This window comes from Mycolicibacterium sp. lyk4-40-TYG-92 (assembly GCF_030209435.1).
Classification (GTDB): Bacteria; Actinomycetota; Actinomycetes; order Mycobacteriales; family Mycobacteriaceae; genus Mycobacterium.
The window spans coordinates 788,972-904,314 of record NZ_JARVRX010000001.1 but is presented as its reverse complement, the minus strand read 5'-3'; the positions used below and the strand labels follow the sequence as shown (position 1 = coordinate 904,314).

Sequence of the window (115,343 nt, the reverse complement as noted above, 5' to 3'; positions counted from 1 at the left end):
CGCAGGCCGCCGGTGAGCTGGTGAATGACCGTGGACAGCGGACCGCGGAACGGCACCCGACCTTCGATGCCCTCGGGCACCAGCTTGTCCTCGGACAGCACGTCGTCCTGGAAGTAGCGGTCCTTGGAGTAGGACTTGCCCTGCCCGCGGCCCTGCATGGCGCCGAGCGAACCCATGCCGCGGTAGCTCTTGAACTGCTTGCCGTTGACGAAGATCAGCTCGCCCGGCGATTCCGCGGTACCGGCCAGCAGCGAACCGAGCATGGCGGTCGAGGCGCCGGCGGCGAGGGCCTTGGCGATGTCGCCCGAGTACTGCAGGCCGCCGTCGGCGATGACCGGGACGCCGTACGGACGGCACGCGGCGGTCGCCTCGAGGATCGCGGTGATCTGCGGGGCGCCGACACCGGCGATGACGCGGGTGGTGCAGATGGAGCCGGGGCCGACACCCACCTTGACGGCGTCCGCGCCGGCCTCGCACAGCGCGGCGGCAGCGGACCGGGTGGCGACGTTTCCGCCCACGACCTCGATCTTCTCGCCGACGGCCTTCTTGAGGCGCGCGACCATGTCCAGCACGCCGCGGTTGTGGGCGTGCGCGGTGTCGACGATCAGCACGTCGACACCGGCGTCGGCCAGTGTCATGGCGCGGGTCCAGGCGTCGTCACCGACACCGACAGCGGCACCGACCAGGAGACGGCCGTCGCTGTCCTTGGTGGCCAGCGGGAACTGCTCGGTCTTGACGAAGTCCTTGACGGTGATCAGGCCGGTGAGCTTGCCGTGGCCGTCGACGATGGGCAGCTTCTCGATCTTGTGCCGGCGCAGCAGGCCCAGCGCGGCCTCGGCCGAGACGCCCTCCTGGGCGGTGATCAGCGGCGCCTTGGTCATCACCTCTGCGACGGCCTTGTCCTGGTCGACCTCGAAGCGCATGTCGCGGTTGGTGATGATGCCGACGAGCTGTCCCGAGGTATCCACGACGGGCAGGCCGGAGATCCGGAATCGGGCGCACATGGCGTCGACCTCGGCCAGGGTGTTGCTCGGCGAGCAGGTGACCGGGTCGGTGACCATTCCGGCCTCGGACCGCTTGACGGTCTCGACCTGCGCGGCCTGCTCGCTGAGCGGCAGGTTGCGGTGCAGCACGCCCATACCGCCGGCACGGGCCATCGCGATGGCCATCCGCGACTCGGTGACGGTGTCCATGGCCGAGCTGACCAGCGGCACCCGCAGCCGGATGTTGCGCGTCAACTGGCTGGACGTATCGGCGGTCGCCGGGATGATGTCGGACGCCGCAGGCAATAGCAGAACGTCGTCGAAGGTCAGCCCGAGCATCGCGACCTTGGTCGGATCGTCACCGCCGGTCGGCACCGGAACGGAGATGGGAACGCTGCTTTCAGCGATCGACATGGGTGGGGCCTCCAGGGCAGACACAGGGATCTAAAAATCCATCCTATCGGCCCAGACCTCGTGCGCCGAACCACACTCTGTGGCGGCTCGCCGGGGTAACGGCTGGCGCATCGTCGGGGGTGATAAGTAGGGTGGACCTGTGCGTGACCACCTGCCGCCGGGCTTGCCACCCGACCCGTTCGCCGACGATCCCATGGACCCGTCGGCCGTTCTGGACGCGCTGGAGCCCGGACAACCCCTGGACCCGCAGGAACGCATGGCCGTCGAAGCCGATCTCGCCGATCTGGCAGTGTACGAAACCCTGTTGGCGCACAAAGGCATTCGCGGCCTCGTCGTCTGTTGCGACGAATGTCAGCAGGACCATTACCACGACTGGGACATGCTGCGGGCGAACCTGCTGCAGCTGCTGGTTGACGGCACCGTCCGTCCACACGAGCCGGCCTACGATCCCGAACCGGATGCCTACGTCACGTGGGACTACTGCCGCGGGTATGCCGATGCGTCGCTCAACGAAGCGACTTCGGAACACGACGGCTACCGCTGATTCTTTCTGTTGACGTGCCCGACATCACGTCGGCGTGTTGATATTGCGCTGAGGGCGAAATTCGCCGAGTAGCGAGCGCCGCCATTACCGACTCAACGGCCAAACCCAGGCGAATTGCGTTGACCCTGCGCGCAGGGCGCAAAAAGCCGAGTAGGCAACGCCGCCTTTACAGGGTCAACGGTCCGGCAGCTCACGACCGGCCGGTCGCCGCATGACTTCAGTGCTGCCCGTGTCCCGATCCTGATCCCGATCCCGACGGCGCTTGCGTCGTCGTCACGACCGACCGCTCCCGTGTCGGCTCCGGCTGCGCTTCCTTGGTTGTCGGCGCGACGGTCGGCTGCACTGCCGGGACCGTCGGTGCCGGTGTGGTCACCGAGGGCACTGCGACAGTCGGGGCGACGGTCGTGACCGTCTGCGCGGGAGCCGGGCTCTGCGTCGGCGAGGGCGCGACCGTGGCCGTCGGCGTGGCGGTCGCCGTCGGCGGGTTGGTGACGACGGGCTCGCTCGAGGGCACGGTGGCCGTGGACACGGCGGACGACGGCGTCGACGTGGCGGTCGTGCTGCTCGGCGACGACGAACTCGCGGTCTCGGTCGAGGAGGTCGCGGACGTCGTCGTCGACGAGGCCGACGTGGTCGACGAGGCCGACGTGGTCGTTGTGGTCGTCGGCTCCGAGGACGAGGTCGACGTCGCGGACGTGTCCGTCGAGGTGGCCGTCGTGGCTGACGAGGTAGTCGTCGACGTGCTCGATGGCGAGGTCGACGACGTCGTCTCGACCACCGGGACCGGCAACAGCGTCAGCGGCGAGGACGGCAGGACCGGCATCGGCTCCCCCGGCGGGGGCAGCGTCGCGGCAGGGTTCTGCTCAACCACCTTGTAGGTCAAGGCATTCCACTGCTGGATCAGCTGCTGCTTGTGTTCGGGCGCGTCGACGCTCTGCACGGTCGGGCCCAGCGCCTGGAGCTTCTCCTGCGCCTGCTGCCATTGGCCGTTGTCGATGAGCTGCTGCACCTGCTGCATCTCAGTCTGCGCAGCCAGCATCACCTGGTCGTCGCGGCTGGCCTTGTCGGAGCCGAACATCGCGGTGTGCAAGCCGTACAGCGACGAGTTCGGCCCGGCGGCGTAGATCGCGGTGCCGAAGCCACCGAGGCACAGCAGCGCGGCGGCAACCGAGCCGACGATCGTCAGCGATGTCCGGGATTCCTTGCGGTGCAACCCGTTCTGCAAAGCGGCGACGGCGTCACGAGCCGTGACGGGCGTCGTCACCGCGGGTTCGCGGATGCTGTCGCGCCAGTCGGCGAGCAGGAACGCCAGCTCGGCTTCCGTGGAATCGGTCGAGTACGCGTGCTGGTCGGCGGCGAGCGCGTCGAAGAATCGGTCGACGCGTCGAATCTCGTTGAGCGAGGGGTCGCCGCCGCCCGGCGGCCATTGTCCGGAGTCAGGCATGGCCGCGCTCCGTCGAACCGATCTCGGTCTTCAACCGTGCCAACGCACGGTGCTGCGCGACGCGGACCGCGCCGGCGGTGCTGCCGACGGCCTCGGCGGTCTCCTCGGCGCTCATGCCGACGACGACGCGCAGGATCAGGATTTCGCGCTGTTTCTCGGGCAGCACCGAGAGCAACCGGTTCATCCGGGCCGCCGAGTCGGCGTCGATGGCCAACTGTTCCGGGCCCAGCTCGGTCGACGCGCGGTCCGGCAGATTGTCGGTGGCTTCAGCACGGTTGCGGCCGGCGGCACGATGCGCGTCAGCAACCTTGTGAGCGGCAATGCCGTACACGAAAGCCAGGAACGGCCGTCCCTGGTCCTTGTACCGCGGCAGCGCCGTGATCACAGCTAAACACACCTCCTGAGCCACATCGTCTGCGGAAACACCCTGTCGTTCGCCGACCCCGAATCGCGCACGGCAGTACCGAACGACGATCGGGCGGATGGTTTCCAGCACCTTGCGGAGCGCATCACGATTGCCGGCAACTGCGTCAGCAACAACAGCATCGAGACCATCTCCCGAAAATGTCATCGTGGGCGCAATCTCCAGCGTTACGGACGAGGCAGTGCCGTGGTTGGTATGTCAGGACAACAGTAATGACTGGTGCGGGCTACCAGATTCATCCCGCCCATCGCCCGCCGCGGTCGCGCACGGCGGCCGCCGCCGCGTCGCGGACCTGTGCCATCGCTTCCGGACTGTGCCCGGCGCTCCCGATATCGCTCAACAAGCAGCCCAATGCCCAGGTCAGCGGCACCAACCCGAAGTGCTGGGTGCGTTCCAGAGCAGCGTCGGCGACGCGGCGGGACTCGTCGAACCGGCCGGCGCTGCACAGCGCGGCCGAGTACACGACGTCGGTTTTCACGGCGTGGCGCGGCGAGCCGAGGTCACCGACGAGCGCACGGGCGCGTTCGGCATGAGCGACGGAGTCCTCGCCCCGGCCACTGACCATGGCCAACTCAGCGCTCACCCAGGCCAGCCGGACCCGCTGACGCGGTATCCCGCTGTTGTCGGTGTCGACCGCGGCTCGCTCGAGCAACCGCTGCGATGCCGCGAAGCGGCCGATCCCGAGGGCGTCGGCGGCCAGGCCGACGAGGGCGTCGGCCCGCGCTTCGGTGGCGTCCGGCCGATGGGCGACCAGGGCCCAGGCCCGGCCGTCGGCAACCCGGGCGAGGCGATGCCAACCGAGCTGCCGGAGAAACGACGCCCGGGTGCTCTGCGCCAGCGACAGCAACGGACCGCGACCTCGCCGCGCCACGTCATCGAGATCGGCGGTGGCGGCGGCGTATCGACCTTGACCGCCCGCGGCCACGGCGCGCAGCCACAGTTCGTCGATCGAACGCGCCGCAGGCAGCGGCCAGCACGGCAGGTCGTTGCCGAAAGCGGCGTCGTACAGATGGACGGCTGGCGGGTCGGCAGTGCCCGTCCTGGTACCGGTTGCGGTCATCGAGTCAGCACGGTATCAATGTCGCCGCGCCACATGGCCGCGTCCTCTCGCCGTGCGAGTTCGGCAGCTTTCGTTAATAATTAATGCTGGCCGTGTTAACAACATGTCAACGACTTCCAATTCCGCCACATATTGACAAACGTGGCGAACTGTCGCGAACTGCCGAAACAGGTGGCTTCCGACAATATCGCCACCACTAGTTTCGTTTCCAAAGCATCGCGCAGATGAACGTGATGTAAATTCTTGACCTGCGCTTATGGTGTTTCGCACAGGGCGTGGCTATTGACGGAATTTGCCGAATCCTTCTACTTTGTGTGCACGAGTTGTCATCGGCGACAAGTTCTCGGGTCATTTGCAGATCAACGCGCATCCACAGATTTTCGAATCGGACGCGCGGGGAGGAGTCATTCCCAATGCCACAGCCGCAGCAGCTTCCCGGACCCAACGCCGATATGTGGGATTGGCAGATGCACGGCGTTTGCCGTGGCGTCGACTCAGCGGTCTTTTTTCATCCCGATGGCGAGCGCGGCCGGGCTCGGGCCCAGCGCGAAATGCGCGCCAAGGAAATGTGCCGGGCCTGCCCGGTGATCACTCAGTGCCGGTCGCACGCACTCGCGGTCGGCGAACCGTACGGCATCTGGGGCGGGCTCAGCGAAGGTGAGCGCGAACTGTTGCTCAAGCGGGGCATCCGCCGCGCGTCGTAGCAGTCAGTCCGGCTCACCGTATTCATCGAACCAATAGGCAAGTTTCCCGCGGCGGCTCACCGCGCGCAGTCTGCGCTCGGTGGCCTCCCGCGTGGTGCTGGTACTCACGATGAGCAGTTCGTCGCCCGCCTCGATGCGGGTATCGGGCTGCGGCACGAAAGTTTCGCCCTTGCGGATGATCAGAGTGATGACACTCGGATCAGGCAGCCGCAGCTCGAGCACGGTCACGTTGTGGAGCCGTGACTGCGGCAACACCGTGAGCGTCAGCAGCTCGGCGTCGAGCACGTCAAGCGGCGCTGATTCCACCTGGAGCTCTCGGGTGACGTCGCGGCGGATGAGTCCGAGCCAGTGCGCTATCGGCTTCAGACTGGGGCCCTGGAGCAGTGTGAAGACCACGACCAGCACGAACACGATGTCGAGCAGCCGGTGGCTGTCGGGCACCCCGGTGACGATGGGATAGGTCGCCAGCACGATCGGCACCGCGCCGCGCAGACCCGCCCACGACAGGAAGGCCTGTTCGCGCCAGGGCACTCGAAAGCCGAGCAGCGACACCACCACTGAGAGCGGTCGGGCCAGCAGCAGCAATACGAGACCGACAAGGATGGCCGGGATCAGGTCGCGGCCGAGCTCGCTCGGGTTGACCAGCAATCCGAGCAGGACGAACAGCCCGATCTGCGCCAGCCAACCCAGCCCCTCGGCGAAGGACCGCGTGGCCGCCCGGTGCGGCAACCCGGAATTCGCCAGCACCAGGCCGGACACGTACGCGGCGAGGAACCCGCTCGCGTGCAGCACGCCCGATGCCGCAAACGCCACGGTGCCCAGGCCGAAAGTGGCCAACGGGTACAAACCCGAGGCCGGTAGTGCGATCCGGCGCAGGGTGACGGCACCGAGATAGCCGCACAGCACACCGATCCCGGCGCCGGCGAGCAGTTCGTACACCAGGCTCAACAGCGCCTCCCCCGCGGCGAAATGCAGCGGGACCGCACTGAACATCAAGACCAGGATGACGGCCGGCGCATCGTTCAGACCGGATTCGGCTTCCAGCAGACCAGCCACCCGTCGTGGGAGTGGCAGCACCCGCAGCACCGAGAACACCGCCGCCGCGTCGGTCGACGAGACGATCGCGCCCAGCAGCAGCGCAAGCTGCCAATGGAGGCCGAGGAGCAGGTGCGCGCCCACCGCGGTGACCACTGTGCTGATCGCCACGCCCAGGGTGGCCATCACCGCCGCGGGCGCCATGCTCTTTCGTACGTCACTGAAATGGGTGGTGAGACCACCTTCGATGAGGATGATCGTCAAAGCCGCCGTGCCGAGGTCCCGGGCGAGCGTGACATCGTCGAACCTCAGCCCGATGCCGTCTTCCCCGAGCAGAACCCCGACCCCCAGGAACAGCAGCAGACTCGGCAGGCCGGCCCGGGTGGCCAGTCTGGTGGCGACGATGCTGGCCAGCAGCACCAGGGCCCCGACGAGCAGTACCCGGTTCATCTCCTCCAGCGTCATCCGCTCCCCGTTCAGTTCTGTGGCCACGGCCGAGCCAAATGTATCGGCCGGTAGGTCACAATGACTGCGTGAGCACCCGGGGCATGCGCGTGGCGATCGCCGGCGCCGGCGCGGTCGGCCGGTCGGTGGCACAGGAACTCGTCGCCAACGGGCACAAGGTGCTGCTGATCGAGCGCGACATCCACAAGTACGAGCCGCACACGGTCCCCGAGGCCGACTGGCTGTGGGCCGATGCCTGCGAGGTGGCCTCGCTCGAGGAATGTCGCATCGAGATGTGCGACGTCGTGATCGCCGCGACGGGCGACGACAAGGCCAACCTCGCGATGGCGCTGTTGGCGAAGAGCGAGTTCAGTGTGCCGCGCGTGGTCGCGCGCGTGAACAACGTGGCCAACGAGTGGCTGTTCACCGACGATTGGGGGGTCGACGTCGCGGTGTCCACTCCGCACGCGATGGCCGCGGGAGTCGAGGGCGCCATCGACGTCGGCCACCTGGTGCGGCTGATGGGACTACGTCAGGGGCACGCGAACCTGACGAAGTTCACGCTGCCACCGGACAGCCCGTTGATCGGACACACCATCGGGGACATGACCTTGCCGACGAACACACTGTTGGTGACGGTGCAGCGCGGCAGCAGGATCATCGTGCCAAAATCCGGGGACAGCTTCGAGGACGGCGACGAATTGCTTTTCGTCGCAGACGAATCTGCCGACGGCGACATCCGCGACCTCATCCACGGCAGCTAGCGGCCGGTGCTCACAGGTCGTCGATCAGCTTCACGACGTCAGCCATGCTTGGCGGCCATCGGCTCGGCCTGCATGACGCCGCCGGCCTGCAGCCACTCGCCGACGGCACGCGGCGCGTCCCGGACCGGGTTGTAGACGTCCTCTTCCGAGGAGAACAGGTTGTCCCCTGCGTAGACGAGGCGGGTGATGTTGGGGAAACCGAACACCTTGCCGGGCTCTGTCGGGTGGTCGAGGGCGTTGATGATCTCGGTGACGATGGCACCGTTCTCCTCATCGATCGCAACCCAGGTGTGCGGGAATCGCATGTGCGGAAACGGCTTCATGACGCCGACGATCCATTCGCGGACCGCCTCGCGGCCGTGCATCTCGCCGTAGGCGTGCTCGACGTAGTGAACGTCCTCGGTGAACAGATCGGCGAACGGCGCCCAGTCCCCCGTGCTCGAACAGACCTCGACGACCTTGGTGTAGTGATCGAGCGCGGCCATCAGCTCGTCCCGGGTGAATCGCGGCATTGCAACCTCCAAGCGGACTAGAATCAATTTCAGTTTTTGGGACTCTACCGAACAACTAGAATTCACTCCAGACCCAAAAAGGAGCTGCACCTTGGCAAGAATCGCCGACCCCCGCCCGGCCGCCGAGCCCAGCTCCGCCGTACAGCAGCAGCGGCGGGACGCGATCCTCAAGGCCACCGCGGCCCTCGCCGCACAGAAGCCCGCCGACCAGGTGCAGATGAACGAGGTCGCCCGCGCCGCCGGGGTTGCGCTCGGCACGCTGTACCGCTATTTCCCGTCCAAGACCCATCTGTTCGTCGGCCTCATGGCCGACCGCGTGGACAAGATGCAGGACGGCATCCAGCGCCGGAAAGCCCCGGCTGGTACCGCGGCCGATCGCGTGTTCGACGTCCTGTCGCGCGCCACTCGCCCGATGCTCCGTCAACCCCACCTGACCGCCGCCATGCTCAATTCCCTCAACACCGCCGATGCGACGGCCGTGGCCGAGGTGGGACACATCGACCGCCAGGTCCGCAGCATGCTATTGACTATCTGCGGCGTCGACGATCCAGGGCCACAAGATGTTTCGCTGATGCGACTGGTCCAGCACACCTGGCACGGCATCCTGCAGTCCAGCCTCAACGGACGGATCGACGCCGACGAGACCGAGGACGAAATCCAGCTGGCCTGCCGGTTGATCCTGGCCCCGCTGTCCTCGGACCAATAGCCTCATCGGCATGATGACACCAGAGCCCGAGGGCACCGTCACCGTGGCCGAGAGCGGCGCGGGGACGTATACGCAGGAGATCATTGCCGGTGGGCACCGGTTGATCGCCGACGAGCCACGGCCTTTCGGCGACGACGCCGGGCCGTCGCCCTATGACCTACTGCTGTCCGCCCTGGGCGCCTGCACCTCGATGACGGTACGGATGTATGCCAACAAGAAGAGCTGGCCGCTGGAGCAGGTACGAGTTACCTTGCGACACTCGCGGATTCACGCGCAAGACTGCGCAGACTGCGAAACCAAGCAGGGCATGATCGACCACATGGACCGCGAGATCGAGTTGATCGGCGACCTCGACGATGACCAACGGGAGAAGCTGCTGGCCATCGCCGAGCGCTGCCCCGTCCACCGGACCCTGACCTCGGAGGTGCACGTCTCCACGACGTTGCGGTGACCGCTCACGCGTGGCGCGCCGCTTCCTGAACCAACTGGACACGCGAATCAAGTCCCAGTTTCGCGTAGACATGGGTCAGATGCGTCTGCACTGTGCGCGGCGAGATGAACAGGTGCGCCGCAATGTCCTTGTTGGACAATCCATCACTGACCTTACGTACGACGTCGTGTTCGGTCGGCGTCAGCGAATCCCACCCGGCCGTCGGGCGCTTGCGGGCACCACGGCCACGCTGCGCGAAGGCGATCGCCTCGTCTGCCGATAGTCCGGCCCCCTCTGCCCATGCCGCCTGAAAGCCCGCTTCCCCGAGCCTGTCTCGGGCTGTCGCCACGGCGGCAGCGAAGTCATCGTCGTAGATTTGGTACCGCACAATGCCTTTGCGCCGGCGAATCGAGTCCGCAGCCCCGAGGAGCCGGGCCGCGTATTGGCCTTCGCTGCTGCCAACCGCAAGCTGAGCCAGCCGCTCGAGGATATCCGGCAGTCGGATGAATCCTCGGGTATGCGCTGCGAGGGCCAGGGCGTCATAGGCATCACGCTCAGCTTGCTCCAATTCGCCCTGGGCGATGGCGACGCGAGAGCGGGCGTGCAGGGCAACCATCTTGTGCCAACCCGAAACGACTGCGACCGTGTCGTCAGCCCATCTTCGGGCCGCGGCGAGCTCACCACAGGCCAGCAAGGCGTCGGCCATCGGATTGAGGCCACGGATAAAGATTGCCCGCTGCGGCACGGTGTGTTGCCAGCTCCGTTCACACGCCGCCCGCGCAGCGGCGCCGTCGCCGGCTGCCAGCTCGGTGAAGGCGATAACCGTATGAATGGCATCCTCGGCCCACCCACCCATGGCCGCTGAGGTTTTCAGTGCGATCTCGTTGCACGCTCGAGCATCATCGAGCTTGCCCTGAAAGGCATGCACATGAGCCAAGCCGATATTGGCCAAGCAGATCCTGAAACGCTCGTCGCCGGTGCCCTCGGCCGTCAGCGGACGATAGGTCCGCTTCGCCTCGTCGAGCTCACCCAACGTGAACAGCGTGATGCCCAGCCAGCACCGAATGTTCCATGAAATGAAGCGGTCCCCGAGTTCGTCTGCCAAGTCGCGCCCCGCCTCGGCGACTGCCCGGCTGCCGGGGTCTCCACTGAAGGGCCCCGCGAGCGCCTGGGTAAGCCGGATGTCACACAGCGCCCGCCGATCACCGCATTCCTGCGCGAGATCGGCAGCCTCCTGCAGGTAGTTGCGGCAGGTGTCGGTATCGATCACGGTGAGGTTCCCGCAGGCGTTCAGCGCGACCGCCACCAGCGCTGGATTGCCGAGGTTCCGCGCGACGGATACTGCCGCATGAACCCGGTCCGCATTGACCGGCGCCACCGCCCACAATGCGAGCACTGCATGGTCAGCGACAGCACGTACCCAGAGTTCAGCGGGCACGCCGTCGTCGGGCTCCTCTGACAGTGCCAGGTCGAACCACGTCAGCCCTTCATGAAAACGGGCCTGCGACTGCCAAAACGGTTGCAGCGCGCAGGCAAGACGCAGCACTCCCCGGCGGTCAGCGGTTTCATGACTCCACGCCAGAGCCGCGCGAATATTGTCGAATTCGTCATTGGCCCAGTCAGATAACAGATGCCGAGCAGTCCCCGTGGTCTTTTCCGTGTAGTAGTCGCGGTGCCGGCCGCGGACCGCAGCGGCTTCACCGGACTCACCGAGCTGCTCAAGGGCATACTGCCGCATCGTCTCCAGGAGTCGGTATCTCATGACACCGGAGACATCCTCAGCCACGACCAAGGACTTGTCGACCAGCAGACCGATCTGGTCGAGCACCTGGTATTGCTCCGCGGTGCTCGCCCCGCCGACCGCTTGGGCAGCATCCAGATCGAATCCACCCATGAATACGGCCAGCCGACGGAACAGCACTCGCTCTGGCTCAGTGAGCAGCCCGAACGACCAGTCCACCGACGCGCGCAGAGTCTGTTGTCGGCGCACTGCGGTGCGCGCGCCGCCGGTCAGCACCCGGAAGCGGTCCTGCAGGCCTTCGACAATCTGTGCGAGCGACAAGGCTCGGACGCGGGCGGCCGCGAGCTCGATGGCCAAAGGCATGCCGTCGAGCCGGCGGCAGATGTCACGCACCTGTTCACCGGCATCCGCCATCTGGAAACCCGGGCGCGCCTGCCGGGCACGGTCGAGGAACAGCTCGACGGCCTCTACCTCGATCCCGAGTGAAGGAACCCGCCAAATCACTTCTCCCGCAAGACCGATGGGCTCTCGACTGGTGGCCAGAATAGTCAAACAGGGGCACGCAGCGAGCAAAGTCATCGCCAGATGACCGCAGCTGTCCAGCAGATGTTCACAATTATCGAGAAGCAACAACATTTTTCGGTCCGAAATGAATCGCACAGCGATCTCCACGGGCGACCGACCGGGCTGATCGGGTAGCCCCAGAGTGTGCGCGACGGTCGCCGCGACAACGGCCGGGTGTGTGATCGGAGCAAGGTCCGCATACCAGACGCCATCGGGGAACTCGTCGACGAGTCGCGCCGAGACCTCCACGGCAATCCTGGTTTTCCCGGCACCGCCGGCTCCGGTAAGTGTCACCAGCCGGTGCTCGGTGAGATTCCTCCGCAAGGCGCTGAGCTCGGCAGCGCGGCCAATGAAACTTGTCAACTGAGCTGGAAGATTGTGCGCGCGAGCCGGTTTCGCCGTCCGAAGTGGCGGAAATTCGGTCTGCACTTCCGGGTGACACAGCTGCGTCACGAGTTCGGGCCGTGGTAGGTCGCGGACGGGATGTCGACCGAGTTCCGCCAGCCACGCGTCGTCCGGCAAGTGATCGATGACGAGATCCGCCGTGGTCCCGGACAATACGGTCTGGCCGCCGTGTGCCAGATCGCGCAGCCGGGCGGTGCGGTTGATGGTGGGCCCGATGTAGTTGGCCTCGTCGCGCAGCTGCACTTCGCCGGTGTGAATGCCGATGCGCAGCCGTATCGGGTCGAGTTCCGCCCGCTGCAGATCCAGTGCGCAGGCAACAGCGTCACTGGCCCGGCCGAAGGCAATGACGAAACTGTCCCCCTCGCCCTGTTCGAGGGGGCGCACCCCGTGGTGGGGATCCACCAGCCGCGCGAGCGTGCGGTCGAGCTTCGTGAACGCGGCCGTCATGTCGTCGGGCTGAGTCTCCCAGAGGCGGGTCGAACCCTCGACATCGGCGAGAAGCAGCGTCACCGTGCCGGTCGGTATCAGCTCGCCCATAGCCAGGTCTCCGCAGTTCAGCAGCTCCGCATCAGTGTCGATCATGCTATCCAGCGTGCGGCCTCTGCACTGCCGGAACATCGACACAACGGCGTAGAACGCGACCCAAGGGAGTCGTATACGACCCCCTTGCCCACGAAGATGCGCGGTTACACCGATGGTGGTCAACTGTCTTCGGCCAATGCTCGGTGCCATGACCATCGACACCTTGAACTACCTCCAGGCCCGCGATCCTGAGGATGCGCACCGCGCCATCGCCTCGGCACGGCGGCATGGCCCGATTGCTCTCGGCCCGCTCGGGCCCGAGATCCTCGGCTATGACCTTGCGCGCGCAGTCCTGCGCGATCCGCGCTTCGCCGTCGCTCACCGTGCAGCGGCCGAATCCCAAGGTGTCAGCGAAGGTCCTCTGTGGCAACGGATTACCTCGCTGATTCTGGCCATCGACGGTGAACGGCACCACCGGCTGCGCCGGCTGGTCGCCAAGGCGTTCACACCCCGTGCGGTGGCCCGGCTGGACGCCGCGATCGTCGAGATCATCACCGAGCTCCTGGACGAGTACACGCCCGCCGGCCGGTGCGACGTGGTCACCGACATCGCGCGACAGTTCCCCATCCCGATCATCTGCACGCTACTCGGCACACCCCGAGCGGATTGGCGCCTGTTCTCCGACTGGGTAGGCGACATCAGCAAGATGTTCGAGTTCAACCTGGCCACCGACGGTCCGCGCATTCTGCAGGCATGGCAGGAGCTCGACGCCTATCTGGAGCAGATGATCGCACGCCGTCGCAACGAGCTGACCGATGATTTGATTTCGGACTTGATCCGCGTCGAAGTTGACGGCACCGCACTGGATCACGACCAACTATTGATACTCGCCGTGACGCTGCTCGGGGCGGGCACCGACACCGTCCGCAACCAGCTCGCGGCGGCCATCGACGTCTTCTGCGACCACCCCGATCAATGGGCGCTGCTGAGTGAGCATCCCGAACTCGCGGCCGGCGCCGTGGATGAGGTGATGCGTTACCACCCAATCGGATTCAGCTTGGCCCGGCTGGCCACAGAGGACGTCGAACTGGCCGGAATGCGGGTTCCAGCAGGGACTCTGGTGTTTGTGAACACCGCTGCCGCCAACCGCGATCCCGAGGCATTCCCCGAACCGGATCGATTCGATATCGCGCGCGAAAACCGAAGCGGAATAATGACTTTCGGCGGTGGTGCGCATTACTGCCTGGGGTCACACCTCGCTCGGCTGGAGCTCACACAAGCACTGACCGTGATGGCCCGACGCATGCCGAACCTGCGCCGAACCGGACCGGCGCCGTGGCCGTCGATGCTGGGCGTGACGGGTCCCAGCACCCTGCCCGTGGCCTTCGACTAGCTCGCCGCCTGCTCGATGATCTCATCGACTTCCGTTGCCCGGACGGCCATCTCGGCGTGGGCTTTGTCCAGCGCCTCGGCCTGATCCTCGTCGGCCTTCATCAGCGCCTCGATATCCAGGCCCGCCATGTCCAGGACGCCCATATCCGCGAACGCCGCCTGCACCTTGGGGCCCCACAGCCCGATGTCCTTGACAATCGGCACGATACGGCTGAACAGATGCGCCCGGAATTGCTTCATCATCGGCGCCGAGGTGTCGACCCACTCAGAGCACGCCTTGACGTCAAGGCCGAGGGTCTCGAAAACCTCCTCACCACGGAACCGGTCCCGCATCAGGTAGCAGGCGTCCACGACGAACTCTTCACGCTCGGCCCGTTCCGCGTCGGTGAGCTGAGAGTAGTAGTCCTTCAATGAAATTCGACCGAAGGCGACGTGCCGCGCTTCGTCCTGCATGACGTACGCCAGCACCTGCTTGGCCAGCGAACCCGGCGCCGCCAAATCGCGCTGCACGCCGAACGCGGCGAGCGCGAGTCCCTCGATGAGCACCTGCATGCCGAGGTAGGGCATGTCCCAGCGCGAGTCGCGCAGGGTGTCGCCCAGCAGCAGGTTCAGGTTCTTGTTCATCGGGTAGACAAGGCCGACCTTCTCCTGCAGGAACCGGGAGAACGTCTCGACATGCCGGGCCTCGTCCATGGTCTGGGTCGCCGCATAGAACTTCGCATCCAGGTCCGGGACCACCTCGACGATCTTGGCCGCACACACCATCGCGCCCTGCTCACCATGCAGGAACTGCGAGAACTGCCAGGCCTGCGAGTGATGGCGCATCTCGGCACGACGCTTCTCGTCGGCCGCCTCCCACATCGGGCTGCCGAACAGCGGATGGAACTCGTCGGGCAGTCCTATCGGGTTCATCGGGTCGACGTCCTGCGACCAGTCGATACGCGACTGCGCATCCCACTGTTTGTCCTTGCCCTTTTGGTACAGGGACAGCAGACGGCCGCGCCCGTCGTCATACTCCCAGGTGAAGCGCGCATCGCCGCCACTTGTGGTGTCCCACGAGTACGGATCGGGCACCTCGGTGTACTTATCCTTCGTGGTCACGAGCGGCCGCCTCTCTGCGCGCATATGTCCGGACGGAAATATGACCTGTATCACAGTGCGCCGTGGGCGGCCGAGCCGTCAACTACCGGGCGGGGCGTTTCTCGATGAAGGCCAGCACGCCTTCGAGCGCGCTAGGGTCCATCATGTTGCAGGCCATCGTGCTTCCGGCGTCGGCATACGCGGCGTCGATCCCGACTTCGATCTGTCGGTAGAACAGCGACTTCCCCATCGCGACGGCGACGGCGGGTTTGGCGACGATGCTCGCCACGATCGACTCGACCTCGTCGTCGAGCGCTTCCGGGGCCGCCACCCTGTTGACCAACCCCAGCGCCTTGGCCTCGTGCGCTGAGATGAATTCCCCGGTCACCAGCATCTCGAAGGCAGCCTTCCGCGGGATGTTGCGTGACAGCGCGACTCCCGGTGTGGCACAGAACAGTCCGACGTTGATGCCACTGACCGCGAAGCGCGCATCGTGGCTCGCCACCGCGAGATCGCACATCGCGACCAGCTGACAACCGGCAGCGGTCGCCAGGCCGTGAACCCGCGCGATCACCGGGACCGGCAACCGCTGGATCGCGAGCATCACCGCCGTGCACTGCGCGAACAGCGCCTGGTAGTACGCGAGTGAGGGTTCGGCGCGCATTTCCTTGAGGTCGTGGCCGGCGCAGAAAGCTTTGCCCGAGGCCCCGAGCACGACGGCCCGCACCGTCGCGTCACCGGCGAGTCCGGCGAACGCCTCCCCCAATTCGGTGAGCATCGCCTCGGACAACGCGTTGAAGGCCTGTGGACGGTTCAGCGTCAGCGTCACGACACCCCGGTCATCGCGGTCGCGGCGCAGCAGCGGTTCGCTCATCGTCCGGACGTTAACACCGATTTTCGACCACGAAGGCGGCCGCGGCGCGATACTCGATTCACGGGCGGACGGAGACCACTATGGCAGGTCAATTCGAAGGCAAGGTCGCTTTCATCACCGGCGCCGCGCGGGGCCAAGGCCGCTCACATGCCGTTCGTTTCGCCGAGGAAGGCGCTGACATCATCGCCGTCGACCTGTGCGATCAGATCGCAAGCGTCGGCTATCCGATGTCAACCCGCGAAGATCTCGACGAGACCGTCAACCTCGTCGAGAAGACGGGCCGCCGCATCGTCGCCGAACCGGGTGATGTCCGCGATTTCGACAAGCTGAAAGCCATTGTGGCCGAGGGCGTTGCCGAGCTCGGTCGGCTCGATTTCGTGCTCGCGAACGCCGGCATCCTTCCGGGCTTCGGGGAACAGCGGCACGAGATGGCCGCCTTCGACGATTCCGTCGCCGTGCTGCTCAACGGTGTCTACTACACCATCGAGGCCGCACTGCCGTACCTGCTGAACCGGGACGACGGCGGCGCCATCGTGATCACCAGCTCGACCGCCGGCCTGAACAGCCTGTGCCCGACGCTCACCAGCCAGAGTCGCGGCATGGCCGGCTACCACGCCGGCAAGCACGGTGTCGTCGGCCTGATGAGATACTACGCAACCTCGTTGGCGGAGAAGAACATTCGAGTCAATACCGTGCATCCCACCGGCGTCGCGACGCCGATGATCCTCAACGAGGGGTTTGCGGAACTGGTCGCCGAGCACCCCGAGGACGTCACGGGACTGCAGGCACCCTTGCCGGTCGAGCTCATCGATTCCTCCGATGTCACCGAGGCGATGGTCTACCTCTGCGGGCGGTCAGGTCGGTACATCACCGGAATCACCCTGCCGGTGGACGGCGGCATCTCGGTCAAGTAGGACGCGTCCTCACCGGACGCCTTCGAGGAAGTACGTCGTCATCGGCCCCTTGCCCTTGACCTCGACCACCTGCGGGTCGCTGAACTCGTAGCGCTGCGCGAGCAGTGCGTGCGTGGCCGCGGACACCTGGATGCGGTGCGGACGCCCACTGGACTCCATGCGGCTCGCCGTGTTCACGGTGTCGCCCCACAGGTCGTAGATGAACTTGCGCTGTCCGATCACGCCCGCCACCACTGGACCTGACGAGATACCGATCCGCATCGAGATCGGACTCGGCCAGCTCGAGGACAGGACGGTGACGGTGCGTTGCATGTCGAGGGCCAGCTCGGCCATCGATGCGGCGTGGTCGTCATCAGCGTTCGGCAGGCCCGCAACCGCCATGTACGCGTCACCGACCGTCTTGATCTTCTCGATCCCGCGCCGATCGCAGAGCTCGTCGAAGGCGCGGAACATCGTGTCCAGCAGCCGCACCAGCTCCTCCGGGGTCAGCGTCTCGGACAGTGGCGTGAAGCCCACGATGTCGGAGAACAGCACGCTGACGCTGGGCGCCGAGTCGGCGATGGTCAGCGCCCCGTCGCGCAGCCGGTCCGCGATCGGTGCCGGCAGCACGTTGTACAGAATCTCCTCGGTCCGGGCCCGCTCCCTTTCGACTTCACGCTGGCGGAGGAAGTCGATACGCCGTAGCCGCTCCAGTGCAAAGGCGATCAACACGCTGATCGCGGCCAGTCCCGCGATCTGTGGCGTCATCGTGCCGAGCTCGTCCAGGCTCCCCCGCGCGCTCGGCAGCTCCAGGCACACCGCCACGAACACCACGGTGTTGGCCAGCGCGGCGTGCATGCGCAACCGCAGCAGCCCAACGGCGCCCAGCAGCGTGACGGTGGCCGAGGTCATCAGGTACTGGGTCGGGAAGTCGCCGACGCGCGACAGTACCGGCACCAGCAGCACCTGGACGACCGTCAGTTGCGCGACAGTGCCGACCTGCAGATTGCTCTGGAGCGTCCGAATCCGGCGGATCGCCACGATACCCAGCAGGAAGATGCCGATGGTGACGGCGCGGACGATCAGGGCACCCGGTACGAAGCCGCGTAGGACCAGGAAGTCGACGACCGCGTAGACGACGGTGAACAGGATGCCCACCACTTGCGCGAAGGTCGCCGCCCGGAGCCCGTTCGCGTCGTCGTGTGCCCGGAATTCGCGCTCGACGTCGGCGTCGTCGAACTCCAGCATCCATTTGCGCATATGAAGCTGGGCATGCCGCTGCTGTACCCAGCACCGCACTCCTTGCGCGTCCACAGGGCGAAAATAGCCGAGACCGGGGTCCGGTGTACTTGAGTTCTGCTCGAGTCCGATCACAATGTCGGCCTGAGAGCGCCGTTGAACGTATATAGCCTCAGCGGCGCTCTCAGGCCGACATTGTGTCCGTACCCGCCATCGACCGACCTTCGGCAACCTCGCTATTCGACGATGTCGCCGCGGTAGCGCTCGAAAAGCGCCAGGAATTCGGCTCTTTCGGCATCGGCGACGCCGTTCTTGATCAGCGCGGCGTCGGCGTACTGCATGTTGGTGTCCCATTCCTCAGCCGAGATCGCCAGGCCCGCATGCGAGGTCTTCATGTCACGCCCGATGTAGTGGCACGGGCCGCCGGTGAGCTCACCCATCTGATCGACGAGCAGCTGCCGGGCCCGCATATGCGAATCGGTGCTGCGGCCCGAACCGAACCGCGCAAAAGCGGGGTCGGCCAACAGTGTCGCGAACAGGTCGTCGATGACGGCCGCGATCACGTCGTAACCACCCAGCCGTCGATAGAGCGATGGCGTTGTCTCGGTCATCACACAAGCATCGCGCCGACGCGAGGCCTACGTACAGAATCGGCCAGATTTCGCCAAAGAGTTAATCCTGCCAACCGTGCATCAAATCCTGCCGATCGGAATCATTGTGCCCCACAACCGGTTTCAACGATCAGAGCACCACAACAACCGAAGAAGGGGTTCAAAATGAAGAAGTTCGGCTTTGCCACTCTGATCGCATCGAGCATGACCGCCGCCGTCCTGGGTCTGGCCGTTCCGGCTCAGGCCACCACCGGAACCCCGATCGGTCCCCACTACGGCGTCGATAACCACGACACCGTCAACACCAGCAACGGGTTCTACGACCAAGCGTTCTGATCGCCCGATGAAGGACCCCCGATCCGCGCGGATCGGGGGTCCTTCATATTGTGAGTTGGTGGCGGTCAGGCGTATCGACATCGGCGGCACCGCCCTACGGGCGATCGAAGACGACGGCGTGGTCATCGCGCGCGGCGTCCCCTACGCCCGCGCCGACCGGTTCGCCGCCCCGGTGCCGGTCACTGTCGGCGGCGCGGAAGTGATCGACGCCACCGCGCGCGGCCCCGCGTGCCCTCAGTTGCCATCCCGTCTGCGGTCCGTCACGGGCGCCGTCGTTGACGACCTCGCGGTGAGCGAGCAGTGTCAAGTGCTCAGCGTCACGGCACCCGCGGATGCCGAAGGACTGCCGGTGATGGTGTGGTTCCACGGCGGGGCCTACGTGTCGGGTGGCGGCGAATCCCCGAAGTACGATCCGCAGGCACTGGTCGCCGAGGGACAGGTCGTCGTGGTGACCGTCACCTACCGGCTCGGCATTTTCGGCTACCTGAACATCCACGACCCCGATACCCAGAACCTGGGTCTGCGCGACCAGATCTGCGCTCTGCAATGGGTCCGCGACAACATCTCGGCATTCGGCGGCGATCCCGATCGCGTCACGGTGTTCGGTCAATCTGCCGGCGGCGATTCCGTTCTGTCCCTGATGTTGTGCCCGGACGCAGCAGCGGGACTTTTCACCCGGGCCATCCTGCAGAGCGCCCCGCTGGGGCTGCCCCGCGACCGGTCGGCCATGGCGGCCGCGATGAGCAAGGCGGCGCTGGCGTCGTTGGCGGGCGTGCCGCCCACGGAAGCCGACATCGACCAGCTGCTCGAGGCACAGCTTGCCGCGCTGGCAGCCGCCCAGCCGTTCGGCCGGCTCGGCATGATGGCCTTCGCACCGATTCTCGGTCACGCTCCGCTGGTTTCCGCCGAACACTTTGAGCCGCAGATCGCCGCTGCCGCAGCACATGTCGAGATCCTCGTCGGCTACACACGCGACGACGGCCGGCCCTTCGTGTCGATGGATCCACGCGGCGCCCGCGTCCAGCGGTTCGGTCCGCTCGGCGGCGCGCTCACCGCGATCATCGGGCGCAACCTGACCCGCTCCGAGTTCGGCAGGCCAGCAATCGAACTCGCGCGCACCTGGGAACGAGCGGGTGGACGATCGGCGACCTTCCGCATCGACTGGGCACCACCGCAAGCGCCGCTGGGCGCATGCCATTGCATCGAGCTCCCGCTGCTCCTGGGGGCCGCCGGCTCATGGCGTGACGCACCGATGCTCGGCCCCGAGCCACGCACCATCGATGAAGACCTCGGGCGTGAGATGCGTTCGCTCTGGGCGGGTTTCGCGCACGACGGCGTCGCCGCCCTCGAGCAGAAACGACTTGTCTTCGGCTGAAACGAAAACGCCCCCGGCCCATCAGGACCGGGGGCGTTTTCGTTGCAACTACCTAGTGGGCGTGACCGTGGTGGCCGTGCCCGTGATCGGCTTCCTCAGCCGGCTTCTCCACGACGGCCGTCTCGGTCGTCAGGATCATCCGGGCCACCGAAGCAGCGTTGAGCACCGCGGACCGGGTCACCTTGGCGGGGTCGACGACACCGTCGGCCAGCAGGTCACCGTAGGTCAGGGTGGCGGCGTTGAAACCGTGGCCGGCGGGCAGCTCCGACACCTTGTTCACCACAACGGGGCCGTCGAGGCCGGCGTTGGTGGCAATCCAGTACAGCGGGGCCGACAGCGCCGAGGAGAAGACCTCGAGGCCGAGCAGCTCGTCGCCGGACAGCGAGCCACGCAGGCCGTCGAGAGCGGTGCGAGCGTGGACCAGAGCGGCGCCACCACCGGTGACGATGCCCTCTTCCACCGCAGCCTTGGCGGCGGCGACGGCGTCCTCGACGGCTTCCTTGCGCTTCTTCAGGTCGGTCTCGGTGGCAGCGCCGACCTTGATGACGGCGACGCCGCCGGCCAGCTTCGCGAGGCGCTCTTCGAGCTTCTCGCGGTCCCAATCCGAGTCCGAGGCCTCGATCTCGCTGCGCAGCTGCGCCTTGCGACCGTCGATGGCCTCGGCGGTGCCGCCGCCGTCGACGATCACGGTGCTGTCCTTGCTGACCACGACGCGACGGGCAGTTCCCAGCACGTCCAGGCCGGCCTCGCGCAGAGTCAGGCCCACGTCGGGGTTGACGACCTGGCCACCGGTCACAACGGCGAGGTCCTCCAGGAACGCCTTGCGGCGGTCACCGAAGAACGGCGCCTTGACCGCGACGGCCTTGAGGGTCTTGCGGATGGCGTTGACGACCAGGGTCGACAGGGCCTCGCCCTCGATGTCCTCGGCGATGATCAGCAGCGGCTTGCCGGCCTGGGCGACCTTCTCCAGCAGCGGCAGCAGGTCGGGCAGCGAGCTGATCTTGTCGCGGTGCAGCAGCACCAGCGCGTCCTCGAGGACGGCTTCCTGGGAATCGAAGTCGGTGACGAAGTACGCCGACAGGAAGCCCTTGTCGAAGCCGACGCCCTCGGTGACCTCGAGCTCGGTGTTCAGGGTCGAGGACTCCTCGACGGTGACGACGCCGTCGGTACCGACGCGGGTCATGGCCTCGCCGACCAGCTCGCCGATCAGTTCGTCGCGAGAGGAGACGGTCGCGACCTGGGCGATGGCGGTCTTGTCGGACACCGGAGTTGCCGCCTTCAACAATGCCTCAGAGACCGCATCGGCGGCCTTCGAGATGCCCGTGCCGAGCGCGATCGGGTTGGCACCGGCAGCGACGTTGCGCAGGCCGGCCTTCACGATGGCCTGGGCCAGCACGGTGGCGGTGGTGGTGCCATCGCCGGCGACGTCGTTGGTCTTGGTCGCGACGGACTTGACCAGCTGGGCACCCAGGTTCTCGAACGGGTCTTCCAGGTCGATGTCGCGGGCGATGGTGACGCCGTCGTTGGTGACCTGCGGGCCACCGAAGGCCTTGGCCAGCACCACGTTACGGCCGCGCGGGCCGATCGTGACGCGGACCGCGTCGGCGAGCTTGTCGACACCGGCTTCCATGGCCCGCCGCGCAGCTTCGTTGAATTCAATCAGCTTGCTCATCAGAGCCTTTCGCTAATACGCATACCGCCCCGGACATCACCCGTGCGGGCACGGTGATTTCCGGGGCGGGACACGAGTGCTTACTTGGAAACGACAGCCAGCACGTCGCGGGCCGAGAGGATCAGGTACTCCTCGCCGTTGTACTTGATCTCGGTGCCGCCGTACTTGCTGTAGATGACGGTGTCGCCCTCGGCAACGTCCAGGGGGATCCGCTTCTCGCCATCCTCATCCCAGCGGCCGGGGCCAACTGCGACGACGGTGCCTTCCTGCGGCTTTTCCTTGGCGGTGTCAGGGATGACCAGACCGGAAGCGGTCGTGGTCTCGGCCTCGTTGGCCTGAACGAGGATCTTGTCCTCGAGTGGCTTGATGTTGACTGCCACGATGGAAGCCCTCCACTTGGTTGGTATGTCGATCCAGGGCCAATCCCCGGATGCAGGTTGTTCGGCAAGCGTCCTGGCCGCACACCGTCGTCGCGGGTGCCGGAGCGCGGTTGGCCGCGTGCCACCTAGCACTCTATACACGCGAGTGCTAGCGCTCAAGGGTGGGGCAGTGCCGGATTCAGACGAACTCGCTGAGAGCAGAAACGGCGGGCATCGTCGGTGCTTAGCCAGGCTGCGGAATTCCGGGGATACCTACCCGCAAACGCACCCGAGTTCAGGAACGCCGCGACCGCATCTACCGAGAGCGGCGCCTCAACGACGTCCGCATCATCGAAGAACTCTTCGATCAAGAAATGGCCGCCGACGCGGACCCGGCACCGTTCTAACTACCGGTATTGACCAGGAGCAGGTTGGAGGTCGCGCGATGAGTGATGGTGTTGGCCGTCGACCCGAGCACCCGGGCGAAGCCCGCCATGCCGCGGTTCCCGATCACAAGAAGGTCGTATTCGGCAGCTGCGAGCACGTCGGCCGGGTCGCCGGTCAGCGCCTGCCGCTGTAACGGCTCGGTGTTCTCCAGTTGGCTTTCGACGTTGTTCAGCGTCTCCTCGGCCGCGGCGGTGTCGCCGGCGACAGTGACCAGGATCGGCCGGGCGCCGAGAGCGCCCGCCAGGTCGTACCCGGCACGCACCGCCCGCACCGAGGTGTCCGAGCCGTCGGTGGCCAGGGCGATCGTCTGTACTGCGGCAACCGGCTGGCGCACGAACAACACATCGACGGGGCTGTGGTGCGACAGTTCGTTGGAGGTACTCCCCCACAAGCGGCTGGAGGTCTGGCCGAGGCCTGCCGCACCAACGACGATGAGCGGCCGCTCGGACTGAGCCGCGGCGTCGACCAGGGCGTCGAACGCACTGCCCTTCACCGGAACCTTGTCGATCGCCGTGACGCCCAGCGCGGTGAGATCGACGTCGGCGCCCTCGGCCGTCAGGTCCGCCCACGGCTGTTCCCGTCCACCCGGCACCGAGACGCTGGGCTTCCACGCGGTGACGACGGTGACCGGCGCCCCGAGGGCGGCAGCCACCACGCCGGCGACGGTGACTGCGTCGGTCGCCTCGTCGGACCCGTCGGTGCCGACGATGATTCTGGAATAGGTCGTCATGGTGGTCACGCTCCGAAGACGAGGATGTGGACGGCGCCGACGAGGATGCCCAGGAGTCCACCATGGGCGTACAGCAGCCAGGCGTCCTGCTCGATGGCCGAATACAGCATCTCGCCGAACTTGTCGGGCGGCAGCGCCCGGAACTTCTCGGTTGCGAACGTCTCGATCTTCTTGGCCTGGGTCTTGTTGAACCCGGGGTCGTAGAGGACGCTCGGGGCGAAATCGACCAGCTTGTCACCGGCGCCGCGTTGCAGCCCTTCGACATCGACGACGCCGAAGGAGTTGCGGGCGACGACGAGGTACGGGCCCAGGATGCGCTCGGCCTCTTCGCCGACCGCGGACTGGATGAGCGCCCGGGTCTTGTCGGCGCTGGCGCCGTTGAGTAGTTCGTGTGCGAAGTTCTTGACCGTCAGGACCTGCAGCGACAGCATCGTGGCGAGTTCGTGGGCGGCCTGGTGCTGCCTCTTCGCGAAAAGCCCTTGCTTCCAGAGGTATTTGTAGCGGGGCTGCGGTTCGCCGGGCTCGAACACCACCTTGATCGCGATGATGTTGACGACGATGCCGATGACCGCGGCCCCGCCGAGCACCCACAGCCAGGTGGGCAGGAAATGCAGGATCGAGTCGAGGAATCCCGGCAGGTGGATCGCGAAACCGCCATGGGCCGCGGCGTGTTCGCGCGCCTCGTCGCTGGAGTAGTAGATCAGCGAGAGCCAGAGCGCCAGCAGCACACCGAACGGAAAGCCCAGCGCGCCGATGCGCACCATGAAGCGCAGTTCGGGCACCGCCATGCCTTTGATGATGTCCCGCAACACTTCTGGGTTGCGACGCAGGAAGTTGACGGTCATCAGCTTGACGTTGAGCAGCTGGTCGATGTTCTCGCCGATCTTGGCGAAGGCCCGCTTGGAGATGGTGGGCAACTCCGTGTCGACGGTCTGCAGCACCTCGTCCTTCAACGGCTGCGGCAGCGACCGCCACATCTGTGGGTGCCGGGCCTCGATGATCTCGGTGGTCAGCCGGCCGATATCCGGCCTCGCCGCCACCGCAATGGCTTTGGCCAGTTTGTCGGGATTGAGTTGTTCGTAGAAGTCCGAAATCTTGCCGATCCGGGCTATCGAGGTGTCGACGATCAGGCTGGCCATCTTCTCGGCGCGACACGGAATGAATCCCTGGAAGCCCAGAATTCCGTTGGGCGCGAAGGTGGGCAGAATCTGGACCTTGCGGGGCAGAAAGGGAAATATCCGTTTGAGGCCCGGCACGTAGAACCCGGTGAATCGCACGGGCGCGAACAACATGATGACGCCGGTCCAGTTGGTGATCAAGCCGGCGATCGCGCTGAAGATCGGCACGCTGATGATGTCGACTATGAATTTCGATTGTCCGGTGAGCTCCTCCCAATCAAGAAAGGGCCCGGCGGCGAGCGTTGTCATGGAATTGTCCTGGGCTGGTTGGGATCGGGGGTCAGTGCTTGTGTTTGCGCGCGGGATCGGGCGGGCCTTTCCCGATGATCTTGTCGCCGCGCTCATCAGTGGCCCAGCCACCGGCGTTGTAGCCGTCGGTGTCGATGCAGACCTCGCAGAACTGTTTGCCGAATTCCGACAGATAGATGCTGCGGTACACGCTGATCGTCTTGGGTATCACCTCGGTCACCTCGAGCGCCCGAGGTTGCACCTCGAGCAGCGCGTAGCGTCGGTAATCCGCGACGGGCTCCGACGAAAAGCGCACCAGGCCAAGTCGATTGAGGTTCGCGAGATAGCGTCGGTCAGCCTCGGGCCACCGGCAACCGGCCATGTCCGCGATCATGTTCACACCACTGACGAGTCGCTCCGAGCCGACCTGGAACATCGTCTTGGTCCGGATGTCGATGGACGGCTGGGTGCCCGCGACGGCCAGGAAGCGCAGCATCCGAACTTCGTCCGGCGCAAGTTCATTGAGGATCTGCTCGAAAGCCGGATGACGGTGCGCCTGCTTACGTGTCGGCTTCTGGGACTTGGCAATCAGTTCGTCACCCCAGTGGCGCAGATCGGCGTCACTGTCCTGCTTCGCGCCCTTCTTGTCCCCGTCGCGGGGATCGGACTTCTTGCGGACCGGTGTGACGGCGCGCTTCAGTCCGCCGAAGATTCCGGAGTTCTCGACCGGCGACTCATCCGGCGCTACGACGGGCAGCACAGCGGTTGCGGCAGTGGCATTTTCGTCGTCATCGTCAATATCGTCGCTGATCGCTGCCGGCGACGGGTGCGTCTCGCGTCCGGGCAGCCGGCTCAGAATGTTGACGACCTTCAACAGGTCGCCGGCAGCGGCTCGCGTCGATTGCACGGCAGCCGCAATGTCACGCGCGGTGTCGATGCCCAACTTGGTGAGCGGATCGACTATGGCGCCCAACGGATTACTGCTCTGCTCTCGACCGCGATCGTCGGATTTCGGATCGTCGCTCATGATTGGCCTCCGTCGGACTGTGCGAGTAATTATCCAAAGGACCGGCTCGCTCACATGCGTTTCGCAGTGATCCAAAAACTACTGACGTCAGCGCGGGCGAACTACGTCGCAAACAGCCAAAGTTCGTACCGCACCCAGGGCGCAGGTTGTCGACGGTCCACAAATGCCCTGTCGCGGCGAATTGTCAGTTCAGAACTGCCTGACCGAACCAGTGGCACAGCAGCAATGCGACCTCGACCTCGATGCGGTCGTCGACGATCGGCGCGCCCCGGCGACTGATGGCGCGGTTCACCCGGTACTTGATCGAATTCGAATGCAGATGCATTTCATCGGCGGCGGCCTTGAAACTCGACCCGGTCCGCAGAAACACACGCAAGGTCTCGCGGAGCCGCTCGTCGTTCTCGGTGTTGCTCGCCAGTGGACCCAGGATTTCGGCCACCCACGCGCCGACCGATCCGACGTTCTCGCCCAGCAGCGTCGCGACGGGTAGTCCCGGGTCGCTCGCCGCGGTGATGCGACGTTCCACCGAGCCCGACACCACTGACACCGCGCGGGCGTCGACCGCTTGTTCGTGCGAACGCCGGAAGCCCTCGATGCCCGGTAACGGGTTGCCCATCGCAACCCACGGCGAATCCTGTTGCGCCGCAGTGAATTCGCGGATCCGATCGGCCGCGTCGTCGGCGCCGTGTGCCGACAGCGGCAGCCAGACCCAGGCGGTGAGGTGGTCGACCGACAGAAACAGCGGTGGCTCGTGGGTGCCGAGCGACGTGGCGAGGTGGTCCGCGAAGCGCTCCATGCGCACGAGCTCGTCGCCGCCGTTGTCATCCGGGTACCACAGCGCCAGCGCCAGGTGCACGCGCTGCAGCGGGTAGCGGATCTCCTCGGTCAGTTGGTCGACGTCACCGCTGCCCGCGGTGAGGATGGCGCGAACCCGTTGGGCCCGCATGCTGTTTCGGTTCTCCACCCACAGGTCGTACTCACGCTGGTACGTGGTGAGGACCTGTTGCGAGATCCAGTCGATGTAGCCGAACGAGACCGTCTGGAAGTACTTGAAAACGTCGAGACCCCAGCGCGGATCCATGTCCGAGGCCGCGATCTCGTCGAGCACGAAGTTCAGCACTTCCTTGTGTCCCAGCCGGTAGGCGCGCACCATCGCATTTGCGGACACTCCGCGCTGCGCCATGCGGCGAGCGTGTTCGAGCGATTCCGTCGGCGGTACGACAGCCTCGATGGGAATGCGGTGCCGAATCGAGGCGAAAACGGTTTCGACATTGGCCGCCACCGTGTGGGCCTGCAATTCGAGCAGTTGCGCGTCCTCGTTGAGCTCGGCGATTTCGGTGAGCAGGATCTTCTGGATCGACTGCGTGATGTCACCCAACTTGCCGTCGAGGGCACCGATCATCTCCGCTGCGCGCGCAACGACCGCACTCTCGTCAACGCGTCTTTCCGGCATGAAACGACCGTAGATCACGAGGCGCCGGCGTTGCTGCAAATCGGGCTTTGTCGCCGCGCGACAACGACGCTGCGCAATCACCCCGAGAGTTGGTCGTCCCGAGACGTCGATCCAAACCGCCCTGGTGAATAGCTTTCATAACCACCAGACCGATAGGGAGGCCACAGTGACTACTCGCGCCGCAGCCGAAGTGGACCTCGCCGCTGTCGACCTCGCCGACCCCGCGGTATGGGACGACGGCCCGCCATACGAGTTGTTCGCCCGAATGCAGCGCGAAGACCCCGTGCACTACAGCCCGCAGCGAAACGTCCCCGGCGAAGGCGGCTTCTGGTCCATCACCCGGTTCGACGACGTCCGGACCGTCAGCCGCGACCACCGCACGTTCTCGTCGGAGAAGCGCGGAGTGTTCAACGTCGACGACATCGGTGTCCCGCTGGATATCCAACGCCTCCAGCTGATTTCGATAGACCCACCGCGACACGACCGGCTAAAAGCCCTCGTCGTCAACGCCTTCACCCCCGAACGCGTCGCCGCCCACGAAGAGGCCATCAAGCACATCATCAACGACGTCCTCGACAGTGTGGCCGACCGCGAGAGCTTCGATCTGGTCCGCGACATCGCCCGCCCGGTGCCGGCCCGCGCGATCGGTTCCATGCTCGGCACGGCCGCAGAGGACGACGAGCACCTCGTCTACTGGACCAACGTGTTCAGCGCGTTCGAAGACCCGGATATCCGCAAGCAGTGCGATGACGCCGGCGCCATCGTCACCGAGATCATCAGGTACCTGGGCGATCAGCTGAATCAGCGCCGGGAGAACCCGCGCGACGACCTGATCACTGCGGTGATGAACGCCGGCAACGACTCGACGCGGGCGACCTACAGCGCGACGATGCTGGCCCTGATGCAGAACCCGGATCAGCTGATCCTGCTGCAGGAGAACCCCGAACTGCTCGAGGCCACCGTCGAAGAGGGCCTGCGCTACGCACCCGCCTTCGCCTTCATGGCGCGCGCCGCCACGACGGATGTCGAGCTGCATGGCAAGCAGATCAAGGAAGGTGACAGATTGATGCTGTGGTACCTGGCGTCCAACCGGGACGAGACCGCATTCGAGAATCCGCACGAGTTCGACATCACCCGCGAGGGGCTGGCGGACAAGCACCAGGCCTTCGGTGGTCCCGGCGAGCACTTCTGCCTCGGCGCCAACCTGGCGCGACTGGAACTGAAGGTGTGGATTCAGGAGACCATCCGCCGGTTTCCCGATCTCACGCTGGACGGTGAGCCGATGCGCGTGCGCGCCCTGTTCCGCAACCAGTACAAGTCGATCCCCGTGCGGCGGTCAGCATGAGTAACGCCGCTTACCGGGAAGTCGAGGTCGACCTCGAGGTACGTCGACGCGAGCAGTCCGCGGACGGTGTCGTCACGCTGACGCTCGCCGACCCCACCGGCGCCGACCTGCCTGAGTGGACCCCCGGCGCTCACATCGACCTGGTGATGTCGCCGTCGCTGACGCGGCAGTACTCCCTGTGCGGCAGCACCGCCAGCCGCACCGAGTGGCAGGTGGGCATCCTGCTCGACCCGAACAGCCGGGGCGGCTCGCGGTACGTGCACGACAAGCTGCACGAAGGCACCACGGTCCGGGTACGCGGCCCGCGCAACCACTTCGCGCTCGCGAACTCGCCGCGCTACCAGTTCGTCGCGGGCGGTATCGGCATCACGCCGATGCTCCCGATGATCGAGACCGCCGAGGCCACCGGTGCCGACTGGCAACTGATCTACGGCGGCAGCTCCCGCTCGTCGATGGCGTACCTGGATGCGTTGGAGCGCTTCGGCGACCGCGTGACCGTATGCGCGCGCGACGAGCACGGCGACGCGTTCCGCACGAAGCTGGCGGCGGTGCTCGCGGCTCCGCAGGACAACACGCTGGTCTACTGCTGCGGCCCGGAGGGTCTGCTGGACGCGGTCGAGAACGGCTGCCAGGCCTGGCCCGGCGGCAGCCTGCACCTCGAGCGCTTCTCGGCGAAGACCATCGAGGAGCCGGCCGACGCGCTCGACACGTTCGAGATCGAGTGCCAGCGTTCCGGCATCACGCTGACCGTCCCGTCGGACAAGACGATCTACGACGTCGCCGAGGAGGCCGGGCTGGACGTGCTGGGGTCGTGCATGGAAGGCGTCTGCGGCACCTGCGAATGCGAAATCATCGCCGGCATCGGCGATCACCGTGACTCCGTGCTGAACGACTCGGAGAAGGCGGAAAACAAAACCATCATGATCTGCGTCTCGCGCTCCCGGTCCGAAAGGCTGGTGCTCGACCTATGAGAACCAACTACCCGTTCAACTGCTGGTATGTGGCCGCGCTCAGCGATGAGGTCGGCGACGGACTGCTCGCCCGGCGGCTGCTGGACAAGCACGTGGTCCTGTACCGCCGCGCGTCCGGCGAAGTGGTCGCCCTCGAGGACCGCTGCGTGCACCGCGCATTCCCCTTGTCGGAGGGCCGGCTCGACGGCGACCGTGTGGTCTGCGGCTATCACGGTTTCAGCTACGAGCCCGACGGATGTCTGGCCGACGTACCGTCGCAGGAGAACGTGCCGCCCGGCGCCCGGGTGCCGGCGTACCCGGTCGTCGAGACCGCGCCGTTCATCTGGATCTGGCTCGGCGAACCCCGCGCCGCCGCCCTGCGCCCGCCGCCGCGCATGCCTTCCGTTGGCTGGACCAGCACCACCGAGGTCCTGCGCGTCGAGGCGAATTACCTTCTGTTGCACGAGCATTACCTCGATCTGACCGATGTCTTCGTGACGCATCCCGAGGTCGTGCCGCCGGACATCCAGCAGTTGCCACCGCTCAACGAGGTCGAGATCTCCGAACGCTCGGTGGCCTACACCCGCTCGACTCCCCCGAGCCGGCTGGCGCCGTGGGAGTCGGCGATCACCGGGTTGCCGGAAGAAACCGTGGCCACCCGGCGCGAAGAGGGCACCTTCGTATCACCCGCGCTGCACACGCAGCACTACGCCATCGAGCTCGCAGACGGAGAGTCATACGGACTCTTGCGCATTCACGGGTTCACGCCCGAATCGCCAGGCTCGACGCATGTCTTCCTGCAGATGGCCCGCAACTACGCCGGCGTCGAGGACACCGTCACCGAGTATCTGCGGATCATGTTCCACGAGTGGGCCGTTCGCGACGCCGCCATCTTGGAGACGATCCAGCGGCGACTCGATGAACCCGGCGCCCGCCGCCGCGATATCAACGTCAAGGCCGACCGGGCCGCGATCCGGGCCCGGCGCATCGCCATGGACATGGTCGACGACGAAACCAGCCGTTTCACCGCCAATTGAGGAGAAGTACATGTCCAATACCGACTATGACGTGATCGTCGTCGGGTCCGGATTCGGGGGCAGCGTCACGGCGTTGCGGCTGACCGAGAAGGGGTACCGCGTCGGCGTCCTGGAGGCGGGTCGCCGGTTCACCGACGACCAGTTCCCGAAAACCAGTTGGGACGTCCGGAAATTCGTGTGGGCGCCGAAGCTGGGATGCTTCGGCATACAGCGCATCCACATGCTGCGCGACGTCGTCATCCTGGCCGGGGCGGGGGTCGGTGGCGGGTCACTGAACTACGCCAACACCCTCTACAAGCCGCCCGCGACGTTCTTCAACGACCCGCAGTGGGCCCACATCACCGACTGGTCCGACGAGCTGTCGCCCTTCTACGACCAGGCCCGGCGCATGCTCGGCGTGGTGATCAACCCGAGCATGACCCCGGCCGACGACATCATGAAAGCGGTCGCCGAGGACATGGGCGTGGGCGACACGTTCGTCCAGACTCCGGTCGGCGTGTTCTTCGGTGAACCCGGCAAGACTGTCCGGGACCCGTTCTTCGGCGGCGTCGGACCGGACCGCACCGGGTGTATCGAATGCGGGAGCTGCATGACGGGCTGCCGCTACGGCGCCAAGAACACGCTGCTCAAGAACTACCTGGGCCTGGCCGAGAATGCCGGCGCCACAGTGCATCCGCTGACGACAGTCGATTCGGTGCGGCAGAGCGCCAGCGGCATCTGGGAGATCGACACCGTGCGCACCGGCCGAACCCTGCGCAAGAACCGGCGTACCTTCACGGCGCGGCACGTCGTCCTGGCCGCCGGTACCTGGGGCACCCAGAACCTGCTGCACAAGATGAAAGACAGCGGCACGCTGCCACAGCTGTCGGACCGGCTCGGCGTGCTCACCCGCACCAACTCCGAATCCATCGTCGGCGCCATGAAATACAAGGTCGACCCGGCGCTGGATCTGACCCGCGGGGTGGCCATCACCTCGTCGTTCCACCCGACCAGCGACACCCACATCGAATCGGTGCGCTACGGCAAGGGCTCCAACGCGATGGGTCTGCTGCAGACCGTGATGACCGACGGCAGCGGGCGGTGGCCGCGGTGGCTGAAGGCACTCGGCCTGGCCGTGAAGCATCCGCGCGCGCTGCTGCGCGTGCTGACGGTCGACCATTGGAGTGAGCGCACGGTGATTTCGCTGGTGATGCAAAACCTGGACAACTCGATCACCACCTTCACCAAGCGCGGATTGCGCGGGCGACACCTGTCGAGCAAGCAGGGCCACGGCCAGCCAAACCCGACGTGGATCCCGGTCGGCAACGACGCGACCCGGCGGGTTGCCCAGAAAATCGACGGCGTCACGGCCGGCACCTGGGGTGAGCTGTTCAACATCCCGATGACGGCGCACTTCCTCGGCGGTTGCGCCATCGGCTCGGATGCTGAGCACGCCGTCATCGACCCGTACCACCGCGTCTACGGCTACCCGACCCTGAGTGTTGTTGACGGGTCGGCGGTTTCGGCGAACCTGGGCGTCAACCCGTCGCTGACCATCACCGCCCAGGCCGAGCGTGCGGCGGCGATGTGGCCCAACAAGGGCGAGGAAGACCTGCGTCCCGAGCAGGGGCTGCCCTACCGCCGGGTGGAGGCTGTCACGCCGGTCAAACCGGTTGTACCGGAAGGCGCCCCGGGGGCGTTGCGGCTGCCCCTCATCCCAAGGTGATGTTCAGGTGGTCGGACACGTCGCCGACCATCTGAACATCCACGACGCGTTCGGTGAAGTACCAGCCGGCGGCGTCGCGCGCGAACGTATCGGCGTACCGGCCGACCACGATGGGTTGCAGCGGCACGGTGTCCGTCTGCTGGACAACGCAGAACGTCGACCGCGCGCGGGCGGCGTCGCCGTCGAGGTCGACGATCGGGTTGAGCACCAGATGCCTTGTCCGCGGTGTGTTTCCGTGGTCGGGGAACCGGCGGGTGGTCTTGGCGAACAGCGCCGCGATGCCCTCGGCACCGGCGACCCCCATGAAGTTGCCGCGCCCCAACAGGTTTCCCACGCCCTCGAAGTCGCCCGCGTCGATCAACTCGGCGTACCGGTACAGCAGCTCGGTGATCTCCAGTTTGTCCGCGGCGGCCGCCAGTGCGCTCACGCGATCTGCCCTTTGACCACCGGCAGTCCCGGGTCGCTCGGTACGTCGAGGCGCGACGGCTTGGCTCCCGCCGCGATCAGGTGCGCGGCGAACGAGGCGATCATGGCGCCGTTGTCGGTGCACAGTCGCGGCCGTGGCACCCGGAGCGTCAAACCGGCCTCGGCACAACGTTCTTCGGCCAGCTCGCGCAGCCGCGAGTTGGCCGCCACGCCCCCGGCGATCAGCAGCGTCGACACGCCCAGGTCGGTGGCCGCGCGAACGGCCTTGCGGGTGAGCACATCCGCGACCGCCTCCTGGAAACCGGCCGCCACGTCGGCGTGCGACGCGTCCGGGTGTTTCTCCATGTGGCGGGCGACCGCGGTCTTGAGCCCGGAAAAACTGAAGGCATACGGGTCATCTCGCGGTCCGGTCATGCCGCGCGGGAACACGATGGCATTCCGGTCGCCTCGGCGGGCCAGCTCGTCGAGCACCCGGCCGCCGGGGTAGCCGAGGCCCAGCAGCCGGGCCACCTTGTCGTACGCCTCGCCGGCCGCGTCGTCGACGGTGCTGCCGAGTTCCTCGATGGGCTCACCGAGCGAGCGGACGTGCAGCAGATGCGTATGACCACCCGACACCAGCAGACCGACGCTCTCGGGCAGCGGGCCGTGGTCGTAGACGTCGGCAGCCAGGTGCCCGCCGAGGTGGTTGACGCCGTAGAACGGCACACCCCACGCCGCCGAATAGGCCTTGGCCGCAGCGACACCCACCAGCAACGCACCGGCCAGGCCCGGTCCGATGGTCGCCGCGACGACGTCGGGCCGCTCGATGCCGGCGGTCGCCAGCGCCCGGCTCATGGTGGGGCCCAACGACTCCAGGTGCGCGCGCGAAGCGATCTCCGGCACCACACCGCCGTAGCGGGTGTGTTCGTCGACGCTGGACGCGACCTCGTCGGCCAATAACGAAACGCGTACCGACCCGTCCTTCTCCACGGCCAGCTCGCAGATGCCGACGCCTGTTTCGTCACAGGAACTTTCGATTGCCAAGATGACTGTCATGAGCCTGAATTGCTCCTCACATCCGCGTCGCGCCGCATGGTGTACGCGTCCGCGCCACTGATCCGGTAATACCGTTTGCGCACACCCATCTTCACGAATCCGGTGCTTTCGTACAGGCCGATCGCTGGCTCGTTGTCGGTGCGCACCTCCAGGAAGACGGTGCCGCCGTCGGCGATGGTCAGCAGCCGGTCCAGCAGCTCGCGGCCGATGCCCTGGCCCTGGTATGCCGGATCGACACCGATGGTGTGCACCTCGTACTCGAACGGCGGTTTGCGGCCCAGCCGGCTGATGCCGGCATACCCCACCAGGAGCTTGCCGTCCCGGGCCGCGACGTAGTGGTTGTGGTCCGACTCGAGTTCGCGGATGAAAGCCACGGCCGGCCACGGGTCGTCGCCGGGGAACAGGATCGCTTCGAGTTCGCCGCACCGGTCTGCGTCGCCGACGGTCAGCGGCCCGTATTCGGCTGTCACGAGAGTCCCCGCTCAGCAAGGGTTTTCGCGTCGGGGCGGCGCAGGTACAGCGGCACCAGGGCGGCGGGCGGCTGGTGCCAGTCGGCAGCCGCCACGAGGCCGGTCACCGTCGGGTACTCCACCGCGAGCGACGGCAACGGGAACAGCGCGGCCTGCGCCGCCGGGCCGGCCACCGAGCCGGAGCCGGGCTCCACGTCTGCTGCCGCGCTGACGGCCGGCCCGTCGACGCGCACACCGTCGCGGTACCGCGTCCAATACACCTCGCGGCGACGGGCGTCGGTGACCACCAACAGTTCTCCCGGCGTCGCGGGGGCTATGGCATCCAAGCTGCACACCCCGTACACCGGGATGCCGAGCGCCTGTCCGTATGCGGCTGCGGTGGCCATGCCGACGCGCAGCCCGGTGAACGGGCCCGGCCCACAGCCGACGACCACGGCCTCCAGGTCGGCGAAGGTGATGCCGGCATCGGCAACGGCGGCAATGACATTGGGCGTCAGCTGCTCGGCGTGCGCGCGGGCATCGACGGTGATCCGTTCGGCCAGCACCTCGACGCCGGTCGGGGTGCGCCGGGCGACTCCCGCGGTCACCGCCGGGGTCGCGGTGTCGATAGCGAGGATCATGCGCGGCTCCAATGCCAGACAGCGGTACGGGTGTCGTCGTCGGCGCGCTCCAACCGGATGTCCAGATGGCTGGCCGACAGGCGCTCGGCCAGACCCTCGCCCCACTCGACGACGACCACGGCGTCATCGAGGTCGGTGTCGAGATCGAGCGAGTCGAGTTCTCCGAGCAGGTCGGTGCTGCCCGAGTCGAGCAGCCGGTACATGTCGACGTGCACCATCGCGGGGTACCCGGCACGACGGGCCGGATGCACGCGGGCCAGCACATACGACGGTGACGTCACCGCACCCTCGACGTCCATGCCTTGCGCGATCCCCTTGGCCAGCATGGTCTTTCCGGCACCCAGCGGGCCGGTCAGCACCACGACGTCACCGACCTTCAGCTCGGCGCCGAACCGCGCGCCGAGGGCCCTGGTGTCGGCCTCGGTCGGCAGGTGCACGGTGCCGTGCGAATCATCCATTGCGCTTGGCCTTTCCACGCAGATGCCGGGTCAGCGCCACGAGCCGTGACGGCGTGGCGTGTTCGACGAAACGCTCGAGCGCCTCGTTGATCAGTTCAGGTTGCTCCATGTGCACCATGTGTCCGGCGCCTTCGACGATGACCAGCTCGGATTTCGGGAGCTGCCGCGCCATGGCCTGCGACTTGGCAAGCGGCGTGAGCAAATCCTGGTCGCCACAGGCGATCAGGGTGGGTACGTGTTGCAGCACCGGCAATGCACCTGCCTCGTCGTGGGTTTCGAGTGCGTGCAGGAACTCGACAGTGGTCCGGATCGACGTGTTGTGCGTCATCTTCTCGACGTACCGAGCCACCGACGGGCTGACCGCGTCATCGCCGAACGACGCCGCCTTGAGTACGGGACCGATGACAGCCTTGGCGGCACCGCGGCCCGCACTGACCGCGCCGGGCGCGAACCGCACTGCGACCTTCGCCGCTTCCAGGGCCGGATTCTGAAGCACCTCACCCAACGGCGAACGGGTAACCCCTTGTGCCGCAGAGGCGAAGATCGCGACGCCGCATACCCGCGCCGGGTAGTTGTGCGGAAACTGACGGGCGTGGGACAGCACCGCCATGCCGCCCATCGAGTGACCGACCAGCACGACCGGACCACGCGGCGCCATCACCCGCATGACCGATTCGAGATCCTGACCCAATTGCGGGACGGTATACGAGTCGGTCGGGCCCGGCGACGACCGGCCGTGGCCGCGCTGGTCGTAGAACACCATGCGGACCTGGTCGCCCCACCGCTCGGCCAGCCGGGCGCGCTGAAAATGGAAGGAGCCCATGCTGTTACAGAAACCGTGCGCGAAGAGCACCGTCAGCCGGGCGTCTTTCGGGCCGACCTCCCGTACCGCCAGCGGCACACCGTCGGTGGCCGTCACGACGCAGCCGCGGTCGGCGTCGAGCGTGGTGAAATCCTCACCGGCGTAAGGATCTTCGCCACCACGCCGACGCAACGAACGAGCCACGCTGATCCCGGCGACCGAACCCACGGCAGTGAGACCGGCCATGCCCGCCAGCCACCGGGCATTCTTGTTGTCGCTCATGGGCGTCAGCCTGTCGACTCGCGGTAGGTCCGGGCGATCCTGCCCCGGGGGCTGGTCACCACCTCGTAGTTGATGGTGCCCAGCAGTTCGGCCCAGTCCTGCGCCGTCGGCTCGCCGGCGGCACCCGAGCCGAACAACACCGCCTCGTCGCCCACCTTGACGCCGGCACCGTCGGGACCGAGGTCAATGACGAACTGGTCCATACAGATTCGCCCGACGTTGCGGTACCGGGCACCGTTGATGCTGACGTCGATGCGTCCGCTCAGGCCGCGGAACACCCCGTCGGCATACCCCAGCGGGACCAGCCCTACGGTGGTGTCGCGGTCGGCGATCCACGTGTGGCCGTAGGACACACCGTCGCCGGCCTTGATCGAACGCACCGCGGCGACAGGACATTTCAGCGTCATGACGGGCCACAGGCCGAAATCCCCGAGCGCGGGGATCGGGGTCTGCCCGTAGACCGCGATACCCGGCCGCACCACATCGAAATGCAGATCTGGCCGCGTCAGCGTTGCGGGCGAGTTGGCCAGGTGCGCCACCTCGAAGTGCACGCCGGCACCTGCCGCCTGTTTCCGCGCAGCGGTGAGACGGGCGGCCTGCGTGTCGTTCATGGGGTGCTGCGGATCGTCGCCGCACGCGAGGTGACTCATGATGCCACGCGGGCGGACCGCACCCTCGGCTGCGGCGCGGGCGATGGCGTCGAGCAGGGCCGGGTACTCGGCGGGGCTGACGCCACCCCGGCTCAGGCCGGTGTCGACCTTGACGGTGAGAGTGGCCGGCGCGCCGCTGCGGCGCACGGCGTCGAGCACGTCGTCGAACTGACGCACCGAGGCCACAGCCACCTGCACGTCGGCGGCCAGCGCGGGAGCGAAATCGGTGCCCGGCAGGTTCAGCCACGACAGCACCGGCGCCGTAATGCCGGCCTGTCGCAGCGCCAGCGCCTCGGTGATGTTGGTGACGCCCAGCTCGGCAGCGCCGGCGGCCAGGGCGGCGCGAGCCACCTGCGGCGCACCGTGCCCGTAACCGTCGGCCTTGACCACGGCCATCACCGCCGCGCCGCCTGCGCGTTCCCGCAAAAGCCGCACGTTATGCGCAATTGCGCCCAGGTCGATGACGGCCTGGGCAGCAGGTTGGAGGTCCGGCGAGCTCATATCGCCTCCGATTCTCCCAGACCCGGTCGGGGCCCGCGCCGAGCGTGCTCGGCGGCTAGTGGGCGAAGGGCTGAACCTCGTCGAACTGGCCCTTCGGTTTGAGATCGTCCAGGTCGTTCAACACGGTGATCAGATCGTCGCGCAGGGCGCGGGCCAGGTCGGCCGAGAACCCCTCACGAACCACCACACGCAGCACTGCGATGTCTGTCGCACCCTCGGGCATGGTGTAGGCCGGCACCTGCCAGCCGTAGGCACGGAGGGCGTGCGACACGTCGAATTCGGTGTAGGGCCGTTTGCCCTTGAGTCGGCACGCGAGGACCGGGATGGCCGAGCCGTCCGTGATGACCTCGAAGTGCTCGCTCTTGCGCAACTCGTCACCGATCCACCGGGCGGTGTCCGACAGGCAGTGCATGATCTGCGAGTAGCCGGCGCGGCCGAGGCGAAGGAAGTTGTAGTACTGGCCTACCACCTGGTTTCCGGGACGGGAGAAGTTCAGGGTGAAGGTCGGCATGTCGCCGCCCAGGTAGTTCACCCGGAACACCAGATCCTCGGGCAGGTGTTCCCCACTGCGCCAGACCACGAAACCGATGCCGGGGTACGTCAGCCCGTACTTGTGGCCGCTGACGTTGATCGACACCACCCGCGGCAACCGGAAGTCCCACTCCAGATGCGGATGCAGGAACGGCACCACGAAACCACCGCTGGCGGCGTCGACGTGGACAGGGATGTCCAGGCCCTTGTCCTGCGCGAGCTGATCAAGTGCCGCGCAGATCTCGGCGATGGGTTCCAGCTCACCGGTGAACGTGGTCCCCAGGATGCCCACCACCCCGATGGTGTCCTCGTCGACGTTGGCGAGCACCTGCTCCGGAGTGATGACGTAACGGCCCTCGGCCATCGGCAGGTACCGCGGCTCGACGTCGAAGTAGCGGCAGAACTTCTCCCACACCACCTGCACGTTGGCACCCATCACCAGGTTGGGCGTGCGTCCCTTCCAGTCGCCCACCTTCTCCCGCCACCGCCATTTGAGGGCCAGGCCGGCCAGCATCACGGCCTCACTGGAACCGATGGTGGATACCCCGCACGCTGACGACGGGTCGTCGTCGCGCAGGCCGTCAGCGTGGAACAAGTCAGCCACCATGGACACTGTCCGGGCCTCGATCGCCGCGGTGGCGGGGTACTCGTCCTTGTCGATCATGTTCTTGTCGAATGTCTCGGCCATCAGCTTCTCGGCCTCAGGGTCCATCCACGTGGTGACGAACGTGGCGAGGTTCAGGCGGGAGCTGCCGTCGAGCATCAACTCGTCGTGGATGAACCGGTAGGCCGCTTGCGGGTCCATCGGATCGTCGGGCAGCCGCAGCGACGGAATCGGTGCAGTGGAGAGCCTGCCGGTGTAAGCGGGGCTCATGACCGATGCGCGAACATGCTTGTGCGACACAAAAGTTCCCTTCCTAGAGCGATGCGATGGCGGCCCGGACATGGGCCAAGATGCGGTGCGCCGACGTCGGCGCGGGACGAGGACCGGGATCGTGTGCGGCGAGATCGGCCGCCCGGGCGTGCACGAACGCCGCCATCGCCGCAGCCTCTCCCGGCACGATGCCCGACGCCAGCAGGGCGCCGATCATGCCGGACAGAACGTCACCGGATCCCGCTGTGGCAGCCCAGGATTGGCCGGCAGGACTGAGATAGGTGGGGCCGCCCGGGTCGGCGACGATGGTGACGTTGCCCTTCAGCAGGACGGTGGCACCCAGGCGGTCGGCGAGTTCACGGGTGGCCGCCACCCGGTCGGAGCCTGGCGGATGTCCTGCGAGCCGGGCGAATTCACCGGCATGCGGGGTCAGCACCGTGGGTGCCGTGCGGTCCGCGACGAGGTCGAGGTCGGCGGCCAACAGGGTCAGCGCGTCGGCGTCGACGATCACGGGCAGGTCGGTGGCCAGCGCGAAGCGCAGCGCCTCCTCGCCGGCGGTGTCGGTGCCCAGCCCCGGGCCGACCACCCACGCCTGGACCCGCCCCGCAGCCGTCGCATCCGGCGCCGCAACGACTTCCGGCCAGTGCGACACCACTTCGGCGTGCGCGGAGCCGGCGTAACGGACCATGCCGGAGGTGGCGGCGACGGCAGCGCCGGTACTCAGGATCGCCGCACCCGGATAGGTCGCCGACCCGGCAAGCACGCCCTTGACGCCCTGGCTGTACTTGTCGTCGGACGGGTGCGGCACCGGCCAGCGGGCGCGGACGTCGTGCGCTTCGAATCCGAGGAACGCCGGCTCCCGCAGGTCGAGTCCGATGTCGATCAGCCCGACGCGGCCGCAGTCGGCCAGTCCGTGCACCGGTTTGAGCCCGCCGAAGGTGACGGTCAGTGCGGCGCGGACATGGGGCCCGTCGGCGGCACCGGTCTGCACATCGATGCCGCTGGGGAGGTCGACGGCGACGACGGGCGCGGTGTTCGCCGCGAACACGGCGGCGGCGTTGGGCCGCAGCGGTCCGGTGGCGCCGATGCCGACGACGCCGTCGATCACCAAATCTGTTGCCGTCGGGACATTCTCGACGACTCGTCCGCCGGCTTTGCGGAACGCTTCGAGTGCCTTGGTGTGGGTGCGGTCCGGGCTGAGGAGCACGGCGGTTGCGGTGGCCCCGCGCCGGCGCAGAAACGTGGCCGCCCACAATGCGTCACCGCCGTTGTCCCCGGACCCGACGACAGCGCAGACCTGGCGACCCGAGACCCCGCCCGTGCGGGCCTTGAGTTCGGTGGCAATCGCCGTCGCCAGCCCGTAGGCCGCCCGGCGCATCAACGCGCCATCGGGCAGGGAAGCCAACAGCGGCGCCTCGGCCGCGCGAATCTGCTCGGCGGTGTAGTAGTGCCGCATAGCTCCGAAGGTTACGCAGATCCACCGGGCCGGGGTTGGCATGTGCGTCAAATTCGGGCGACGAACGTGGGCTGATGTCCGAAAACTCAGCGGAAGTTCGCACACGAGCTCACGTTCGGCGCGGATAACATCCCGCCATGACCTACGGCTATCTGCCGCCGCAACCGGCCAAGCCGCCGATCTCGGGTGGCGATCTCGCCGCGTCCATCAGCGCGCTGGTGCTCACCTACGTCGGCGGCGGCGTGGCCGCATTCTTCGCCGTGTTCGCGATGGCGTTCACCGACTACTGCCCGCCAGCCACGTGCCACATCGACGCCGGGATCAACGCCATGGCCGCGGGCTTTATCGCCGCCATGGCGGTCGCCCTGGCCGGCACCGTCGTCACCGTCATCCGCCTCGCGAAGCGCCGCCCGGCATGGCCGTTCGCCGCCGGCACGCTGGGGCTGTGTGCGTTCCTGTGCGCGCTGGCGATCGGCGGCTACATCGCGGCCGTCGGCGGCTGAGGCTCAGACGAGCACCGCGCTGGGCTCCACCGTCACCTTGATGGCCTCGCCGTTCTGGACGATGCCGAACGCGTCGAGAACCTCGTCGAGCGCGATGTGCCGCGTGATCAAGTCCTTGACCGGTACCTGACCGGTCGAGATGTACTGCAGCGCGCGCTTGTTGTGCTCGGGTGCGGACCCGTTCGCGCCGTGGATGTGCAGCTGCCGGTAGTGCACCACGTTGGAATCACAGGTGATCGTCGGGTTGGTCTTGGGCAGGCCACCGAAAAACGAGATGCGGCCATTGCGCGCTGCCATCGCGATGGCCTGTTCCTGAGTGATGTTGGCGGCGGTCGCGGTGATCACCACATCGGCGCCACGCCCGTCCGTCAGCTCCAGGACCCGTGCGACCACATCGGTATCGGCCGCGTTGATCACCTCGTCTGGGTGCACCGCGTCGGCGGACATCTTCAGCCGGGCGTCGTTGACGTCGACCAGGTACACCGGCCCGCAGTTGTGCACGCCGCGCGCGATGCGGATGTGCATGCACCCGATGGGGCCGGCACCGAACACCACGACGGTGTCACCCGGCTCGATGCCGAGCAGATCCTGGGCGTTGATGGCGCAGGCGAAGGGCTCCGCCGCCGATGCCTCGTCGTAGCCGACGTTGTCCGGAATCCGGTTCAGCCCATCGACTTTGAGAACCTGACGGGGCACGATCATGTACTCGGCGAACCCGCCGTCGTACTGGTAACCCATGGACGTCTGGTTCTGGCACACCGCCATCCAGCCCTTGGCGCATTCGTGGCACTCACCGCACGGCACGGCAGCGATCACCTGCACCCGGTCGCCCGGCGCCCATTCGGTGCCGTACGTGGGATTCACCTCGGCTCCGACCTCGACGATGTCGCCGGCGATCTCGTGCCCGATGGTCCGCGGCGGGGTCAGGTTCTGGTGCCCGTTGTGCAGGATTTTGACATCGGTGCCGCAGGTCGAACAGTTGCGCACCCGAATCTTGATCTCGTCGGGCCCGCACACAGGTTCGGGCACATCTTCGAGCCGGACGTCCTCGGGTGCGTAGTAGCGCAGCGCTTTCATGGCGTTCCTTCCGGTTCTCCGGCCTGGCCGGCGGGTGTGTCGTGGTTCACTCTGCGGCCACTCTAACCGCAATTCGGGCAGAAATCCAAACAATTCTCTGCCCACTTTTGCCCATTTTCTTGCCAACGTGCCCACTTGTGGGCTTTACTCGTATCACACGGTGATGTGACGGGCATCACCTTCACGGTGGGTCAAGCGGAGGTCCAGCACAGTGACTGCAACGACGGAAACACCCCAGCGCGTCAGCCTGCGCGTGCGGATACAGCAGCTCGGCACCGCGCTGTCGAACATGGTGATGCCGAACATCGGCGCCTTCATCGCGTGGGGCCTCATCACCGCACTGTTCATCAAGACCGGCTGGCTGCCCGGCCTCTTTCACTCGCTGCAGAACCCGGATGGCTGGGTGGCCCACATCGGCGGTTGGGGCGCCTACGAGAAGGGCGGCATCGTCGGGCCGATGATCACCTACCTGCTCCCGATCCTCATCGGATCCACCGGCGGCCGGATGGTGTACGGAACCCGCGGAGCCGTCGTCGGCGCCATCACCACCATGGGAGTGGTTGCCGGATCCGATGTTCCGATGTTCATGGGCGCAATGCTCATGGGCCCCTTGGGCGGCTGGGTCATCAAGAAGCTGGATGCGTTGTGGGACGGCAAGATCCGCCCCGGCTTCGAGATGCTGGTGAACAATTTCTCGGCCGGGATCGCCGGCCTGGTGATGGCCGTCATCGGATTCTTCGGCGTCGGCCCGGTGGTGTCGGCGTTCACCCGCGGTGCCGGCCACGTCGTCGACTTCCTCGTCGGGCACGACCTGCTGCCATTGACCTCGATCTTCATCGAACCCGCCAAGGTGCTCTTCCTCAACAACGCCATCAACCATGGCGTGCTCACCCCGCTGGGTACGACCCAGGCGCTCGCCACCGGCAAATCGGTCCTGTTCCTGCTGGAAGCCAACCCCGGGCCCGGCCTCGGAATCCTCTTGGCGTTCATGGTGTTCGGCCGTGGCGCCGCCAAGGCATCGGCACCGGGCGCCGCGATCATCCAGTTCCTCGGCGGCATCCATGAGATCTATTTCCCGTACGTACTCATGAAGCCGAAGCTGATCGCCGCCACCATCCTCGGCGGAATGACGGGCATCTTCATCAACGTGCTGTTCGGATCCGGCCTGCGCGCGCCCGCCGCGCCCGGTTCGATCATCGCCGTCTATGCCCAGACCGCGAGCGGCAGCTACCTCGGCGTCACGCTGTCGGTGCTGGGGGCGGCGGCCGTCTCGTTCGCAGTGGCGGCCGTACTGCTCAAGACCGACCGCGCCACCGACGAGCCCGATCTGGCCGCCGCCACAGCCGAAATGGAGGCACTTAAGGGCAAGCGGTCCAGTGTCGCCGCGGCGCTGGTCGGCGGCTCGACCGCTCCCATCTCCAACATCGTGTTCGCCTGCGACGCCGGCATGGGTTCGTCGGCGATGGGCGCCTCGGTGCTGCGCAAGAAGATCCGGGACGCCGGGATCACCGGCGTGACAGTGGTCAACCAGGCGATCTCCAATCTCACCGATACCTACGGCCTGGCGGTCACCCATCGCGATCTCACCGAGCGAGCCCGCCAGAAGACCCCGTCGGCGCTCCACGTCTCGGTCGACGACTTCATGAACTCGCCCCGCTACGACGAAATCGTCGAACTGCTGGGACGTACCAATGGCGCCTCGGGGCCTTCGGGTGAATCGGCCACGGCCCCAACCGAACCCGCCTCCGACGCCCAACCCGACGATGTGCTCTCGCTCGATTCGATCGTGCTGGCCGGCTCGGCTACCACCGCTTCGGCCGCGATCACGGAGGCCGGCCGACTCCTGGTCGCCGCCAGGGCCGTCGACGAAACCTACGTCGACGCCATGCACGAGCGGGAGAAATCGGTGTCGACGTACATGGGCAACGGCCTGGCGATCCCGCACGGCACCAACGACGCCAAGGGCGCGATCCGCCATTCCGGGATCTCGTTCGTCCGCTATCCCGAACCCATCGACTGGAACGGCAAGCCCGCCGAGTTCGTAGTGGGTATCGCCGGCGCCGGCAAGGACCACATGGCGCTTCTCACCCGGATCGCCCACGTGTTCCTGAACAAGGACGAGGTCGAGCGGTTGCGCCGGGCCAGCACCCCCGAGGAAGTCCGGGCGGTGCTGAGCGAAAGCCCATAGACGACGACCGTAAGAATGTCTTCCGTGGATTCAGACAGCCGTCAGCGCCGCATCGTCGAGTTCGCCCGCACCCGCGGGCGGGTCGAGGTGTTGGCTCTGGCCGAAGAACTGAACGTGGCGTCGGAGACCATCCGTCGCGATCTGAAGGTGCTGGCCGGGCGGCGCATGCTCAAACGGGTCCACGGTGGCGCCATACCGCTGGAGACAGCAGCGTTCGAATCGACGGTGGAGTTCCGCAGCCAGGTCGACCTGGCCCAGAAACACCGGATCGCGGCAGCGGCCGCGGATCTGCTGCACGGATCTGAAACCGTTTATCTGGATGAGGGTTTCACTCCGCGACTGATCGCCGAGCGGCTCGCCGACCAGGAGCTGACAGTGGTGACGTCGTCGCTGCTGGCCGCCGAGGCGCTCGCCCACAGCGAGACCGTGACGGTGTTGTTGCTCGGGGGACGAATGCGCGGACGAACCCTGGCGACGGTGGACAACTGGGCGGTGGAGCGATTGCGCAGCCTGGTCATCGATGTCGCCTACCTCGGCACCAACGGCATCACGCCCGAGCATGGGCTGACCACTCCTGATCCCGCCGTGGCCGCGGTCAAGCAGACAGCGGTGTCGGTCGCGATGCGGCGCATCCTCGTGGCCGCCGATTCCAAGTTCGGTGAGACCAGCTTCTGCCGGTTCGCCGAGGTATCCGACTTCGAGGCGATCGTCACCGGCACGGAACTACCGGCCGCGGAGGCGGCCCGCTACGAAGCCCTGGGGCCGTCGATCGTGCGCGCCTGAGCACGCCACACCACGGAGTCGCCGGCGTCTCCGTCTGGTGTATACGTTTGTCTACCAAGGCGATCCCGCGGCAGCGATGCCCACCTGACGCGGGCGCATGGCCGGCATGAGCACATGGGCCAACAAAGAAGCCGGCCGCCGGATGGAGGCGGTAGGTGTATGGACGGCCGCCTCCCGCGCTTGTCACCAGAAGTTCCCCACCAAGATCACCCGGACCGCCACCGGCGTCCCGACATGTAGCCGGAAAATTGCTTGCTGTTCGAACATTTGTTCGATACAATTGGGTATGGGAATCGCACCGGATCTCCACCCCCTTCTCGACCACCTTCGTGACGTGGTGGTCCCCGACGAGATGGCCGGGGACGACGCGCTGGAGGTGGCGCGGTGTCTGTTGAGGATGCGGAATGTGGTCGATCATCTGGCGGCGACGCTGGCCGGGGTGTTGGACCGCTGTGGTGTTGCCGCTACGCAGGGGCGGACGCTGCGGGAACTGCTGATGTCGCTGGGCTGCGCACCGGCGGTCGCTGAGCGGCTGGTTCGAGTCGGTGCGGCGCTGCCGTTGCTGCCGACGCTGGCGGCGCACGCGTGCGATGGGGCGGTCTCGGGTGAGCATGTCGATGCGATCGTCAAAGGCATCAACCACATTCGAGCCCGATCCCCCGGCGAGGTGGACGAGGAAGCCCGATTCCGCCAGGTGACGGATTTGTTGGGGCAGTTCTTCTCCGGAGCCACCCCGGCCGCGATCGCGGACCGGGCCCGAAAGTTGGGCAACCGCGCCGCCGCCGCCGAGGGTGGGTTGCCGGCGGCGGAGGATCGGTCGGTCAACACCCTCGACCACCGGGTCACCTCTGACGGGCGGCTGCAGGTGCGGGCGGATCTGGATGCCGAAGTCGGCGCCAAGCTGGTCGCCGCAGTGGAAGAGCTGTCGGCGCCGCGACCCGAACCCGACGGCAGCCCCGACACCCGATCCGCCAGCCGGCGCCGCGCCGATGCCCTGGAAGCGATGCTCGACATCGCCGCCCGCGGCGGAGATGTCGCGTCCGCGCCACGGACCCAACTGTTGGTGACGGTGCCCGCCGACACCCCGGACATGGGTCAGCTCGAGTTCATGGGGTCGATCAGCACCATGACCCTGGAACGGATCTGCTGCGACACGGCTGTGACGACCGTCGTCGTGGACGACGAACAGGTGCCCCTGGACATGGGGCGGGAGAAACGGCTGTTCCCGCCGCACCTACGCAAAGCCCTCTACCTACGGGACCGGTGCTGCATCAAATGCGGCGCACCCCCGGGGCGCACCCACGCCCATCACATCGTGCACTGGACCCACGGCGGCGAGACATCACTGGGCAACGGATGCCTGCTGTGCCCGGCCTGCCACGCCAACGTCCACCACGACGGCTGGGGCGTCGTCATAGGGCTGGACAAACACCCCTGGCTCATCCCACCAGCCACCGTCGACCCACAACGGAACCCGGTACCGGCCTACAACCGCCGCACCATGCGACTCGACCACGCCGCATAACACACAAAGCTTTGCGCACCTTGACAACTCAACAGTGAACACATCACGGGCCTGCCGCTTCGACGGCGGAGCGGCAGGCCCGCGCACCAGCCGAACGCAACGGGGCTGCCATGGTGTGTGGTGTCCGGTCAGCCCTGGGAATGCGGCAGCACCGGATCCCGGTGGCCGCCTGGAGAGCCGGTCAAACAGTGTTGGGGCCACCGGCGATCCGAGTCGGGCCACCGCGACCGAGCGGCGCTCGCGCGTCGGCGGATCGCCAATAGTTCACTACGGTGTCCGAACCGCGTCGGGCATCGACGGCAGGTAGCTGACGGCATTGCCGCCGCTACGCTTGGCCACGAACATGGCCTCGTCCGCGCGTGCGACCAGATCGCCGAGCAGTTCCGCGTGGTCGCAACCCAATTCAGCGAAGTGCGCAATCCCCGCGGCGGTGATCCCGATACTCGCCGTGATCGGCGCGTGGTCCCCGCGGCCGGACAACGCGACCCGGATCCGGTCGGCCACGGACGCCCAGCCCCCCGGCTGCAGGACATCGACGACGACGAACTCCTCGCCCCCGACTCGCGCCACCAACGCACCGCCGTGCACGGCGGACTCCAGACGGCGGGCACACCGGACCAGCACCTCGTCGCCGACGCTGTGGCCGAACCGGTCGTTGACGCCTTTGAACCGGTCCAGGTCGATAACGATGACCACGACGTCGGCCGCGCGCTTGCGGTGGCCGCGCAGCAGGTCGTCGATGTGGAGATTGAGGCCGCGGCGGTTCAGCAACCCCGTCAGCGGGTCGTTCGAGGCCTCGTTGGCTTCGTTACGCAGGGCCCAGATGCCGAAGTGGGCAGCTATCGGCGCCACCGCGAGCGCCCCGCCAGACAACAACTTCACGAACGCCAGCACCAGATCGCCGCCGCCCATCACCGCGATCTCGGCAGCCATCGCCGCGATCGACAACACCGCCCAGAAGCTGTGTATGGCATGCGCTTTCGGGCCGTCGAAGAAGATGATGTAGAACGACACCAGCATCAGCGCACTCAGCCCGAACATGCCGGACAGCACCTTCTGGTTGAGCAGGGTCACCACGGTGACGCCGATGTCGACATTGATGATGAACGCGTGCGACAGCCGGTACGACGGCCACGGCCCCAGCCACCACACCCAGCTCCACACGTACATCGCCGTGATGAACACGATCGACACGGCCCGGACGGCCACGCCGGCGGGTTGGTCACCGGACCACTGGGCGATCATGACGATCAAACCGACCATGCCGACGCCGAGCCCGACCAGGAACTGGATCAGTCCGGTCAGCGACCGCTTCGCGAAGTACTCGACCTGCGCCTCGTAGTCGGTCGGCGTGCGCCACCATTCGCGGACCATTCGGACCGTCGCGTGGCGCACAGCAGCATCCAGCAACAATCCACGGCCCTCACAACGAACACCTTCGTCTGACACTCACCCGCACTCAACCGCTTCTCCGCAGCTAATATTTCAGCGGAATCTGACGATACGGTTGACCTGCGATTTCCCATGCTAGGGCATAGGCATCGTTCATGCCAGCGAACGAGTCGATACGGAGCTACTCCACAGTGACGGACTTCGCCAGGTTCCGGGGCTTGTCCACGTCATATCCGCGCTCGCGGGCCACCGACGCGGCAAACACCTGCAGCGGGATGGTCGAGAGCAGCGGCTGGAACAATGTCGAGGTCGAGGGCAGCTCGAAGATGTAGTCCGCGTACGGACGCACCGTCTCGTCGCCTTCCTCAGCGATGACAATGGTGACCGCGCCACGGGCCTGAATCTCACGGATGTTGCTCAGCAGCTTGGCGTGCAGCATCGACGCGCCCTTGGGCGACGGCATCACCACGATGACCGGCAGGTCGTCGTCGATCAGCGCGATGGGTCCGTGCTTGAGCTCGCCGGCGGCAAAGCCCTCGGCGTGCATGTACGCCAGCTCCTTGAGCTTGAGCGCGCCCTCGAGCGCCACCGGGTAGCCGACATGTCGTCCCAGGAACAGCACCGTCGGCGACTGCGCGAACTGCCGGCCCAGATCGGCGATCGGGTCCAGCCGCTCGAGCACCTGCTGGACCAGCGCCGGCATGGCCTCCAGCTCGCGGTACTCGCGGGCGACCTCGTCCGGGTACTTGGTGCCGCGTGCCTGCGCCAGCGCCAGACCCACCAGGTAGTTGGCGGCCAGCTGGGCCAGGAACGTCTTGGTCGCGGCGACACCGATCTCCGGCCCGGCCCGGGTGTAGAGCACGGCGTCGGCCTCGCGCGGAATCTGCGAGCCGTTGGTGTTGCAGATGGCCAGCACCTTGGCCTTCTGGCCCTTGGCGTGGCGGACGGCTTCCAGGGTGTCGGCGGTCTCGCCCGACTGGGAGATGGCGATCACCAGCGTGCTGCGGTCGAGCACCGGGTCGCGGTACCGGAACTCGCTGGCCAACTCGACCTCGACGGGCAGCCGGGTCCAGTGCTCGATGGCGTACTTGGCCAGCAGGCCGGAGTGGTACGCGGTACCGCAGGCGACGATGAAGACCTTGTCGACGTCGCGCAGCTCCTGGTCGGACAGCCGCTGCTCGTCGAGCACGATCTTGCCGTCGACGAAGTGACCGAGCAGCGTGTCGGAGACGGCGGCGGGCTGCTCGGCGATCTCCTTGTACATGAAGTAGTCGTAGCCACCCTTTTCGGCGGCCGACAGATCCCAGTCGATGTGGAACGGGCGCGCGCGGTCGGACGCGTCGTTGCCGTCGAAGTCCAGCACCTGGTAGCCGTCCGCGGTGATCACCACGGCCTGGTCCTGTCCGAGTTCGACGGCTTCGCGGGTGTACTCGATGAAGGCTGCGACATCGGAGCCGACGAACATCTCGCCGTCGCCGACCCCGACCACCAGCGGCGTGGACCGGCGGGCGGCAATGATGGTGCCCGGATCGTCGGCGTTGGTGAACACCAACGTGAAGTGGCCCTCCAGCCGGCGCAGCACCGCCAGCACCGATGCCACGAAGTCACCGGCCGTCGGCCCGTTCCGGTAGGCCCGTGCCACCAGGTGCACGGCGACCTCGGAGTCGGTGTCACTCTGGAACTCGACGCCGGCGGCCTCCAATTCGGCACGCAGACCGGCGAAGTTCTCGATGATGCCGTTGTGGACCACCGCGAGCTTGCCGCTGGCATCGCTGTGCGGATGCGCGTTGCGGTCGGTGGGACGCCCATGGGTCGCCCAGCGGGTGTGCCCCATGCCGGTGGTGCCTTCGAGCTCGGCGGCATCGGTTTCGGCCAGCGCCTCTTCCAGATTGGCCAGTCGGCCGGCGCGCCGCCGGATGGTCAGACCCCCGTGGCCATCGGCCAGCGCGACACCGGAGGAGTCGTAGCCGCGGTATTCCATCCGTCGCAGCGCGTCGACCACGATGTCGCGAGCCGGCCGTTGCCCGACATAGCCGACGATTCCACACATGGTTATCCAGGGTAGTGCAGCCTCCCGGGTGCCGGACCGTGCATGCGTGGCGCACAAACCAGGGCCACTGCGCTAACGTCATCGCGTGGCCAAGACGAAGAAGCTCTTCGGCGCCCTGACGCGCCGCGGCCCGCACCGCGTTCTGCGTGGTGACCTGGGTTTTGCCGGCCTGCCGGGCACTGTCTACACCCCCGAGTCCGGGCTGAATCTGCCCGGCGTGGCGTTCGGCCACGACTGGCTGCAGGGTGTCGGACGTTACAACGGCACGCTCGAGCATCTGGCGTCGTGGGGCATCGTCGCGGCCGCGCCCAACACCGAGACCGGCATCGCACCGTCGGTGCTGAACCTGGCGTTCGACCTGGGCACCACCCTCGACATCATCACCGGAGTCCGGCTGGGCCCTGGCAAGATCAGCGTGCACCCGACCAAGCTGGGCCTGGTCGGGCACGGTTTCGGGGCATCGGCCGCGATCTTCACCGCCGCCGGACTCGGCTCGTCGGCCAACCCGCTCAAGGCCGTGGCCGCGGTGTTCCCGACCGCCAGCAAGCCCGACGCTGATCAGCCCGCAGCTGGTCTGCGCGTACCCGGCCTGATCCTCAACGCGCCAGGTGCCGAGGTGACCATCCAGTCAAACGCCACCGAGCTGGCCGCCGCGTGGCCAGCGGCGACGGTGCGCACCGTCGCCAAAGCTGTCCCGGGCGGGCTGGCCGAGGGCTTCCGGCTGTCCAAACTGGTCGGGATGGCCGGCGCGGATCGCCGCACCCAGAAGACGGTGCGCGCCCTGCTGACCGGTTACCTGCTGTTCCAGCTCACCGGCGACAAGACCTACAAGGATTTCGCCGACGCCGACGTGGTGCTGCCGAAGACCGTCGCCGCTGATCCCGACGCCGAGAGCCCGGCGCTGGAAGACAAGGTCGCCGCCCTGCTCAAGGGCTAGGAATCACTCGCCCACATTCGGTAGTTCGTCCGCCGCGATCTCGCACGGCGTCCTGGTGGTCGGATCGGATTGCTCCGCGACCGGTTCCACCGCCGGCGTGGTGGGCGCCGGATCGGCGACCGGTTGGTCGGGCACGGGCTGCTGGGGTGGCGACGCCGGGGCTCCGGCCGGTGCGGACTCGGCATCCTCGGCCGTATTGCTCTCCCCCGCGGCGGCCTCCTCGCCGGCGTCCTCGGCCTCGCTGTCGTCCCGCTCGTCGTCGCCATCTGCCTCGTCGTCCGCCTCGTCGTCCGCCTCGTCGTCCGGCTCGTCGTCCGACTGTGGCTCGAGATCAGCGTCGGTATCGGGGTCGTCAGCGAGCGCGTCCCTGATGTTCCCGAGCTCACCCAGACCTGACGCGGCGGGCGCCAGACCGGCCATGGAACCGAGCGCTCCCCCGATGGCATCGGTCAGCTGCCGACCCAAACCGCTGATACCCGAACCTGATCCGAGATCCCCGGGCAGACCGGCTGGGGTCGCCGCCGCGGCTCCGAGCGCCGGTTCGGGCAGCGGGGGCGTACCGGTGGACGGCGCCGGGGCGGATGCGGCAGGCCCCGACGGAACCGACGGTGCGGCAACGGGTTCGGCCGGCACCGGCGGGGTCGAAGGGGTCGACGGTGTCCAACCCGCAGCGGCACCCAACGTTGCGAAGGGCGCTGCCGCCGCCGCGGCCGGAGGCGCCCATTCCGGCGTCAGCACGACGGGCACCGCGAACGACAGCCCAGCCGGGGTGACCGCGGCGACGGCCGAATCGTACGCCGCCGCAACGGCATCGGAGGCGCTCTGCAGCGTGGGCAGCAGGTCCCCGGAAACTGCCTGAAGGACGAAGGGCCTGACCTGACGGTCGACGATCTCGCTGGCGGTCGCCAGGTCTCCGGCCCCGACGAGGACCGCGCGGGCCGCCGCGCTCCACTGGTCACGGTGCCCGGCAGCCTGCGCATCGGCCCGCAACACCGCGTCGACCTTGGCGTCGACTGCGCGCCACAATGCGTCCCGCAGCGTCGTCAGTGCCTGCGCGCTCCGCTGCAGATGCGCCACCACATCCTCGGCCGCGACCGTCAACGTCCGCAGGAACCCGCCGGCAGCGTCCCCGCCGGAGCCCGACCACTGCGCCGTCAGTGCCCGATATCCGTTGCCCTGCAACCGCAGTGCATCCTGCGCGACCACCACGGCAGCGTCGAGTGAGCGGGCGTCCGCGGACAGCGCGTCGAGGTTCAATCCGCTCTCGGCGCGATACAACTCCGCCAGCGGCCCCGGAGACGGCAGGCCCAACACCTCGCACGCTGCCACGTACTCGTCGAGAACCGTCAGCGCGCGGTCGCCTTCGGAGAGCCGCCCGGCGACATCGAACGCAGCGGCCATCATCAGACCAACCGGCCGGCGAGGTCGGCGTCAGCGTCCTCGTAACGCCCCGACGAAACCCGCAGTGCTGCTGCGGCTTCCGTCGACGCCGACGCCCACGCCCGAAGCTGGTCGGCCGACTGGTCCAGCGCGGCGCGCAGAGCGGCCGCACGCGAGGCATGATCACGCCCGCCACAGAAGCCGTCGAAGTACCACCGCAGGAGCGGCGCCACCGCGGTGCCGAGCATGTCGGCGACCGATTCGCACCGCTGCGCGATGTCCCGCACCGCCGAGAGGTCTATCCGAGCGACGTCACGTTCTCCCATGCCTAGCTATGACGCGCAGCACGACCGTTCGGTTCCATCGAAGGGCAAAATACTCGGCACCCGCCCCGCCAAAACGTGCTTCCCGAACGGCCGACGGCACTAGCCTTCCTACGATGAAACCGCTGGTCTTCCTGGATACGGAGACCACCGGCCTGCACGCCGACCGGCAACCCTGGGAAATTGCCATGCTTCGGCGCGACGATGCCGGTGAGTCCCGCATCGTGATGTACATCGATCTGGCCGACCTCGACCTCGACGCGGCCGAGCCCGCGGGCCTGCGGATCAGCCGGTTCTCGAGTCGCCACCCCCAGGTCGTCTACGGGCCCATCCATCTCCCGTCGGTGCACCGGGAACACGAAGCCGCTGAGATCGTTCGCGAGTGGACCATGGACGCCACCATCGTCGGCGTGGTGCCGAGCTTCGACACCCAGTGCCTGTGCGCCATGCTGGCGCGTCATCAGCTGACCCCGGGCTGGAGCCCCGAACTCGTCGATGTCGTGACATTGGCCGCCCGGTACGTCCTCGACTACGGCCGCACGCCGGAACGGGACTCGGGACAGCTGTCGCTGCAGTGCGGAGTCCGGCCTCCTGGTGCCGGCTGGCGTCACACCGCGCTCGGCGACGCACGCTGGGCGAGGCGTTGGTACGACCAGCTGTCCAACCGTCTGGTGTCGCGAACAGCGCAGTAGGTCAAGCGAACTCAGCGCAGTCCGGGATGCGTTCCCGATTGCCGCGCCCGCCGCTGGACCGCGGCGATCTCGCGCAGCCCGTCACCGAGCAGACTCCGGTTGAGCGGGGACAGATCACCGACGGTGACGACGTCGTTCGGGGTGCGGCCGTCGGCGATCAACTCGACCTGATGCGCCAACCGCATCCGCTGCAGCATGACGAAAACCTCTGTGAGAGTTCTGGCGTCGCGTTCTGTCAGCGCTCCGGTGGCGGCCGCCGCCGCGAGCCGGGCCGGGGTCGACGCCGACGTCATGTCGGCGGTGAGGCCGCCCCAGCGGGCCAGGTTGACGATCGGCGTCACCGCATGCGTCTTCAGGTCGAAGGTGCCGCCGCGCCGCGACAGCACATCGCGCAGCGACCAGGTGCGCACCTTTCCCGACAAGGCGTCCAGCAGTTGCAGACGCAACGCGTTCGGATGTTCGTCACGCATCCGGTGGAACACCGTGGGCACGGTGTGCAGCGCCCGGTTCCCCCACACCACGCGGCCGTCGATCAGCAGCGAGGACAGGATCAAACCCTTGCCGCGCAAGGGATCATCGAGCCAGCCCGCGGCGGCCTGTGCCCAGTCCGAGGCTGACCGTGCGAACGCCTTGTGCGACGCGATGGCACCGTTGCTGTCGGCCGGCAGGCCGCAGCCATCGAGAATGGCGTGCGTGCGGGCCGCGATGGCACGCAACTGCGCGCATTCGGAATCGCAGCTGTCGGCCCAACTGAGCGCGCTGTCCACGTCGGAGGACGGCATGGCCTCCCGGCGGGCGATACTGCCCAGCGTGAGCCAGGCGAACTGGTCCTGCGTCGGCCCCGGCCCCGCTTCGGTCAGGGCGAGTTCCAATGCCTTGCGTACCAACGCATCCAGCACGATCGACGCGATGCTGCTCGCAGCCGAGGCCTTGGTCCCGGTGCGAAACAGATCGACGGCGATCTGGGTCACCTCGCGGCCGTGCCGCTGTAGCGCAGCGGCGTCGGGCGCCTGCGCGATCGCCCGGCGCAACACGAAGCTCTGGCGGGCCGAGGCGGCCAGCAGGTCCATGTCCTCCAGGACGCCCAGCACCTCACCGCGCGGCGACAGCACCGGCATATGGCGCATACCGCGCTCCAGCATGTCCAACAGCACCGTCTCTGCGGTGCGATCAGCGGTCACCGTCTGGGCGGGCGCGCTCATCACCTCGGCGATCGGGACGTCGACCGGTAGCCCAGCGGCGACCACGCGAGACCGGAGGTCGCGGTCGGTGAAGATGCCGACGCCGCCCTCGCGCAGCCGGACCAGCGCGTAGGACACCCGCTGTTCGCTCATCTGCACGACGGCGTCGCGTACCGAGATCCCGGGCTCCACGATCAGCACCGTGCCGTGCACCAGATCGCCGACCGGCCGCGAATCGCTGGCCGTGATCAGCTGCGACTGCGACGACGGCGTGGCGGACAACGCCAGGAAACGCAGCCCCGCCGGTTTGGCGAACTGGGCCCGCACGAGCTCACCGGGCAGGCGGATGACGGTGGCGGGTTCCGTTGTGCGAGCCAGGAATTCGATACCGCCGCCGGTCAGCATCGGGACGTAGCCGAAGATTTCGCCGGGCTCGATGGTGTCGAACACCTGCCCGTCACCGACCTCCTGCAGGTTCACCGCGCCGGTGAGGACCATCCAGATGTCATCGGGAACATGGCGGGAGAAGTCCGCGATCACGGTGCCGGCACCGTAGTGCTCCAGCGACGAGGCGGCGACGAGGTCGTTCAATTCGGTGTCAGTAGCCGTCTGAAACGGGGGACGCGAACCGAGGAAGTTCACCAGCTCCGGAGAGGTCACCTCGCCATCGTGCCCTACTTCACCCGTTGCGAATGAGGTCAGCACATTTCTCGGCCATCGTCATCACCGTGATGTTGGGATTGACCACCGGCAGCTTCGGCATCGCCGAGGCGTCCACCACCCGCAGGTTGCGCACCCCCTTGACCCGCAGCTGAGGGTCGAGCACCGCCATCGGATCATCGACCGCACCCATCCGTGCGGTACCGGCCGGGTGATACACGGTGTTGTGCGTCTTGTAGATGTACGCGAGCAGCTCCTCGTCGGTCTGCGCATCCGGTCCGGGCGCGAGCTCACGGCCGATCCACTCCTGGAGGGGTTCCTGCTCGGCGATCTTGCGGGCCAGCTTGATTCCGGCCAGCATCACCTTCTCGTCGTGCCCCTCGGGGTCGGTGAAATACCGTGGGTCGACCTTCGCCCGGTCCCGGAAATCGCGGGACGCCAAGCGCACGGTTCCGCGCGAACGGCCTTGCGTCACATTGGGAGTCAGGCAGAATCCGTTGTCGGTGGTGGGGTACCCGTGCCGCAGCGTGTTCATGTCGAACGGGACGCTGCCGTAGTGCATCATCAGGTCGGAGTGGTCGGGATTGTCGCCGGCGACCTCGGTGGTCGCGAACAGCCCGATCTCCCACCACTGGGTGGACTCGGTGACCATCGGCTTCGCCGCTTCCCAGAACACCAGGCCCTCGACGTGGTCGTCGAGGTTCTCGCCGACGCCGGGCGAATCGACCCGCACCGGTACCCCGACCTCGTTGAGGTGGGCTGCCGGCCCGATGCCGGACAGCATCAGCAGTTTCGGGGTATCGATGGCGCCGGCCGTGACGACCACCTCGCGGGTCGCGGTGACGACGTCGTAGCCGGTGAGGTCCGGGCGCTGGTACCGGACGCCGATGGCCACCGGCTGGTCCCCGGAGTCGTCGAACAGGATCTCGGCCACCCAACAGTTGGTCAGCACCGTGAGGTTGGGCCGTGACTGGAGGATCGGGTGCAGATACGCGTGCGAACTGGACATCCGCTCGCCGGCCTCGTTGGCGTTGATCTGCAGCCAGCCGGCCGCGTTGAGGGTCCAGTCGCCGCGGTTGAACTGCACGGTTTCCAGCCCCACCTTGGCCGCCGAGTCGATCACCGCCTGGCCGCACGGATCGTTCGGCGGCACGTCGCGCAGCCGGACCGGACCCGAATCACCGTGCGGCACACCCTGATAGGTGCCGGTGGCGGTGTTGTTCTCCACCTTGGCGGTGAACGGCAGTACGTCTTCGGGACCCCATCCGGTCGCGCCCATGGCCTCCCAGTCCCGTAGGCCCTGCGCGAGCGGCCAGAACGCGATACAGGAATTGTGCGACGAACAGCCACCGAGCACCTTCGCGCGGGCGTGCCGCATGAAGCTGTTGCCCTTCTCCTGCGGCTCCACCGGATAGTCCCAGTCGTAGCCGGAGTCCAGGAGGTGCATCCACTCCGACAACTCGAGGATGTTGCGGTCATCCACATCCGATGGCCCGGCCTCCACCAGACACACGGTGACGTTCGGGTCCTCGGACAGCCGCGCCGCGAGGACGCAGCCGGCGGTGCCGCCGCCGGCGATCACGTAGTCGTAGGTCTGATCGGACATGATGCGAACTCCTCGAAAAGTGGGCAGGCAGAAGGGAATCAGCTCAGCGGGTCAGTCGCCGGTGAGCGCCGAATGGGAGGCCAGGGTGCCAATGTGGTTGCGGCCCTTGACGAAATACCAAAGCAGGCCCAGACCGAGGATCACGCCGATGTAGACGAACGCGCCCCAGGTGTTGTACCACGGGTCACCGTAGATGGCGACGCGCGGCCAGGCCAGGTTGATCGCCATCGCGACGCCCCACAGCACCGCGAAGATGTTGACCGGCAGGCCCCACTTACCCATCGTGAAGTAGCCGCCCTCTTTCAGATCCTTCGGCGGCCACTGCCCCTGCAGGCGCTTCTTGAGCAGCGGGCCGGTGACCATCAGGTAGGCCAGGTAGATCATGATGATCGCGATCGAGGTCAGCACGGTGAAAACCTTGGGCTGTCCGAGGTTTATCACCAGGATCAGCGCCGCGATGATGCCGATCACCACGGCCGGCACGATGGGCGCCTGCGTCTTGGGGTGCACCTTGGCCAGCTTCTCCCCGAACGGCAGTGCGTTGTCGCGGGCCATGGCGAACGTCAGCCGGATCGCCGCGGTGTGCACGGCCAGCGAACAGACCGTCACCGCAACCACGATGCAGATCAGGAAGATGGTGCCCAGCGGACCCCACATCACCTTCTCGACGATGGACTGCAGGCTGCCGTCGGCACTACCCAATGCCGGGTCGTTCAGGTCCGGCGTGGCCATGATGGCGCCCGCCAGGATGGCGCCGCCGATCACGAACGAGGCCAGGATCGCGCGCAGGATGGCCTTGGGCGCGGTGCGACGCGGTTCGACGGTTTCCTCACCGAGCGAGCTCGCGGTGTCGAACCCGTACATCACGTACAGCGACGCCACGGACGCCACCAGGAACGCGCCGAAGTATCCGCCCGGCAGCCCGGCGCCGTGGCCCTGGGTGTCGAAGAACACGCTCGGCCCGCGCTTGATGTTGAACAACAGGATGACCGCAATCAGCACGGCCGCAATGAGTTCGATGAAGACGCCCGCGCTGTTGATCATCGCCATCAGCCGCACCCCGAAGGCATTGATGACGGTGGTGAACACGATGAGGACGGTGCCGAGCACGATGGCGTTGGCGGCGAAATCGTACGGGCCGGTGCCGTCACCGATGACCTGGAAACCATGCCAGAGCCGCGGCAGGTTCAGTTGCAGAGCCAGCACCACCGCCGACAACGTGACGATGGACGCGGTCAGCATCAGCCAACCCGAACTCCACCCCACGATGCGACTACCCAGCTTCTTCGACCAGTTGTAGACCGATCCCGCGACGGGATATTTGGCGGCGAGTTCCATGAAACACAACGCCACCGCCATCTGCCCGATGAACACCATGGGCCAGGACCAGAGATACGCCGGCCCGCCGTTGCCGTAACCGACGTAGAACAGCTGAAAAGTACCGGTCAGGATCGAGATGTAGCTGACCCCGGCCGCGAAGCTCGCGAATTTTCCGATGCTGCGGTCCAGCGATTCCTTGTAGCCGAAATCTTCGAGTCCGCCGCTGTCTGTGTCAGTGAGGTTCTGAGTCATGAAGTTGTGTCCCTAGCCTTCGCTGGCAGCGTCAAACCAGCCGGCCGGCGTTGGCGCGGTGTTGTGCCAGATATGTTTGAGCTCTTGATATTCCGCGAGGCCCGAGGGACCGAGCTCGCGGCCGTTGCCCGACTTCCCGAATCCGCCCCACTCCGCTGCCGCGGTGTAGTAGCCGAAGTCGTTCAACCACACCGTGCCGTGCCGTAATGCGCGCACCACACGTTCGCCCCGCGCCGGGTCAGAGGTTCGCACCCCTGCCGCGAGACCGTACTGCGTATCGTTGCCGAGCCTGATCGCCTCGGCCTCGTCTGTGAACCGCTCCACCGTCATGATCGGTCCGAAGGTCTCCTCCGTGACGATCCGCATCGAGCGGTCGCAGCGGTCGAAGATCGTGGGAAGGAAGAAGTAGCCGTCCGCCAGCGCCGGATCACGGGGCCGGGTCCCACCGGTGATGAGCTTTGCGCCCTCGGAAATGCCCAGGGCGACAAACGCTTCCATCTTGTCCAGCTGTTGCTTGGACACCAGCGGTCCGGTCTCGCTACGCGGGTCGGTGCCGTCGCCCATCCGGATTTTCTCGGCACGTTCGGCGAGCTGGGCGACGAAGTCGTCGGCGATCGACTCCTCGAGGATCACCCGGGTGCCCGCCGAACAGACCTGACCCGAGTGCAGGAACACGCCGGTGAGGACCTGGTCCACCGAGCTTTCCCAGTCGGCATCGGCGAAGACGATGTGCGGGTTCTTCCCGCCGAGTTCCAGGGCCACCTTGGTCACGTGCGCGGCGGCGCTCCTGGCGATGTGCTGGCCGGTGCTCAGGCCACCAGTGAACGAGATGAGGTCGACGTCGGGGTTGTCGGTGAGGGCCGCACCGACGGCGGCCCCGCTGCCCTGGATCAGGTTGAGCACGCCCGGGGGCACGCCCGCTTCCTGCGCCAGCCGGACGAAGGCGATGGTCGAAAGCGGTGTCACTTCACTGGGTTTGGCCACCATGGTGCAACCGGCCGCCAGGGCCGGCGCGATCTTCCAGGAGATCTGCAACAGCGGATAGTTCCAGGGGGCGATCAGCACGCATACCCCGATCGGCTCGTGCACCACGCGGCTGATGACGGTCGGGTTACCCACGTCGACCAGTCGATCGGACTGCGTCGCCACCAGGCGCGCGTAGTAGCGGAACACCGAGATCACGTCGTCGATGTCAATCCGGCTCTCCGCCAGGGTTTTTCCGGTGTCGGCGGTCTCCACCGCGGCCAGCGACTCCTTGTCGCGCGCCAGCAGGTCGGCGATGCGGTCGAGCAGCGCGGCACGCTCGGCGACCGGCGTGGCCGGCCAGTCACCGGCGTCGAAAGCCGCCCTGGCCGCGGCGACGGCAGCCAGCGCGTCGTCGTGCGTGGCCTCGTCAACCGTGGCGAACACCTTGCCGGTTGCGGGATTGATGACCTCCCGGGTACCGCCGTCGGCAGCATGTCGCCACCCCGATCCGATGAGCAGATCCGGTACACCGTCCACGTTGCCTCCTCGTCGCAAACTAATATATTACAAGTTGATCAGAAATCCGCATGTTTTAGATTTTGATTTGACGATTTCCGGGCTCTACCTGACTTTCCTCGACGGCGACCCCGGCTGGCCGCGTTTGACCAGTTCGGCACCGGAATTCATATGCGCGACGCGGCCCATGCGGCGCTGCACATCGGCGATCTCCTTGACGGTCTGCTCGATGGTGCTGCGGTCGATGGGTGAGAGCTCGTCGAGGTCGATGATGTCGTCAGGACGCTGGCCCGCTTCGATCTGACGCAACTGGTGCTCCAGCCGGAGCAGTTGGAGTGCATCGAACGCTTCGATCAGTCGGCTCGCGGAACGGTCCGTGAGCACCTCCGACCCCGCGGCGACGCGAAGCCGGTCGACAGTGTGCAGCTCCGGGGAGCCGGCGCTGAGCGAGGCCCACCTGGCGATGTTGACGATCGGCAGCAATCCGCGACCCTTGATGTCGAACTTCTCGTCACGCCCGATGATCCGGTCCCGCACCGAGAGCAGGCGAGCACGGCGCGAGAGCGAATCCTGCAGCAGCAGTTCGACTGTCGCCGGATGGCGATTGAAGTCGCGGAAGACGCGCGCGGGCTCCGGCAGCGCGGGGTCGCCAAAGATCGGCCGGGCGTCGACCAGGAGCGAGGCCATGATGGTGCCCTGGTTCTGCTGGGGCTTGGTGAGCCAGCCTTGCGCCGCCTCGCGCCACTGCGAGTCGGTACGCGAGAACCCCGGGTGCGACGGGAACGCATGGTGCGCGTCGACGCCGATGCCACAGAGCTGGAGCACGTCCCCCACGACGCTGAATGCTTCGCGGTAACGCGGGATCTGGCCCTCGTACGAATCCGCGAAAGTCACTGCGGCATCGACGTCAGACGAGGGCACCGCTTCCCGCCGGCCGATGCTGCCGAGGGAGAGCCAGGTGAAGGCGTCGATCGACAGGTCGTTGAACTCCTCGTGGTCGAAGACCAAGAAGATCGCGCGGCGAGTGATCGAGGCGATCAGCGCCGAATGGACGGCGATCACCCGATCGGCCGTCAGTCCGCGCGCCAGGATGTCGGCAAGCATCGCCGGAACCCGAAGCGCATGGGTGATCAGGCCATCGATGCTCCGGGCCTGCCGGATCTGTGCGTTCAGGCTGACACCGGCAGTGGTGGGCGCGAGCATGAAGTCACGCTCACCCACCGCACCTTTCAGGCGGCCGTCATCACCGGTGACGAGCAGGAACGAGACGCTGTAGTCGAGCAGCATGATCAGGGCATCGGCAGACGACATGCTCGCCGACGCGGTGATCGCGGGAAAGTCCATCACCGCACTCGCGGGCGACTCCCGCGGCAGGCCTTCCCCAATTACCTTGCGTCGCAAGGCTTCATCTGTCACCAGACCGAACTGGCCGGCATCGGTCTCGACGGCTGCGTACGGCAGGCCCAACTCGGTCATGCGCGCTGCCAGTGCGGTCACCGACTCGTCGGCCCGTACGACCAGTGGGTCTCGGTAGACCAGGTCGGACAGCAGTGTGTACCGCGGCTGAGCGGCAGTGAGCCCACGCACGTGCGCGATTTCGTCAGCCAGGAAACGTGCGCCGCTGCGGGACGCAAACGCCGGAAGGACGATCTCGGACGGCAGGCTCGCAACGACCACCTTGGTCTTCGCCTCAACCCGCGGGCCGACCGGCCGCCCCGCCAGCGCTGAAGTGAACCCGATCGGCGCGCCACGGGTGAACTTGTCGGCGGGCCCCTCACCGATTCGTTCCGGGTCGAACCAGAGATTGATCTCTCCCGACATCACCAGTCCGATGCTCGTCGGCATCGTGGCGAAGGCATCCAGGATCAGGTCGCCCGGTTGGTACTCCTCGATTCGCGCCCCGGCCACCGCGCCGGCGCGAACGGCCGGGCTCAGCGAATCGAACGGCGGGCAGTGCGCCAGCAGCTCGGCCAATTCGGCCAGCTCGGTCTCGGGCTCAGGCGCCATGCGCAGTCCTCTCAGGAATCGCTCAAGCGACGGTGGGCCGGGAGCCCGTCGTGACGACGAAGGCGCCCCACACCGGGTTCGCTTCGACGAGGTGGCCGGGATCGATGCCGATGAGACGACCGCCCGGGAAGCGGGTCTGCTCATGATGCAGTCGCGCATCGTAGGTGGTTGCCGGGTGGTCGGACGCGCCGTGGGAGCCGCTGTGCCCGTGCACCTGACTGAACGGGAGCGTCGCGCCTTCCCACCCTGGCACCAGCTCATCAGTGCGGCTGGCCCACAACGGACCCGCCATCGGATTCGGCGGCCCGAGCATGGCACCGCCGCCGTACAACGTCGGGCATCCCGTGCGGGCGAGGCTGTTGATGCGGCGCGCGGCCTGCCGCGCGGTACCGGGGGCGAGCAGGTGCTCGCGCCAGAACTGCTCGGTGACCCCGGCGTGCGTCACCAGGAAATCCTCTTCGTCGGTCTCGACGGCGACCGCGGCGTGCATCTTGCCGTCGGCCCACCACTTCTTCAGGATGCGCTGTTCCAGGTAGCCGATCCGGTCCTCCCACAGAAAACTGTTCGGCCGCAGATACAGGGCCTCGTGATTGCCCACAAGCTGAATCCACTGCCCGGGACAAGTATTCAGGTAGTGGTGGACCAGACGAACGACCCCTTCAGAGTCAGGGCCGCGGTGCACCAGGTCCCCCACCTGGATCACCACCAAATCGTCGGGTAGTACCCCGGTTTCGCAGGCGCCGAGGGCCCGCAGTTCTCGGCGCAACTCCTCGACGTGCCCACCCACGTCACCGATCACGGCCACCCGGATCACGCTCAGTGGCTCATGTCCAATTCGCTCAGCGACTTGCCGCTGGTCTCCGGAGCCAGGATCTGCGACACGATCGCGCCGGCGAAGGCGATGATTCCCGCGAAGACCATGGTCCAGGTGAAACCGAGGTGCTTCATCGAGAGCGGGATCAGGAACAGACCCGCAGCAGCACCGAGGCGGCTGATCGCCGCCGCGAACCCGGTACCGATCGCCCGGACCTCGGTCGGGAAGACCTCCGCGGGATAGATTTGGGTAAACGCGGTGTACATCGCGTTGACGAACGAGTACGCCAGGAACAGCGCCAACATCAGCATCGACATCACACCGACCTGCTCCACCGGAAGCACGAAGCTGCCGAGGGCGGCGATGGCGACCAGCAGACCGCCGGCGATCCACTGGGTCGGAACGGTCATCTTGCGGCGCCCCCACCGATCGATCATGAACATCGTGAAGATCACCCCGAACCAGGCGACGACTGAGAGAACCACTCCCCTCATCAGGCCCTTCATGCCGATATCGCCCAGCAAGCCGTCGGCGAAGGTCGCGATGGCGAAGTACGGTGTCACCGAGCAGGCCCAGAACACGGACATGAAGACCGTCGAGCGCCACACCGCCGGCGAGAACAGCATCTTGAAACTGCCCTTCGCGCCGCCCGCAGCGGCTTTCATCATGTCGGTCTGGTACGCGGTGTCCAGATACCCGACGACCAGTCCGTGCGCCTCTTCGGTCCTGCCCTTTGCCCACAACCAGCGCGGCGACTCGGGCAACCCGATCCGGCCGACGAGCAGCGCGGCGGCAATGAATGTGCTGGTGCCGATGGTCACCCGCCAATCGATGCCGGCCTGATCCATGAAGTAGCCGATGATGAACGCGATCATGAAACCGCCGTACCAGGCGACCAGGGTCAGGGCCAACAGTTTGCCGCGGAGATGGGTCGGCGCGAACTCCGCCAGCATCGGCAAGCCGACCGCGTACTCGATGCCGACGGCCAGGCCCATCAACAGACGAACGGCGAAAAGCTGTTCTGGTCCGTCGACGAAGAACTGCAAAGCCGAAAAGGCCGTGAATAGCGCCAGATCCCAGAACAGAATCGGCTTACGGCCGAACTTATCGGCCAGCCACCCACCCACAGGCGAGCCGATGAGAATGCCGAACATCGCCGAGGCGGCCTCCAGCCCGATCCAGACGGTGGTAAACCGGGGGTCCAGTTCGATGGTGTGCGTGACCGGACCGATGCTGCCCAGGATGTAGCCATCGAGGAACATGCCGCCGACCAACACGACGATCATCCGCGTCATGAACCGGCGCTTACGCGCCAGCACGGCGGGGTCGTCGGAGAACGTTCTCTCAGCGCCTTCGCTCACGGACATGGCACAAGCTCCTCAGGAATCAGTGTGTAGGCCATCGTTACTCCTTTGATTGGCGGGTTCCGAAATGGCGGACGTCGTTGGCCTGGATCGCGTTGCAATACGTGGTGTTGAAAAGACTTGGCGTTGAAAAGAATTGGTGTGGTGTCCCGGCCCGCCAGGGCCGCCTCTCCAGCCGGTCCGGCGGACCGGGACACCGCGCCGACTCCGCGAGTATTCGACGCCCGGCCGGTTGCCGGGAGCCGAATGCCTGCATCTAGTCGGCGAGTTTGTTGCGCAACCAGTCATGGAAGTGCCCGAGGTGGTGTTCGCTGGGTACCAGCACACCGCCATCGCGGTAGACGCGTGAACTCATGGCGGGCTGGCACCGCTCACACGCGTCGAAGTCCTGCTGATTGACGCGGTGGAACAGCTCCACCGACTTGCTGACGTCGCGCCCGGATTCGACAACGCCCGGCAGGTACAGCCAGTCGCATTCGACGATGGTGTGGTCCGCCGCCATCGGGAACATCCGGTGGATGATGACGTGGTCGGGCACCAGGTTGACGAACACCTGCGGACGTACCGTGATGGCGTAGTAGCGCCGGTCCTGGTCCTCGGTGACCCCGGGAATGTGCTCGAAACCCTCTGAGCCATCGATGGTGAAGCCGGCGACGTCGGCACCGAACTCCGCACCGTGGCCGACGTAGAACTGGGCGGCGTAGCCGTCGGCGAACTCCGGCAGCACCTCGGTCAGTTCGGGGTGGATGGTGGCGCAGTGGTAGCACTCCATGAAGTTCTCGATGATGAGCTTCCAGTTGGCCTTGACGTCGTAGACGATCCGGCGACCGAGGCTCAGATTGGCCACCGTGTAGTGGTCGATCGACTCGACATCGCCGAGTCGATCGACGACCTCCTGCATGACGGTGTCTTCGAACGACGGTGGCTCGTCGGCCAAGCACACCCAGACATAGCCGAGCCACTCCCGTACCGAGATCTTGCGCAGGCCGTACTCGACGCGGTCGATGTCGGGCATCTTGGTCAGGTTCGGCGCCGCGATGAGCTTGCCGTCCAGATCGTAAGTCCATGCGTGATAAGGGCATTGGAACGCGCGCTTGACCTCACCGCTGTCCTCGGTGCAGAGCTGCGCGCCGCGGTGCCGGCACAGGTTGAAGAATGCGTTGATGTCGCCCTTGCGCGACCTGGTCACCAGAACGCTTTCGCGACCGACCTGGACGGTCTTGAACGCACCCGGCTTGTCCAGATCCGCGGCGCGCACAACGCAGAACCACATGGTCTCGAAAATCTTCTCCTGTTCGAGGGCGAAGACCTCCGGATCTGTGTAGTAGTGCCCTGCCAGAGTGGAAATGAGGCTTTCCGGCAGACTTGGCACGGTGGCGGTCATCGAGCTCCTTTGCGGTGTCATGTCGTGAGTTGTATTGGGGTTCAAGAATTTCGGCCTAGACCGCGGTTGGCGTCGGCACCAGTTGGCGGCGCCACCGGGTGAAGAGCCGGGGCTGGTCGATACCGAGGACCGCGACCAGGCGGCCGTCGCGCCGATAGGTGGCGAGCAAGCAACGGTCCTCGCAGCTGCCCTCCTCGATGGTGATCTCGTCATCAGGACGGGCGAGGCCGGCGAACTGGATGCGGGATCCGTATTGATCGGACCAGAAATACGGCGGCTTCGCCGTCGCCTCCTGATGGGCACCCCCCGCCAGCAACGAGGCGACCGCCAGCGCAGGACGCTCCAGTGCACCGGTCCAGTGCTCGACGCGATGCCGCGCGTTGGTGGCGGGGTCGAGCCAGGCCGCACAGTCTCCGACGGCGACGACGTTCGGCAGAGCGGTCTGGCCGTGGGTGCCGCAGAGCACGCCGTTACCCAGCTCCAGACCGCTTCCGTGCAGCCAGTCGATGTTGGCCACACCGCCGATTCCGACGACGACGACGTCGGCCGGCAGGTGGCGTCCGTCGGCGAGGTCGACGCCCGTCACCCGGCCGATGCCGCCGGGCACGCGCAGTGCCCGCTTCTCACCGACGAGTCCGGTGACGCCGACACCGCAGATCAATTTCGTTCCGTTGGCGGCGTGCGCGCCGGCGACCACACCGCCGAGCCACCCGCCGAGCTGCATCTGCAACGGGGTGGGCGCGGCCTCGACGACGGTGACATCCAGGCCCAGCTTGCGGGCAGTCGAGGCGACCTCGGCCCCGATGAATCCGGCCCCGATGACAACCAGCGCAGCGCCCGGAACCAGCTCTTCGCGGAGGGTCACGGCGTCGTCGATGGTGCGGATCACGTGCACGCCGGCCATGCCCTCGGAGCCGGGCCAGCGGCGCGCGCGGGAACCGGTGGCGATTACCACGCCATCGGCGTCGATGCGCGTCCCGTCCGCGAGTTCGATTGCGCCGCAGCGGCTATCGAGCTTGGCCGCGCCAACTCCCAAACGCCAGTCCGCCTGCAGATCGTCGTCGTCGGATTCCAGGGCGAGGTCGGCTTCGGAGACGTTGCCGCAAAGGAATTCCTTCGACAGCGGCGGGCGGTCATAGGGCCGCTGCGCCTCGTCGCCGATGACGGTCAGCCGTCCGTCGAAGCCCTGCGCCCGCAGCGCCCTCGCGGCGGACAGGCCCGCGAGCGACGCCCCAACAATCGCGACGTGCCTCATCACTGCCCCGCGCCCAGTCGAGCCCGGATGTCCGGCGGCAGGTTGGGCTTCTCGGTGCTCAGTTCGACGTGGATGACGCCGTCGGAGATCACGACGGTGTGCGTGCGGACCGGCAGCTTGGCCGGCGGCGCGTCGACCGCTCCGGTGCGGAGATTGAACCGCGAGGCATGCAGCGGGCACTCGACGTCGCACCCCTCCAGCCAGCCGTCGGCCAGTGACGCGTCCTGGTGCGAACAGGTGTCGTCGATGGCGAACACCTCGCCGTCCTCGGTGTGGAAGACCGCGATGGGCGGGTCGGATTCCACCCGCCGAGCCTCGCCGGGCGGGAGGTCGGAGAGCGGACAGATTTCGAGCATCAGGTGTGTGCCCCTCTCAAAGAGTTTGACGCGACTGGCGCAACACAATTCGTAATATGCAACAGTGTGGCGGCAGTCACAAGCCACTGTCAAGAGAGAACCGCACCGTTTACAGGGAGTTTTCAATTGCCTGTCGACGGGAGCTGCCCATAGCCTCGCTACCCGCGAAAACCCACGTCATCCGCGGTTGCGGTCAGATTCGGTAGCCCATACGCCGACTGACGTCGTCAGCCCCCGCGACCACCACCGGCGCGATCTCCAGCGCCCGCTCCACGGTGAGTCGATACGCCGGGCCGGAGACGCTCAGCGCCGCGATCACCCCACCGATGTGATCGCGGATCGGCGCGGCGACCGCGTTGAGCCCGTCCTCGAGCTCCTCCAGAGACACCACGTAACCGTTGCGGGTCACGTCCCGCAACTGCGCTTCCAGGCGCTCGACCGAAGTGATGGTGTGCTCGGTGAACCGCGGCAGCCCGGCCGCCGACAACAGGTCCCGGCGGGCATCCGCAGCCATGAACGCCAGCAACACCTTGCCGCTCGACGTCGCGTGCAACGGGGTGAGTTCACCCACCCAGTTGTGGGTACTGATAGCGGCAGGTCCGCGGGCCTGGTCCACGTTCACTGCGTACTCCGAGCGCAGTACCGCGATGTTGACGGTCTCACCGACCTCGAGCGCCAGCCGCTCGCAGATTTCCCGACCCTGCCGGGTGACGTCGAGCCGGCCCGACACCGCGTTGGCCAGCCGCAGGATGCCGAATCCGAGTCGATACTTGCCACGCTCGAAAGCCTGCTCGACGAGTTCACGATCCTCGAGCGCCGTGAGCAGGCGCGAGACCGTCGACTTGTGCACGCCGATATCCGACGCCAACTCGGTGACTCCGGCTTCGCCGCGGCGGGCGAGGAGTTCCAACACGTGCAGAGCGCGGTCAACGGACTGCACGCCGCCATTGCCGGAATCAACAGCGCTGTTGCTCATTACGCAACGATACCCACATAGCGCACAGGTTTGGTGCGCTAGATCCATCCGGTTCGGCAGCAGTGAATTGACCACTGGCGATACTCCCCATAGGCTTGGTATATCAATTGTCGATCACTTAGTCGGCCGCCGCTCGACCAGGAGGACCACGCCCATGGGATCACCGCGCGTTGTGATCATCGGAGCCGGCATCGTCGGCGCGAACCTCGCGGATGAACTCGCCGCCCGCGGTTGGCACAACGTGACGGTGCTGGACCAGGGACCGCTGCCACTGACCGGCGGATCCACTTCGCACGCACCGGGTTTGGTGTTCCAGACCAACTCGTCGAAGACGATGACCGCGCTGGCGAGCTACACCGTCGAGAAGTTCCTGTCGCTGGAGTCCGACGGCCAGTGGTGCTTCAACCAAGTCGGCGGCCTCGAGGTGGCCACCACCGAGCAGCGCTTGGCCGACCTGTACCGCAAGCAAGGCTGGGCCACGTCGTGGGGTGTCGACGCCGCGGTGATCGACGCGCAGGAATGCGCCAAGCTGCATCCCCTGCTGGATCGCGATCGCATCCTGGGCGGGCTCTACGTGCCGAGCGACGGGTTGGCGAAGGCCCCGCGCGTCGTCACGGAACTGATCCGGCGCACCGAAGCCGTCGGCATTGAATTCCGGGGTTCGACAAAGGTGATCGGCATCGAGCACAGTGGCGGCAGGGTCACCGGCGTGGCCACTGACAACGGCGTCGTGCCGGCCGACATCGTGGTGTCCTGCGGCGGATTCTGGGGACCGGCTCTCGGGGAGCTCGTCGGCATGCGGGTGCCACTGCTGCCGCTGGCGCACCAGTACGCCAAGACCGACCAGATCCCCGAACTCGTCGGCCGCAACACCGAGGTGGCCGAGGCCGGCCTGCCCATCCTGCGGCACCAGGACCAGGACCTGTACTACCGCGAACACGTCGACCGGCTCGGCATCGGGTCCTACGCGCACCGTCCCATGCCGGCGGCGCTGGACGAGCTGCCGGACGGCGAAATCACCGCGGACGCAATGCCTTCCATGCTCGCGTTCACCGACGAGGATTTCGCGCCGGCCTGGGAGCAGGCCAAGTTGCTCCTGCCGTGCTTGCAGACCGCGAAGGTCGAATCCGGCTTCAACGGCATCTTCTCCTTCACCCCCGATGGCGGTCCGCTGATCGGCGAATCCCCCGACATCGCCGGATTCTGGATCGCCGAAGCCGTATGGGTCACGCACTCGGCCGGCGTCGCCCGGGCGGTGGCGCAGCTGCTGATCGACGGACGCTCCGAGGTGGCGCTGCAGGGCTGCGATGTGCACCGCTTCGAAGAGGTGCAGCTCGATCCCGACTACGTCAGCGAGACCTCGCAGCAGAATTTCGTCGAGGTCTACGACATCCTGCATCCCTTGCAGCCGAAGGAATCACCGCGCAATCTGCGGGTCAGCCCGTTCCACCGCAGGCAGACCGAACTGGGCGCGGTGTTCCTGGAGACCGCGGGCTGGGAGCGCCCGCACTGGTTCGAGGCCAATGCGTGCCTGCTCGACGAGCTGCCGCCGGAGTGGCAGCCCCCGGCGCGCGACGAATGGTCCGCGATGTTCCACTCCCCGATCGCCGCCGCGGAGGCGTGGCGCACCCGGACCGCGGTCGCGATGTACGACATGACCCCGCTGAAGCGGCTGGAGATCTCCGGCCCCGGCGCGCTCGATCTGTTGGAGCGCACCACCACCGGCAAGATGGACAAGTCGGTCGGCTCGGTGACCTACACCCTGGCGCTGGACAACGCCGGCGGGGTGCGCAGCGACATCACGGTGGCCCGGCTGTCCGAGGACACGTTCCAGGTCGGCGCGAACGGCAATATCGACCTGGACTACTTCCGCCGTCTGGCCCCGGCCGACGGCACCGTCGCAGTGCGCGATATCACCGGAGGCACCTGCTGCATCGGCCTGTGGGGCCCGCGCGCCCGCGACGTGGTGTCCGCGCTCAGCCGCGACGACTTCTCCAACGACGCGTTCAAGTACTTCCGCGCCAAGCAGGTCCGCATCGGCGGGGTCCCCGTCACCGCGATGCGGCTGTCGTATGTCGGCGAATTGGGTTGGGAGCTCTACACCACCGCAGAGAACGGCCTGCGCCTGTGGGACGCGCTGTGGGCCGAAGGGCAGCGCTACGGCGTCATCGCCGCCGGCCGTGCCGCGTTCAACAGCCTGCGGCTGGAAAAGGGCTACCGCTCGTGGGGCACCGATATGACCACCGAGCACAACCCCTTCGAGGCCGGCCTCGGGTTCGCGGTACGCGCCCAGAAGGACGGCTACATCGGTCACGACGCGCTGGCCGGGGTGTCCGACGACACCGTCACGCGGCGCCTGGTGTGCCTGGCCGTCGACGACAAGACGTCGACGGTGCTCGGATCCGAGCCGGTGTACTTGGACGGCAGCCCCGCCGGGTACGTCACCAGCGCGGCGTTCGGGCACACCGTCGGTGCCCCGATCGCCTATGCCTGGCTGCCCGCCTCGGCCGCGCCGGGTACCGGCGTGGAGATCGAGTACTTCGGTCGCCGTATCCCGGCCACCGTGGTGGCCGAGCCGCTCGTCGACCCCGAGATGTCCAAGATCCGCGCGTAACGACCGATCGGGAAACCATGCCGCACACCGTCACACTCACCCTGAGCTGCCCGCAGCGCCCGGGCATCGTCCATGCCGTGAGTTCGTTCCTGTTCTCGCGCAACTTCGACATCGCCGAGCACCAACAGTTCGACGACACTCGCAGCCAGGCGTTCTTCCAGCGCACGACATTCGTCTGCACCACGCACAGCGCCGACGGCAACGCTGACGTCATCTCCCAATTGACCGACGAGTTCGCCCCGGTGGCAACCGAATTCGGGATGACGTTCCGCTTCGTCGACACCCGTCGCAAGCCCAGGGTCGTCGTGATGGTCTCGAAGCTGGGCCACTGTCTCAACGACCTGATCTTCCGCTGGCGCGCAGGCACTCTCGGCGGTGAACTGGTAGCGGTGGTGTCCAACCACGAGGTGCTGCGCCCGATGGCAGAGGCGGCCGGGCTGCCGTTCGTGCACATCCCGGTGACCCCGGACACCAAGCCCGAGGCCGAACGCGCATTGCTCGCGCTGGTCGACGAACTCGAGGCGGACCTGGTGGTGCTGGCGCGCTACATGCAGGTGCTCTCGGACGAGACCTGCCAGAAGCTGCGCGGGCGCGCCATCAACATCCACCACTCGTTCCTGCCGGGATTCAAGGGCGCCAAGCCCTACCACCAGGCGTTCGACCGTGGCGTGAAACTCGTTGGCGCAACCGCGCATTACGTGACATCAGACCTCGACGAGGGACCGATCATCGAGCAGGAAGTAATCCGGATCGATCACTCATTCGACGCGGCACGGTTGGCCACCGTCGGACAGGACGCCGAGGGGCTGGCGCTGTCGCGGGCCGTGCGCTGGCATTGCGAGAACAGGGTGCTGCTGCACGGACATCGCACCGTCGTCTTCAGCTGACGCGTCAAACGATGGCGCGGATCGCTTTCTCGAATCCCGTGACGTGGTCGAGGGCAATCTGCGCAGCGGCATCCCCATCGCCACCGGCAATGGTCCGCAAGAGTTCGGCGTGCTCTCCGACGTGTTGGGCCACGGTCGGCAAGCGGTCGAGAAACAGGCAGAAGATGCGGGTCGCAAGGTTGTCGTAGCGGATCAACACGTCTTCGAGATGCGGGTTTCCGGTGGCCCGGTAGATCGCTCGGTGTGCCCGCAGGTCCCAACGCATCAGTTCGTCGCGGTGAATGTTCTCGACATCGAGCGCTTCGGTGAGATCGGCCAGCTTGAGCAGGCCCGCACGCACGTCGGCAGAGGCGCCCTCGGCGGCCGCGCGCGCAGCGACCGGTTCCAGATTGACCCTAATCTGCGAGATATGGCGGAGGTCGGCGACGTCGACCCCCGTGGCAAACGTGCCCCTGCGCGGAAAGGACACGACCAGGCGGTCCACTTCCAAGCGTTTGAGGGCCTCCCGGACGGGCGTACGGCCCAGTTCGAGCTCCGCGGCCAGATCGTTCTCCACGATGGCGTCATTGGGGCGGATGTCCAGCATGATGAGCTTGTCGCGGATCACCAGGTACGCCCGGTCGGCAAACGACATCTCCTCGGAGACAACGTCGTCGAGCTGTTCCACACCCGCAACACTCATGCCCGCCCCGCCTTCCCGACATCACCGACCACACCAATCGGCAACTGACCTGATCTGGTCAGGTCAATGATATATCAGGGCCGGTGGTCTCCAGGGACGTCGGGCTGCGGGCGATCGGCAACACCCGGCGGAGACGTCACAGCAACGCGCGAATCGCTTTCTCGAAACCGCAGACATGGGCCAGCGTCAGCGCCGCCGCCGTGGCCTCGTCGCCTCCGACGATCGCCTCCAACAGCTCGATGTGTTCGCGGACATGGCCGGCAACGCCCGGCAGCCGGTCCAGGAACATGCACCAGATCCGGGTGGCATGCGCGTCGAGGCTGACGAGGATCTGTTCCAGATGCGGATTGCCCGAGGCCCGGTAGATCTCGCGGTGCACGTGGACGTCGTGACGGAGGACCTCTCGGGGGTCATCGGCGTCGTCGATCCCGGCGATCGCCTGCGCCAGTGCAGTCAGGCGGGCGCGAGTGTCCGGCGTCGCGACCCGGGCGGCACGGGCGGCCGCCGTCGGCTCCAGCAGCTTGCGAATCTCGGAGATATCGGCCAGGTCCGTCATGTCCACAGCCGCGGCGAACGTGCCCCGGCGCGGGTAGGCGACGACGAGACGGTCCCGCTCAAGGCGTTTGAGGGCCTCCCGCACCGGAGTACGGCCGAAGCCGAGCTCGGCCGCCAGGCGGTCGTCGTTGATGGGCTCACCCGGCCGGATGTCCAGCATCACCAGGCGTTCGCGCACGATGTCGTAGGCGCGATCCGCATTGGTCTCGGTACCAGCCGGTGCGCCGTCGGGCTCGCCGAACGACAACTCCGTCAGGGTCATCGTCACTCCTCCACAAGTATCTGCGGCCCAGCTATTGACGCGGCCACGAGCTGATCTTAATCTAACCGACAGCTGATATATTAGTCCACAGCACACTGCAATGTCAGAAAGGTCCACATGACCCTCGACACCGCACCGGCGGCCACGAACCCCACGCTGAGCGCGAGCCTCGCCGACCTGGATCCCCAAGTACACCGGGCCATCGCCGCCGAATTGCACCGGCAGCAGAGCACCCTGGAAATGATCGCCAGCGAGAACTTCGCGCCCGTCGCCGTGATGCAGGCGCAGGGCTCGGTGATGACCAACAAGTACGCCGAGGGTTACCCGGGCCGCCGATACTACGGCGGCTGCGAATACGTCGACGTCACCGAGCAACTCGCCATCGACCGGGTCAAGAGCCTCTTCGGCGCCGAATACGCCAACGTGCAACCGCATTCGGGCGCGCAGGCCAACGCCGCGGCCATGTCGGCGCTGCTCTCCCCCGGCGACACCATCCTCGGTCTCGACCTGGCGCACGGCGGCCACCTCACGCACGGCATGAAGCTCAACTTCTCCGGCAAGCTCTACGACGTCGCGGCCTATCACGTGGGCGAGCACGACCACCGGGTCGACATGGCCGAGGTCGAGCGCATCGCCCGGGAGCGCCGGCCGAAGCTGATCCTGGCCGGCTGGTCGGCTTATCCGCGGCAGCTCGATTTCGCCGAATTCCGGCGCATCGCAGACGAAGTCGGCGCCTACCTGATGGTCGACATGGCCCATTTCGCGGGCCTCGTGGCGGCCGGCCTGCACCCCTCGCCCGTGCCGCACGCCCACGTCGTCACCTCGACCACGCACAAGACATTGGGCGGCCCCCGCGGCGGCATCATCCTCACCAACGACCAGGCGCTGGCCAAGAAATTCAATTCCTCGGTGTTCCCCGGCCAGCAGGGCGGACCGCTCGAGCACGTCATCGCCGCCAAGGCAGTGTCGTTCAAGCTCGCCGCCACGCCGGAGTTCCGCGAGCGGCAGCAACGCACGCTGGACGGCGCGGCGATTCTGGCCGCGCGCCTGCTGCAGGAGGATTCCCGCGCGGCGGGCCTCAACGTCGTCTCCGGCGGCACCGACGTCCACCTCGTGCTGGTCGACCTGCGCGAGTCCGAACTGGACGGCAAACAGGCCGAGGACCGGCTGCACCGCGTGGGAATCACCGTGAACCGCAACGCCGTTCCGTTCGACCCGCGGCCGCCGATGGTGAGCTCGGGCGTGCGCATCGGTACCGCGGCGCTGGCGACCCGCGGCTTCGATCTGGACAGCTTCCACGAAGTCGCCGATGTCATCAGCCACGCGCTGCGCCCCGACGCCGACGACGCCGCCCTGGACGCGCTGCGCGCCCGGGTGGACGTACTGGCCCACCGCTTCCCGCTCTACCCCGACCTCACGGAGGCCTCGCTGTGACCGCACCGACGACCCCACCGGGCGCACATCTGCCCGACCACCCCGAATTTCTCTGGCGCACACCCGAACCCAAGAAGACGTACGACGTCGTCATCGTCGGCGGCGGCGGGCACGGCCTGGCCACCGCGCACTACCTGGCCAAGAACCACGGCATCACCAATGTCGCGGTCCTGGAGCGGGGCTGGCTGGCCGGCGGCAACATGGCCCGCAACACCACCCTCATCCGGTCCAACTACCTGTGGGACGAGAGCGCCCGAATCTACGAGCACGCCCTGAAACTCTGGGAGGGCCTGGAAGAGGATCTGGACTACCCGATCCTGTTCAGCCAGCGCGGTGTGCTCAACCTGGCGCACAGCCTGCAGGACGTCCGCGACAGCGTGCGACGCGTCGAGGCCAACAAGCTCAACGGCATCGACGCCGAGTGGGTGGAACCCAAAGAGGTCAAGGACCTCTGCCCGATCGTCAACATCTCCAGTGACATTCGGTATCCGGTGCTGGGCGCGACCTACCAGCCGCGGGCCGGCATCGCCAAGCACGACTACGTCGCCTGGGGCTTCGCGCGCCGGGCCGACGAGGCCGGCATCGACATCATCCAGAACTGCGAGGTCACCGGATTCGTCACCGACAGCGACCGGGTCACCGGCGTGCGCACCACGCGCGGCGACATCGGGGCCGGACAGGTGGCGCTGTGCGCGGCCGGGCATACCTCCACGCTGACCGACATGCTCGGCATCCGCACGCCACTGCAGAGTCACCCGCTGCAGGCGCTGGTGTCCGAACTCCTCGAGCCGGTGCATCCGACCATCGTGATGTCGAACGCCGTGCACGTGTACGTATCTCAGGCCCACAAGGGCGAACTCGTGATGGGTGCCGGCGTCGACTCGTACAACGGCTACGGCCAGCGCGGCGCGTTCCACATCATCGAACGCCAGATGGCCGCTGCGGTGGAGTTGTTCCCGGTGTTCGCCCGGGCGCACCTGCTGCGTACCTGGGCCGGCATCGTCGACGTCTGCCCGGACGCGTCACCGATCGTCGGCCGCGTCGGCTACGACAACCTGTACCTCAACGCCGGTTGGGGCACCGGCGGGTTCAAGGTGACGCCGGGCATCGGCTGGTGCCTGGCCGACACCATCGCCACCGGCCGCGAACACGACTACGTCGCCCCTTTCAGCCTCGACCGCTTCGTCACCGGAGCCCTGGTCGACGAACACGGCGCCGCCGGCGTGGCGCACTAGAACCGAGGAGCCCCAATGCAACTCATCGACTGCCCGTGGTGCGGGCCACGTGAGGAAACCGAATTCCACTATGGCGGCCAGGCGCACGTCGCCTACCCCGAGGACCCGCAATCGCTGACCGACGAACAGTGGGCGCACTACGTGTTCTTCCGCGCCAACCCGAAGGGGTCGTTCGCCGAACGCTGGACCCACAGTGCCGGCTGCCGTCGCTGGTTCAACGCCATCCGCGACACCGCCACCTACCGATTCGACCGTGTCTACCGACTCGACGAGCAGAGGCCGACCATCTCATGAACCTGCGCACCTCCGACGGCGGTCGAATCGACCGAAACACCGTCCACACCTTCACATTCAACGACCGGGAGTACACCGGACACGCCGGCGACACGCTGGCGTCCGCGTTGCTGGCGAACGGCGTGCATCACGTCACCTCGAGCATCAAGATGGGCCGGCCCCGCGGCTTCACCTCGGCGTGGGCCGAGGACACCGGCGGCCTGGTCCAGATCGAGTACCCCTTCCCCGAGCCCATGCTGCTCGCCACCACCGTTGAGCTGTACGACGGACTCGTCGCGCGCGGTATCCCGGGGCAGGGCCGGCTCGCTGAGATCGCCGACACCGCGCGCTACGACTCGACCCACGTGCACGCCGACGTTCTGGTCGCCGGAGCCGGCCCGGCCGGTCTGGCCGCCGCGCTGACGGCCGCCCGCGCCGGCGCCCGCGTCGTGCTGATCGACGAGCAGAGCGAGGCCGGCGGTGCCCTGCTGGGCAGTGCCGACACCATCTCCGGCCGCCCGGCACTGGAGTGGGTCGACGACGCGGTCGCCGAACTCGCCACCTATCCCGACGTGCTGCACCTGCAGCGCACCACCGCATTCGGACACTACGACGACGGCTTTGTCCTTGCGCTGCAACGGCGTACGGATCACCTCGGCGCCGCCGCGCCCGCCGGGGCAAGCCGCCAGCGCGTGTGGCGGATCCGGGCCCGGCACGTCATCGTCGCCGCCGGCGCGCATGAACGTCCGGTGGTGTTCACCGACAACGACCGGCCCGGCATCATGCTCGCCGCCGGCGCCCGTACCTTCCTGCACCGCTACGGCGTCAAGGTCGGTGAGCGGGCCGTCGTGTTCACCACCAACGACAGTGCCTATCAGGCCGCGCTGGATCTGTACGACGCCGGCGTGGCGATCACCGCGATCGTCGATGCCCGGGACGCGGTCGCCACGGACCTACTTGCGGCGTGCGCTGATCGGGGCATCGAGCTGCGGACCGGGTCGGTCGTCAGCGGCACCCGCGGTGAGAACCGGGTCAGCGCCGCCGTCGTCACCGGCGCGGGCGGTACATCCGATGAGCTGGCGTGCGACGTGCTGCTGATCAGCGGCGGCTGGAATCCGGCGGTCCACCTCTTCAGTCAGGTGCGCGGTCCCCTGCGGTACGACGCCGCCCTCGGCGCGTTCGTTCCGGGTGCCGAGCTCGATGAAGTGAGTGTCGCCGGTTCGGCCGCAGGTACCTTCAACCTGCCCGGTTGCCTGCGCGACGGTCGCGCCGTCGCCACCCGCGCCCTGGCCGGTCTCGGGTTCACCGCTGAGACCGAACCGCTTGCCGGAGAGTCGGATTCGATTCGGGCCTCGGGTGCACCCGCGGTGCTGTGGCGGATTCCCGATGCCGACGGTGCCACGCAGTTCGTCGACGTCCAGCGGGACGCCACGGTGGCGGATCTGGTCCGCGCGGTCGGCGCCGGCATGCGCTCGATGGAACACATCAAGCGCTACACCACCATCGGCACGGCGCACGATCAGGGCAAGACCTCCGGCGTCATCGCCTCGGGCATCACCGCCGAACTGCTGGGTGTGCCCGTGGCCGATCTCGGCGTCACCACGTTCCGGCCGCCGTACACCCCCGTCGCGTTCGCCGCCCTGGCCGGCCGCAGCCGGGGACGCATGTTCGACCCGGAACGCGTTACCGCAGTGCATGATTGGCACGTCGCCCGCGGCGCGGTGTTCGAGGACGTCGGCCAGTGGAAGCGTCCGCGCTACTACCCGCTGCCCGGAGAAGACATGGACACCGCGGTGCTGCGCGAATGCGCCGCTGCCCGAACGGGTGTCGGCATCCTCGACGGCTCGACGCTGGGCAAGATCGATGTCCAGGGCCCCGATGCCGGCGCATTCCTGGACCTGCTCTACACCAACCTGATGAGCACGCTCAAGGTCGGCATGCTGCGGTACGGCGTCATGTGCGGCGTCGACGGCATGGTGATCGACGACGGCACCGTGATGCGCCTGGCCGACGACCGCTTCCAGGTGTTCACCACGACGGGCGGTGCCGCCCGCATCCTGGAATGGATGGAGGAATGGCTGCAGACCGAGTGGCCGCACCTGCGCGTACGCCTCACGTCGGTCACCGAGCAGTGGCACACCTTCCCGGTCGTCGGTCCGCGCTCGCGGGACGTCATCGGCAAGGTCTTCCCGGGAGTCGACGTCAGCAATGACGCGTTCCCGTTCATGGCCTGGCGCGACACCCAGCTCGACGGGGTCCACGTCCGGATCGGCCGGGTCAGTTTCTCGGGCGAGCTGGCGTACGAGGTCAACGTCATGGGCTGGTACGCAACGGCGTTGTGGGAGAAGCTGATAGCGGCGGGCGAGCCGTACGGCATCACACCCTATGGCACCGAGACCATGCACGTGCTGCGGGCCGAGAAGGGCTACCCCATCATCGGGCAGGATACCGACGGCACCGTCACGCCGCAGGACCTCGGGATGAACTGGGTGGTGTCGAAGAAGAAGCCCGACTTCGTCGGGAAGCGCTCCTTCACTCGCGCCGAGAACCTCAACCCGCTCCGCAAGCAGTTCGTCGGACTCCTTCCGGTCGATGCGCGGACCGTGCTGCCCGAAGGCGCCCAGATCATCGAGACCCCGGCCGACGGCACGTTGCCACCCCCGCCGGTTCCCATGCTCGGCCATGTCACGTCGAGCTACCGCAGCGCCGAGCTGGGCCGGCCGTTCGCACTGGCGTTGGTCAGGGGCGGCCACGCCCGCATCGGAGACACCCTCACCGTGCCGGTGGACGGCGCCCTGGTGGCCGTCGAGGTCACCGGTTCCGTCCTCGTCGATCCCGAAGGAGCACGCCGCGATGGCTGAAACCCTCACTCGCCGTAGCCCGTTGCAGGGCTGGGCCACCCAGTTCGCGGCCACGCCGTCCGCGGCCACGCCGTCCGCGGCGCGCCTCACCGAGGAGCCGTTCGAAACCATGGTCGATCTGTGGGTCGACCCGACTGGAGCCGGTGGCACCGAAGCCGCCCAGGTCCTCGGCGTGGCCGCGTTGCCGACGACACCCGAAACATGTGTCACCGGTCCGGATTCGACGGTGATCTGGTTCGGTCCGCAGGAGTGGCTGGTGACGTCGACGCAGCGCGGTGGTGAGGCACTCGAGGCGCAGCTGCACGAGGCGGTCGCCGCGGCCGGCGGTGCAGCCGTCGACGTGTCGGCGCAGCGCACCACGGTGCGCCTGCGCGGCGCCCATGCCCGCGACGTACTTGCCAAGGGCTGCTCACTGGACCTGCACCCGCGCGGGTTCGGCCGGGGTGCCGCGGCCCAGACGATGCTGGCGCTGGCTGCCGTCGTGCTGATTCCGTTGAACGACAGCGGAACCGATTACCGGGTCATCGTCCGGTCGTCGTTCGCCGGCTATCTGGCCGACTGGCTGCTCGATGCTGCCGAGGAGTTCGGCAGCGCCTAGGTCGCCTTGCCGTGCCCTGAGTGCAATCGCCGTTGTGATTCTCCGCGGTTATTGCGCTCAGGGACTTCTCGTGCGCCGAAGGTGGACGGGCGTTGAGTGCGAACTGAGGTCGAAAAAGTTCGAGTGAGCGTGTGCGTACGTTCGCAGTCAATGCGATCGCGATCACCTCGACCGTCCGACCCACAGATTTGCCAGAAAAATCCGCCAGAAATGCCACGTGAAAGCCACTGTGCGGCGGCAACTCAGCAGAGTTGCCGCCGCACAGTGCTTTTGAATCAGTGGCCGCGGGCGATCCACTCCGCCAGATGCGGGGCCTCGGCACCGACTGTGGTGTGGTCGCCGTGGCCGGTGTGCACCCGGGTCTCGTCCGGCAGCGTCAGGATCGAATCCCGGATGGAGTCGATGATCGTCGGGAAGTCGCTGTAGGACCGCCCGGTGGCACCGGGCCCGCCGTTGAACAGGGTGTCGCCGGAGAACAGCGCACCGGCCTCCGGCAGGTACAGGCATACCGATCCCGGCGAGTGTCCGGGGGTGTGGATGACTTCGATCTCGGTACCCGCGACACCGATCCGCTGGCCGGCGTCCAGGTTCCAATACTTCTCATCGGGATGGCTTGCCTGCCAGAGCATGTCGTCGCCGGGATGCAGCAGAATCGGCGCATGCAACTCGTACGCCAGCTCCGGGGCGACGGTGACATGATCGTTGTGCCCATGGGTGACGACGACCGCCACCACGTTGCGGCCGGCGACGGCCTCGACGATCTGGGGCGCGGTGTGGGCGGCGTCGACGATGACGACCTCGGAGTCATCGCCGATCACCCACACGTTGTTGTCGACGTCCCACGTGCCGCCGTCGAGACTGAAGGTCCCGGAGGTGACGACGCGGTCGATGCGGAGCTGTCCGCTCACAGCACGACCACCGAGCGCAGCACGTTGCCCGCGTGCATGGTGTGGAACGCGTCTTCCACCTCGTCGAGCTTGATGCGTTCGGAGACGAAGCGCTCCAACGGGATTCGCCCCTGCTGGTAGAGGTCGACCAGCATCGGGAAGTCGCGCTCGGGCAGGCAGTCGCCGTACCAGGAGGACTTGAGCGACCCACCGCGGGAGAAGAAGTCGACCAGCGGCATCTCCAGCGTCATGTCCGGGGTCGGCACGCCGACGAGGACGACCGTGCCGGCGAGGTCGCGGGCGTAGAACGCCTGCTTCCAGGTTTCCGGGCGACCGACGGCGTCGATCACGACATCGGCACCGAAGCCGCCGGTGAGTTCCTGTACCGCCTCGATGGTGTCGGTTTCGGCGGCGTTGATGGTGTGGGTGGCGCCGAGTTCCATGGCCCACTCCAGCTTTCGCGGATCCCGATCGACCGCGATGATCTTGCCCGCGCCCGCCAGCCGCGATCCCATGATGGCGGCGTCGCCGACGCCACCACAGCCGATCACCGCCACCGAGTCGCCACGGGAGACATTGCCGGTGTTGACTGCCGCGCCGAGCCCGGCCATCACGCCGCAGCCCAGCAGGCCGACCACGGCCGGATCCGCGGTGGCGTCGACCTTGGTGCACTGCCCGGCGTGGACCAGCGTCTTGTCGGCGAACGCTCCGATACCCAGCGCCGGGGTGAGCTCGGTGCCGTCCTCCAGCGTCATCTTCTGGGTGGCGTTGAAGGTGTCGAAGCAGTACTGCGGACGGCCGCGCTTGCACGCCCGGCACTGCCCGCACACCGCGCGCCAGTTGAGGATCACGAAGTCGCCGACCGCCACCGATTCGACACCGGGCCCGACCTCTTCGACGATGCCGGCGGCCTCATGGCCGAGCAGGAAGGGGTATTCGTCGTTGATGCCGCCCTCGCGATAGGTCAGGTCGGTGTGGCAGACGCCGCACGCCTGGATGTTCACCACCACCTCGCCGGGACCGGGGTCCGGAATCACGATGGTCGTGACTTCGACCGGGGCGCCCTTGGAGCGGGCGATGACACCTCGAACTTGTTGCGGCATAGGGATACTCCTTGTTTGTCAGGGACGTTTCAGGGGACGTGGGCGATCAGAGAACGAGGCAGAGCCGGAACGCGTCGTAGATCGCGGCGTGGATGTTGCGACTCGCGACGGCGTCACCAATCCGGAAGAGCTGGTAGCCGCCCTCGGCGTTGCGCACGACGGTCTGCGGCTGCAGGCTGAGCAGCGCCTGCTGGTCGACTTCGCCGAGATTGGTGGAACCAGGGACCAACCCGAAGTACAGCTCGTCGGACGGCAGCGTGCCGTGTTCGACGACGACGTGGTCGACCATGCGTTGCCGGGTGGCGTGCGCGTATTCGTTGTAGAGGTCCACTTCGAGGCGGCCGTCCTTGCGGCGCACCCCGGTCAGCCGCTCGTTGAGCGTGACGCGCACGTCGTGCTCGGCGAACACCTTGAAGTAGCCGGGGTAGTTCACGCCGCCGACGTCGGGCGCCAATGTCCGCTCGGGAGTGACGAATTCGACGGCGACGCCGCTGCGGGCCAGCACCTCGGCGGCATCCAGTCCGGGGTGACCGCCATTGTCGTCGTAGAGCATGACCTCACCGCGCGGATGCACCGCACCGCACAACACATCCCACCCATCGGTGACGAGATTGGCGCCCTCGGTGAGGAATTCGGTGTTCGGCACCCCACCGGTGGCGACCACCACGATGTCGGGGTTCTCCGCCAGCACCTCGTCGACATCGACGTAACGGTTGGTGCGGATGTCGACGTCGAGCAGCTTGCACTCGTCCAGCCGCCACTCGATGATGCTGATCAGATCGCGCCGGCGCGGAGATGACGACGCGATCCGGACCTGGCCACCGGCCACGTCGGCTGCCTCGAACACCACGACACGGTGGCCGCGCTCACCGAGCACCCGGGCGGCCTCCAGACCCGCCGGCCCGGCCCCGATGACGACCGCCGTCCGCGCCGGCCCGGCCGCCTTGTCGACGCGATGCGGCAAGCGGTCTTCGCGTCCGGTGGACGGGTTGTGGACGCACTTGGCGTCACGGTTCTGGTAGATCTCGTCGAGGCAGTAGGTCGCGCCGACGCAGGGACGAATCCGATCCTCCTCGCCCGCTTGAATTTTCGCGACGATGTGGGGGTCGGCGATGTGCGCACGGGTCATGCCGACGAGGTCGAGCAGGCCGTCGCGGATCGCATGCCGGGCGGTGGCCACGTCATTGATCCGGCTGGCATGCATGACCGGGATCCCGAGATCCTTCTTGACCTGCCCGGCGAACGACAGGTGCGGGGCGACGGGGGTACCCATCGGCGGGATGACGCGCGAGAGTGCCTCGTCGCTGGCCATGTAGCCCTTGATGACGCTGATGAAGTCGATACCTTCGGGTACGAGGCGTTTGGCGATCTCGATGCCGTCCTCGTACTGCAGCCCGCCGGGCAGGTCCTCATCGAGTGACATCCGGATACCGACCGCGAAGTCCGGTCCGGCGGCCTCGCGCACGGCGCGAATCACCCTGAGCGGGAAGCGAAGCCGATCCTCCATGCTCCCCATGCCGTACTCGTCGTCGCGGTGGTTGGTCAGCGGCGACCAGAAGGCGTCGAGCAGGTGGGTGTAGGCCTCGATTTCGATGCCGTCCAGGCCGGCCGCGCGGCAGCGCTCGGTGGCGTCGGCGTATGCCTTGACGATGCGGTCCATGTCCCACTCCTCGGCGACCTTCGGGAAGGACCGGTGGGCGGGTTCGCGGATGGCCGACGGATACACCACGGGCAGCCAGTCACCGTCGTAATTGCTCGTGCGCCGGCCCAGGTGGGTGATCTGGCACATGACGGCGGCACCGTGCTCATGGACGCCGTAGGCGAGCTCGCTCAGCCAGGGCACGATCTCGTCCTTGTAGACGTGCAGATTGCCGAAGGCCGAGGGGCTGTCTGGCGCGACGACCGCGGAGCCGCCCATCATGGTCAGCGAGATACCGCCCTTGGCCTTCTCCTCGTGATACAGCCGGTAGCGGCGCTTGGGCATGCCGTCTTCGGTGTAGGACGGCTCGTGCGAGGTGCTCACCACGCGATTGCGCAGGGTCATGTTCTTGAGCCGGAAGGGCTGCAGGAGCGGATCGATGAGCTGATGCGCCATGGGCGAGTCCGTTTCTTTCTGCTGGTTCGGACGTTGTTCACACGTCGTCTGCGACCCCACAAGTACCGCTTGACCAGGTACAAATGCTGATCTACCGTATGTGATGTAACTAATATATCACTCGTCTATCAGGCCGTCTATGGACATCGAAAGGGGAAATTCCGATGACCATCAGCGTGTTCGACCTGTTCTCCGTCGGCATCGGGCCGTCGAGTTCGCACACCGTCGGTCCGATGCGGGCCGCCGCCCGATTCGTCGACGATCTGCACACCATCGGCGCCTTCGGCGGCGCCGCCGGGGTCGCGGCCGTCCGCGTCGACCTCTACGGCTCACTGGCCGCCACCGGCGCCGGCCACGGCACCATGACGGCCATCCTGCTCGGCCTCGAAGGCAACCGCCCCGAGGAGATCCGGACAGATGTCATGGAACGGCGCGTCGAGGAGATGCGGGCGAGCGGCCACATCATGCTCGGCGGGCTGCGCCCGATCGCACTCAGCGAGGCCGACATGGTCCTGCGCCCGTTGACGGTGCTGCCCTTCCACCCCAACGGCATGACGCTGACCGCACTGGACGCGCACGGGGCCGAGTTGCACGTGCAGACCTACTTCTCCATCGGCGGCGGCTTCGTCGTCACCGAGGCCGAAAGCCTGCAACCCGCCACCCGGACCGCCACCACCCACGCGCTGTCGTTCCAGTCCGCCAAGGAGATGCTGGAACTCTGCCGCCAACGTGATTGCAGCGTCAGCGATCTCATGCTCACCGTCGAATGCGAGACCCGAACCGCCGATGAGATCCGGGGCCGGCTGCTGCACATCCGCGACGTGATGGTCGAGTGCGAAGTGCGTGGCATCTCCCGCGACGGCTATCTGCCCGGGCCCATGCGCGTGCGCCGCCGGGCCCGCGACTGGTTCGAGCGCCTCAACGCCGAGGACTGGAACAAGCAACCCGAGTTCGCCGAGGACTGGGTCAATCTCGTCGCGCTGGCGGTCAACGAGGAGAACGCGTCCGGCGGCCGGGTCGTCACCGCGCCCACCAACGGCGCCGCCGGCATCGTGCCCGCGGTGATGCACTACGCCGTGCACTACACCCGGGCAGGCAAGCAGGATCCCGACGGCACCGCAGTGCGGTTCCTGCTGACCGCGGGAGCCATCGGTTCGCTCTACAAGGAGCGCGCATCCATCTCCGGCGCCGAGGTCGGCTGCCAGGGCGAGGTCGGCTCGGCCGCGTCGATGGCGGCGGGTGCCCTTGCCGAAATCCTCGGTGGCACACCGGAACAGGTCGAGAACGCCGCCGAGATCGCGATGGAGCACAGCCTCGGACTCACCTGCGATCCCATCCAGGGGCTCGTCCAGGTCCCGTGCATCGAACGCAACGCGATCTCGGCCGGCAAGGCCATCAACGCCGCCCGCATGGCACTGCGCGGCGACGGCGCCCACTACGTCTCACTGGACCAGGTCATCGAGACCATGCGGACCACCGGCGCCGACATGCTGTCGAAGTACAAGGAAACCTCCACCGGCGGCCTCGCTGTCAACGTGCCGGTGAACTACGTCGAATGCTGAATCATGTTGCAGGAGAGGGAGACAACGATGCACCTTGATTGGTACGACCGCGGCATCCTCACCTTCGTGCTGGGCTGCGCGCCGGATGCGGAACCACCCAACGACGCATCCCTGGCGCGGTTCGGGATCACCACACCGCGGGTCATGCGCCGCTTCGACGCCGTCCTCGACGCCGTGCGCTCACACCAGTTCCCGCTCGACGACGCCGACCTCACGCTGGTCCACCAGGCCGTCGACCATCGCGACCACATGCCGCGCACCGGATAAGGCGCGCTAGGGCTGTTCGCTGACGGACTCGGCGACGCGGAACGCCACCATCCGCGCGGTGTCCTCGTCGGCAGCCTCCACCATGACCCGGACCACCTGCTCGGTCCCGGAGGGGCGCAACAGGATTCGGCCGGTGTCGCCGAGCTCAGCCTCGGCTTCGGCGACGGCGGTCTGCACCGCCGGCGCCTGGGCCACCGTGGCCTTGTCCGCGACCTCGACGTTGATCAGCACCTGCGGCAACGTCTTCATGGGTGCACACAGCTGCGCCAGATTCGACCCGGTCTGCGCCATGCGCGACATCAACCGCAGCCCGGTGACGATACCGTCGCCCGTGGTACCCAGCTCGGGCATCACGATGTGGCCGGACTGCTCGCCACCCAGCGAGAACTTTCCGGCACGCAGTTCCTCGAGCACGTACCGATCGCCGACGCCCGTCGTGCGCACCTCGATACCGGCCTCCCGCATCGCCAGGTGTAGACCGAGGTTGCTCATCACCGTCGCAACCAAGGTGTTCGAGACCAGCTCGCCCGCGTCGCGCATGGCCAGCGCCAGCACCACCATGATCGCGTCACCGTCGACCAGGGCGCCCGACGCGTCGACGGCCAGACATCGGTCGGCGTCACCGTCGTGGGCCAGACCCAGGTCCGCGCCGTGGTCGACGACGGCCTGCTGCAGCTGCGCCATGTGTGTGGAGCCGCAGCCGTCGTTGATGTTGAGGCCCGTCGGCTCGGCGTTGATCGCTACAACTGTGGCGCCGGCCGCTCGATATGCCTGTGGGGCCGCGGCCGAAGCCGCGCCGTTCGCGCAGTCGACGACCACCGTCAGCCCGGCCAGCGGCGCTACCGCGGCCTTGGCGGCGTGGGTGAGGTAGCGGTCCAGCGCGTCGGCGGCGTCGAGCACACGCCCGATGCCGGCGCCCGTCGGCCGGGTACCCGGACCGGCAGCGACCAGTTCGGCGATCCGGTCCTCGGTGTCGTCGTCGAGCTTGTGCCCGCCGGTACCGAAAATCTTGATGCCGTTGTCCGGCATGGGGTTGTGCGAGGCGGAGATCATCACGCCGAGCTGCGCGTCATACGAGGCGGTCAGGTAGGCCACGGCAGGGGTCGGCAGCACGCCGGCCCGGAGCACGTCGACGCCCTCGCTGGTGATGCCGGCGATGACCGCGGCCTCCAGCATCTCGCCGCTGGCCCGGGGATCTCGTCCGACGACCGCGACACAACGGCCGGCTCCCGAGGTCGAGCAGAGCCGGCGGGCGGCAGCTGATCCCAGCGCCAACGCCAACTCCGCGGTCAGATCACGGTTTGCGACGCCACGGACGCCATCGGTGCCGAACAGCCGACTCATGGACCTTCTTTCTCCCAGCGAGACCCTCATGAAACGCCGAAGGCGGGCGTGTCCAGACTGCGACACGCCCGCCCACGAGCAGAAACGATCAGCGCTTGCTGTACTGAGGCGCCTTGCGGGCCTTCTTGAGGCCGTACTTCTTGCGCTCGATGGCACGCGGGTCACGGGTCAGGAACCCGGCCTTCTTGAGTGCCGGACGATCCTCGGGCTGAACCAGGATCAGCGCACGGGCGATGGCCAGACGCAGCGCGCCGGCCTGACCCGAGGGGCCGCCACCGTCGAGGTGGGCGTAGATGTCCACCGTGTCGACGCGGTCGACGGTCACCAGCGGGGCCTTGATCAGCTGCTGGTGCACCTTGTTCGGGAAGTAGTCCTCGAGGCTGCGGCCGTCCAGGTTGAACTTGCCGGTGCCGGGCACCAGGCGAACGCGGACGACGGCTTCCTTGCGGCGGCCGACGGTCTGGATCGGGCGGTCGATGTAGACGGGCTCGCGCGGAGCCGACTCTTCGGTCACCTCGAACTCAGGAGCCTCGGTCACTTCGGTCACTTCAGTCACGTCAACTTCAGTCACTGGGCCACCTGCTTGATCTCGTAAGGAATCGGCTGCTGCGCGGCGTGCGGATGATCCGGGCCGGCGTACACCTTCAGCTTCTTCTGCACCTGGCGGGACAGCTTGTTGTGCGGGAGCATGCCGACGATCGCGTTCTCAACGGTGCGGGTCGGGTGCTTCACCAGCTGTTCGCCGATGGAGCGCTTGCTCAGACCGCCCGGGAAACCCGAGTGACGGTAAGCAAACTTGTCGGTGAGCTTCTTGCCCGACAGGGCAATCTTCTCGGCGTTGATGATGATGACGAAGTCACCCTCATCGGAGTTGGGCGTGAACGTCGGCTTGTGCTTGCCACGGAGCAGCTTGGCTGCTTCCACGGCGAGCCGGCCGAGTACCACGTCTTGGGCGTCGATGACGTACCACTGACGCGTGGTGTCACCCGCCTTCGGCGTGAACGTAGGCACAGCTATACCTCTTCTTCTCGGGTTGAGTCCCGGTGCTATCCGGGTGCCGGTCAAGTACGCGACCTGCGAATTCCCGGCGACCGACGGTGACCCGGGAAGCATTGACCTGACGGCCTGCAGCGCACCAACGTGGGAGCTTACCCGGGTGCGTCACCGCAGGTCAAAACGCGGAGCAGGTCAGTACACCCGGTCCTGCTGGTCGGGCACGACGCTACCGTCCGGCCGGTGCAGCGGGCCCTTGGCGCCCGACGGCTCGATGTACCCCTTGGTGGCACAGGCGTAGGGTTCGCCCTGCTTCTTGGGATCGATGAACATCGGGTTGACCAGCCAGTTGCCGCCCGCGTTGTCGTAGGCCGTGCACATCAGCTCGGTCTTGTTGCGGTTCAGCACCAACCGCAGCGCGGTCGCGTCGGTGAGGAACGTGACGTCGGTGTCGGAGTCACCCGCGGCGAAGGCGGCACGCTTGGGCTCGGGTTGTTGGGTGAACGCGGCGGGACCGGTCACCCCGAACACCTCTTCGTTGACGCGGCAGCGCTTGCCCTCGATGTAGGTGATGGCGGGTTCGCCGCCACACGGCACCAGGCGCGACGTCAGCACATCGCCGTCGCGTTCGGTCCGCACACCCATCACGTGGTCGGCCGGGATGTTCAGTTCCTCGGCCCACACCCGCGCCACCGGTTCGGCCGAGGCCGAGATGATCCGCACGTCGAAACCGTTGGCGTGCAAGGTTTCCACCAGGTCGCGCATCTGCGGGTAGTACCGCACCCAGCCGGTCTGCATGCCGCTGCCGACCTTCTGCTCGGTGCCCGCCGGGGCGTCGAGGTTCTCCTTGCGGGCCGTCTTCGCGAACTCGACCACGTCGGCTTCGCGCCACCCGGCCTGCATCTGCGCGGCCCAGGCGTATGCCGGTTCCATCCGCCGGGCGTTGAACCCGGCGAATGCGGTCTCCCCCGCCTTGGTCTTGGCGTCGGTGTAGACCGACACGAGTTCGTCGGCGCACGCGGTGTCGGTGTCGGTCGGCATCGGCTGGCCCGGCTTGGCCGCGGCGCAGGCCCGGGCCAGGGCCGCGACGGCCTGCGGCGTCAGGAACGGGCTGGTGGACGCCCAGTTACCGTCGGCCGGGGCCCGCAGCTTGCCGTTGCGCACCATCCAGAAGAACGTGGCGTCGCCGATGTCGTTCTTGACGATGGTGTTGTCCCAGTCGAACAACGCCAGGGGCGCGCCCGCGTGCACCGAACCGGCGGCGCCGCAAGTGCCCAGTTTGGCGAGCATGGCGTCGATCCGGTCCCGGTTGTCGCCGTACCAGGCGGAGTTCTGCGCCAGCGTCCGGCACGAGGCCTTGGTGGTGGTCGGCGACTGCGCAGCCGGGGTGCTGTCGTGGCTGCTACAGCCGGACATGGCGAGGAGGCCGGCCAGCGCAGCGGCGAAGGCCAGTCGGGTGATGCGGGGCACTGTTCTCCTGTGTGGTCAGGTGAGCTCGGCGGCGCCGGGCGCTTCCAGGGACGTGTCGCGGGACGTGTCCTTGAGGTCGACGCCGGACCGGCCCAGAGCGCGAGCACCGGACACCAACCCCGCCGCGACCGTCGCGGCCTCGGTGTAGCCGAGCCCCTCGGGCGGGTGGATGTTCGAGATGCAGTTGCGGTCGGCGTCGGTGCGCCCCGGCATCGGCAGATGAGTCAGGTAGATGCCCAGGCTGTCCGCCACCGACAGGCCCGGCCGCTCCCCGATGATCACCAGCAGGGTCCGCACCTTGGCGGCCGCGCCGATGTGGTCGCCGAGGGCCACGCGGGCCTGCGTGGCGATCACCGGCGGCGCCAGCGTGTATTGGTCACCCAGCCGCGCCACGAGCTCGGCGAGCAGCGCCGGACCGTGCTTGGCCAGCGCGTAGGGCGAGAGCCCGTCGGCCAGGACGAAGCCGATGTCGGCCGGGGTTTCCGGGACGTCCATGGGCGTAGCCGGCAAGCGGCCCAGGTCGGGGCGGCGCAGGTACTCGCTGCGGGACTCGGCCTGGCTGCGCACCACCGCGGGCTCGCCGATCCCGATCTCCCGGACGCGGGCTGCCAGGGCCTCGACGTCGAGCGGCTCGTGCACAGCGTCGCGGGCGGCGGCGTGGGCCGCGGACAGCTCGAGGACCTCCCGGGTGGGCAGCGCGTTACCGGCGCGGCCCAGCCCGATGCGGGCCTGCGTCGTCTTGCGGAGCTCATCCCAGAACTCTTGGATTGCAAGATCTTCCGTCATCATCATCCCGCCGCGGTGAGCGCCCGCAGCGCCGAGCGCTGCAGATCGAACTTGGTCAGCTTGCCGGCATCATCGGTCATACCGACCTTCTTGAGCCAGGCCTCGAACTCCGGAGCCGGCTTCAGGCCGAGCGTCCGGCGGACCGCCACGACGTCGTGGAACGACAGGCTCTGGTAGCCCAGCATGACGTCGTCGGCGCCGGGCACCGTGATGACGAAGGCGCATCCCGCCGCGGCCAGCAGCGTGAGCAGGGTGTCCATGTCGTTCTGGTCGGCTTCGGCGTGGTTGGTGTAGCAGACGTCGACGCCCATCGGCAGGCCGAGCAGCTTGCCGCAGAAGTGGTCCTCGAGCCCGGCCCGGATGATCTGCCGGCCGTCGTAGAGGTACTCCGGTCCGATGAAGCCGACGACGGTGTTCACCAGCAGCGGGTCCAGCGCGCGGGCGACGCCGTAGGCGCGGGTTTCCAGCGTCTGCTGATCGACGGGCCGGCCACCGGTACCGAGGTGCGCGCCCGAACTCAGCGCCGAGCCCTGCCCCGTCTCCAGGTACATGACGTTGTTGCCGACGGTGCCGCGGTTCAGGGACCGGCCGGCCTCGTTGCCTTCGCGCAGCAGCGCCATGTCGACACCGAAGGCCTTGTTGGCGCCTTCGGTGCCCGCGACGGACTGGAACACCAGGTCCACCGGAGCGCCGGCCTCGATGAGGCCGATGGTGGTGGTGATGTGCGACAGCACGCAGGACTGCGCCGGGATGTCGTAGCGGCTGCGGATGTTGTCGAGCAGCTGCAGCAGGTCGGCGGTGGCCTGCGGCGAGTCGGTGGCCGGGTTGATCCCGATGACGGCGTCGCCGCAGCCCATCAGCAGTCCGTCGAGCACGGCAGCGGCGATGCCGCGCGGATCGTCGGTCGGATGGTTGGGCTGCAGCCGGGTCGCCAAAGTGCCCGGCAACCCGATGGTGCTGCGGAAGGCCGCATGCACCTGCGTGGCCGCGGTGACGGCGATCAGATCCTGGTTCCGCATGATCTTCGAGACCGCGGCCGCCATCTCCGGCGTGATGCCGGGTGCGACGGCCGCGATCTTCGTGGCGGCATCGTCGCCGGCCACCGCGTCCAGCAGCCAGTCCCGGAAGCCTCCCACCGTCAGATGGGAGATTTCCGAAAACGCTTGCTGGTCATGGGAATCCATGATCAGGCGGGTGACCTCGTCGGTCTCGTACGGCACCACCGCTTCGTTGAGGAAGGTGTCCAGCGGAAGCTCGGCCAGTGCCCACGCCGCGGCAGCCCGCTCGGCGTCGTTGTGAGCCGCGCACCCGGCGAGTTCATCACCGGAGCGCAGCGGCGTGGCCTTGGCCATCAAATCCACAAGCCCGTCGAAGGTGTGGTTCACCCCCGAAATCCGCTGGTGGTACTTCATTTCAGCTCGTCCTCGGCTTCTGCGAGCATCGCGAACTCTTCATCAGGAGAGTTTGCCACCAAACGGTGCCGGCTGTAGACCGCAAAGTAGAGCATGAAGGCTGCGAACACCGCGAGGCACAGGCCCACGGCGAACGGGTCGACCAGGAAGGTGGCGATGACCGCGACGACCGCAATGACGAGCGCGAAGCCGGTGGTCGCGATGCCGCCCGGGGTGCGGTACGGCCGCGGCATGTTCGGCTCGCGGCGGCGCAGCACGATGTGGCTGACCATCATCAGGACGTAACTCACGGCGGCACCGAAGACCGCCATGTTCAGCAGCAGGTCGCCCTTGCCGGTCAGCGACAACAGGAAGCCGATGACGCCGGGGACGATGAGCGCCAGCGTCGGCGCCTTGCGGGAGTTGGTCACCGACAGCTGGGTCGGCAGGTAGCCCGCCCGGGACAGGGCGAACAGCTGGCGGGAGTAGGCGTAGATGATCGAGAAGAAGCTCGCGATCAGGCCGGCCAGGCCGATGTAGTTGACCAGCTTGGCGCCGAAGCCGCTGCCGAGCGCCTCGACGAGCGGGTTGCCCGAAGCCGACATCTGTTGCGCGCCACCGACACCCGTGGTGAGCACCAGCACGACGCCGCAGGTGACCAGCAGGACCGTCATCGCCGCGATGATGCCGCGGGGCACGTTCTTCTCCGGGTTCGCGGTTTCCTCGGCGGCCAGCGGCACGCCTTCGATCGCCAGGAAGAACCAGATGGCGAACGGGATGGCGGCCCAGATGCCGAGGTAGCCGTGCGGCAGGATCGCCGAAGACCCGGCCGCGTTGACGTCGACGGCGATGGTGGTCAGGTTGGAGACGTCGAACTGGCCGATGGCACAGACCGCGAAGATCAGCAGGCCCAGCAACGCGATGGCGGTGATGACGAACATCACCTTGAGCGCCTCACCGACACCGGACAGGTGGATGCCGATGAAGAACGCGTAGGCCGCCAGATACACCCACCAGCCGTTGTGAATCCCGAAGAGCCCCAACGATTCCACGTAGGCGCCGATGAACGTCGCGATGGCGGCGGGGGCGATCGAGTACTCGATGAGGATCGCGGTGCCGGTGGCGAAACCGCCCCATGGGCCGAGGGCGCGACGGGCGAAGGTGTAACCACCGCCTGCGGCCGGCAGCGCCGAGGACAGCTCGGCCATGCCCAGCACCAGCGCGAGGTACATGCCGGCGATGATCACGGCGGCGATGGCCAGGCCACCGAAACCGCCGTGTGCCAGACCGAAGTTCCAGCCGGAGTAGTCCCCGGACACCACGTAGCTGACGCCGAGTCCGGCGAGCAGCAGCCAGCCGGCCGTGCCCTTCTTCAGCTGACGTTTCGCGAGGTATTCGTTGCTCTCGACGTGCTCTTCGACACCGTGAGCGGAGTGCTCACTGGGTGGGTTGGTGATGGACACTGCAGGACTCCTGGAAATGGGATGGCTGATGCCGAACTGGCCTGCCTCCAGGAACTATCTGGTGCCGGCCGTGATCATTAAGTCGCCGAACGCATTCGAGATGCGCCGACCGAAGAAAGGAAGCGAGCGCCCGCGCATTCGGGGGGTACGCGGGCGCTCGCGGTTCGTGGGAGCTACGCGCGTGGCTTCCTCGCGCGCATGCTCATCAGAGTGCTCGTTTCCTCGCGCGAGCGCTCGTCAGAAGAACCCCTGGGCCTTCGTCGAGTACGAGACGAGCAGGTTCTTCGTCTGCTGGTAGTGGTCCAGCATCATCTTGTGGTTCTCCCGGCCGATGCCGGACTGCTTGTAGCCGCCGAACGCGGCGTGCGCGGGGTACATGTGGTAGCAGTTGGTCCACACGCGGCCGGCCTTGATGTCCCGGCCCGCCCGGTACGCGACGTTGCCGTTGCGCGACCACACGCCGGCGCCCAGACCGTACAGGGTGTTGTTGGCGATCGAGATGGCGTCGTCGTAGTCCTTGAACGACGTCACCGACAGCACCGGCCCGAAGATCTCCTCCTGGAAGATGCGCATGCCGTTGTGGCCCGAGAAGACCGTCGGCGTCACGTAGTAGCCGCCGTTGAGGTCGCCGCCGAGCTCGGCCCGCTCACCACCGGTGATCAGCTGTGCGCCTTCGGACTTGCCGATCTCGATGTAGGACAGGATCTTCTCCAGCTGGTCGTTGGAGGCCTGCGCGCCGATCATGGTCTCGGTGTCCAGCGGGTCGCCCTGGCGGACGGCCTTGGTGCGGATGGCGGCCAGCGCGAGGAACTCGTCGAAGATGTCGGCCTGAATGAGGCTGCGCGACGGGCAGGTGCAGACCTCGCCCTGGTTCAGCGCGAACATCGTGAAGCCTTCGAGCGCCTTGTCCTGGAAGTCGTCCTCGGCGGCCATGATGTCGCTGAAGAAGATGTTCGGGCTCTTGCCGCCCAGCTCCAGGGTGACCGGGATCAGGTTCTGACTGGCGTACTGCATGATCAGCCGGCCCGTGGTGGTCTCACCGGTGAAGGCGATCTTGGCGATGCGGTTGCTCGACGCCAGCGGCTTGCCGGCCTCGACGCCGAAACCGTTGACCACGTTGACAACACCCGGCGGCAGCAGGTCGCCGATGAGCGAGAACAGGAACATGATCGACGCCGGGGTCTGCTCGGCGGGCTTGAGCACGATGGCGTTGCCGGCGGCCAGCGCGGGGGCCAGCTTCCACACCGCCATCAGGATCGGGAAGTTCCAGGGGATGATCTGGCCGACGACGCCGAGCGGCTCGTGGAAGTGGTAGGCGACGGTGTCGTCGTCGATCTCGGAGATCGAGCCTTCCTGGGCCCGCAGCACGCCCGCGAAGTAGCGGAAGTGGTCGACGGCGAGCGGGATGTCGGCGTTCAGGGTCTCGCGGACCGGCTTGCCGTTGTCCCAGGACTCGGCGACGGCGATGGCCTCGAGGTTCTGCTCCATGCGGTCGGCGATCAGGTTCAGCACCCGGGCGCGGGCTGCCGGGGAGGTCTTGCCCCAGGCGGGCGCGGCGGCGTGCGCGGCGTCCAGCGCCTTGTCGATGTCGGATTCGTCCGAGCGGGCAATCTCGATGAACACCTCACCCGTAACCGGGGTACGGTTCTCGAAGTAGCGTCCGGCAGCGGGTGCCACCCACTCGCCGCCGATGAAGTTGTCGTAGCGGGCCGGGTAGGTCATCACCGAACCCTCGGCACCGGGACGCGCGTAAACAGTCATGGGTTCACTCCTCCAATGGGTGACAAACACAGGTGTGCTGCTGGTCACTAACACTACGGAGAAGTGGGTTGCAACACAGTTGCATCGTTGAACCCGCTGGGCCGCGCCCGGGATCAGCCGAGGTCGGCGTCGAGCCCGGCCAGGTGCCCGACTGCCTGCGCCCGCACCACCGCGTCCGCTGACGGGTGGTTGCGCAGTAACTGCCAGCCGTGCCGGTCGTCGCGGCCGTCGGGCAGGGCCAGCCAACGGCGCAACAGGCCGACGTGACCGGCCGCGGACGCCGACAGCACCGCGGTGCGCAGGCTCTCCCCCAGCTCGGTGCGCAACCGGGCGATCGCCGGTGACACCGACTGCGGCAGCAACGCACCCGTGTAATGGGACAGTGCGGCGTCGACGTCGCCGCGGTGCAGCGCGGCGAAGACGTCGGCGACGTCGCTGTCGATCGGGGTCAGTAGCCGGTAGGGCCGCGACGCCACGTACTGCGCGCCGATGACCCGGCGCAGGCGGGACATCTCGACGCGGATGGTGACCGAGTCAAGATCGTTGTCGTCCAACAACATTGCGAGATGGTCAGCGCTGAGGCCCTCGGGATGACGGCTCAGCAGGACCAGGATGTCGGCGTGCCGGCCGCTGAGGGTGTGCTGACGCGGTTGTCCGTCGTCGCCGGTGGCGACCCAGCGCGGACGATCACCGCCGAGCACCGTCAGGCGGGCCTTGGTCACCGGGTTGGGCGCGGGCTGCAGCAGCCGTTGCAGGGCCAGGTGGTTCTCGATGGCCATCACGGTCGCGCGCACCAGTCCGAGGGTCTGGGCCGAGGCGATCTGGCTGTCACCGGTCAGGTCGACGCAGCCGATGAGCTCGCCCGTCGTCGGATCGTGCACCGGCACCGCGGTGCAGGTCCAGGGCTGCACCAGCCGGGCGAAGTGCTCGGAGCCGTGGATCTGCAGTTCCCGGTCCAGGGCCAGCGCGGTACCCGGGGCGTTGGTGCCGGCGCTGCGCTCGCTCCAGTCGGCGCCGGGCACGAAGTTCATGGCCTCGCCCCGGCCCAGAGCCGTCTTGTCGCCCTCGACCCACAGCAGGGTGCCGTCGGCGGCGGCCACCGCCACCATGACACCGCTGTCCATGGCGTCTTCGACCAGGAGTTTCCGGATCACCGGCAGGGCGGCGGCGATGGGTTGTTCGGCGCGCAGCTGATCCAGGGTCTTGGGGACGACGGGCGTGAACTGCGCGCCGCCGAGGTCCGGGTCGACGCCCGTGGCCAGGCTCCGGCGCCAGCTGTCGGCGATGACGGGGCGGACGGCGGCGGGGTCGAGGTGCTGGGCGTCGATCTCGCCGGTGACGAACCGCTGGTGTACCGCGCGCAGCGTCGAGCCGGCCGGCGACCCCTCGGTGCGGCTGGTTCCCACGACACTCACACTCCTCGCAGGTCGGATACACACCTGCGTGGCCGCCAGGGTAGTCGACCTGGGTGTTCCAAGACACAAGTTGGTCCTGAGCGCGGCCATGACTGTGTGGCCCCGCCCCCGGCTCTCCTCCGGGGACAGGGCCACACAGGGCTTGAGGTGGGGCTAGAAGATCCAGTCGCCCGCCGCGCGGCGGTCGGTCGCCGCGATGTCATCGGCACCGTCGCGGACGGCGTTGCCGAGACTGTGCAGGATGTCGTTGAGGGCGGCCGCCGACTGATTCCAGCGGGCCTGTTCGGCCTGGAACGCTTCGGCCGCCTCGCGGGTCCACGTCTGTTGTAGGGGTGCGACCAGGTTCCGGAGCTCGTCCAGCGACGTGTTCATCCGTGCCGATGTGGCATGGATTTGTTGACGGACGGTGTATTCGATCTCGCCGAAGTGGTACGACAGTGCCGGTTGCATGTGTATGTCCCGTCAGATCGCGTGGCCGGTGGCGCCGATGCGCTGGGCATGGTCGTCAGCCGCCTGACTCAGCACCGCCGCGTTCGAGCGGATGGTCTCGGCGATACGTTGCAGTGACGCATGAAGTTTCATCGATTCGCCGTTCCACCGGTTCACCACGTCCTGGAATCGGGTCGCCGCGGCACCGCCCCACACCGTCGGCGGGATGGCCGTCATCTGACCGATGAAGTTGCCGAGCATGGCCCGAATCTCCTCGTTGCGGACCTCGACCTTGCCGGCAATCCCCGTCATCAGGTCGAAATCTGTAGTCAGAGCGCCATTTTCCGGAGCTGTCATGATTTCCTCTCCATTGGGTTTGATTGTTCAGACGTTTGCGGCGGGCGTTCGGTTCCATTGCCGCCCAAGTTTTTTCAATCTGCCCGGCGGGCCGAACGAATCGCGGTGTCACATGCCGGCCGGACGGCCGCCCCCTGGCACCCGACGGCGATCCGGACCGGTCCGTCGATCAGCACCGACCACTCGACGGTCCGCCCGTCGCGCACCTCGCGGTATCGCACGGCCGCGCGTCCGGCACTGACACCGGCCTCCTGGAAATCCAGGATGACCCCGTCGGGCAGCTTCGTCGCCGCCTCCCGCAGCGACCGCGCCGCCACGTCGAGCGTCTGCTCCCGCGGCACCACCGATTGGGTGAGGTGAATGATCTGGCCCCGGTCATCGGGCGAAATGATCTGCAGCCGAGCCGATCCCGCACCCGCGAGGGCCCGATCGACCGTCCAGCGCACCGGGACCTGTAGCGCCACCCGGCCCTCCACGAGCCAAGTGAACTCCGGGTCAGCGGCAGCGGCGAGCGCCGACGTGGGGGCGTCGCGGTTGGACAGCCCCAGTCCCCCTGCACCGACGACGGCGAAGGCCGCCAGGCCGGCGATCGCGGTCCGCGCCCGCGCCGGACGTGGTCGCGCCGTGGCCGGTGGCGGGTGAGTGTCGGCGGCGGCGCGCAGGTCGGCGCAGCTGAGAATCTCTGCCCCGACGCCCTGATCCTGCAACAGCGCTTGGATTTCGGCGGCCAAGGGCGCGGCGCCGGGAACGCCGATCGGCGCGTCGATCACCACGCGGGCACCCCACGTGGTTCGAGCATGGACAGCCTCAGCGGTGGCACTGCCCGTGCGTCGCACGACGGATGCGGCGTCCCCCGGACGGGAGATCGTTACCAGGCCCTCCCCCAGTTCGACGACCGCACAATCGGGTTCGCCGCCGGCCGCACGGAGTGCGTCGGTTCTGCGCTCTATGACGACGCGGGAAACGCTGGTGGGGACCGCGGCCCGGACGCGCTCGATGCGCGACAGTGGCCACCATGTCGGGCACACCACCGTGATGGCCGATGCGGCGCCTGTCACCGCGGCCATGGCGTCGCGCCAGATGCGGTCGGCGGGAAGGACAGCCGCACCGAGCAGGCCCAGCTGCTCGTCGATGCACTCCAGTGCGGACGAGGCCAGTTCGGCGCCGACCTCTTCCGGTCCGATGATGGTCGCCGGGCCCACCACCACGACTGTCATGGCGGGTCGGTCCAGCCGATCTGGACCAGCTGGTCAGGTTGGCCGCGACGCACCACGACGGCCCGGCCGGGCGGCAATGCCCTCGGCCGTGCGGCGCCGAGCAGCGGCCCTTCGTCCGGGCCGGCACTCATGATGAGTCCCGTGGCGCCCAGGTCGCGCATGCGCGACAGGAGCGGGTCGAACATGGCGCGTGCGGCACCGCCGGAGCGGCGGGCGACCACGACGTGGAGTCCGATGTCCGAGGCGTGCGGCAACAGGTCGAGCAAGGGCCCCAACGGATTTCCCGTGGCACCCGCCACCAGGTCGTAATCGTCGACGACGATATGGATTTCGGGTCCGGACCACCAGGATCGGTCGCGCAACTGCTGTTGCGTGACACCGGGTCCCGGCAGCCGGGCGGTGAGCAGCGACAGCGCGGCGGCGAGCTCGGCGGCGGTCGTCGCGGCCGACATCGCGTAGCCGCACAGGTGCGGCGGTTCCACCACTCCCAGCAGCGACCGCCGGAAATCGACGATCAGCAGTTGGGCCCGAGCGGGATCGGTCTGTCCGATGATTGCGCGGCACAGCGTCCGCAGCGCCGCCGTCTTGCCGCACGCCGTGTCGCCCAACAGGATCAGGTACGGTTCGGCGCCCGTGTCCAGTGCGAACGGTTGCAGGTCTTCTTCGGACAGGCCGATGACGTACCGCGGCGGTCGTTCGGCAGTGGCCGGCAGCGCGGCGTAATCCACATGCTGCGGAAGCAGTTCGATGGCTGGTGCCGGGTCCGGCTGATGGGTGGTGATCAGATCGAGCTGCGGTCGCGCGACCACGAACTCCTTCCCGTCCCTGGTGAGGCCGCGGCCGGGCGGGCAGGTGGCGAGCAGATGCGCGCGGCGGCGGTCCATTTCGGACTCGGTCGGATCACCGAGCCGCAATTCGATTCGGGTGCCGATGTGGTCTTTCAGCATCGGCCGCAGTTCTGCCCACCGATTGGCGGTCAGCACCACGTGGACATCGACCGACAGGCCCTGTGCCGCCAGAGTCGTGATGGGGTCTTCCAGTGCGTCGAATTCACGACGCAGCGTCGCCCACCCGTCGACCGCCAGGACGACCGCACCGTAGTTGTCCGCGAAAGGCACCTCGGGCCCGTGTTGCTGCCGAAAGTCCTGACGCCGGCGGCACAGCGACAGCAGTTGGGACACGATGCGCCGCAGCAATTCCGGCTCGCTCCGGCCGGCAACGGTGCCGACGCGAGGATGCCGCCGCAAGGCCGTCAAACCACCGTCACCGAGATCGAGCCCGTAGATGCTGAGCCCGCCCGCAGGCGCCGTCGCGGTCAGGCCGAGCAACAGTGTGTGCAGCGCAAGCGATTTCCCCGAGCGTGGACCGCCGACGATGGCCACATGGCCTCCGGACCCGTTGAGGTCGACTACCAGGGGGTCGCGGCACTGCTGGAACGGGTTGTCCACCAAGCCGATCGGGACGCGCAGCGGACGGTGTTCGGTGTCGGCCGCCAGCAGCTCGGACAATGCGGGCGAACCCGTCAGCGGCGCCAGCCAGACCGGATGGGCGTTCGGACCGAGCCCGGCCAGTCGGCGCAGGGTCGTGTCCATCAGCGTCGGCCCGGCTGACGGGTCAGGCGTCACGGCCGGGACATCGATGGTGAACAGGCGCGGAACCGGAGGTTCGTCGTGGTCCAGCAAGACCGGCCCAGAGACGAACTGGGTGTGAAACCGCACCAGCTTGCCGTCCGCGGTGCGCAGCAACCCTGCGCCCGGCGTGCCCGGCAACTCATGTGCATCGGTGACCCCGAGGACGGCACGGGACTCTGCCGCCGAGAACGTCTTGAGACAGACCCGGTACGAAAGGTGGGTGTCCAGTCCACGTAGGCGGCCCTCGTCGAGCCGCTGGCTGGCCAGCAGGAGATGCACGCCGAGCGATCGGCCGAGCCGACCGATGGCGGCGAACAACTCTGCGAAATCCGGATGCTGACTGAGCAATTCGGAGAACTCGTCGACCACGATGAACAAGGCGGGCAGCGGTGCCAGGTCGGCGCCGGCCGCGCGCGCCCGCCGATAATCGCCGATACCGGACATATTGCCGGCCGCCCGCAACAGCCCCTGGCGCCTGGTCAGCTCCCCGGCGAGGGCGTCGTGCATCCGCGCGACGAGATGTGCTTCCTGCGCCAGGTTCGTGATGACGGCCGCGACGTGGTTGGCCTGTTCGAAGCCGAGAAACGTGGCGCCCCCTTTGAAGTCGACGAGGATCAGATTCAGCTCGTCCGGCGAATGCGTGCTGATCAGACCCAACGTGAGGGTGCGCAGGAACTCGGATTTGCCGGAACCTGTTGCGCCGATACACAAACCGTGCGGACCCATGCCGTACTCGGCCGGTTCCTTGAGGTCGAGCTCGACCGTCGCCCCGGTGTCGTCGGTACCGATCGGCACCCGCAGCCGATGCCGGGCCGGACGGATGGGCCACGTGTCCCCGGCACCATCGGCGCCGACCAGCGGGCGATCATGGTGCCGCCGGGTGTTGTCCGGACCGCCGGCCAGTCGGTAGCGCGCCACCCGTCGTGCGCAGGTCTCGGCTTGTGCGGCCGTGAGCACATCGACCGTCGAGCACGGCGGCAGCGTCGATGTCGTACCCGGCGCGCCCAGGACCAGCAGTGTCACCGCGTCGGTGTCCACGAAGGCGGCGGCCACCGGAGTGTCGACCAGCACCACCAGATGACACCCGGCGATGGCCGCGACCGCACCGAGTTCCGCAAACCGCAGCGGCTGCCCGCCGATGCGGCCCGAGCGATAGTGGTGCGGCAGCCATTTCAGCCAGTCCCACTCGGCCGATCCGCCGACCACGGCGACCTTCAGTTGGTCGGGCCCATGCCACAACGCCAGCTGGCACACCATGGCGCACGCCTGTCCCCGCGGATCGTCGCCACCGACGTCGATACGCCGATGCCGATTGACGACGAGCGTCACCGGGACATCGGGCACGGTCGCGGCGGTGCGCAACAGCCGATCGAACGCCGACGCAGTCAGCGGATCCGTCGTCCCGTCACCGGTGGCCGGTGCGGTCACCAGTCTGGTGCGCAGGGGGCGCGCGCCGATTCCCACACGGATCTCGGTGAAATCGTCGTCGCTCCAACGGCGTTGCCACATCCGCTCGGTGCCGACCAGGGTCCACAGCGCATCGGGCGGCGGGTGGTTCTGATGGAGCCAGCGATGCTGTTCGACGGCGGTTCGGTCTGCGCATCCGCCGACCGCGTCGAGGTACACCAGGTACTCGCGCCGGTCGGCGTCGATCTCGCCCGCCCGGCGCGCACCGCGCGAACCGAGGACCGTGCTGCCGACCATTGACAGCACCATCATCGCCGGAAAAAGCAGGAACATCGGATTCCGGCCCGCCGCCGCACCCGAGCGGAAGTAGAACACCATCATGCCGGCCATCGCCAACAACATGAGCACGGGTGCGATGCGGCTGACGACATTGCCCGACGACAGTCGCGGCACCGGTGGTGGCGTGCGGACCTCGATGTCTCCCGCGGCCGGTTGGGCCACGGGAGGTCGCACGACTCTGGTGAATTCCATCGAATTATCAGACGTACCCGGACGCCTTTCGGTTCCATCGATTTTCGTGTCGGGCGGGGTGCCGGTGTGCGGTTACCGTGGGATCGGGCATATCGATCCGGGGGGTGCGATGTCCGATTCCTTGTGTCGGCTTTCGGTGCGGTCCGACGGTGAACACACCAGCGAGACAACCGATCTGGTGCTGCCTGCGGGTGCCACGGTGGACGCGCTGCTCCCCGACATCGTGGCGCTGGCACATCCTCGAGCGTCCGAAGGCGTGAGTTGGCGGCTGGGCCGGGCTGCCGGTGATCCGATCGACGGGTCGTTGTCGTTGCGGCAAAACGGGGTTCACGACGGTGACGTCCTGGAACTGCTGCGCGGTTCGATTTCGGAGCTTGGTATGCCGCGGGCGCAGGTGGCGACGATGGCCGCCGGCCAGACCCCTTCTGATTCCACGGGTCGCCTCGTCGGACCTGCGCTCGTGTTGTGGGCCATGACTCTCGCGTCCGTGCTTCTGATCTGGTCCGCTGTGTGTGGTGATCACGTTGCGGCAGCCGCGGTCGCTTGCGGTGGCATGCTGGCGACCCTGGCGGCGTCGTGGCGGTCCGCCCGTGTGGAATGGCCTGCCGCCGCCGTCGTACTTGCCTTCGCGGCGGGATTCTCAGCCGTGCCGGGTGGACCGGCGGCGCCGAATGTCCTACTCGGAGCGGCGATGGCGTTCGCGGTGGCTCTCGTCCTCCTGAGAGTGGGCGCACAGGGCGTATCCGTTGCGGCTGCGGCATTTTCGGTGCCGACGATGGCGGCGGCCGCGGCTGCGAGCGCGTGGTCGGTGACGCTGACCAGCGCCGGGGTGGCCGTTACCGTTTCGGCATTGGTAGTGCTGTCGGCTGCGCCGCGCTGCGCCGTTGCGGCTGCGGGGCTCACGCCGCGCTCGGCGACAGTGGCCGACGGTGACGGGCAACGCATCGAGCTGGCGCAGCGCGTGCTCACGGCGATGGTCATGGGTGCGGCCGCGGCCGCGGCAGTCGGCACGGTCGTGGTGGCGGGGGGCGCCGTCGACCGGTCCGGGGCGCCGACAGTGGTGTTCAGCTGGGTGGCGACCGCGGCGATTGCGCTGCGGGCACCGTCGTATCGGGATTCGGCACGGCGGTGGGCCGTCCTGCTCGCGGGAATGGTCTGTGCCACTGCGGCTTTGGCCGTCACCGCGATGGCGTTCCCCGGCGCGACGGCCTGGCTCGGCGGCGGCGTCATCACGGCAGTCGTGGTCGCCCGGCGGATCGGACGGGTCGGCGACACGGCGGGCCGTTACCTGGTGCATCTCGAATACGCGGCACTGGCCGCCGTGCCGCCGTGCGCGCTCTGGGCCGCAGACGTCTTCCGCCTGGTGCGTGGTGGATGAGTACCCTGCGACAGGTCATCGCCGCAATCTTGACGAGCACAATGGCGTCGGCCGCTCCGTGTGCCCATGCCATCGCACCCAAACCGGTTGATCACGGGCAACTTCCCGGGCCTGCGGCCCCGGCGCCGCCCGGCAGGACCGAGCAATCGGACCGGTGTGCGACGGTGAAACCGGCCGACGCCCGGTCCGCGCACCAGCTGGACATACTCAATCTTGCTGCGGTGTGGCCGCTTTCCCGCGGCAGCGGACAGTTGGTGGCGGTGATCGACACCGGCGTGGCCCGGCACCGCTTGTTGCCGCATCTGGTCGCGGGCGGTGACTACGTCTCGTCAGGAGACGGTACGCAGGACTGCGACGGCCACGGCACCGCGATCGCCGGCCTCATCGGCGCCGACACTCGCGACACCGGTCCCGGCAGCTTCAGCGGCGTCGCGCCCGAGGCGACGATCATGGCGATTCGCCAGTCCAGCAATAAGTTCCGGCTGACCGATGATCACGAGATATCGGGTGTCGGCGACGTGGAGACGCTCGCCCGCGCGGTGCGCTCGGCCGCCGACGCGGGCGCCACCGTCATCAACATCTCGTCGGTCGCCTGCATGCCCGCCGCGGACCCGCTCGATGACCGGTCGTTGGGCGCCGCCCTGGCGTATGCGGTCGATGTCCGCAATGTCGTCGTCGTCACCGCAGCCGGAAATACGAATGGTGAATGTGCACAACAAAATCCGCTGTCCGATCCCAAGCATTCGGGCACACCGGACTGGGACACCGTGCACACCGTGGTCAGCCCAGCCTGGTACGACGACTACGTCCTCACGGTCGGGTCTGTCGGCCCGGACGGGGCGCCTTCCCAATTCAGTCTGGCCGGACCATGGGTCGACGTCGCCGCGCCCGCAGAATCCGTGGTGTCACTGAGCGCACAGGGCGACGGACTGGTCGACAGCCGGCCCGACGGACGCCCGCTGGCAGGCAGCAGCTACGCCGCGCCCGTCGTCAGCGGTGTTGTCGCACTGGTGCGTTCGCGTCTGCCGCAGTTGTCGGCACGGCAGGTGATGGCACGCATCGAAGACACGGCGCGCCATCCGGCCGACGGCTGGAACCCCCAGGTGGGACACGGAGTCGTCGACCCACTGGCCGCGGTGAGCGGCGGCGCACCGACACCCGCCCCGGCGCGGGTGGCCTCCGCAGAGGTTGCACCCACCGCCCGTCCCGATCATCGGTCGGCGCACCGCGTCGCCTTCCTCGGCACCGCCCTCTGCATCGCGGTGGCAGCTGTCGCGGCGACCGGGCGGCGGAGGTCACGGCACACGATCCGCTGATCGACTTCTTCGCGACTACGAAGAGCGATGAAACGCCAGCGGCCGCCCGTGTTCGCCATGATCGGTAGATTGTCACATCAACCGCGAGGGTCGTAGCCCGTCGCCGCTCGGGCATAGCTGCACAGGGCCGCGATTACGTCGTGGCGTGCGCGGCGACCCGCCAGAACTTCCATCTGGTATCCGTCTTCGAGCGCGACAAGGTTGGCGGCGAGCAGGCGCGGCGGGTCGGTGAGGATGAAGTGGCCCTGCGCCTCGCCCATCGCCAGAATCCTGTGGTAGACAGCGATTTGTCGCTCAGTGAGCGCACTGTCCAGGGCTGCCGCCTGCGGGTCACGCAAGCACCGCGGCCAGTATTCGAAGAGCAGCCGCACGAGACTGTCCCCCGGGCCACTGGCGACGCCGGCATCAATGCAGACGCGGAGTCGGTCGCGCGCGTCGGAGTACTGCTCGGCTAGCTCCTCACGCTCCTCACTGAAGCGGTCGATGGCCTGCTGATAGGTCTGATAGATCAGGGCATCCAGGTCACCGTAGTAAAGGACCGCCGCCGGGGTGATTCCGGCTTCTTCGGCAACGTCGCGCAACCGGACGCCCTCCAATCCGCGAGCGAGGACGGCTCGTTGGACGGCCTCGGTCAGCTCGGCACGTCGGTTCAGTTGATCGCGCTTGCGTGCCACCAGGGCTCCTTTGCATGACTCGGTTTATATCGCGATTCAAATCATAGTCGATTAACCGTTGACGAACAGGCCACACTTTTCTTAAACTCCGATTTAACGAATTTCGAACCGTGCCAAGGAGCCTGCGTGTCGAGCCATCCCGCCGTAGCCAAGACCAGCCCCGACCCGTCGTTACCCCCGTCCGGAGGCAAGGGACTGCAGACCAATTCCGTCGGCTTGCTTGCCACGGTCACGCTTGGGCTGGCCAGCGTCGCGCCGGCGTACAGCATTGCCGTGACTCTCGGCTTCGTGGTGATGGTCGTCGGCCATATGGCTCCGGCCTCACTGCTCCTCGGTTTCGTACCGATCCTGTTGACTGCGTTCGCATTCCGTGAACTGAACCGGGAGATGCCAGACTGCGGGACCACGTTCGTCTGGACTACCCGGGCGTTCGGACCGTATGCGGGGTGGCTCTGCGGAGGCTGGGTGGTGCAAATCGCCACGCTGATCGCGATGAGCGCGCTGGCGAAGGTCGGTGCCACGTACCTTCTGGGTCTGGTCGGCCTGGGTTCGCTCGCCGCAGACGGCACGGCGGTACTCGTCACCGCCATCCTGATCCTGGCCACCGTCACCGCCGTCGCGTACCGCGGCCTGAAGCTGGCCGCCGGTGTTCAATACCTACTGCTCGTGCTGCAACTGGTCGCCCTTTTCGGTTTCGGCATTGCCGCTTTCGCACGTGGGAGCGCCGAGCCGCCACATTTGGCCTGGCTCAACCCTTTTGCGCTCGGCGGACTGGGACCGGCCGCCGAAGCGGTGCTGCTGTGCCTGTTCATCTACTGGGGTTGGGATGCGCTCATCACCGTCAACGAGGAAACCGTGGACAGTAAACACACCCCGGGTAGAGCCGCGGTTATCTCAACTCTGGTGCTGTTGGGCACCTATCTTTTCACCGCGTTCGCCGCAATCAGTTTCGCCGGCACCGGCACCACAGGGTTGGGCCTGGGCAACCCCGACAACGCGGCCGACGTACTGGCCACCCTCGGCCGCCCGGTGCTCGGAACTGCGTTGGCCAAGGTGGTCCAATTGGCGATCTGCGTCTCGGCGATCTCGGCCCTGCTGACCTGCCTGGTGAGCAGTCCCCGTGCCACCTTGTCCATGGGCAGCCACGGCGCGCTGCCCAAAGCGTTCACCCGAATCCACCCCACACACCGCACGCCGGCATTCGGCACGATGTTCTTCGGTATCGCCACCGCTGTGATGCTCAGCGTGCTCACCGGTGTCTCGCAGCACTTCCTCGGCGACGCCATCCTTTCGATCGGCCTGCTCATCTCCCTCTATTACGGCGTCACCGGCCTCGCCTGCGTATGGCATTTCCGGCACCGGCTACGCCTTGGCACCCGCGCATTGCTGTTCAAAGGAGTGCTGCCGGCGGTGGGCGCACTCATGATGCTCGCGGCCTTCGCCCGCAGCACTCACGACACGCTCGACCCCCACTACGGCGGCACGTCGTTCCACGGCATCGGCGGCGTCTTTCTCCTGGGCATCGGCTCCATCGTCATCGGCGCGATCGTGATGATGCTCGCGCGTCTCCGCTTGCATTCCTTCTTCCGCAGCGGCCGTACAGCAGTCACCGAACCGCCCATCACCGAGGAATGATCATGCGTACCCTGACCATCGCCGCCATCCAAAGCGCTCCGATCCCCTTCGATCTGGACGCCACCTGGCAACTTTTCGCCGACCAGATCCGCGCGGCGCGGGACACGTTCCCGCACATCGAACTCGCCGTCGTCCCCGAGCTGTTCCTCGCCGCCGAGGCACCTCTGCTCCAAGCCCGGAAAGACTGGATGAGCCATACCGCGTGGCCGCTCGACACTTCGCACATCGACCGAATCCGGGCCCTGGCCAAGGAAACTCGACTGTGGCTGATTCCGGGCAGCATCTACGAACGCGACGACGAGCGCATCTACAACACCGCCCTGGCTATATCGCCGCGCGGTGAAATCGTCGCCCGGTACCGCAAGGTCTTTCCCTGGCAGCCCTTCGAACAGACCACCCCCGGCCACGAGTTCATCGTCTTCGATATCCCCACGGTCGGTCGGATCGGCCTGGCAATCTGCTACGACGGCTCCTTCCCGGAGACCGCCCGCCAACTGGCTTGGATGGGCGCCGAAGCCATCATTCAGCCGACCCTGACCACGACACGCGACCGCGAAATGGAACTGGTTTGCGCCCGCGCCAACGCCTGGACCAACCAACTTTACGTGATCAACGTCAACGCCGCCGACCCTGCCGGAGTCGGGGCCAGCGCCATCGTCGACCCGGAGGGGATCATTCGCCAACAGGCCGGCTCGGGCGAGGAAGTACTCATCGACACGCTCGATCTCGACACGGTCTCCCGCATCCGCGCCAACGGCACCTTCGGCCTCAACAGACCGTGGGATCAGTTGGCCCGCTACGGCACACGAATTCACCTGCCGATGTACGGCGGGTGCATCCAAACCCCCGACTGGCACGAGGCCGCCGACACCTCTCCAGCGTCGAAAACGCTCGCAACACGCGCATCGCTCGGCTGATAGGCCATGAGTAGTCACCGGCGCGGACGGACCCGGACGCTCACGCCCTCCCAACGGCGGCGCGGTTCGGGTGTGCGCAGAAGCTGACTTGCATAAAAGTAGCCAGCGTCTGCTACGGTCATTCTGACTTGCCTTAAGCAAGCCATCTATGGCCCGGGGGGAAGCGGAGACATGACCACACCAAAACGGGACGGAAACACCCTGGGATGGATCACCGGGCTGTGCGTCGCAGTCCTGTGGGCGAGCGCCTTCCCTGCAATCCGCGTCGCCGCACCGGAACTCGGGGTTGTCGGCTTGACGCTGGGGCGATTGCTGATCGCGACGGCGACCCTGGTCGCGATCGGAGCATGGCGCGGCGCGCGCCTTCCCCGTGCCGCCGACCTGCCCCTGATCATCAGCTGCGGCATTGTGGGGATGGCGGCGTATCAGCTACTGCTCAATTGGGGTGAGCTCTATGTACCAGCCGGCACCACCAGCATGATCGTTTCAGCCTCGCCCATCGTCAGCGTCACGATCGCAGCATGGTTGCTCCGGGAGAAGCCATCCTTGATGACGATGATCGGCAGCGCGGTAGCCGTGTCGGGTGTGGCGGTCGTGTGCTTCGCGCGCGCGGGAATTGCTTTGTCATCGGCAGTGTGGATCATTGTCTTGGCAGGTCTGCTTCTAGGAATTTACATCCCTCTCACCAGGCCGCTCCTGAGCACGTATACAGGATTGGAAGTAGCCATCTACTCCACGTTCTCTGGCACCGTCATCACCCTTCTGATGACGCCGTGGGCCTGGGCGAACATGGTTTCCGCGAGCGGATCAGCCTGGCTGGCGGCCGCATACCTCGGAGCACTGCCATCAGCGCTGGGCTATGCGTTGTGGGGATATGCGTTGTCACGACTGACCGTGGCCGCGACAACGTCGTTCCTGTATCTGGTTCCCCCGATCGCGGTCATTCTCTCGTATGTCTGGCTACACGAGACACCAATGGTCAGCGAAGGCGTCGGTGGTGTGATCGTGTTGCTCGGCGTGGTCCTGTTGAACCATGGACGACTCCCCCGAAGACGAGCACAAAACATCCAACCATCCATCGGCCAGGACGAAATCGTCGATCCGGTCGCCTCGAGCTAACACCTTTCGATACACCGCACTGATGGAGAGAATCATGGTCCTTCGATCCGACTGGTCAACACGCCCCTGCCCAATCGCCAGAGGTATCAACGAGATCGGCGACCCTTGGGTGCTATTGATTCTTCGCGAACTATTGTCGGGCATTCATCGCTTCGATGAGATTCGCGAGCACGTCGAGGCAGCTGACAACGTGCTCGCCGACCGGCTCAAGAAGATGGTTGCGAACGGGCTTGCCCAACGGATCCCGTATCGGGACGGTGGCCGTACACGATACGAGTACCACCCGACACAATCCGCAGCAGACGCGCTTCCGGTGTTGCATGCGTACTCGATCTGGGCGCAGCAGAACACGCCGAGCAAGCAACCAAACCGACGTCTGAGCATCATCTGTCGCGAATGCGGTTCGCAAAGCGACACCGGGGAATCATGCAGTGCTTGCACCGCACGTCTGACCGTAGACAACGTGGCCTGGATCAGACCGATCTTCATCGACGAACCGCCGCGGCCCCTGGCACCGGCGCAATGAACCGGGACCTACCCGCGTCTGCCCGTCGACAACGTCGGGTGATTCGCTTCGTATGACCGCGCTCCAGGATGTCGCCGGTCCCTGGCCTATTGGACGGCAACGCATCACACGCGGCTACGCCAAACCTCCGCCGACGACAAGGATTTCGCCCGTGATCCATGAGGCAGAGTCAGAGGCCAGGAACGTCACCGCAGGCGCGACGTCCTCGGGCACACCGATGCGACCAAGCGGAGTGATCTTCTCGATCTCACTGCGGAACTGATGGCTGGAGAATGCGCTCGCGTGCATCCCATCAGTAACGGTCAATCCAGGATTGACCGAATTCACCCGAATCCGGCGCGGGCCCAGTTCCTTTGACAGCGTGCCGGTTATCGCGTCCACCGCCCCCTTGGAGGCGGTATACACAAGGGAATCAGCCGGCGTGAAGCTGGACACGCTGGATCCGATATTTACGATGCTCGAACCGTCCTGCAACAATCCGTCAAGTGCTTCCCTGATGGTGATGGCCAGCCCGAACACATTCAACCCGAACTGACGCTGAAATTCATCCGGGGTCACTGATTCAATTGCGCCCATCTCGTATATTCCGGCGTTGTTGACGAGAATATCGAGATTTTCGATCCGCCCTCTCAGTTCGACGAACATAGCCTTGACGCTCTCTGGGTCCGCGATGTTGGCCTGTATCGAAAATGCATGCCCACCTGCATGATTTATCGACTCAACGACCTGTTCGGCGCCACTGCTGCTTGAGGAGTAGTGCACGGCAACGTGTGCTCCTGCAGACGACAGGTCACGTGCAATAGCCGCTCCAATACCTTTCGATGCTCCCGTGACGAGTGCGGTCTTCCCCTGCAAAAGTCTGGTCAAATTCGCTTCCTCTCCAACGCGCGCGGCCTGTGAAGTACAACCCGCGGACAACAAACCTCTTTTCACCGTAGGTACGCCGTTGTCACCGCGGGAGGGTGCGGCACTCCCAGTCAGACCTCCCAGCACCTGCGGAATCTTTCGAATACGTCAGACCAAAGCTGGGTGTCGTGCACCCTGGTTAAGACAAGTCACTATGCGTACGTTGAAGACATGGATCGGCGAAATGAGTTGGGCGCCTTCTTGAGGGCCCGTCGCGCCTCTCTGTCGCCGCGGCAGGCGGGAGTACCGGCCGACCTGCCGCGCCGAGTATCGGGTCTGCGCCGGCAAGAAGTCGCAGAGCTTGCCGGCGTCAGCACCGACTACTACACCCGGCTTGAGCAAGGGCGTGAACAGCATCCATCAGATCAAGTGCTGCAGGCGATTTCGCGTGCCCTCCAGTTGGACGCGCATGGCGAAGAACATTTGACTAACCTCGCCCATACGGCGACGTCGCTCAGCAGAGTTCCCGTAGTGCGTGAAGCCAGCGAGGGGACGCTCAGAATCGTCAATGACGTCGTGCACGCCCCGGCTTTAGTGGTCAGTCCGGCCTTGGATGTTCTCGCGATGAACGTCTGTGCGCGCGCTTTGTACAGCGATCATTCCGGGGTGGACAACCTCGCCTACATGGTTTTCCTCGATCCCATCGGTGTGGAGTTCTACGTGGACTGGGACGAGGTTGCCCGCGATACCGTCCGCAATCTGCGGGCGGCGTCGGCCAAGTTCCGTGACGACCCCCGCATCGCTGAAGTGGTCGGCGAGCTGACGATTCAAAGCGATGCTTTTACCTTCGTCTGGATGCGACACGACGTCCGTCCGCGCACCAGTGGCACCAAACGATTTCGGCACAGCCGGGTCGGTGAAATGAGTCTTCGATACGACACCTTCTCCGTCGGCGACGCACCCGGACAACAGCTACTCATCTACTCCGCAGAACAAGGAAGCGCCGACGCTGACAGCCTTGAACTGCTGGGCCGTCTTGCCGCCGACCTGTCGCCCGACTAGCAGGGGCGTTCGACCCAAAACGATTAGAGGCGGCCACTTTTCGGCTGCCATCAGATTTCACCCGTCCTCGGAGCCGTTCGGGCCGCGCACGGGGCGGACGATGTAGGGAGAATTGTATGCACGTGGGAATCTTCACCTCGATCACCGATGAGAGCATGGCGCCCGGGGAACTGGCGGTCGAAATCGAGGCACGCGGCTTCGAATCCCTGTTCGTGCCCGAACACACTCACATCCCGGTGAGAATTGGGGCCATCCACCCCGGATGGGATGAGATTCCTCGCGACTATCGCCGCAGCTTCGACCCCTTCGTCGCACTCTCCTTTGCCGCCGCGACGACTACAGACCTGAAGATCGGGACAGCTGTGACACTGCTTGCGCAGCGCGACCCGATCACGTTCGCCAAAGAAACCGCGACGCTGGACCGGGCGTCGGGCGGGCGCCTGGAACTGGGAATCGGCGTTGGGTGGCTCCGCGAGGAGATGCGCAACCACGGGACCGATCCGCGGACTCGCACCGCCTTGCAAACCGAGCGAATTCAAGCGGTGAAGAAGATCTGGACTGAAGAGCAAGCCGAGTTTCACGGCAAGTACGTGGCGTTCGACCCAATCTATTCGTGGCCCAAACCCGTCCAGGTTCCGCACCCACCGATCTGGCTAGGGGGTTGGGGTCCGTCCACCCCCAAGCGGGTACTCGCCCACGCAGATGGCTGGATGCCACCGACCATGCTTGAGCTGGCGGAGTTGCAGAAAGGGATGAGCGAACTCGGCGTGCTGGCAGAACGACACGGCCGGGCGCCGGTTCCGGTCACCTCGGTCATCCTTGACCCGCAGCCCGGTGATATCCAACGCCGCGCCAACCTCGGCGTACACCGTGTTCTGCTGGCGCTGCTACCGGTAGCTTCCCGTGACACAACGCTGCGCACACTCGATCGCTTTGCCGCCCTCACGACGTGAAATCCCCACAGCTTCAAGGACCGCGCGTGGTCGCCCGCATGCCAGGAAGCCTCCATCAGCGCGAAAGGAGCGACGCATGTCCTCGCTGATTGAGTTCGTAGCATTGGTGACAGTCCTCGTTGCGCTTCCAGGTCCTGCCGTTTTGTTGACGCTCAAGCACAGAATGACCCGCGGGCGCGCTGATGCACTCGCAACAGCCGCGGGAGTCTTGACTGCCGACCTGTTGTGGATAGCCGCGTTATGTGCGGGATTGACTGCGTTGTTGATCAAGCACCCAGCGGCGTTCGAGATCGTTCGGTATGCCGGAGCAGCATTCCTTATCTACGTCGGACTGCGACTAGCGCTGGCGCGAGGCGATTCTGGCGTAGCTGCGAAGGGTTTGCGGGTACCTTCAGCCGAACCCGGGGCCATGCCGATGGACAAAACGCACATTTCCGTTGGCGCGTGGAGTGCCTACCGCGACGGCGTCATATGCGACTTGTCGAACCCCAAAACGATGATTGTGTTCACCAGTGTCATACCCCAGTTCATGAACGCAGGCAGTGGGCCGACGGAGGCGCTCACACTGGGACTACTTTTCGCGTTTATAGGGCTTCTGTCGCTGTTCAGTTACATCGCGCTATTCGGCGCAAGCTCGCAGGCATTGCAGAACCGTGTCGCGACGTCCATCACATTACGTGTAAGTGGGCTGGTTCTGGTGGCTTTCGGCGCCAACCTGATCGTCGAACGACCCACAATCGCATGAACATCCGTACGAGCAACCGCTGACGCATCTTGTCCGTGTCGGCATCCTTCGTCAGCATTGCGGTGCGCCACCGACGGTCACGGTAATGAGCGTTCGAACGTCGTTGTCGCCGTGGCTAATTCGGAGATGACATCGGCGACCTCTTTGCGCCCTCGCCAAGCCCGGCGTTGTCGCATGGCCCCGTTGCCCTGCTCGGCGATGCGGGCCAACTCGTCGCGCGCCATGTCATAGTCACCGAGTGCTTCGAGGGCCGGGCGGAGATGCTCGATGAATCCGGCGAGCAGCACCCGGGCGGGCGCCACCGAACAGTCGCCCGCCAAGTCGATCGCGTCACCGTCGAGGCCGTCATGCGCCGCTTTCCAGTGCGCGGCACGCAGCGTCCAATCGGCAAGGCGCGGAACGGGTTCCCCGCGCTCATTCTCGTCCAGCGCCATCATCACCGCGGCCCGGATGAGCGTGGCCAGCAACACCGTCTCGGCCACGGTTGCCGGCACGTCGGCCACCCGTACCTCGACAGTCGGAAAGTTGGCCGACGGCCGCACATCCCAATAGAGCATGCCATCGTCGAGCACGGCGCCGGCCCGCGTCAGGGCGTCGGTCACGGCGTCGTAGGACTCGACGGAGTCGAAGTGCGGCGGGGGCCCGGCGCTCGGCCAGCGCGTCCACAGCACGCCGCGGAAGCTGGCATAGCCGCTGTCGGTGTTGCGGTAGATCGCCGAGTTCGCGCTCAGCGCGAGGAGCAGGTGCAGGTAGGGCCGGAGCCGGTTGCTGACGTCGATGGCGGCCGCCCGGTTGGGCACGGCGACATGCACGTGGCACCCGCAGATGCCCTGTTCATGGGCGATCATGCCGAATCGGTCGGCGATGCGGCCATAACGCTCTTTGGTGGTCACCGGGAACGCGTGCGGCACGGTCGGCGGTAGCCCGACAGCCAACAGCCGTGCCCGCTGTGCCTCGGCCGACTCGATGGCGACGCGACGCAATCGAGTCAGTTCTGCACGCAGATCATCGCTGGTGCTCATCACGGCGGTCGTGGTCTCGACCTGGCACCTGGTCAGCTCGAGCTGTAGGTCCACACCACGTGCGGCCGCATACTCCGCGACCGCCTGGTTGCGCGGAACGGGCGCGCCGTCATGGGGGTCGACGAGGAGGAACTCTTCTTCAACCCCGAAAGTCGGCAGGTCGGTCATGGCACCTGGGATGCCCCAGCGGCCACCAGGGCAAACCCGCCGGGGCGCTACCGCGACAGGCCGTCGCGCTGCACCTCGGCCGCCGCCACACTCAATTCCGGACCACCTGGCAACCGCACCAGCAGCGGCCAGGGCGCGGCCAGCGGCGCACCCTCCACCCCGAGATATTTCGCTGTCTCGGCGTCGTGGATGCCGTACCGCACGCCGCTGTCCGACACCAGGTACAGCGGGCCCGTCACCGATCCCCCGGTGACCCCGGTGGCATGCACGTAGGCGTACCGACCCGGCGGTACCGCCACGGCGTCGATGTTCGGCCCGTCGCCGTCGTCTTGCGCCAGCGCCACCGCGGCCGCCCCCGGTTTCCCCTGTCCGACAACGGTATCGGCGCGGCCGTCGTCCGAGCGCCATCGTGCGCAGACCGGAGCCTCGCTCGGCAGCGGCGGTTTCGCCTGGTCCGGAAACGTCGACACCGCAAGGTCATGGACGGCGGGAACGGCCGCGATGGCCGCCGGCGCCGCGATGTGGAGGTCACCGTCGTCCACCCCGTGGGTGAACCGGATGACGTCGGCCGCGACGTCGCCGACGCGCTGCAGGCCGCCGCTGAGGACCACGTGGTGTTCCGGTGCGTCGGCGCGGTTCACCCGCAGCACCTGACCGACGACAAAACCGCCGGGCCCCTTGGTGCCCAGGCCCGGGATCGCCGGCGCCGTGATGGCGGGAAGTTCGGGCAACAGGTCGAGAAATGACCGCGACACCTGCCGGGGCGTGACGCCGTCGAGCCGCAGCGCCCTGACCACCGCGAGGTCACGCAGATCCACCGCGGCGCGCTTGCCCCCGTACAGGAGATAGGCGGTTGCCAAGTGCTCGCCGGCTGCCGTCGCGAGGATCGGCCGCGCACCGTCCGGTCCGACGGCGTCCGCACCGGCGATCAGCGTCGTCCGCCCACTGTCACACACCTGCCACGACGCCGCCGCGATCGGCCGGCCCAATTCGGCTGGGGCACCCGGAATTCCGACGAGAGGACCCCGCGGTGCGCCCGCGATCGCATCGGCGTCGACCGGTATCGGGTTCGCCGCGGACTTGGCGACGAGCCGGGCCGACGCCAGATTCAGCGCCGGATGCCACCTCGACCCGATGCGCACGTACAGCGCGCCGGTGTCCCGGACCATGACGATCGGCGCGTCACCCAGCCGGCCCGCCGGAGACGCGATCGCGATCACCGCGCACGCCGCC

101 protein-coding genes (2 of these 101 running past the window's edge) are annotated in these 115,343 nt (G+C 66.9%); 37 read left to right on the top strand and 64 right to left on the bottom strand.

The window, feature by feature from the left end; translation table 11 throughout:
* Positions 1 to 1,397 carry the 5' portion of an IMP dehydrogenase gene (gene guaB / locus QRN63_RS04485; RefSeq protein WP_133427623.1) on the bottom strand. 145 nt of this gene lie to the left of the window's left edge, so 1,397 of the gene's 1,542 nt are visible here — the first part of the coding sequence; it begins with the start codon at positions 1,395 to 1,397; the stop codon falls past the left edge of the window.
* Positions 1,398 to 1,536: 139 nt separating this feature from the next.
* On the opposite strand from guaB, the gene QRN63_RS04480 reads away from it, so the two are divergent.
* Positions 1,537 to 1,941 carry a DUF5319 domain-containing protein gene (locus QRN63_RS04480; RefSeq protein WP_020102483.1) on the top strand — a complete coding sequence of 135 codons (405 nt, stop codon included), beginning with the start codon at positions 1,537 to 1,539 and terminating at the stop codon, positions 1,939 to 1,941.
* A gap of 217 nt (positions 1,942 to 2,158) precedes the next feature.
* Here the strand turns inward: QRN63_RS04480 and QRN63_RS04475 are convergent, their stop codons facing one another.
* The 3 genes from QRN63_RS04475 to QRN63_RS04465 form a co-directional block, all read right to left on the bottom strand.
* Complete coding sequence (locus tag QRN63_RS04475; protein WP_285029610.1) at positions 2,159 to 3,385, bottom strand: anti-sigma-D factor RsdA; 1,227 nt, start codon at positions 3,383 to 3,385, stop codon at positions 2,159 to 2,161.
* Positions 3,378 to 3,956 (bottom strand): sigma-70 family RNA polymerase sigma factor, encoded by a 579-nt coding sequence (locus QRN63_RS04470; protein ID WP_267318408.1) that lies wholly within the window; start codon positions 3,954 to 3,956, stop codon positions 3,378 to 3,380. Before QRN63_RS04470 ends, QRN63_RS04475 begins: the two co-directional genes overlap by 8 nt.
* Positions 3,957 to 4,044: 88 nt before the next feature.
* A complete protein-coding gene (locus QRN63_RS04465; protein WP_285029609.1) occupies positions 4,045 to 4,869 on the bottom strand; it encodes a tetratricopeptide repeat protein in 825 nt (274 codons plus the stop codon).
* Between the two features lie 413 nt (positions 4,870 to 5,282).
* On the opposite strand from QRN63_RS04465, the gene QRN63_RS04460 reads away from it, so the two are divergent.
* Positions 5,283 to 5,573: a WhiB family transcriptional regulator gene (locus QRN63_RS04460; protein WP_029105464.1), complete on the top strand. Its 291-nt coding sequence runs from the start codon at positions 5,283 to 5,285 to the stop codon at positions 5,571 to 5,573.
* A 3-nt stretch (positions 5,574 to 5,576) separates the two neighbouring features.
* Here QRN63_RS04460 and QRN63_RS04455 read toward each other — a convergent pair whose 3' ends face one another.
* Entirely contained in the window at positions 5,577 to 7,073 is a 1,497-nt protein-coding gene (locus QRN63_RS04455; protein ID WP_285029698.1) for a potassium/proton antiporter, read from the bottom strand.
* An 83-nt stretch (positions 7,074 to 7,156) separates the two neighbouring features.
* On the opposite strand from QRN63_RS04455, the gene QRN63_RS04450 reads away from it, so the two are divergent.
* On the top strand, positions 7,157 to 7,816 hold the full coding sequence (locus QRN63_RS04450; protein ID WP_285029697.1) for a potassium channel family protein: 660 nt from the start codon (positions 7,157 to 7,159) through the stop codon (positions 7,814 to 7,816).
* A 38-nt stretch (positions 7,817 to 7,854) separates the two neighbouring features.
* On the opposite strand, the gene QRN63_RS04445 is transcribed toward QRN63_RS04450, so the two are convergent.
* On the bottom strand, positions 7,855 to 8,328 hold the full coding sequence (locus QRN63_RS04445) for a nuclear transport factor 2 family protein (RefSeq protein WP_267318410.1): 474 nt from the start codon (positions 8,326 to 8,328) through the stop codon (positions 7,855 to 7,857).
* 91 nt (positions 8,329 to 8,419) lie between these two features.
* Here QRN63_RS04445 and QRN63_RS04440 point away from each other — a divergent pair, with 91 nt between their 5' ends.
* The gene (locus QRN63_RS04440; RefSeq protein ID WP_285029608.1) at positions 8,420 to 9,034 is read left to right on the top strand and encodes a TetR/AcrR family transcriptional regulator; all 615 of its coding nucleotides are present in this window, start codon (positions 8,420 to 8,422) and stop codon (positions 9,032 to 9,034) included.
* A gap of 10 nt (positions 9,035 to 9,044) precedes the next feature.
* A complete protein-coding gene (locus QRN63_RS04435) occupies positions 9,045 to 9,485 on the top strand; it encodes an OsmC family protein (protein WP_285029607.1) in 441 nt (146 codons plus the stop codon).
* A 4-nt stretch (positions 9,486 to 9,489) separates the two neighbouring features.
* Here QRN63_RS04435 and QRN63_RS04430 read toward each other — a convergent pair whose 3' ends face one another.
* A complete protein-coding gene (locus QRN63_RS04430; protein WP_285029606.1) occupies positions 9,490 to 12,756 on the bottom strand; it encodes a helix-turn-helix transcriptional regulator in 3,267 nt (1,088 codons plus the stop codon).
* A gap of 148 nt (positions 12,757 to 12,904) precedes the next feature.
* Here QRN63_RS04430 and QRN63_RS04425 point away from each other — a divergent pair, with 148 nt between their 5' ends.
* Complete coding sequence (locus QRN63_RS04425) at positions 12,905 to 14,089, top strand: cytochrome P450 (protein ID WP_285029605.1); 1,185 nt, start codon at positions 12,905 to 12,907, stop codon at positions 14,087 to 14,089.
* Here the strand turns inward: QRN63_RS04425 and QRN63_RS04420 are convergent.
* Positions 14,086 to 15,189 carry a ferritin-like domain-containing protein gene (locus QRN63_RS04420; RefSeq protein ID WP_285029604.1) on the bottom strand — a complete coding sequence of 368 codons (1,104 nt, stop codon included), beginning with the start codon at positions 15,187 to 15,189 and terminating at the stop codon, positions 14,086 to 14,088. The genes QRN63_RS04425 and QRN63_RS04420 overlap by 4 nt on opposite strands.
* Positions 15,190 to 15,271: 82 nt before the next feature.
* Complete coding sequence (locus QRN63_RS04415) at positions 15,272 to 16,042, bottom strand: enoyl-CoA hydratase (RefSeq protein WP_267318419.1); 771 nt, start codon at positions 16,040 to 16,042, stop codon at positions 15,272 to 15,274.
* A gap of 80 nt (positions 16,043 to 16,122) precedes the next feature.
* Here QRN63_RS04415 and QRN63_RS04410 point away from each other — a divergent pair, with 80 nt between their 5' ends.
* The gene (locus tag QRN63_RS04410) at positions 16,123 to 16,956 is read left to right on the top strand and encodes a mycofactocin-coupled SDR family oxidoreductase (protein ID WP_285029603.1); all 834 of its coding nucleotides are present in this window, start codon (positions 16,123 to 16,125) and stop codon (positions 16,954 to 16,956) included.
* Positions 16,957 to 16,965: 9 nt separating this feature from the next.
* On the opposite strand, the gene QRN63_RS04405 is transcribed toward QRN63_RS04410, so the two are convergent.
* Together QRN63_RS04405 and QRN63_RS04400 are read right to left on the bottom strand one after the other, a co-directional pair.
* On the bottom strand, positions 16,966 to 18,249 hold the full coding sequence (locus QRN63_RS04405; RefSeq protein ID WP_285029602.1) for an adenylate/guanylate cyclase domain-containing protein: 1,284 nt from the start codon (positions 18,247 to 18,249) through the stop codon (positions 16,966 to 16,968).
* A 161-nt stretch (positions 18,250 to 18,410) separates the two neighbouring features.
* Complete coding sequence (locus QRN63_RS04400; RefSeq protein ID WP_267318422.1) at positions 18,411 to 18,785, bottom strand: group I truncated hemoglobin; 375 nt, start codon at positions 18,783 to 18,785, stop codon at positions 18,411 to 18,413.
* Between the two features lie 165 nt (positions 18,786 to 18,950).
* Between QRN63_RS04400 and QRN63_RS04395 the strand changes: the two genes are divergently transcribed.
* Together QRN63_RS04395 and QRN63_RS04390 are read left to right on the top strand one after the other, a co-directional pair.
* Positions 18,951 to 19,121 carry a hypothetical protein gene (locus QRN63_RS04395; RefSeq protein ID WP_267318423.1) on the top strand — a complete coding sequence of 57 codons (171 nt, stop codon included), beginning with the start codon at positions 18,951 to 18,953 and terminating at the stop codon, positions 19,119 to 19,121.
* Positions 19,122 to 19,179: 58 nt separating this feature from the next.
* Positions 19,180 to 20,496, top strand: a complete 1,317-nt coding sequence (locus QRN63_RS04390; protein WP_285029601.1) for a carboxylesterase family protein — start codon at positions 19,180 to 19,182, stop codon at positions 20,494 to 20,496.
* 52 nt (positions 20,497 to 20,548) lie between these two features.
* Here the strand turns inward: QRN63_RS04390 and groL are convergent, their stop codons facing one another.
* From groL to QRN63_RS04360, 6 genes are all read right to left on the bottom strand, one after another.
* Complete coding sequence (gene groL, locus QRN63_RS04385; RefSeq protein WP_285029600.1) at positions 20,549 to 22,168, bottom strand: chaperonin GroEL; 1,620 nt, start codon at positions 22,166 to 22,168, stop codon at positions 20,549 to 20,551.
* A gap of 80 nt (positions 22,169 to 22,248) precedes the next feature.
* The gene (groES, locus tag QRN63_RS04380; protein WP_029367666.1) at positions 22,249 to 22,551 is read right to left on the bottom strand and encodes a co-chaperone GroES; all 303 of its coding nucleotides are present in this window, start codon (positions 22,549 to 22,551) and stop codon (positions 22,249 to 22,251) included.
* A gap of 379 nt (positions 22,552 to 22,930) precedes the next feature.
* The gene (locus tag QRN63_RS04375) at positions 22,931 to 23,704 is read right to left on the bottom strand and encodes a universal stress protein (RefSeq protein WP_285029599.1); all 774 of its coding nucleotides are present in this window, start codon (positions 23,702 to 23,704) and stop codon (positions 22,931 to 22,933) included.
* Between the two features lie 5 nt (positions 23,705 to 23,709).
* Positions 23,710 to 25,131, bottom strand: a complete 1,422-nt coding sequence (locus QRN63_RS04370) for a DUF445 domain-containing protein (protein WP_285029598.1) — start codon at positions 25,129 to 25,131, stop codon at positions 23,710 to 23,712.
* 31 nt (positions 25,132 to 25,162) lie between these two features.
* Complete coding sequence (locus QRN63_RS04365; RefSeq protein ID WP_285029597.1) at positions 25,163 to 26,137, bottom strand: Abi-alpha family protein; 975 nt, start codon at positions 26,135 to 26,137, stop codon at positions 25,163 to 25,165.
* A 184-nt stretch (positions 26,138 to 26,321) separates the two neighbouring features.
* Entirely contained in the window at positions 26,322 to 27,590 is a 1,269-nt protein-coding gene (locus QRN63_RS04360) for a PucR family transcriptional regulator (RefSeq protein WP_267318429.1), read from the bottom strand.
* Positions 27,591 to 27,756: 166 nt separating this feature from the next.
* Between QRN63_RS04360 and QRN63_RS04355 the strand changes: the two genes are divergently transcribed.
* The 4 genes from QRN63_RS04355 to QRN63_RS04340 are packed head-to-tail and all read left to right on the top strand — an operon-like array spanning position 27,757 to position 32,627.
* The gene (locus tag QRN63_RS04355) at positions 27,757 to 28,935 is read left to right on the top strand and encodes a cytochrome P450 (protein ID WP_285029596.1); all 1,179 of its coding nucleotides are present in this window, start codon (positions 27,757 to 27,759) and stop codon (positions 28,933 to 28,935) included.
* Positions 28,932 to 29,906: a PDR/VanB family oxidoreductase gene (locus QRN63_RS04350; RefSeq protein ID WP_285029595.1), complete on the top strand. Its 975-nt coding sequence runs from the start codon at positions 28,932 to 28,934 to the stop codon at positions 29,904 to 29,906. The genes QRN63_RS04355 and QRN63_RS04350 overlap by 4 nt, the downstream gene beginning before the upstream one ends.
* Positions 29,903 to 30,922, top strand: a complete 1,020-nt coding sequence (locus QRN63_RS04345) for a Rieske 2Fe-2S domain-containing protein (RefSeq protein ID WP_267318432.1) — start codon at positions 29,903 to 29,905, stop codon at positions 30,920 to 30,922. Before QRN63_RS04350 ends, QRN63_RS04345 begins: the two co-directional genes overlap by 4 nt.
* Positions 30,923 to 30,932: 10 nt before the next feature.
* On the top strand, positions 30,933 to 32,627 hold the full coding sequence (locus QRN63_RS04340; RefSeq protein WP_285029594.1) for a GMC oxidoreductase: 1,695 nt from the start codon (positions 30,933 to 30,935) through the stop codon (positions 32,625 to 32,627).
* Here the strand turns inward: QRN63_RS04340 and QRN63_RS04335 are convergent.
* From QRN63_RS04335 to QRN63_RS04295, 9 genes are read right to left on the bottom strand one after another with little or no spacing between them, the layout of a single operon-like run.
* A complete protein-coding gene (locus QRN63_RS04335) occupies positions 32,614 to 33,045 on the bottom strand; it encodes a nuclear transport factor 2 family protein (protein WP_285029696.1) in 432 nt (143 codons plus the stop codon). The two genes, QRN63_RS04340 and QRN63_RS04335, sit on opposite strands and share 14 nt — an antisense overlap.
* Positions 33,046 to 33,050: 5 nt before the next feature.
* Positions 33,051 to 34,088, bottom strand: coding sequence for a tRNA (adenosine(37)-N6)-threonylcarbamoyltransferase complex transferase subunit TsaD (gene tsaD / locus QRN63_RS04330; RefSeq protein ID WP_267318434.1), 1,038 nt, complete (start codon positions 34,086 to 34,088; stop codon positions 33,051 to 33,053).
* Entirely contained in the window at positions 34,085 to 34,558 is a 474-nt protein-coding gene (gene rimI / locus QRN63_RS04325) for a ribosomal protein S18-alanine N-acetyltransferase (RefSeq protein ID WP_285029593.1), read from the bottom strand. Before rimI ends, tsaD begins: the two co-directional genes overlap by 4 nt.
* Positions 34,555 to 35,178, bottom strand: a complete 624-nt coding sequence (tsaB, locus tag QRN63_RS04320; RefSeq protein ID WP_285029592.1) for a tRNA (adenosine(37)-N6)-threonylcarbamoyltransferase complex dimerization subunit type 1 TsaB — start codon at positions 35,176 to 35,178, stop codon at positions 34,555 to 34,557. Before tsaB ends, rimI begins: the two co-directional genes overlap by 4 nt.
* Complete coding sequence (gene tsaE / locus QRN63_RS04315; RefSeq protein WP_267318437.1) at positions 35,175 to 35,636, bottom strand: tRNA (adenosine(37)-N6)-threonylcarbamoyltransferase complex ATPase subunit type 1 TsaE; 462 nt, start codon at positions 35,634 to 35,636, stop codon at positions 35,175 to 35,177. Before tsaE ends, tsaB begins: the two co-directional genes overlap by 4 nt.
* On the bottom strand, positions 35,629 to 36,720 hold the full coding sequence (locus tag QRN63_RS04310) for an alpha/beta fold hydrolase (protein WP_267318438.1): 1,092 nt from the start codon (positions 36,718 to 36,720) through the stop codon (positions 35,629 to 35,631). Before QRN63_RS04310 ends, tsaE begins: the two co-directional genes overlap by 8 nt.
* 5 nt (positions 36,721 to 36,725) lie before the next feature.
* Positions 36,726 to 37,871 carry an alanine racemase gene (gene alr, locus QRN63_RS04305; protein ID WP_285029591.1) on the bottom strand — a complete coding sequence of 382 codons (1,146 nt, stop codon included), beginning with the start codon at positions 37,869 to 37,871 and terminating at the stop codon, positions 36,726 to 36,728.
* Between the two features lie 55 nt (positions 37,872 to 37,926).
* A complete protein-coding gene (gene gad / locus QRN63_RS04300) occupies positions 37,927 to 39,348 on the bottom strand; it encodes a glutamate decarboxylase (protein ID WP_502888075.1) in 1,422 nt (473 codons plus the stop codon).
* Positions 39,320 to 40,732: an NAD(P)H-hydrate dehydratase gene (locus tag QRN63_RS04295; RefSeq protein WP_267318441.1), complete on the bottom strand. Its 1,413-nt coding sequence runs from the start codon at positions 40,730 to 40,732 to the stop codon at positions 39,320 to 39,322. The genes gad and QRN63_RS04295 overlap by 29 nt, the downstream gene beginning before the upstream one ends.
* A gap of 137 nt (positions 40,733 to 40,869) precedes the next feature.
* On the opposite strand from QRN63_RS04295, the gene QRN63_RS04290 reads away from it, so the two are divergent.
* Positions 40,870 to 41,235, top strand: a complete 366-nt coding sequence (locus QRN63_RS04290; RefSeq protein ID WP_285029589.1) for a hypothetical protein — start codon at positions 40,870 to 40,872, stop codon at positions 41,233 to 41,235.
* Positions 41,236 to 41,238: 3 nt separating this feature from the next.
* Here the strand turns inward: QRN63_RS04290 and QRN63_RS04285 are convergent, their stop codons facing one another.
* Complete coding sequence (locus QRN63_RS04285) at positions 41,239 to 42,312, bottom strand: zinc-dependent dehydrogenase (RefSeq protein ID WP_285029588.1); 1,074 nt, start codon at positions 42,310 to 42,312, stop codon at positions 41,239 to 41,241.
* Between the two features lie 211 nt (positions 42,313 to 42,523).
* Between QRN63_RS04285 and QRN63_RS04280 the strand changes: the two genes are divergently transcribed.
* The 3 genes from QRN63_RS04280 to QRN63_RS04270 all read left to right on the top strand — a co-directional run bounded on the left by QRN63_RS04280 (position 42,524) and on the right by QRN63_RS04270 (position 46,808).
* Entirely contained in the window at positions 42,524 to 44,500 is a 1,977-nt protein-coding gene (locus QRN63_RS04280; protein ID WP_502888074.1) for a PTS mannitol transporter subunit IICBA, read from the top strand.
* A 24-nt stretch (positions 44,501 to 44,524) separates the two neighbouring features.
* The gene (locus QRN63_RS04275; protein ID WP_285029587.1) at positions 44,525 to 45,283 is read left to right on the top strand and encodes a DeoR/GlpR family DNA-binding transcription regulator; all 759 of its coding nucleotides are present in this window, start codon (positions 44,525 to 44,527) and stop codon (positions 45,281 to 45,283) included.
* Between the two features lie 286 nt (positions 45,284 to 45,569).
* Positions 45,570 to 46,808: an HNH endonuclease gene (locus QRN63_RS04270; protein WP_285029586.1), complete on the top strand. Its 1,239-nt coding sequence runs from the start codon at positions 45,570 to 45,572 to the stop codon at positions 46,806 to 46,808.
* 267 nt (positions 46,809 to 47,075) lie between these two features.
* Here the strand turns inward: QRN63_RS04270 and QRN63_RS04265 are convergent, their stop codons facing one another.
* Positions 47,076 to 48,203, bottom strand: coding sequence for a GGDEF domain-containing protein (locus tag QRN63_RS04265; RefSeq protein WP_267318446.1), 1,128 nt, complete (start codon positions 48,201 to 48,203; stop codon positions 47,076 to 47,078).
* Positions 48,204 to 48,381: 178 nt separating this feature from the next.
* Entirely contained in the window at positions 48,382 to 50,250 is a 1,869-nt protein-coding gene (gene glmS, locus QRN63_RS04260; protein WP_267318447.1) for a glutamine--fructose-6-phosphate transaminase (isomerizing), read from the bottom strand.
* Between the two features lie 85 nt (positions 50,251 to 50,335).
* On the opposite strand from glmS, the gene QRN63_RS04255 reads away from it, so the two are divergent.
* The gene (locus tag QRN63_RS04255; protein WP_267318448.1) at positions 50,336 to 51,187 is read left to right on the top strand and encodes a dienelactone hydrolase family protein; all 852 of its coding nucleotides are present in this window, start codon (positions 50,336 to 50,338) and stop codon (positions 51,185 to 51,187) included.
* Positions 51,188 to 51,190: 3 nt separating this feature from the next.
* Here the strand turns inward: QRN63_RS04255 and QRN63_RS04250 are convergent, their stop codons facing one another.
* Together QRN63_RS04250 and QRN63_RS04245 are read right to left on the bottom strand one after the other, a co-directional pair.
* Positions 51,191 to 52,588, bottom strand: a complete 1,398-nt coding sequence (locus QRN63_RS04250) for a hypothetical protein (protein WP_285029585.1) — start codon at positions 52,586 to 52,588, stop codon at positions 51,191 to 51,193.
* A 2-nt stretch (positions 52,589 to 52,590) separates the two neighbouring features.
* Positions 52,591 to 52,893 (bottom strand): type VII secretion target, encoded by a 303-nt coding sequence (locus QRN63_RS04245; protein ID WP_285029584.1) that lies wholly within the window; start codon positions 52,891 to 52,893, stop codon positions 52,591 to 52,593.
* Positions 52,894 to 53,006: 113 nt separating this feature from the next.
* Between QRN63_RS04245 and QRN63_RS04240 the strand changes: the two genes are divergently transcribed.
* Positions 53,007 to 53,582: a 3'-5' exonuclease family protein gene (locus tag QRN63_RS04240; protein ID WP_285029583.1), complete on the top strand. Its 576-nt coding sequence runs from the start codon at positions 53,007 to 53,009 to the stop codon at positions 53,580 to 53,582.
* An 11-nt stretch (positions 53,583 to 53,593) separates the two neighbouring features.
* Here QRN63_RS04240 and QRN63_RS04235 read toward each other — a convergent pair whose 3' ends face one another.
* The 11 genes from QRN63_RS04235 to QRN63_RS04185 all read right to left on the bottom strand — a co-directional run bounded on the left by QRN63_RS04235 (position 53,594) and on the right by QRN63_RS04185 (position 68,239).
* On the bottom strand, positions 53,594 to 55,423 hold the full coding sequence (locus tag QRN63_RS04235; protein WP_285029582.1) for a putative nucleotidyltransferase substrate binding domain-containing protein: 1,830 nt from the start codon (positions 55,421 to 55,423) through the stop codon (positions 53,594 to 53,596).
* A 19-nt stretch (positions 55,424 to 55,442) separates the two neighbouring features.
* A complete protein-coding gene (locus tag QRN63_RS04230) occupies positions 55,443 to 57,029 on the bottom strand; it encodes a GMC family oxidoreductase (protein WP_285029581.1) in 1,587 nt (528 codons plus the stop codon).
* Positions 57,030 to 57,080: 51 nt separating this feature from the next.
* On the bottom strand, positions 57,081 to 58,601 hold the full coding sequence (locus tag QRN63_RS04225; RefSeq protein WP_267318453.1) for an APC family permease: 1,521 nt from the start codon (positions 58,599 to 58,601) through the stop codon (positions 57,081 to 57,083).
* Positions 58,602 to 58,613: 12 nt separating this feature from the next.
* Positions 58,614 to 60,104 carry an aldehyde dehydrogenase family protein gene (locus QRN63_RS04220; RefSeq protein ID WP_285029580.1) on the bottom strand — a complete coding sequence of 497 codons (1,491 nt, stop codon included), beginning with the start codon at positions 60,102 to 60,104 and terminating at the stop codon, positions 58,614 to 58,616.
* A gap of 84 nt (positions 60,105 to 60,188) precedes the next feature.
* Positions 60,189 to 62,090 carry a putative nucleotidyltransferase substrate binding domain-containing protein gene (locus tag QRN63_RS04215; RefSeq protein ID WP_285029579.1) on the bottom strand — a complete coding sequence of 634 codons (1,902 nt, stop codon included), beginning with the start codon at positions 62,088 to 62,090 and terminating at the stop codon, positions 60,189 to 60,191.
* A gap of 22 nt (positions 62,091 to 62,112) precedes the next feature.
* Positions 62,113 to 62,895: a metallophosphoesterase gene (locus QRN63_RS04210; protein ID WP_285029578.1), complete on the bottom strand. Its 783-nt coding sequence runs from the start codon at positions 62,893 to 62,895 to the stop codon at positions 62,113 to 62,115.
* Positions 62,896 to 62,906: 11 nt separating this feature from the next.
* Positions 62,907 to 64,271 (bottom strand): MFS transporter, encoded by a 1,365-nt coding sequence (locus QRN63_RS04205; protein ID WP_285029577.1) that lies wholly within the window; start codon positions 64,269 to 64,271, stop codon positions 62,907 to 62,909.
* Between the two features lie 253 nt (positions 64,272 to 64,524).
* A complete protein-coding gene (locus tag QRN63_RS04200) occupies positions 64,525 to 65,652 on the bottom strand; it encodes an aromatic ring-hydroxylating oxygenase subunit alpha (protein WP_267318458.1) in 1,128 nt (375 codons plus the stop codon).
* Positions 65,653 to 65,707: 55 nt separating this feature from the next.
* The gene (locus tag QRN63_RS04195; protein WP_285029576.1) at positions 65,708 to 66,907 is read right to left on the bottom strand and encodes an NAD(P)/FAD-dependent oxidoreductase; all 1,200 of its coding nucleotides are present in this window, start codon (positions 66,905 to 66,907) and stop codon (positions 65,708 to 65,710) included.
* On the bottom strand, positions 66,907 to 67,263 hold the full coding sequence (locus tag QRN63_RS04190; RefSeq protein WP_285029575.1) for a bifunctional 3-phenylpropionate/cinnamic acid dioxygenase ferredoxin subunit: 357 nt from the start codon (positions 67,261 to 67,263) through the stop codon (positions 66,907 to 66,909). The genes QRN63_RS04195 and QRN63_RS04190 overlap by 1 nt, the downstream gene beginning before the upstream one ends.
* Before the next feature lie 193 nt (positions 67,264 to 67,456).
* Complete coding sequence (locus QRN63_RS04185) at positions 67,457 to 68,239, bottom strand: IclR family transcriptional regulator (protein ID WP_285029574.1); 783 nt, start codon at positions 68,237 to 68,239, stop codon at positions 67,457 to 67,459.
* A gap of 154 nt (positions 68,240 to 68,393) precedes the next feature.
* On the opposite strand from QRN63_RS04185, the gene QRN63_RS04180 reads away from it, so the two are divergent.
* The gene (locus QRN63_RS04180) at positions 68,394 to 70,853 is read left to right on the top strand and encodes a GcvT family protein (protein ID WP_285029573.1); all 2,460 of its coding nucleotides are present in this window, start codon (positions 68,394 to 68,396) and stop codon (positions 70,851 to 70,853) included.
* Positions 70,854 to 70,870: 17 nt separating this feature from the next.
* Positions 70,871 to 71,740 (top strand): formyltetrahydrofolate deformylase, encoded by an 870-nt coding sequence (purU, locus tag QRN63_RS04175; RefSeq protein ID WP_285029572.1) that lies wholly within the window; start codon positions 70,871 to 70,873, stop codon positions 71,738 to 71,740.
* A gap of 4 nt (positions 71,741 to 71,744) precedes the next feature.
* Here the strand turns inward: purU and QRN63_RS04170 are convergent, their stop codons facing one another.
* Together QRN63_RS04170 and QRN63_RS04165 are read right to left on the bottom strand one after the other, a co-directional pair.
* Positions 71,745 to 72,422, bottom strand: coding sequence for a GntR family transcriptional regulator (locus QRN63_RS04170; RefSeq protein ID WP_267318464.1), 678 nt, complete (start codon positions 72,420 to 72,422; stop codon positions 71,745 to 71,747).
* A 136-nt stretch (positions 72,423 to 72,558) separates the two neighbouring features.
* Positions 72,559 to 73,239 carry a GntR family transcriptional regulator gene (locus QRN63_RS04165; RefSeq protein WP_285029571.1) on the bottom strand — a complete coding sequence of 227 codons (681 nt, stop codon included), beginning with the start codon at positions 73,237 to 73,239 and terminating at the stop codon, positions 72,559 to 72,561.
* Between the two features lie 117 nt (positions 73,240 to 73,356).
* On the opposite strand from QRN63_RS04165, the gene glyA reads away from it, so the two are divergent.
* Genes glyA through QRN63_RS04140 form a run of 5 tightly spaced genes read left to right on the top strand, consistent with a single transcriptional unit; the run spans position 73,357 to position 79,640 of the window.
* Positions 73,357 to 74,673: a serine hydroxymethyltransferase gene (glyA, locus tag QRN63_RS04160; protein WP_285029570.1), complete on the top strand. Its 1,317-nt coding sequence runs from the start codon at positions 73,357 to 73,359 to the stop codon at positions 74,671 to 74,673.
* Entirely contained in the window at positions 74,670 to 75,908 is a 1,239-nt protein-coding gene (locus tag QRN63_RS04155; protein ID WP_285029569.1) for a sarcosine oxidase subunit beta family protein, read from the top strand. Before glyA ends, QRN63_RS04155 begins: the two co-directional genes overlap by 4 nt.
* Positions 75,909 to 75,923: 15 nt before the next feature.
* Positions 75,924 to 76,202, top strand: a complete 279-nt coding sequence (locus QRN63_RS04150; protein WP_285029568.1) for a sarcosine oxidase subunit delta — start codon at positions 75,924 to 75,926, stop codon at positions 76,200 to 76,202.
* The gene (locus tag QRN63_RS04145; protein ID WP_285029567.1) at positions 76,199 to 79,042 is read left to right on the top strand and encodes a 2Fe-2S iron-sulfur cluster-binding protein; all 2,844 of its coding nucleotides are present in this window, start codon (positions 76,199 to 76,201) and stop codon (positions 79,040 to 79,042) included. Before QRN63_RS04150 ends, QRN63_RS04145 begins: the two co-directional genes overlap by 4 nt.
* Entirely contained in the window at positions 79,035 to 79,640 is a 606-nt protein-coding gene (locus tag QRN63_RS04140; protein ID WP_285029566.1) for a sarcosine oxidase subunit gamma, read from the top strand. Before QRN63_RS04145 ends, QRN63_RS04140 begins: the two co-directional genes overlap by 8 nt.
* Positions 79,641 to 79,915: 275 nt before the next feature.
* Here the strand turns inward: QRN63_RS04140 and QRN63_RS04135 are convergent, their stop codons facing one another.
* From QRN63_RS04135 to QRN63_RS04125, 3 genes are read right to left on the bottom strand one after another with little or no spacing between them, the layout of a single operon-like run.
* Positions 79,916 to 80,548 carry an MBL fold metallo-hydrolase gene (locus QRN63_RS04135; RefSeq protein ID WP_285029565.1) on the bottom strand — a complete coding sequence of 211 codons (633 nt, stop codon included), beginning with the start codon at positions 80,546 to 80,548 and terminating at the stop codon, positions 79,916 to 79,918.
* Positions 80,545 to 81,630 carry an S-(hydroxymethyl)mycothiol dehydrogenase gene (locus QRN63_RS04130; protein WP_285029564.1) on the bottom strand — a complete coding sequence of 362 codons (1,086 nt, stop codon included), beginning with the start codon at positions 81,628 to 81,630 and terminating at the stop codon, positions 80,545 to 80,547. The genes QRN63_RS04135 and QRN63_RS04130 overlap by 4 nt, the downstream gene beginning before the upstream one ends.
* A 46-nt stretch (positions 81,631 to 81,676) precedes the next feature.
* Positions 81,677 to 83,725: an NADH:flavin oxidoreductase gene (locus QRN63_RS04125; protein WP_267318473.1), complete on the bottom strand. Its 2,049-nt coding sequence runs from the start codon at positions 83,723 to 83,725 to the stop codon at positions 81,677 to 81,679.
* Positions 83,726 to 83,889: 164 nt separating this feature from the next.
* Between QRN63_RS04125 and QRN63_RS04120 the strand changes: the two genes are divergently transcribed.
* Entirely contained in the window at positions 83,890 to 85,287 is a 1,398-nt protein-coding gene (locus tag QRN63_RS04120) for an L-serine ammonia-lyase (protein ID WP_285029563.1), read from the top strand.
* A gap of 27 nt (positions 85,288 to 85,314) precedes the next feature.
* Positions 85,315 to 85,554, top strand: coding sequence for a hypothetical protein (locus QRN63_RS04115; RefSeq protein ID WP_267318475.1), 240 nt, complete (start codon positions 85,315 to 85,317; stop codon positions 85,552 to 85,554).
* Between the two features lie 6 nt (positions 85,555 to 85,560).
* Here QRN63_RS04115 and glmM read toward each other — a convergent pair whose 3' ends face one another.
* The 13 genes from glmM to eccCb form a co-directional block, all read right to left on the bottom strand.
* The gene (glmM, locus tag QRN63_RS04110) at positions 85,561 to 86,898 is read right to left on the bottom strand and encodes a phosphoglucosamine mutase (protein ID WP_267318476.1); all 1,338 of its coding nucleotides are present in this window, start codon (positions 86,896 to 86,898) and stop codon (positions 85,561 to 85,563) included.
* Positions 86,899 to 86,986: 88 nt separating this feature from the next.
* Entirely contained in the window at positions 86,987 to 87,454 is a 468-nt protein-coding gene (gene rpsI / locus QRN63_RS04105; protein WP_410506098.1) for a 30S ribosomal protein S9, read from the bottom strand.
* Positions 87,455 to 87,465: 11 nt separating this feature from the next.
* A complete protein-coding gene (rplM, locus tag QRN63_RS04100) occupies positions 87,466 to 87,909 on the bottom strand; it encodes a 50S ribosomal protein L13 (protein WP_020101494.1) in 444 nt (147 codons plus the stop codon).
* Between the two features lie 177 nt (positions 87,910 to 88,086).
* The gene (locus QRN63_RS04095; RefSeq protein WP_285029562.1) at positions 88,087 to 89,361 is read right to left on the bottom strand and encodes an HAD family hydrolase; all 1,275 of its coding nucleotides are present in this window, start codon (positions 89,359 to 89,361) and stop codon (positions 88,087 to 88,089) included.
* Between the two features lie 15 nt (positions 89,362 to 89,376).
* Positions 89,377 to 90,153 carry an ethanolamine ammonia-lyase subunit EutC gene (gene eutC, locus QRN63_RS04090; protein ID WP_285029561.1) on the bottom strand — a complete coding sequence of 259 codons (777 nt, stop codon included), beginning with the start codon at positions 90,151 to 90,153 and terminating at the stop codon, positions 89,377 to 89,379.
* Positions 90,150 to 91,559, bottom strand: coding sequence for an ethanolamine ammonia-lyase subunit EutB (locus tag QRN63_RS04085; RefSeq protein WP_285029560.1), 1,410 nt, complete (start codon positions 91,557 to 91,559; stop codon positions 90,150 to 90,152). The genes eutC and QRN63_RS04085 overlap by 4 nt, the downstream gene beginning before the upstream one ends.
* Complete coding sequence (eat, locus tag QRN63_RS04080) at positions 91,556 to 93,001, bottom strand: ethanolamine permease (RefSeq protein ID WP_267318480.1); 1,446 nt, start codon at positions 92,999 to 93,001, stop codon at positions 91,556 to 91,558. Before eat ends, QRN63_RS04085 begins: the two co-directional genes overlap by 4 nt.
* Positions 93,002 to 93,238: 237 nt before the next feature.
* A complete protein-coding gene (gene adh, locus QRN63_RS04075; RefSeq protein WP_285029559.1) occupies positions 93,239 to 94,762 on the bottom strand; it encodes an aldehyde dehydrogenase in 1,524 nt (507 codons plus the stop codon).
* Positions 94,763 to 94,875: 113 nt separating this feature from the next.
* On the bottom strand, positions 94,876 to 96,168 hold the full coding sequence (locus tag QRN63_RS04070; RefSeq protein WP_410506095.1) for a GAF domain-containing protein: 1,293 nt from the start codon (positions 96,166 to 96,168) through the stop codon (positions 94,876 to 94,878).
* Between the two features lie 162 nt (positions 96,169 to 96,330).
* A complete protein-coding gene (locus tag QRN63_RS04065; protein WP_285029558.1) occupies positions 96,331 to 96,627 on the bottom strand; it encodes a WXG100 family type VII secretion target in 297 nt (98 codons plus the stop codon).
* 12 nt (positions 96,628 to 96,639) lie between these two features.
* Positions 96,640 to 96,963: a WXG100 family type VII secretion target gene (locus QRN63_RS04060; RefSeq protein ID WP_285029557.1), complete on the bottom strand. Its 324-nt coding sequence runs from the start codon at positions 96,961 to 96,963 to the stop codon at positions 96,640 to 96,642.
* A 74-nt stretch (positions 96,964 to 97,037) separates the two neighbouring features.
* Entirely contained in the window at positions 97,038 to 98,180 is a 1,143-nt protein-coding gene (locus QRN63_RS04055) for a type VII secretion-associated protein (RefSeq protein ID WP_285029556.1), read from the bottom strand.
* A complete protein-coding gene (gene eccCb / locus QRN63_RS04050) occupies positions 98,177 to 101,749 on the bottom strand; it encodes a type VII secretion protein EccCb (protein WP_285029555.1) in 3,573 nt (1,190 codons plus the stop codon). Before eccCb ends, QRN63_RS04055 begins: the two co-directional genes overlap by 4 nt.
* A gap of 109 nt (positions 101,750 to 101,858) precedes the next feature.
* Between eccCb and eccD the strand changes: the two genes are divergently transcribed.
* Both eccD and mycP read left to right on the top strand, forming a co-directional pair.
* Positions 101,859 to 103,127, top strand: a complete 1,269-nt coding sequence (gene eccD / locus QRN63_RS04045; RefSeq protein ID WP_285029554.1) for a type VII secretion integral membrane protein EccD — start codon at positions 101,859 to 101,861, stop codon at positions 103,125 to 103,127.
* A complete protein-coding gene (mycP, locus tag QRN63_RS04040; protein ID WP_285029553.1) occupies positions 103,124 to 104,443 on the top strand; it encodes a type VII secretion-associated serine protease mycosin in 1,320 nt (439 codons plus the stop codon). Before eccD ends, mycP begins: the two co-directional genes overlap by 4 nt.
* Before the next feature lie 77 nt (positions 104,444 to 104,520).
* Here mycP and QRN63_RS04035 read toward each other — a convergent pair whose 3' ends face one another.
* Positions 104,521 to 105,117, bottom strand: a complete 597-nt coding sequence (locus tag QRN63_RS04035; RefSeq protein WP_285029552.1) for a TetR/AcrR family transcriptional regulator — start codon at positions 105,115 to 105,117, stop codon at positions 104,521 to 104,523.
* A gap of 126 nt (positions 105,118 to 105,243) precedes the next feature.
* On the opposite strand from QRN63_RS04035, the gene QRN63_RS04030 reads away from it, so the two are divergent.
* The 4 genes from QRN63_RS04030 (at position 105,244) to QRN63_RS04015 (ending at position 109,314) form a co-directional block, all read left to right on the top strand.
* Entirely contained in the window at positions 105,244 to 106,752 is a 1,509-nt protein-coding gene (locus QRN63_RS04030; protein WP_285029551.1) for an APC family permease, read from the top strand.
* Positions 106,753 to 106,754: 2 nt separating this feature from the next.
* Positions 106,755 to 107,669, top strand: coding sequence for a carbon-nitrogen hydrolase family protein (locus QRN63_RS04025; RefSeq protein ID WP_285029550.1), 915 nt, complete (start codon positions 106,755 to 106,757; stop codon positions 107,667 to 107,669).
* A 171-nt stretch (positions 107,670 to 107,840) separates the two neighbouring features.
* Positions 107,841 to 108,788, top strand: coding sequence for a DMT family transporter (locus QRN63_RS04020; RefSeq protein ID WP_285029549.1), 948 nt, complete (start codon positions 107,841 to 107,843; stop codon positions 108,786 to 108,788).
* Between the two features lie 22 nt (positions 108,789 to 108,810).
* Positions 108,811 to 109,314 carry a winged helix-turn-helix transcriptional regulator gene (locus tag QRN63_RS04015; protein ID WP_285029548.1) on the top strand — a complete coding sequence of 168 codons (504 nt, stop codon included), beginning with the start codon at positions 108,811 to 108,813 and terminating at the stop codon, positions 109,312 to 109,314.
* A 114-nt stretch (positions 109,315 to 109,428) separates the two neighbouring features.
* Here the strand turns inward: QRN63_RS04015 and QRN63_RS04010 are convergent, their stop codons facing one another.
* On the bottom strand, positions 109,429 to 110,181 hold the full coding sequence (locus QRN63_RS04010) for an SDR family NAD(P)-dependent oxidoreductase (RefSeq protein WP_285029547.1): 753 nt from the start codon (positions 110,179 to 110,181) through the stop codon (positions 109,429 to 109,431).
* 210 nt (positions 110,182 to 110,391) lie between these two features.
* Between QRN63_RS04010 and QRN63_RS04005 the strand changes: the two genes are divergently transcribed.
* The 3 genes from QRN63_RS04005 (at position 110,392) to QRN63_RS03995 (ending at position 112,920) form a co-directional block, all read left to right on the top strand.
* Positions 110,392 to 111,222: a helix-turn-helix transcriptional regulator gene (locus QRN63_RS04005; RefSeq protein ID WP_285029546.1), complete on the top strand. Its 831-nt coding sequence runs from the start codon at positions 110,392 to 110,394 to the stop codon at positions 111,220 to 111,222.
* A gap of 116 nt (positions 111,223 to 111,338) precedes the next feature.
* Complete coding sequence (locus tag QRN63_RS04000; RefSeq protein WP_285029545.1) at positions 111,339 to 112,175, top strand: LLM class F420-dependent oxidoreductase; 837 nt, start codon at positions 111,339 to 111,341, stop codon at positions 112,173 to 112,175.
* A 76-nt stretch (positions 112,176 to 112,251) separates the two neighbouring features.
* Positions 112,252 to 112,920 carry a LysE family translocator gene (locus tag QRN63_RS03995; RefSeq protein ID WP_285029544.1) on the top strand — a complete coding sequence of 223 codons (669 nt, stop codon included), beginning with the start codon at positions 112,252 to 112,254 and terminating at the stop codon, positions 112,918 to 112,920.
* Between the two features lie 77 nt (positions 112,921 to 112,997).
* On the opposite strand, the gene QRN63_RS03990 is transcribed toward QRN63_RS03995, so the two are convergent.
* On the bottom strand, positions 112,998 to 114,110 hold the full coding sequence (locus tag QRN63_RS03990) for a glutamate--cysteine ligase 2 (RefSeq protein ID WP_285029543.1): 1,113 nt from the start codon (positions 114,108 to 114,110) through the stop codon (positions 112,998 to 113,000).
* A gap of 47 nt (positions 114,111 to 114,157) precedes the next feature.
* Positions 114,158 to 115,343 carry the 3' portion of a type VII secretion protein EccB gene (gene eccB / locus QRN63_RS03985; protein ID WP_285029542.1) on the bottom strand. Its footprint extends 164 nt past the window's final position, so 1,186 of the gene's 1,350 nt are visible here — the last part of the coding sequence; the start codon falls outside the window, past its right edge; its stop codon occupies positions 114,158 to 114,160.

Bases quoted from the DNA above. Each gene is read 5' to 3' on its own strand.
- QRN63_RS04065 (WP_285029558.1), bottom strand. From the start codon at position 96,627: ATGCAACCGGCACTGTCGTACCACTTCGGCGAGATCGAATACACCGTC.
- QRN63_RS04460 (WP_029105464.1), top strand. From the start codon at position 5,283: ATGCCACAGCCGCAGCAGCTTCCCGGACCCAACGCCGATATGTGGGAT.
- QRN63_RS04130 (WP_285029564.1), bottom strand. From the start codon at position 81,630: ATGCCGCAACAAGTTCGAGGTGTCATCGCCCGCTCCAAGGGCGCCCCG.
- QRN63_RS04170 (WP_267318464.1), bottom strand. From the start codon at position 72,422: ATGAGTGTTGCGGGTGTGGAACAGCTCGACGACGTTGTCTCCGAGGAG.
- QRN63_RS04200 (WP_267318458.1), bottom strand. From the start codon at position 65,652: ATGACCGCCACCGTGCCAAGTCTGCCGGAAAGCCTCATTTCCACTCTG.
- eccCb (WP_285029555.1), bottom strand. From the start codon at position 101,749: ATGGAATTCACCAGAGTCGTGCGACCTCCCGTGGCCCAACCGGCCGCG.
- QRN63_RS04060 (WP_285029557.1), bottom strand. From the start codon at position 96,963: ATGACAGCTCCGGAAAATGGCGCTCTGACTACAGATTTCGACCTGATG.
- QRN63_RS04370 (WP_285029598.1), bottom strand. From the start codon at position 25,131: ATGACAACGCTCGCCGCCGGGCCCTTTCTTGATTGGGAGGAGCTCACC.
- QRN63_RS04350 (WP_285029595.1), top strand. From the start codon at position 28,932: ATGAGTAACGCCGCTTACCGGGAAGTCGAGGTCGACCTCGAGGTACGT.
- QRN63_RS04285 (WP_285029588.1), bottom strand. From the start codon at position 42,312: ATGAAAGCGCTGCGCTACTACGCACCCGAGGACGTCCGGCTCGAAGAT.
- purU (WP_285029572.1), top strand. From the start codon at position 70,871: ATGCCGCACACCGTCACACTCACCCTGAGCTGCCCGCAGCGCCCGGGC.
- QRN63_RS04240 (WP_285029583.1), top strand. From the start codon at position 53,007: ATGAAACCGCTGGTCTTCCTGGATACGGAGACCACCGGCCTGCACGCC.
- QRN63_RS04410 (WP_285029603.1), top strand. From the start codon at position 16,123: ATGGCAGGTCAATTCGAAGGCAAGGTCGCTTTCATCACCGGCGCCGCG.
- QRN63_RS04085 (WP_285029560.1), bottom strand. From the start codon at position 91,559: ATGAAGTACCACCAGCGGATTTCGGGGGTGAACCACACCTTCGACGGG.
- QRN63_RS04165 (WP_285029571.1), bottom strand. From the start codon at position 73,239: ATGACCCTGACGGAGTTGTCGTTCGGCGAGCCCGACGGCGCACCGGCT.
- QRN63_RS04250 (WP_285029585.1), bottom strand. From the start codon at position 52,588: ATGGCCGCTGCGTTCGATGTCGCCGGGCGGCTCTCCGAAGGCGACCGC.
- QRN63_RS04190 (WP_285029575.1), bottom strand. From the start codon at position 67,263: ATGCTCGAAATCTGTCCGCTCTCCGACCTCCCGCCCGGCGAGGCTCGG.
- adh (WP_285029559.1), bottom strand. From the start codon at position 94,762: ATGACTGTTTACGCGCGTCCCGGTGCCGAGGGTTCGGTGATGACCTAC.
- tsaB (WP_285029592.1), bottom strand. From the start codon at position 35,178: ATGATCCTCGCTATCGACACCGCGACCCCGGCGGTGACCGCGGGAGTC.
- QRN63_RS03990 (WP_285029543.1), bottom strand. From the start codon at position 114,110: ATGACCGACCTGCCGACTTTCGGGGTTGAAGAAGAGTTCCTCCTCGTC.
- QRN63_RS04435 (WP_285029607.1), top strand. From the start codon at position 9,045: ATGATGACACCAGAGCCCGAGGGCACCGTCACCGTGGCCGAGAGCGGC.
- QRN63_RS04270 (WP_285029586.1), top strand. From the start codon at position 45,570: ATGGGAATCGCACCGGATCTCCACCCCCTTCTCGACCACCTTCGTGAC.
- QRN63_RS04450 (WP_285029697.1), top strand. From the start codon at position 7,157: ATGCGCGTGGCGATCGCCGGCGCCGGCGCGGTCGGCCGGTCGGTGGCA.
- QRN63_RS04225 (WP_267318453.1), bottom strand. From the start codon at position 58,601: ATGACTCAGAACCTCACTGACACAGACAGCGGCGGACTCGAAGATTTC.
- glmS (WP_267318447.1), bottom strand. From the start codon at position 50,250: ATGTGTGGAATCGTCGGCTATGTCGGGCAACGGCCGGCTCGCGACATC.
- QRN63_RS04180 (WP_285029573.1), top strand. From the start codon at position 68,394: ATGGGATCACCGCGCGTTGTGATCATCGGAGCCGGCATCGTCGGCGCG.
- QRN63_RS04430 (WP_285029606.1), bottom strand. From the start codon at position 12,756: ATGATCGACACTGATGCGGAGCTGCTGAACTGCGGAGACCTGGCTATG.
- alr (WP_285029591.1), bottom strand. From the start codon at position 37,871: ATGAGCTCGCCGGACCTCCAACCTGCTGCCCAGGCCGTCATCGACCTG.
- QRN63_RS04230 (WP_285029581.1), bottom strand. From the start codon at position 57,029: ATGTCCGATCAGACCTACGACTACGTGATCGCCGGCGGCGGCACCGCC.
- QRN63_RS04395 (WP_267318423.1), top strand. From the start codon at position 18,951: ATGAAGAAGTTCGGCTTTGCCACTCTGATCGCATCGAGCATGACCGCC.
- QRN63_RS04340 (WP_285029594.1), top strand. From the start codon at position 30,933: ATGTCCAATACCGACTATGACGTGATCGTCGTCGGGTCCGGATTCGGG.
- QRN63_RS04205 (WP_285029577.1), bottom strand. From the start codon at position 64,271: ATGTCCGTGAGCGAAGGCGCTGAGAGAACGTTCTCCGACGACCCCGCC.
- QRN63_RS04145 (WP_285029567.1), top strand. From the start codon at position 76,199: ATGAACCTGCGCACCTCCGACGGCGGTCGAATCGACCGAAACACCGTC.
- QRN63_RS04295 (WP_267318441.1), bottom strand. From the start codon at position 40,732: ATGCGGCACTACTACACCGCCGAGCAGATTCGCGCGGCCGAGGCGCCG.
- QRN63_RS04185 (WP_285029574.1), bottom strand. From the start codon at position 68,239: ATGAGCAACAGCGCTGTTGATTCCGGCAATGGCGGCGTGCAGTCCGTT.
- QRN63_RS04365 (WP_285029597.1), bottom strand. From the start codon at position 26,137: ATGAGCGACGATCCGAAATCCGACGATCGCGGTCGAGAGCAGAGCAGT.
- QRN63_RS04360 (WP_267318429.1), bottom strand. From the start codon at position 27,590: ATGCCGGAAAGACGCGTTGACGAGAGTGCGGTCGTTGCGCGCGCAGCG.
- QRN63_RS04125 (WP_267318473.1), bottom strand. From the start codon at position 83,725: ATGGCGCATCAGCTCATCGATCCGCTCCTGCAGCCCTTCCGGCTCAAG.
- QRN63_RS04470 (WP_267318408.1), bottom strand. From the start codon at position 3,956: ATGACATTTTCGGGAGATGGTCTCGATGCTGTTGTTGCTGACGCAGTT.
- QRN63_RS04120 (WP_285029563.1), top strand. From the start codon at position 83,890: ATGACCATCAGCGTGTTCGACCTGTTCTCCGTCGGCATCGGGCCGTCG.
- tsaE (WP_267318437.1), bottom strand. From the start codon at position 35,636: ATGGATGATTCGCACGGCACCGTGCACCTGCCGACCGAGGCCGACACC.
- groL (WP_285029600.1), bottom strand. From the start codon at position 22,168: ATGAGCAAGCTGATTGAATTCAACGAAGCTGCGCGGCGGGCCATGGAA.
- QRN63_RS04140 (WP_285029566.1), top strand. From the start codon at position 79,035: ATGGCTGAAACCCTCACTCGCCGTAGCCCGTTGCAGGGCTGGGCCACC.
- QRN63_RS04150 (WP_285029568.1), top strand. From the start codon at position 75,924: ATGCAACTCATCGACTGCCCGTGGTGCGGGCCACGTGAGGAAACCGAA.
- eutC (WP_285029561.1), bottom strand. From the start codon at position 90,153: ATGATGATGACGGAAGATCTTGCAATCCAAGAGTTCTGGGATGAGCTC.
- QRN63_RS04455 (WP_285029698.1), bottom strand. From the start codon at position 7,073: ATGACGCTGGAGGAGATGAACCGGGTACTGCTCGTCGGGGCCCTGGTG.
- eccD (WP_285029554.1), top strand. From the start codon at position 101,859: ATGTCCGATTCCTTGTGTCGGCTTTCGGTGCGGTCCGACGGTGAACAC.
- QRN63_RS04025 (WP_285029550.1), top strand. From the start codon at position 106,755: ATGCGTACCCTGACCATCGCCGCCATCCAAAGCGCTCCGATCCCCTTC.
- QRN63_RS03995 (WP_285029544.1), top strand. From the start codon at position 112,252: ATGTCCTCGCTGATTGAGTTCGTAGCATTGGTGACAGTCCTCGTTGCG.
- glyA (WP_285029570.1), top strand. From the start codon at position 73,357: ATGACCCTCGACACCGCACCGGCGGCCACGAACCCCACGCTGAGCGCG.
- QRN63_RS04290 (WP_285029589.1), top strand. From the start codon at position 40,870: ATGACCTACGGCTATCTGCCGCCGCAACCGGCCAAGCCGCCGATCTCG.
- QRN63_RS04195 (WP_285029576.1), bottom strand. From the start codon at position 66,907: ATGAGGCACGTCGCGATTGTTGGGGCGTCGCTCGCGGGCCTGTCCGCC.
- QRN63_RS04000 (WP_285029545.1), top strand. From the start codon at position 111,339: ATGCACGTGGGAATCTTCACCTCGATCACCGATGAGAGCATGGCGCCC.
- gad (WP_502888075.1), bottom strand. From the start codon at position 39,348: ATGTCCGGGCCGCCATCGCATCGCTCTAGGAAGGGAACTTTTGTGTCG.
- QRN63_RS04465 (WP_285029609.1), bottom strand. From the start codon at position 4,869: ATGACCGCAACCGGTACCAGGACGGGCACTGCCGACCCGCCAGCCGTC.
- QRN63_RS04400 (WP_267318422.1), bottom strand. From the start codon at position 18,785: ATGACCGAGACAACGCCATCGCTCTATCGACGGCTGGGTGGTTACGAC.
- QRN63_RS04215 (WP_285029579.1), bottom strand. From the start codon at position 62,090: ATGGCGCCTGAGCCCGAGACCGAGCTGGCCGAATTGGCCGAGCTGCTG.
- QRN63_RS04475 (WP_285029610.1), bottom strand. From the start codon at position 3,385: ATGCCTGACTCCGGACAATGGCCGCCGGGCGGCGGCGACCCCTCGCTC.
- QRN63_RS04345 (WP_267318432.1), top strand. From the start codon at position 29,903: ATGAGAACCAACTACCCGTTCAACTGCTGGTATGTGGCCGCGCTCAGC.
- QRN63_RS04015 (WP_285029548.1), top strand. From the start codon at position 108,811: ATGGAGAGAATCATGGTCCTTCGATCCGACTGGTCAACACGCCCCTGC.
- QRN63_RS04055 (WP_285029556.1), bottom strand. From the start codon at position 98,180: ATGACAGTCGTGGTGGTGGGCCCGGCGACCATCATCGGACCGGAAGAG.
- glmM (WP_267318476.1), bottom strand. From the start codon at position 86,898: ATGAGTCGGCTGTTCGGCACCGATGGCGTCCGTGGCGTCGCAAACCGT.
- QRN63_RS04115 (WP_267318475.1), top strand. From the start codon at position 85,315: ATGCACCTTGATTGGTACGACCGCGGCATCCTCACCTTCGTGCTGGGC.
- QRN63_RS04415 (WP_267318419.1), bottom strand. From the start codon at position 16,042: ATGAGCGAACCGCTGCTGCGCCGCGACCGCGATGACCGGGGTGTCGTG.
- QRN63_RS04445 (WP_267318410.1), bottom strand. From the start codon at position 8,328: ATGCCGCGATTCACCCGGGACGAGCTGATGGCCGCGCTCGATCACTAC.
- tsaD (WP_267318434.1), bottom strand. From the start codon at position 34,088: ATGACAGTCATCTTGGCAATCGAAAGTTCCTGTGACGAAACAGGCGTC.
- QRN63_RS04425 (WP_285029605.1), top strand. From the start codon at position 12,905: ATGACCATCGACACCTTGAACTACCTCCAGGCCCGCGATCCTGAGGAT.
- QRN63_RS04375 (WP_285029599.1), bottom strand. From the start codon at position 23,704: ATGACGACCTATTCCAGAATCATCGTCGGCACCGACGGGTCCGACGAG.
- mycP (WP_285029553.1), top strand. From the start codon at position 103,124: ATGAGTACCCTGCGACAGGTCATCGCCGCAATCTTGACGAGCACAATG.
- QRN63_RS04310 (WP_267318438.1), bottom strand. From the start codon at position 36,720: ATGAGCGACAACAAGAATGCCCGGTGGCTGGCGGGCATGGCCGGTCTC.
- QRN63_RS04020 (WP_285029549.1), top strand. From the start codon at position 107,841: ATGACCACACCAAAACGGGACGGAAACACCCTGGGATGGATCACCGGG.
- QRN63_RS04245 (WP_285029584.1), bottom strand. From the start codon at position 52,893: ATGGGAGAACGTGACGTCGCTCGGATAGACCTCTCGGCGGTGCGGGAC.
- QRN63_RS04005 (WP_285029546.1), top strand. From the start codon at position 110,392: ATGGATCGGCGAAATGAGTTGGGCGCCTTCTTGAGGGCCCGTCGCGCC.